The sequence below is a fragment of the Streptococcus sp. Marseille-P7376 genome (genome assembly GCF_902460385.1).
GTDB lineage: Bacteria > Bacillota > Bacilli > Lactobacillales > Streptococcaceae > Streptococcus > Streptococcus sinensis.
On record NZ_CABPTS010000003.1, the window covers coordinates 57,672 to 171,405 of the forward strand.

General features: G+C 41.9%; 123 protein-coding genes, 2 tRNA genes and 1 pseudogene. 105 read left to right on the forward strand and 21 right to left on the reverse strand.

Features of this window, described 5'->3' with window-relative positions; genetic code table 11:
• Positions 1-122: 122 nt before the first annotated feature.
• Positions 123-3,176: an AAA family ATPase gene (locus tag FZ952_RS02940; protein ID WP_148880537.1), complete on the forward strand. Its 3,054-nt coding sequence runs from the start codon at positions 123-125 to the stop codon at positions 3,174-3,176.
• Between the two features lie 84 nt (positions 3,177-3,260).
• On the opposite strand, the gene hutG is transcribed toward FZ952_RS02940, so the two are convergent.
• The 8 genes from hutG to FZ952_RS02980 all read right to left on the reverse strand — a co-directional run bounded on the left by hutG (position 3,261) and on the right by FZ952_RS02980 (position 13,434).
• Positions 3,261-4,250, reverse strand: a complete 990-nt coding sequence (hutG, locus tag FZ952_RS02945) for a formimidoylglutamase (RefSeq protein WP_148880629.1) — start codon at positions 4,248-4,250, stop codon at positions 3,261-3,263.
• A gap of 142 nt (positions 4,251-4,392) precedes the next feature.
• Positions 4,393-5,934, reverse strand: coding sequence for a histidine ammonia-lyase (hutH, locus tag FZ952_RS02950; RefSeq protein ID WP_148880538.1), 1,542 nt, complete (start codon positions 5,932-5,934; stop codon positions 4,393-4,395).
• Between the two features lie 35 nt (positions 5,935-5,969).
• The gene (locus tag FZ952_RS02955) at positions 5,970-7,310 is read right to left on the reverse strand and encodes an APC family permease (RefSeq protein WP_148880539.1); all 1,341 of its coding nucleotides are present in this window, start codon (positions 7,308-7,310) and stop codon (positions 5,970-5,972) included.
• A gap of 83 nt (positions 7,311-7,393) precedes the next feature.
• Positions 7,394-7,993, reverse strand: a complete 600-nt coding sequence (locus FZ952_RS02960; protein ID WP_148880540.1) for a HutD family protein — start codon at positions 7,991-7,993, stop codon at positions 7,394-7,396.
• 12 nt (positions 7,994-8,005) lie between these two features.
• Positions 8,006-9,679: a formate--tetrahydrofolate ligase gene (locus FZ952_RS02965; RefSeq protein WP_148880541.1), complete on the reverse strand. Its 1,674-nt coding sequence runs from the start codon at positions 9,677-9,679 to the stop codon at positions 8,006-8,008.
• A gap of 65 nt (positions 9,680-9,744) precedes the next feature.
• Positions 9,745-10,371, reverse strand: a complete 627-nt coding sequence (locus tag FZ952_RS02970; protein WP_148880542.1) for a cyclodeaminase/cyclohydrolase family protein — start codon at positions 10,369-10,371, stop codon at positions 9,745-9,747.
• A 14-nt stretch (positions 10,372-10,385) separates the two neighbouring features.
• The gene (gene ftcD / locus FZ952_RS02975; RefSeq protein ID WP_101771756.1) at positions 10,386-11,285 is read right to left on the reverse strand and encodes a glutamate formimidoyltransferase; all 900 of its coding nucleotides are present in this window, start codon (positions 11,283-11,285) and stop codon (positions 10,386-10,388) included.
• A 118-nt stretch (positions 11,286-11,403) separates the two neighbouring features.
• Positions 11,404-13,434 carry a urocanate hydratase gene (locus FZ952_RS02980; RefSeq protein ID WP_148880543.1) on the reverse strand — a complete coding sequence of 677 codons (2,031 nt, stop codon included), beginning with the start codon at positions 13,432-13,434 and terminating at the stop codon, positions 11,404-11,406.
• 199 nt (positions 13,435-13,633) lie between these two features.
• On the opposite strand from FZ952_RS02980, the gene hutI reads away from it, so the two are divergent.
• The 7 genes from hutI to FZ952_RS03010 all read left to right on the forward strand — a co-directional run bounded on the left by hutI (position 13,634) and on the right by FZ952_RS03010 (position 18,309).
• A complete protein-coding gene (hutI, locus tag FZ952_RS02985; RefSeq protein ID WP_148880630.1) occupies positions 13,634-14,899 on the forward strand; it encodes an imidazolonepropionase in 1,266 nt (421 codons plus the stop codon).
• 178 nt (positions 14,900-15,077) lie between these two features.
• Entirely contained in the window at positions 15,078-15,368 is a 291-nt protein-coding gene (gene rpsF / locus FZ952_RS02990; protein ID WP_148880544.1) for a 30S ribosomal protein S6, read from the forward strand.
• Between the two features lie 12 nt (positions 15,369-15,380).
• On the forward strand, positions 15,381-15,878 hold the full coding sequence (locus tag FZ952_RS02995) for a single-stranded DNA-binding protein (RefSeq protein WP_148880545.1): 498 nt from the start codon (positions 15,381-15,383) through the stop codon (positions 15,876-15,878).
• A 32-nt stretch (positions 15,879-15,910) separates the two neighbouring features.
• Positions 15,911-16,150 carry a 30S ribosomal protein S18 gene (gene rpsR, locus FZ952_RS03000; RefSeq protein WP_000068664.1) on the forward strand — a complete coding sequence of 80 codons (240 nt, stop codon included), beginning with the start codon at positions 15,911-15,913 and terminating at the stop codon, positions 16,148-16,150.
• A 320-nt stretch (positions 16,151-16,470) separates the two neighbouring features.
• Complete coding sequence (locus FZ952_RS11635) at positions 16,471-16,938, forward strand: class I SAM-dependent methyltransferase (protein WP_222861955.1); 468 nt, start codon at positions 16,471-16,473, stop codon at positions 16,936-16,938.
• Between the two features lie 9 nt (positions 16,939-16,947).
• On the forward strand, positions 16,948-17,310 hold the full coding sequence (locus FZ952_RS11640) for a hypothetical protein (protein ID WP_222861956.1): 363 nt from the start codon (positions 16,948-16,950) through the stop codon (positions 17,308-17,310).
• 87 nt (positions 17,311-17,397) lie between these two features.
• On the forward strand, positions 17,398-18,309 hold the full coding sequence (locus FZ952_RS03010; RefSeq protein ID WP_148880546.1) for a DMT family transporter: 912 nt from the start codon (positions 17,398-17,400) through the stop codon (positions 18,307-18,309).
• Positions 18,310-18,421: 112 nt separating this feature from the next.
• Here FZ952_RS03010 and FZ952_RS03015 read toward each other — a convergent pair whose 3' ends face one another.
• A complete protein-coding gene (locus FZ952_RS03015; RefSeq protein WP_148880547.1) occupies positions 18,422-19,048 on the reverse strand; it encodes a TVP38/TMEM64 family protein in 627 nt (208 codons plus the stop codon).
• 414 nt (positions 19,049-19,462) lie between these two features.
• Here FZ952_RS03015 and FZ952_RS03020 point away from each other — a divergent pair, with 414 nt between their 5' ends.
• The 16 genes from FZ952_RS03020 to FZ952_RS03100 all read left to right on the forward strand — a co-directional run bounded on the left by FZ952_RS03020 (position 19,463) and on the right by FZ952_RS03100 (position 39,404).
• Positions 19,463-20,593 carry an ABC transporter ATP-binding protein gene (locus FZ952_RS03020; RefSeq protein ID WP_037616069.1) on the forward strand — a complete coding sequence of 377 codons (1,131 nt, stop codon included), beginning with the start codon at positions 19,463-19,465 and terminating at the stop codon, positions 20,591-20,593.
• A 155-nt stretch (positions 20,594-20,748) separates the two neighbouring features.
• Positions 20,749-21,276 (forward strand): YqeG family HAD IIIA-type phosphatase, encoded by a 528-nt coding sequence (locus tag FZ952_RS03025; protein WP_187423856.1) that lies wholly within the window; start codon positions 20,749-20,751, stop codon positions 21,274-21,276.
• Positions 21,277-21,282: 6 nt separating this feature from the next.
• Positions 21,283-22,389, forward strand: a complete 1,107-nt coding sequence (yqeH, locus tag FZ952_RS03030; RefSeq protein WP_148880548.1) for a ribosome biogenesis GTPase YqeH — start codon at positions 21,283-21,285, stop codon at positions 22,387-22,389.
• A 106-nt stretch (positions 22,390-22,495) separates the two neighbouring features.
• Positions 22,496-22,807 (forward strand): ribosome assembly RNA-binding protein YhbY, encoded by a 312-nt coding sequence (gene yhbY, locus FZ952_RS03035; RefSeq protein ID WP_002896287.1) that lies wholly within the window; start codon positions 22,496-22,498, stop codon positions 22,805-22,807.
• Between the two features lie 28 nt (positions 22,808-22,835).
• Positions 22,836-23,468 carry a nicotinate-nucleotide adenylyltransferase gene (locus FZ952_RS03040; RefSeq protein ID WP_148880549.1) on the forward strand — a complete coding sequence of 211 codons (633 nt, stop codon included), beginning with the start codon at positions 22,836-22,838 and terminating at the stop codon, positions 23,466-23,468.
• Positions 23,465-24,067 (forward strand): bis(5'-nucleosyl)-tetraphosphatase (symmetrical) YqeK, encoded by a 603-nt coding sequence (yqeK, locus tag FZ952_RS03045; protein ID WP_148880550.1) that lies wholly within the window; start codon positions 23,465-23,467, stop codon positions 24,065-24,067. The genes FZ952_RS03040 and yqeK overlap by 4 nt, the downstream gene beginning before the upstream one ends.
• Before the next feature lie 9 nt (positions 24,068-24,076).
• Positions 24,077-24,442, forward strand: coding sequence for a ribosome silencing factor (rsfS, locus tag FZ952_RS03050; RefSeq protein ID WP_148880551.1), 366 nt, complete (start codon positions 24,077-24,079; stop codon positions 24,440-24,442).
• A gap of 75 nt (positions 24,443-24,517) precedes the next feature.
• Positions 24,518-25,252, forward strand: a complete 735-nt coding sequence (locus FZ952_RS03055) for a class I SAM-dependent DNA methyltransferase (RefSeq protein WP_148880552.1) — start codon at positions 24,518-24,520, stop codon at positions 25,250-25,252.
• A 40-nt stretch (positions 25,253-25,292) separates the two neighbouring features.
• Complete coding sequence (locus tag FZ952_RS03060; protein WP_148880553.1) at positions 25,293-27,104, forward strand: NACHT domain-containing protein; 1,812 nt, start codon at positions 25,293-25,295, stop codon at positions 27,102-27,104.
• Positions 27,105-27,127: 23 nt separating this feature from the next.
• Entirely contained in the window at positions 27,128-28,219 is a 1,092-nt protein-coding gene (locus FZ952_RS03065) for a nucleotidyltransferase (RefSeq protein WP_148880554.1), read from the forward strand.
• A 138-nt stretch (positions 28,220-28,357) separates the two neighbouring features.
• Entirely contained in the window at positions 28,358-29,239 is an 882-nt protein-coding gene (locus FZ952_RS03070) for a class II fructose-bisphosphate aldolase (RefSeq protein ID WP_148880555.1), read from the forward strand.
• 283 nt (positions 29,240-29,522) lie between these two features.
• Positions 29,523-30,515: an ATP-binding cassette domain-containing protein gene (locus FZ952_RS03080; RefSeq protein ID WP_148880557.1), complete on the forward strand. Its 993-nt coding sequence runs from the start codon at positions 29,523-29,525 to the stop codon at positions 30,513-30,515.
• 1 nt (position 30,516) lies between these two features.
• Positions 30,517-31,335 (forward strand): ABC transporter permease, encoded by an 819-nt coding sequence (locus FZ952_RS03085; RefSeq protein ID WP_148880558.1) that lies wholly within the window; start codon positions 30,517-30,519, stop codon positions 31,333-31,335.
• A gap of 1 nt (position 31,336) precedes the next feature.
• Positions 31,337-32,122: an ABC transporter permease gene (locus FZ952_RS03090; protein WP_148880559.1), complete on the forward strand. Its 786-nt coding sequence runs from the start codon at positions 31,337-31,339 to the stop codon at positions 32,120-32,122.
• Between the two features lie 431 nt (positions 32,123-32,553).
• Positions 32,554-39,120 carry a S8 family serine peptidase gene (locus FZ952_RS03095; RefSeq protein ID WP_148880560.1) on the forward strand — a complete coding sequence of 2,189 codons (6,567 nt, stop codon included), beginning with the start codon at positions 32,554-32,556 and terminating at the stop codon, positions 39,118-39,120.
• Between the two features lie 211 nt (positions 39,121-39,331).
• Positions 39,332-39,404 (forward strand) — tRNA-Thr (locus FZ952_RS03100).
• A 40-nt stretch (positions 39,405-39,444) separates the two neighbouring features.
• Here the strand turns inward: FZ952_RS03100 and FZ952_RS03105 are convergent.
• The 5 genes from FZ952_RS03105 to FZ952_RS03125 all read right to left on the reverse strand — a co-directional run bounded on the left by FZ952_RS03105 (position 39,445) and on the right by FZ952_RS03125 (position 42,949).
• Positions 39,445-40,533: a site-specific integrase gene (locus FZ952_RS03105; RefSeq protein WP_148880561.1), complete on the reverse strand. Its 1,089-nt coding sequence runs from the start codon at positions 40,531-40,533 to the stop codon at positions 39,445-39,447.
• A 118-nt stretch (positions 40,534-40,651) separates the two neighbouring features.
• A complete protein-coding gene (locus tag FZ952_RS03110; RefSeq protein ID WP_148880562.1) occupies positions 40,652-41,248 on the reverse strand; it encodes a CD20-like domain-containing protein in 597 nt (198 codons plus the stop codon).
• Positions 41,249-41,295: 47 nt separating this feature from the next.
• Positions 41,296-41,685, reverse strand: coding sequence for an ImmA/IrrE family metallo-endopeptidase (locus tag FZ952_RS03115; protein ID WP_148880563.1), 390 nt, complete (start codon positions 41,683-41,685; stop codon positions 41,296-41,298).
• Between the two features lie 201 nt (positions 41,686-41,886).
• Positions 41,887-42,582: a DUF3800 domain-containing protein gene (locus tag FZ952_RS03120; protein WP_148880564.1), complete on the reverse strand. Its 696-nt coding sequence runs from the start codon at positions 42,580-42,582 to the stop codon at positions 41,887-41,889.
• A complete protein-coding gene (locus tag FZ952_RS03125; RefSeq protein WP_039677523.1) occupies positions 42,575-42,949 on the reverse strand; it encodes a helix-turn-helix domain-containing protein in 375 nt (124 codons plus the stop codon). The genes FZ952_RS03120 and FZ952_RS03125 overlap by 8 nt, the downstream gene beginning before the upstream one ends.
• A gap of 286 nt (positions 42,950-43,235) precedes the next feature.
• Here FZ952_RS03125 and FZ952_RS11550 point away from each other — a divergent pair, with 286 nt between their 5' ends.
• Positions 43,236-43,400 carry a hypothetical protein gene (locus tag FZ952_RS11550; protein WP_187423857.1) on the forward strand — a complete coding sequence of 55 codons (165 nt, stop codon included), beginning with the start codon at positions 43,236-43,238 and terminating at the stop codon, positions 43,398-43,400.
• Here the strand turns inward: FZ952_RS11550 and FZ952_RS03130 are convergent.
• A complete protein-coding gene (locus FZ952_RS03130) occupies positions 43,384-43,743 on the reverse strand; it encodes a hypothetical protein (RefSeq protein WP_039677522.1) in 360 nt (119 codons plus the stop codon). The genes FZ952_RS11550 and FZ952_RS03130 overlap by 17 nt on opposite strands.
• A gap of 59 nt (positions 43,744-43,802) precedes the next feature.
• Here FZ952_RS03130 and FZ952_RS03135 point away from each other — a divergent pair, with 59 nt between their 5' ends.
• Positions 43,803-44,015 (forward strand): helix-turn-helix domain-containing protein, encoded by a 213-nt coding sequence (locus FZ952_RS03135; protein WP_039677521.1) that lies wholly within the window; start codon positions 43,803-43,805, stop codon positions 44,013-44,015.
• Positions 44,016-44,134: 119 nt separating this feature from the next.
• Here FZ952_RS03135 and FZ952_RS03140 read toward each other — a convergent pair whose 3' ends face one another.
• On the reverse strand, positions 44,135-44,449 hold the full coding sequence (locus FZ952_RS03140; RefSeq protein WP_039677520.1) for a hypothetical protein: 315 nt from the start codon (positions 44,447-44,449) through the stop codon (positions 44,135-44,137).
• Positions 44,449-44,868, reverse strand: coding sequence for a hypothetical protein (locus tag FZ952_RS03145; protein ID WP_148880565.1), 420 nt, complete (start codon positions 44,866-44,868; stop codon positions 44,449-44,451). The genes FZ952_RS03140 and FZ952_RS03145 overlap by 1 nt, the downstream gene beginning before the upstream one ends.
• 56 nt (positions 44,869-44,924) lie before the next feature.
• Between FZ952_RS03145 and FZ952_RS03150 the strand changes: the two genes are divergently transcribed.
• The 62 genes from FZ952_RS03150 to FZ952_RS03450 all read left to right on the forward strand — a co-directional run bounded on the left by FZ952_RS03150 (position 44,925) and on the right by FZ952_RS03450 (position 89,313).
• Positions 44,925-45,269 (forward strand): hypothetical protein, encoded by a 345-nt coding sequence (locus tag FZ952_RS03150; protein ID WP_148880566.1) that lies wholly within the window; start codon positions 44,925-44,927, stop codon positions 45,267-45,269.
• Between the two features lie 45 nt (positions 45,270-45,314).
• The gene (locus FZ952_RS03155) at positions 45,315-45,605 is read left to right on the forward strand and encodes a hypothetical protein (RefSeq protein WP_048765939.1); all 291 of its coding nucleotides are present in this window, start codon (positions 45,315-45,317) and stop codon (positions 45,603-45,605) included.
• Positions 45,606-45,613: 8 nt separating this feature from the next.
• Positions 45,614-45,892 (forward strand): hypothetical protein, encoded by a 279-nt coding sequence (locus FZ952_RS03160; RefSeq protein WP_148880567.1) that lies wholly within the window; start codon positions 45,614-45,616, stop codon positions 45,890-45,892.
• Positions 45,885-46,136, forward strand: coding sequence for a hypothetical protein (locus tag FZ952_RS03165; protein ID WP_148880568.1), 252 nt, complete (start codon positions 45,885-45,887; stop codon positions 46,134-46,136). Before FZ952_RS03160 ends, FZ952_RS03165 begins: the two co-directional genes overlap by 8 nt.
• Positions 46,129-47,469 (forward strand): replicative DNA helicase, encoded by a 1,341-nt coding sequence (gene dnaB, locus FZ952_RS03170; RefSeq protein ID WP_148880569.1) that lies wholly within the window; start codon positions 46,129-46,131, stop codon positions 47,467-47,469. The genes FZ952_RS03165 and dnaB overlap by 8 nt, the downstream gene beginning before the upstream one ends.
• Positions 47,462-48,223, forward strand: a complete 762-nt coding sequence (locus FZ952_RS03175; RefSeq protein WP_148880570.1) for a conserved phage C-terminal domain-containing protein — start codon at positions 47,462-47,464, stop codon at positions 48,221-48,223. The genes dnaB and FZ952_RS03175 overlap by 8 nt, the downstream gene beginning before the upstream one ends.
• Positions 48,223-49,044, forward strand: a complete 822-nt coding sequence (locus tag FZ952_RS03180; RefSeq protein ID WP_148880571.1) for an ATP-binding protein — start codon at positions 48,223-48,225, stop codon at positions 49,042-49,044. Before FZ952_RS03175 ends, FZ952_RS03180 begins: the two co-directional genes overlap by 1 nt.
• An 11-nt stretch (positions 49,045-49,055) precedes the next feature.
• Complete coding sequence (locus FZ952_RS03185; protein ID WP_187423861.1) at positions 49,056-49,832, forward strand: DNA methyltransferase; 777 nt, start codon at positions 49,056-49,058, stop codon at positions 49,830-49,832.
• A gap of 1 nt (position 49,833) precedes the next feature.
• Positions 49,834-50,142, forward strand: a complete 309-nt coding sequence (locus FZ952_RS03190; RefSeq protein WP_148880573.1) for a DUF1372 family protein — start codon at positions 49,834-49,836, stop codon at positions 50,140-50,142.
• Positions 50,139-50,624: a DUF1642 domain-containing protein gene (locus FZ952_RS03195; protein ID WP_148880574.1), complete on the forward strand. Its 486-nt coding sequence runs from the start codon at positions 50,139-50,141 to the stop codon at positions 50,622-50,624. The genes FZ952_RS03190 and FZ952_RS03195 overlap by 4 nt, the downstream gene beginning before the upstream one ends.
• Complete coding sequence (locus FZ952_RS03200) at positions 50,621-50,848, forward strand: hypothetical protein (protein ID WP_148880575.1); 228 nt, start codon at positions 50,621-50,623, stop codon at positions 50,846-50,848. The genes FZ952_RS03195 and FZ952_RS03200 overlap by 4 nt, the downstream gene beginning before the upstream one ends.
• Positions 50,845-51,006, forward strand: a complete 162-nt coding sequence (locus FZ952_RS11555) for a hypothetical protein (protein ID WP_187423858.1) — start codon at positions 50,845-50,847, stop codon at positions 51,004-51,006. Before FZ952_RS03200 ends, FZ952_RS11555 begins: the two co-directional genes overlap by 4 nt.
• Positions 51,007-51,113: 107 nt before the next feature.
• Complete coding sequence (gene ssb / locus FZ952_RS03205) at positions 51,114-51,530, forward strand: single-stranded DNA-binding protein (RefSeq protein ID WP_148880576.1); 417 nt, start codon at positions 51,114-51,116, stop codon at positions 51,528-51,530.
• A 15-nt stretch (positions 51,531-51,545) separates the two neighbouring features.
• A complete protein-coding gene (locus tag FZ952_RS03210) occupies positions 51,546-51,929 on the forward strand; it encodes a hypothetical protein (protein ID WP_148880577.1) in 384 nt (127 codons plus the stop codon).
• Positions 51,922-52,440: a hypothetical protein gene (locus FZ952_RS03215; protein WP_148880578.1), complete on the forward strand. Its 519-nt coding sequence runs from the start codon at positions 51,922-51,924 to the stop codon at positions 52,438-52,440. The genes FZ952_RS03210 and FZ952_RS03215 overlap by 8 nt, the downstream gene beginning before the upstream one ends.
• Positions 52,431-52,610 (forward strand): hypothetical protein, encoded by a 180-nt coding sequence (locus FZ952_RS03220; RefSeq protein WP_039677506.1) that lies wholly within the window; start codon positions 52,431-52,433, stop codon positions 52,608-52,610. Before FZ952_RS03215 ends, FZ952_RS03220 begins: the two co-directional genes overlap by 10 nt.
• 105 nt (positions 52,611-52,715) lie before the next feature.
• Positions 52,716-52,922 carry a hypothetical protein gene (locus FZ952_RS03225; RefSeq protein WP_148880579.1) on the forward strand — a complete coding sequence of 69 codons (207 nt, stop codon included), beginning with the start codon at positions 52,716-52,718 and terminating at the stop codon, positions 52,920-52,922.
• A 31-nt stretch (positions 52,923-52,953) separates the two neighbouring features.
• Complete coding sequence (locus tag FZ952_RS03230) at positions 52,954-53,379, forward strand: ArpU family phage packaging/lysis transcriptional regulator (protein WP_148880580.1); 426 nt, start codon at positions 52,954-52,956, stop codon at positions 53,377-53,379.
• A gap of 112 nt (positions 53,380-53,491) precedes the next feature.
• Positions 53,492-54,073, forward strand: a complete 582-nt coding sequence (locus FZ952_RS03235) for a site-specific integrase (RefSeq protein WP_148880581.1) — start codon at positions 53,492-53,494, stop codon at positions 54,071-54,073.
• Between the two features lie 222 nt (positions 54,074-54,295).
• Complete coding sequence (locus FZ952_RS03240; protein WP_148880582.1) at positions 54,296-54,634, forward strand: HNH endonuclease; 339 nt, start codon at positions 54,296-54,298, stop codon at positions 54,632-54,634.
• A 212-nt stretch (positions 54,635-54,846) separates the two neighbouring features.
• The gene (locus FZ952_RS03245) at positions 54,847-56,109 is read left to right on the forward strand and encodes a hypothetical protein (RefSeq protein ID WP_148880583.1); all 1,263 of its coding nucleotides are present in this window, start codon (positions 54,847-54,849) and stop codon (positions 56,107-56,109) included.
• Positions 56,099-57,493 carry a hypothetical protein gene (locus tag FZ952_RS03250; RefSeq protein WP_262366322.1) on the forward strand — a complete coding sequence of 465 codons (1,395 nt, stop codon included), beginning with the start codon at positions 56,099-56,101 and terminating at the stop codon, positions 57,491-57,493. The genes FZ952_RS03245 and FZ952_RS03250 overlap by 11 nt, the downstream gene beginning before the upstream one ends.
• Positions 57,483-57,722 carry a hypothetical protein gene (locus FZ952_RS03255; protein ID WP_148880584.1) on the forward strand — a complete coding sequence of 80 codons (240 nt, stop codon included), beginning with the start codon at positions 57,483-57,485 and terminating at the stop codon, positions 57,720-57,722. Before FZ952_RS03250 ends, FZ952_RS03255 begins: the two co-directional genes overlap by 11 nt.
• A 148-nt stretch (positions 57,723-57,870) precedes the next feature.
• Positions 57,871-58,122 carry a DUF6275 family protein gene (locus tag FZ952_RS03260; RefSeq protein ID WP_070480017.1) on the forward strand — a complete coding sequence of 84 codons (252 nt, stop codon included), beginning with the start codon at positions 57,871-57,873 and terminating at the stop codon, positions 58,120-58,122.
• A gap of 64 nt (positions 58,123-58,186) precedes the next feature.
• Complete coding sequence (locus tag FZ952_RS03265; RefSeq protein WP_148880585.1) at positions 58,187-59,599, forward strand: terminase; 1,413 nt, start codon at positions 58,187-58,189, stop codon at positions 59,597-59,599.
• Between the two features lie 81 nt (positions 59,600-59,680).
• Positions 59,681-60,142: a DUF4355 domain-containing protein gene (locus FZ952_RS03270; RefSeq protein ID WP_148880586.1), complete on the forward strand. Its 462-nt coding sequence runs from the start codon at positions 59,681-59,683 to the stop codon at positions 60,140-60,142.
• A 12-nt stretch (positions 60,143-60,154) separates the two neighbouring features.
• Positions 60,155-61,054, forward strand: coding sequence for a phage major capsid protein (locus FZ952_RS03275; RefSeq protein WP_148880587.1), 900 nt, complete (start codon positions 60,155-60,157; stop codon positions 61,052-61,054).
• A 2-nt stretch (positions 61,055-61,056) separates the two neighbouring features.
• Complete coding sequence (locus FZ952_RS03280) at positions 61,057-61,293, forward strand: HeH/LEM domain-containing protein (RefSeq protein WP_148880588.1); 237 nt, start codon at positions 61,057-61,059, stop codon at positions 61,291-61,293.
• Positions 61,294-61,298: 5 nt separating this feature from the next.
• A complete protein-coding gene (locus tag FZ952_RS03285) occupies positions 61,299-61,694 on the forward strand; it encodes a phage Gp19/Gp15/Gp42 family protein (RefSeq protein ID WP_148880589.1) in 396 nt (131 codons plus the stop codon).
• Positions 61,681-62,019 carry a hypothetical protein gene (locus tag FZ952_RS03290; RefSeq protein WP_148880590.1) on the forward strand — a complete coding sequence of 113 codons (339 nt, stop codon included), beginning with the start codon at positions 61,681-61,683 and terminating at the stop codon, positions 62,017-62,019. The genes FZ952_RS03285 and FZ952_RS03290 overlap by 14 nt, the downstream gene beginning before the upstream one ends.
• The gene (locus FZ952_RS03295; protein WP_148880591.1) at positions 62,012-62,248 is read left to right on the forward strand and encodes a hypothetical protein; all 237 of its coding nucleotides are present in this window, start codon (positions 62,012-62,014) and stop codon (positions 62,246-62,248) included. The genes FZ952_RS03290 and FZ952_RS03295 overlap by 8 nt, the downstream gene beginning before the upstream one ends.
• On the forward strand, positions 62,249-62,584 hold the full coding sequence (locus tag FZ952_RS03300; protein WP_148880592.1) for a hypothetical protein: 336 nt from the start codon (positions 62,249-62,251) through the stop codon (positions 62,582-62,584).
• 13 nt (positions 62,585-62,597) lie between these two features.
• A complete protein-coding gene (locus FZ952_RS03305) occupies positions 62,598-63,149 on the forward strand; it encodes a phage tail protein (protein ID WP_148880593.1) in 552 nt (183 codons plus the stop codon).
• Between the two features lie 3 nt (positions 63,150-63,152).
• Positions 63,153-63,458, forward strand: coding sequence for a hypothetical protein (locus FZ952_RS03310; protein WP_148880594.1), 306 nt, complete (start codon positions 63,153-63,155; stop codon positions 63,456-63,458).
• Between the two features lie 14 nt (positions 63,459-63,472).
• Positions 63,473-63,847 (forward strand): DUF5361 domain-containing protein, encoded by a 375-nt coding sequence (locus FZ952_RS03315; protein ID WP_148880595.1) that lies wholly within the window; start codon positions 63,473-63,475, stop codon positions 63,845-63,847.
• Positions 63,847-66,819, forward strand: a complete 2,973-nt coding sequence (locus FZ952_RS03320) for a PblA (RefSeq protein WP_148880596.1) — start codon at positions 63,847-63,849, stop codon at positions 66,817-66,819. The genes FZ952_RS03315 and FZ952_RS03320 overlap by 1 nt, the downstream gene beginning before the upstream one ends.
• Positions 66,820-68,328 carry a distal tail protein Dit gene (locus FZ952_RS03325; RefSeq protein WP_187423859.1) on the forward strand — a complete coding sequence of 503 codons (1,509 nt, stop codon included), beginning with the start codon at positions 66,820-66,822 and terminating at the stop codon, positions 68,326-68,328. It begins immediately after the preceding gene.
• Complete coding sequence (locus tag FZ952_RS03330) at positions 68,328-71,885, forward strand: phage tail protein (protein WP_148880597.1); 3,558 nt, start codon at positions 68,328-68,330, stop codon at positions 71,883-71,885. Before FZ952_RS03325 ends, FZ952_RS03330 begins: the two co-directional genes overlap by 1 nt.
• Before the next feature lie 10 nt (positions 71,886-71,895).
• The gene (locus FZ952_RS03335; protein ID WP_148880598.1) at positions 71,896-72,087 is read left to right on the forward strand and encodes a hypothetical protein; all 192 of its coding nucleotides are present in this window, start codon (positions 71,896-71,898) and stop codon (positions 72,085-72,087) included.
• Between the two features lie 2 nt (positions 72,088-72,089).
• The gene (locus FZ952_RS03340) at positions 72,090-72,347 is read left to right on the forward strand and encodes a hypothetical protein (protein WP_148880599.1); all 258 of its coding nucleotides are present in this window, start codon (positions 72,090-72,092) and stop codon (positions 72,345-72,347) included.
• Positions 72,348-72,350: 3 nt separating this feature from the next.
• A complete protein-coding gene (locus FZ952_RS03345) occupies positions 72,351-72,749 on the forward strand; it encodes a phage holin family protein (RefSeq protein WP_148880600.1) in 399 nt (132 codons plus the stop codon).
• A 103-nt stretch (positions 72,750-72,852) separates the two neighbouring features.
• A complete protein-coding gene (locus FZ952_RS03350; protein ID WP_148880601.1) occupies positions 72,853-73,581 on the forward strand; it encodes a peptidoglycan amidohydrolase family protein in 729 nt (242 codons plus the stop codon).
• 239 nt (positions 73,582-73,820) lie between these two features.
• Positions 73,821-74,159, forward strand: coding sequence for a hypothetical protein (locus tag FZ952_RS03355; protein WP_148880602.1), 339 nt, complete (start codon positions 73,821-73,823; stop codon positions 74,157-74,159).
• Positions 74,159-74,578, forward strand: a complete 420-nt coding sequence (locus tag FZ952_RS03360) for a hypothetical protein (RefSeq protein ID WP_148880603.1) — start codon at positions 74,159-74,161, stop codon at positions 74,576-74,578. The genes FZ952_RS03355 and FZ952_RS03360 overlap by 1 nt, the downstream gene beginning before the upstream one ends.
• A gap of 457 nt (positions 74,579-75,035) precedes the next feature.
• Entirely contained in the window at positions 75,036-75,482 is a 447-nt protein-coding gene (locus FZ952_RS03365) for a LytTR family DNA-binding domain-containing protein (protein ID WP_062200345.1), read from the forward strand.
• 5 nt (positions 75,483-75,487) lie between these two features.
• A complete protein-coding gene (locus tag FZ952_RS03370) occupies positions 75,488-76,153 on the forward strand; it encodes a LiaF transmembrane domain-containing protein (RefSeq protein WP_062200347.1) in 666 nt (221 codons plus the stop codon).
• 132 nt (positions 76,154-76,285) lie between these two features.
• Positions 76,286-76,474: a 50S ribosomal protein L28 gene (gene rpmB, locus FZ952_RS03375; protein ID WP_001140948.1), complete on the forward strand. Its 189-nt coding sequence runs from the start codon at positions 76,286-76,288 to the stop codon at positions 76,472-76,474.
• A gap of 147 nt (positions 76,475-76,621) precedes the next feature.
• Positions 76,622-76,987 (forward strand): Asp23/Gls24 family envelope stress response protein, encoded by a 366-nt coding sequence (locus tag FZ952_RS03380; protein WP_037616174.1) that lies wholly within the window; start codon positions 76,622-76,624, stop codon positions 76,985-76,987.
• Positions 76,988-76,989: 2 nt separating this feature from the next.
• Entirely contained in the window at positions 76,990-78,654 is a 1,665-nt protein-coding gene (locus tag FZ952_RS03385; protein ID WP_148880604.1) for a DAK2 domain-containing protein, read from the forward strand.
• A 104-nt stretch (positions 78,655-78,758) separates the two neighbouring features.
• Complete coding sequence (locus tag FZ952_RS03390) at positions 78,759-79,310, forward strand: SP0191 family lipoprotein (protein ID WP_148880605.1); 552 nt, start codon at positions 78,759-78,761, stop codon at positions 79,308-79,310.
• A gap of 147 nt (positions 79,311-79,457) precedes the next feature.
• The gene (locus FZ952_RS03395; RefSeq protein WP_148880606.1) at positions 79,458-79,640 is read left to right on the forward strand and encodes a hypothetical protein; all 183 of its coding nucleotides are present in this window, start codon (positions 79,458-79,460) and stop codon (positions 79,638-79,640) included.
• Entirely contained in the window at positions 79,637-79,831 is a 195-nt protein-coding gene (locus FZ952_RS03400) for a hypothetical protein (RefSeq protein ID WP_148880607.1), read from the forward strand. The genes FZ952_RS03395 and FZ952_RS03400 overlap by 4 nt, the downstream gene beginning before the upstream one ends.
• A complete protein-coding gene (locus FZ952_RS03405) occupies positions 79,818-80,693 on the forward strand; it encodes an ABC transporter ATP-binding protein (RefSeq protein ID WP_148880608.1) in 876 nt (291 codons plus the stop codon). The genes FZ952_RS03400 and FZ952_RS03405 overlap by 14 nt, the downstream gene beginning before the upstream one ends.
• A 12-nt stretch (positions 80,694-80,705) precedes the next feature.
• Positions 80,706-81,440 (forward strand): ABC transporter permease, encoded by a 735-nt coding sequence (locus FZ952_RS03410; RefSeq protein WP_148880609.1) that lies wholly within the window; start codon positions 80,706-80,708, stop codon positions 81,438-81,440.
• A gap of 4 nt (positions 81,441-81,444) precedes the next feature.
• Entirely contained in the window at positions 81,445-82,551 is a 1,107-nt protein-coding gene (locus FZ952_RS03415) for a sensor histidine kinase (RefSeq protein WP_148880610.1), read from the forward strand.
• Positions 82,548-83,147, forward strand: coding sequence for a response regulator transcription factor (locus tag FZ952_RS03420; RefSeq protein WP_062200365.1), 600 nt, complete (start codon positions 82,548-82,550; stop codon positions 83,145-83,147). Before FZ952_RS03415 ends, FZ952_RS03420 begins: the two co-directional genes overlap by 4 nt.
• Positions 83,148-83,424: 277 nt before the next feature.
• Positions 83,425-85,125 (forward strand): acetolactate synthase large subunit, encoded by a 1,701-nt coding sequence (locus tag FZ952_RS03425; protein WP_062200369.1) that lies wholly within the window; start codon positions 83,425-83,427, stop codon positions 85,123-85,125.
• Positions 85,118-85,594: an acetolactate synthase small subunit gene (gene ilvN, locus FZ952_RS03430; protein WP_037616118.1), complete on the forward strand. Its 477-nt coding sequence runs from the start codon at positions 85,118-85,120 to the stop codon at positions 85,592-85,594. Before FZ952_RS03425 ends, ilvN begins: the two co-directional genes overlap by 8 nt.
• A 65-nt stretch (positions 85,595-85,659) precedes the next feature.
• A complete protein-coding gene (gene ilvC / locus FZ952_RS03435) occupies positions 85,660-86,682 on the forward strand; it encodes a ketol-acid reductoisomerase (protein WP_148880611.1) in 1,023 nt (340 codons plus the stop codon).
• Between the two features lie 66 nt (positions 86,683-86,748).
• Positions 86,749-87,999: a threonine ammonia-lyase IlvA gene (ilvA, locus tag FZ952_RS03440; protein WP_148880612.1), complete on the forward strand. Its 1,251-nt coding sequence runs from the start codon at positions 86,749-86,751 to the stop codon at positions 87,997-87,999.
• Positions 88,000-88,092: 93 nt separating this feature from the next.
• Entirely contained in the window at positions 88,093-88,992 is a 900-nt protein-coding gene (locus tag FZ952_RS03445; RefSeq protein ID WP_037616125.1) for an SPFH domain-containing protein, read from the forward strand.
• 105 nt (positions 88,993-89,097) lie between these two features.
• Positions 89,098-89,313, forward strand: coding sequence for a hypothetical protein (locus FZ952_RS03450; RefSeq protein ID WP_001130035.1), 216 nt, complete (start codon positions 89,098-89,100; stop codon positions 89,311-89,313).
• A 90-nt stretch (positions 89,314-89,403) separates the two neighbouring features.
• Here FZ952_RS03450 and FZ952_RS03455 read toward each other — a convergent pair whose 3' ends face one another.
• Complete coding sequence (locus tag FZ952_RS03455; protein ID WP_148880613.1) at positions 89,404-90,144, reverse strand: amino acid ABC transporter ATP-binding protein; 741 nt, start codon at positions 90,142-90,144, stop codon at positions 89,404-89,406.
• Complete coding sequence (locus FZ952_RS03460) at positions 90,141-91,706, reverse strand: ABC transporter substrate-binding protein/permease (protein ID WP_062200377.1); 1,566 nt, start codon at positions 91,704-91,706, stop codon at positions 90,141-90,143. The genes FZ952_RS03455 and FZ952_RS03460 overlap by 4 nt, the downstream gene beginning before the upstream one ends.
• A 127-nt stretch (positions 91,707-91,833) precedes the next feature.
• On the opposite strand from FZ952_RS03460, the gene FZ952_RS03465 reads away from it, so the two are divergent.
• The 9 genes from FZ952_RS03465 (at position 91,834) to sufB (ending at position 102,100) form a co-directional block, all read left to right on the forward strand.
• On the forward strand, positions 91,834-93,723 hold the full coding sequence (locus FZ952_RS03465; RefSeq protein WP_148880614.1) for a DUF2207 domain-containing protein: 1,890 nt from the start codon (positions 91,834-91,836) through the stop codon (positions 93,721-93,723).
• 88 nt (positions 93,724-93,811) lie between these two features.
• Positions 93,812-94,654, forward strand: coding sequence for an undecaprenyl-diphosphate phosphatase (locus tag FZ952_RS03470; RefSeq protein WP_037616134.1), 843 nt, complete (start codon positions 93,812-93,814; stop codon positions 94,652-94,654).
• Between the two features lie 113 nt (positions 94,655-94,767).
• Positions 94,768-95,517 (forward strand): adaptor protein MecA, encoded by a 750-nt coding sequence (gene mecA, locus FZ952_RS03475; protein ID WP_148880615.1) that lies wholly within the window; start codon positions 94,768-94,770, stop codon positions 95,515-95,517.
• Entirely contained in the window at positions 95,508-96,674 is a 1,167-nt protein-coding gene (locus FZ952_RS03480) for a glycosyltransferase family 4 protein (protein ID WP_148880616.1), read from the forward strand. The genes mecA and FZ952_RS03480 overlap by 10 nt, the downstream gene beginning before the upstream one ends.
• A 223-nt stretch (positions 96,675-96,897) precedes the next feature.
• A complete protein-coding gene (sufC, locus tag FZ952_RS03485; protein ID WP_148880617.1) occupies positions 96,898-97,668 on the forward strand; it encodes a Fe-S cluster assembly ATPase SufC in 771 nt (256 codons plus the stop codon).
• A gap of 41 nt (positions 97,669-97,709) precedes the next feature.
• Positions 97,710-98,972 carry a Fe-S cluster assembly protein SufD gene (gene sufD, locus FZ952_RS03490; RefSeq protein ID WP_148880618.1) on the forward strand — a complete coding sequence of 421 codons (1,263 nt, stop codon included), beginning with the start codon at positions 97,710-97,712 and terminating at the stop codon, positions 98,970-98,972.
• A 41-nt stretch (positions 98,973-99,013) separates the two neighbouring features.
• Complete coding sequence (locus tag FZ952_RS03495; protein WP_148880619.1) at positions 99,014-100,246, forward strand: cysteine desulfurase; 1,233 nt, start codon at positions 99,014-99,016, stop codon at positions 100,244-100,246.
• Positions 100,233-100,670, forward strand: a complete 438-nt coding sequence (gene sufU, locus FZ952_RS03500) for a Fe-S cluster assembly sulfur transfer protein SufU (protein WP_148880620.1) — start codon at positions 100,233-100,235, stop codon at positions 100,668-100,670. The genes FZ952_RS03495 and sufU overlap by 14 nt, the downstream gene beginning before the upstream one ends.
• Positions 100,671-100,687: 17 nt before the next feature.
• Positions 100,688-102,100: a Fe-S cluster assembly protein SufB gene (gene sufB, locus FZ952_RS03505; RefSeq protein WP_148880621.1), complete on the forward strand. Its 1,413-nt coding sequence runs from the start codon at positions 100,688-100,690 to the stop codon at positions 102,098-102,100.
• Positions 102,101-102,293: 193 nt separating this feature from the next.
• Here the strand turns inward: sufB and pbp3 are convergent, their stop codons facing one another.
• A complete protein-coding gene (gene pbp3, locus FZ952_RS03510) occupies positions 102,294-103,589 on the reverse strand; it encodes a D-alanyl-D-alanine carboxypeptidase PBP3 (protein ID WP_148880622.1) in 1,296 nt (431 codons plus the stop codon).
• 278 nt (positions 103,590-103,867) lie between these two features.
• On the opposite strand from pbp3, the gene FZ952_RS03515 reads away from it, so the two are divergent.
• The 8 genes from FZ952_RS03515 (at position 103,868) to FZ952_RS03550 (ending at position 113,434) form a co-directional block, all read left to right on the forward strand.
• Positions 103,868-105,826 carry a peptide ABC transporter substrate-binding protein gene (locus FZ952_RS03515; protein WP_187423860.1) on the forward strand — a complete coding sequence of 653 codons (1,959 nt, stop codon included), beginning with the start codon at positions 103,868-103,870 and terminating at the stop codon, positions 105,824-105,826.
• A gap of 173 nt (positions 105,827-105,999) precedes the next feature.
• Complete coding sequence (locus FZ952_RS03520) at positions 106,000-107,976, forward strand: peptide ABC transporter substrate-binding protein (protein ID WP_148880624.1); 1,977 nt, start codon at positions 106,000-106,002, stop codon at positions 107,974-107,976.
• A gap of 65 nt (positions 107,977-108,041) precedes the next feature.
• Complete coding sequence (locus tag FZ952_RS03525) at positions 108,042-109,538, forward strand: ABC transporter permease (protein WP_062200412.1); 1,497 nt, start codon at positions 108,042-108,044, stop codon at positions 109,536-109,538.
• The gene (gene oppC / locus FZ952_RS03530) at positions 109,538-110,464 is read left to right on the forward strand and encodes an oligopeptide ABC transporter permease OppC (RefSeq protein ID WP_148880625.1); all 927 of its coding nucleotides are present in this window, start codon (positions 109,538-109,540) and stop codon (positions 110,462-110,464) included. The genes FZ952_RS03525 and oppC overlap by 1 nt, the downstream gene beginning before the upstream one ends.
• An 8-nt stretch (positions 110,465-110,472) precedes the next feature.
• Positions 110,473-111,540, forward strand: coding sequence for an ABC transporter ATP-binding protein (locus FZ952_RS03535; RefSeq protein ID WP_148880626.1), 1,068 nt, complete (start codon positions 110,473-110,475; stop codon positions 111,538-111,540).
• A gap of 10 nt (positions 111,541-111,550) precedes the next feature.
• Positions 111,551-112,477 (forward strand): ATP-binding cassette domain-containing protein, encoded by a 927-nt coding sequence (locus tag FZ952_RS03540; protein WP_037616160.1) that lies wholly within the window; start codon positions 111,551-111,553, stop codon positions 112,475-112,477.
• 240 nt (positions 112,478-112,717) lie between these two features.
• A complete protein-coding gene (locus FZ952_RS03545; protein WP_148880627.1) occupies positions 112,718-113,203 on the forward strand; it encodes a sigma-70 family RNA polymerase sigma factor in 486 nt (161 codons plus the stop codon).
• A 145-nt stretch (positions 113,204-113,348) separates the two neighbouring features.
• Positions 113,349-113,434 (forward strand) — tRNA-Leu (locus FZ952_RS03550).
• Positions 113,435-113,592: 158 nt separating this feature from the next.
• Here the strand turns inward: FZ952_RS03550 and FZ952_RS03555 are convergent.
• A pseudogene (locus FZ952_RS03555) lies at positions 113,593-113,734 on the reverse strand (IS481 family transposase); the annotation flags it as partial.

Sequence of the window (113,734 nt, forward strand, 5' to 3'; positions counted from 1 at the left end):
AGGACAGCCACCTAACGATAAGCAATTTAAAACTGCAAATTAGGGTTTGGTATAATAATTTACTTGCTAAACTGTCTTTTTTTGTTTATATTAGTTTTATAAGCTTTTTTGGAGGCGTTTTCATGGACAAAGCTCTTTTAAGGTTGAAATTACTAGGAAATCCGAGTGTCTTTCTTAATCAAGAGGAAGTCTTTTTCCCTTTTGCAAAAATCAATGCCCTGCTTTACTATCTTCATATCAATGGAACAGTCAATCGGGAGGAGATTGCAGGAATTCTCTGGGAAAATAAAAACAATCAGACTGCCAAAAAAAATCTGCGCAATACTATCTATCAGACCAATAAACTGCTGGGCGGGGACTGGATTATCGCTCCCAACCGGACGGTTCTTTCGCTCAATCCTAAGTGTAGAATGGAAAGTGATGTGGAGCTCTTTTCAGACAATCCTGCGGAGCATCTGTCGCTCTATCAGGGGGATTTTCTGCAGGGCTTTTATCTTAAGGATAGTGAGGCCTTTGACTATTGGGTGTCCAAGATGCGAACCCGATATGAGCAGCTGTATATTCAAGCCTGCTACCAACAGCTCGAAAAGGGAAACAACCAGCTGGATTTGGAAGAAACAGAACAAAATTTACACCGTTTGATTAGCATTGATGAGTTTGATGAAAAGAACTATCACCTGCTGATGAAATTCTATCAGGAGAATGAACGGCCCGGCAAGGTAATTGAGACCTATTATAAATTGGTGAACCTTTTGGACAAGGAGCTGGGCATCAGTCCTAATGAGGCTATCCAGCAACTTTACCACGAAGTGCTTGCCAAGGATCGTAGCGAGCGCAAGACCAAGCAGTTTCTGCGCAATACGGATCACTTTTTCGGTCGGGTAGATGAAATTAAGCGTCTGGAGTCTTACTTTTCCAAGATTTTAGAGGACCAAGAGGCGCGTGCTTTGGTTCTGGTCGGAGGGACTGGTATTGGTAAGCGGACGGTGACTCGCCAAGTGCTGGCCAATCAGACCAAGGATTTCCAGATTGTCATGGCCAAATGCTTTAAGGATGAGATGAAGATAGCTCTGCAGCCTTGGCGTGGCTTGCTAGATGGTCTAGGTGACTTGGTCATTCAGCACCAGATCCTCTCTCTTAGCCAGTGGCAGGTTATTTTAGAAAGTTATTTCCCGATTTTGATAGAGGGTGCCTCTGGTGTTCAGCTAGATGCGGATAAGCTGGCTCAGTTTGTGGTGGATATCTTACAGAAGATTTCCAAGAAAAAGGCCTTGGTCATTTTGATAGAGGACTGCCATTGGATGGATGCGGCTAGTGCTGCTGTCCTGGAGCAGGTCATGAATCATCTGAGTGACTATCCTGTGGCCTTTGTTTTGACCAAGCATCTGAGTACGCCATCTTATCTGGAGCATTTTTTCAATCACTTGCTGGTTCGTAATAAGTTAGATTTTATTCAACTGCAGCCGCTGAAGTTTCAGGATAGTGTGGCTTATTTACGGGCCCAGACAGGTCAGGTGGCTATGTCTGAGCAGCAGCTTGAGGATATTTATCGGGTTAGTCAGGGCATTCCCTTCTTTCTGACGGAGTATGCTAAGCAGTTCTTGCGAGGAGAAAAGTTTCATCCGCTGACTCCCGCTATCAGGGCTAAGCTGTCTTTGAAGCTGGACTACTTGAGCAGCGGGGAGGAGGAACTGGTAGACTATCTGGCTTGCTTCAGACTTTCTGCTTCGCTTTCGCTCTTGGGCAAGTTACTGGCTTTACCTATGGAAGAGATGGTTGAAATCACTGAGGAGTTGAGACAGAAGCAGCTGTTGATAGAGGAGGAGCAAGAAGAGACATTGATGCTGCGGTTCAGTCAGGAGCTTCTGCAGATCTATGCCTATGAACGCTTGTCGCTGGCAAAGAGGCGGATGCTGCATCACCAGATTGCTCAGAGTATGGAAGACCAGCTGGGAAGCTCTTTCTATCATGCCCAACTGTTCAATGACATTGCCTATCATTACAAGATGGCCAAGCAGGCCATCAAGTCTCTGGAATATGAGCTGCATTATCTGGAAGCCACCCTGCAGTTTCATCACGAACTCTTTCCGATTTATTCGCGGGAATTTGGCTTTATTGAAAAGACGGATGATGCCAATCAGTCAGCGGTTTTGGACCAGTTTGACCGCATCCGTCGGCAAATACAAGAGTTGGAAAGAAAACATCAGAATCACAAGGATTTCCAACTGCTAGTTCTCCGCTTTCTCTATCTGGAAGGACGCTATGCCATCCGGACAGGAAATTATCAGCAGGGGATGGACAATATTCAGCAGGTGCTTGCCTCGGCCAAAGAGCTGCAGCAGATGGATTTTCTCCTAGAAGGCTATCGTCAGATGATCTACTACTGTATCCAGACAGAAAATATCCCAGAGATGCGCTATTATACAGATTTGGCTCTAGATGCTTCGGTGCAGGCCAATAATCACGAGGCCATCGCTATCAACCTCCGGCTTAAGGGGCTTTACCATCTCATAATTGGAGACGAGGAGCAGTCACTTCATCACCTTTACCGGTCTATCGACTGTTTCAGTCTGACGGCCTCGCTTCGCTCCAAGTATTCGATTCAGATTGCAGCAGCCTTGGATTATCTAGCGGAAATTGAGCAGATCCGTGGGAATTTCACGACAGCATTGGTCCATCAAAAGGAGGCCATTGAGCTAACAGAAAATAAAACATCAGAGCCTTCGATTTTTGCCTTTTACATTGGCTTGGGTATGACCTATTACTGGTTGGGTGATCATGAGCAGGCGGAGAAGATTTTTCTTAAGGCTAAAAAAGCGCTGGAAACCCTCAGTTTTCCATGGAAAGAGGCTCAGCTGGAAGTCTATCTGGCCTTGATTGGCTGTGAGAAGAGAGATTACCAGCCTGTGCTTGATCTTCTGCGGAAAAAGGATAGCCTCATCAGTCGCTATGGCAATCCGCGGGACAAGGGGCTGATCTACTATCTGATGGCTGTGATTAAGTATCGCCTGCTGACTGGGAGTTTGCAGGAAGCAGGCTTTGAAGATTTGCTAGTTCAGGACTTTGAAACCTATTATGAAACGGCTAAAAGCCAGCTCAATCCTTATCGTGATCGGCACCAACTCAAGGAATTAGAAAACTTACGCCTGAGATTGTCTCAGGAAGCAAATAGATAGTAAAAGAGGATGAAACTATTTTCATCCTCTTTTATGTTTCTAAAATATAATAGCAAAATTGTTAAAAGTCCCATCGAAAGACGATCAGTCATGTACCTGAGCCCAAACCTGGGTCAGGTAAAAGACGAAGCTAGCGGCTAGGTTAGCCGTGTGATTGTCAATATCGTGAGGTGGAGAGACCTCCACGATGTCAAAGCCAATCAGCTTGCCTGAAGCAGCAATGTGCTGGAAGACTAAAACTGCGAGATTAGGGTCGACCCCCAGCGACTGGATAGCACTGACACCGGGAGCAGCACCGGCAGCAAAGCAGTCAATATCAATGGTCAGATAGACGTGCTCCTTGTCGGCTAGGTAGGCATCGACAATCTTGCAGATCTCCTTGTACTCCATCTTGTAGATATCCAGCCCAGTCAGAAACTGGATGGCTTTGGATCTGGCTACAAAGTCAAAGAGAAAGAGATTGTTATTGTGCTCCTGAATCCCTAAGATGAGGTAGTTAAAGACTTGCTTCTGAGCCAGAGTGTCATCGAACATCTGGCGAAAACCGGTACCAGAGTTAGGACCAGTCTGGTCATAGGGGCGCAAGTCAAAATGGGCATCCATATTGATGACGGCCAAGTCTTGGTCAGGAGCTAGCGAAGACTTGAGGCCTAGATAGTGACCATAGGCTGTTTCGTGGCCACCACCCAGAACGATAGGCCGAAGATTGAGCTCCCGCAGTCGTTTAACTGCTCGAGCCAGACTCTGCTGTAATTGCTCCAGAGAGCGGTTGGGACCATCAATATCGCCAACATCAAAGACTCGGACATTTCTGCCTAGGTGCCAAGGGAGCTTGGCCAGCTGGGACCGAACAGCCTGAGGCCCTTCGACAGCCCCCACTCGGCCGTGGTTGATATAGACTCCCTTGTCGCTTTTAAAGCCAATCAGGGCAAAGTTGATACCCTCAAAAGGTGTCAAGTTAGGGTCACTTAAGTCCAAAAACTCAATAACCATACCCCACTTGGCAGCATATAAATCATCATCCAGTCTCTTATGATAGTAGCTGTTATCTAGCTGATAGTAATCTTCTAACATGATTTTGTCCTTTTCCATAACGATACTTGCGACTTTATTATAAGAGTTTCCACCAAGCCTGTCAATGACTTTTGGCGGGAAAAGAAGCCTAGCTGAACGAGAGCGGGCTTCTTATGTTAGTTTTTTTACAGAGTCATCAGCTTTAGAACTGAATGCTCAAGTCTACAGCCTTTTCAACGGCTGCTAGGAATTCTTCGTTTTCAATCAGCTCAGAAGCCTTGTTGAGTTCTTCATAGATTTCGATATCCTTGTCAAACTCGATAAAACGGACATGCTGACGGAAGAGGTCGTAGGCTGGCCTGGTTCCCTTGCCCAGTTCATGGTTTTCTGGTTTTAGATCCAGAGCTTGGCAGGCAGCCATGATTTCTGTTGCCACGATGCGGCGAGAATTCTTGAGAATTTCAGCTGCCTTGCGTGCTGCAGTAGTTCCCATGCTGACAAAGTCTTCTTGATTTTCACAAGATGGGATAGAGTCTACGCTGGCTGGATGAGACAGAACCTTGTTTTCAGATGCGAGCGAAGCACAAGCATATTGGGTAATCATAAAGCCAGAGTTGAGTCCTGGGTGTTTGACTAAGAAGGATGGCAGCTTGCTCAGTTGACTGTTGACCAGACGTTCCACACGACGCTCGGATACATTACCGATTTCAGAAATAGCGATACCGAGGAAGTCGAATGGTTGTGCCATTGGTTCGCCGTGGAAGTTACCACCTGAGATAACATGGCCTTCCTTGGTGATGATAGGGTTGTCTGTAACAGAGTTGATTTCAATCTCAACCTTGGTTTTCACATAAGCGATAGAGTCCTTGCTGGCACCATGAATCTGCGGAATACAACGCAGGGTGTAAGGGTCTTGGACCCGTTGTTGAGTGGCTACGGTTGTGTTGCCACTGCCTTCCAGAAGGTTGCGGATATTGCGGGCTGTAGCTAGCTGACCGCTCTGAGGTCGAATGGTGTGTAAGTCTTCTTCGAAAGGACTGGTAATACCATTGTGGACTTCCATAGAAAGAGCGCCAGCGACATCTGATAGCTTAAGCAGCTGGATGGCATCATAGGTAGCCAGAGCTCCGATACCTGTCAGGACAGTCGTACCGTTAATCAGTGCCAATCCTTCCTTGGCTGCTAGAGCAATTTTTTCGATACCGGCCTTGTCCAAAGCTTCTTGTCCAGAGAGCAATTCACCTTGATAGTAAACGCGGCCCAGTCCTAGCATAGGCAGAACCATATGAGCTAGTGGTGCTAAGTCACCAGAGGCACCGAGAGAGCCTTTTTCTGGAATGTAAGGCACGACGCCTTTATTGAGCAATTCCAGGAGCTTTTCGACAGTAGAGAGCCGAATGCCAGAATAGCCCTTGACCAAGGAATTAATCCGAATTAACATAATCGCACGGACTGCATCTTCAGGCAGGGGATCGCCGTAGCCTGAGGAGTGCGTACGAATTAGGTTTTCTTGCAGTTGAGTCGTATCTTCTGGTGAGATGCTGACATTGCAGAGAGAGCCAAATCCAGTCGTAACACCATAGACTACCCGTTTTTCGCGGACGATGTCATCCACGATTTTGCGGGAAGCTTCTACAGCTTTTTTAGCATCTTGGTTGATTTCGCAAGTGGCTCCATGACGAGCCACTGCGATAACATCTTCAAGTGTTAGACTGTTTCCGTCTAAGTGAATCAATTTTGACATATAGAATCCTCCATTATGGGATAGAGCGCTTAGAGTTAGTCAGGGTTAGTAGAAAGCCGTTTTCGACCGTGCATGAGGTAGTATACTAAGCTGGCAACGGCAGCTCCAATGACACCGTAAACGACGTTCATCGGATTATCAGCTACAATCATAACCAGGCTGACAACAACAGCTAAGACTGGGATGATAGGGCCGAATGGTACACGGAAGACAACCTTCTTTTCTGGATACATTTTTCTGAGTTTCAAGACCGCCAAAGCAGTTGGAATGTATTGGAAGAAACGGAAGACCACGCTGAGGGTTGCCAATTCTTCGAATTTACCAGAGAAGAGCAGGGCGATGGCACATGCTCCAGAAATGATAATTGCTACAACAGGAGCGTTTTTAGAGTTGGTTTCTGAAATTTTCTTAGGGAGCAAGCCTTCATCTGCGATGGCTGCACCATAACGCGGTACCATGATGGATTCCCCGATATTAAGACCGGCGATTGAGATAAGGGCACCAATAGAGACAATCCAAGCACCAGCAGGGCCAATCATTGCTACGAAGGCATCTTGTACAGAAGCATCCGTCTGCATAATATGGTTACCCAGCATGGCGATGGTTCCAGCGATGATGAGCATATAAAGGACAGAAACGATACTAATGGAGCCTAGGATAGCCCGAGGCACGTTCTTTTCTGGGTTGCGCATTTCGCCGGCAACGATAGACATGGTTTCAAAGCCAATGAAGCCATAGAAGATATAAACGGCTGTGTTGGCAATAGCAGTCATGACATTGGTTCCAGGTTCAAGCTGTAGGAAAGGAGTGAAGTTTCCTTTGTCTATTCCACCTTTGATAAAGAAGATAGCACAAGCAGCAAAGGCAATGATTGGAATGAGCTTAGCTACAGTTGCAGCCAGCGTGAAAAACTTAGAGGTTTTCAAACCGGCGATATTCATCAAGCTAAGCAAGATAATCAAAGCAATACTAAGCAAACGCTCGTAAGGAGTAAAAGCCGGGAAGGTAATGACGAAGAGTCGGGCAAAGCCGGCAGCCATTGCTGACCAAGCGATGATGGTTACGACCCAGCCTAGGAAACCTACATTAAAGCCGACAAAGTTTCCAAAGGCCGCTTTGGAATATTGGAAAGCTCCGCCGTTTTTGTTAAAATAACCCGCAGTTTCTGCCAAGCAGACGGCTAGGAGAATAACGAGGAGGGCAGTTCCAAGCATGACAGCTAGAGAGGCAGGACCAAGTCCTTTATAAATCTTTTGCGGTAGGAGGAAAATTCCTGAACCGATAACGGCATTGATACCGTAGAGTGTTGCACCGGAAAAGCTGAATTTCGCTTTTTCCTGTTCTTGTTCTTGTGCAGTGAGTTTAGTTGCGTCCATAATAATGTTTCTCCTTTAGAGATATGGGATCCTTTCCAAGTAAAGATAGAATGGTGACAAGGTATCATGGTATCATGGTATCTTTACTTAGTAGGGATGTGGGTCAAACCAGCCCAAATAGCAAGGGGTGTCCCCTTTGGCTGGTTACTCGAAAACATTATATGCAGCTCAGTTTCCTGAGTCTCTTTTTCCACTATCAGAAGCTGCTCTGCCTCTAGGTTAAGCGCTGGCAGGTTTGTTCCCGTCACCGTCAGATCCTCTAAAGCATAGATAAATTGAATTTCGTCATCTCGGCTAAGCTCTTGCCCATTCGAGATGGCAATCATCTGTCCCTGATAATGGTCGTTGTAGATTAAGTTAAAGTCGGTACAAGTCCCCCGACTTGTGATAGAATCACTCCCTTCAAAGACATAGGGAGTAAAGGGAGCTAGAACCGTTTCCTCCTGCCGGCTGGCATTGTGGAGATGTAGTGTGTGGTCCAGGCTCATGAGAATGCGGTGAAAGCCGCTGAGGTCAGAAAACTGACTTTCAGCCAACTCCACAGTCGCTGTTGAGAGTCGATAGTCAAATTCCCGCTTACCATAGTGGCCAGTTGGCGGGGAAAGATAAAGCTGTTTAGTCTTTCCCCCCGACCAATCAGAAACTTGAAAATCGTTTGCTCTTAAAAGGGTTACATTTGTCATTTTTGGTATTTATTAGAACAAACCGCTGATATTGCCGTCTTTGTCAACATCAATCTTTTCGCTGGCTGGTACTTTAGGCAGTCCTGGCATGGTCATGATTGCACCAGTCAGAGCAACGATGAAGCCTGCACCAGCAGAAACTTTGAGCTGGCTGATAGTCACGACAAAGTCTTTAGGAGCGCCCAGTTTCTTAGCATCGTCTGAGAAGGAGTACTGCGTCTTAGCCATACAGATAGGATAGTTGGAGAAGCCTAGCTCTTCCAGTTGTTTGAGCTCGCGTTTAGCGGCAGGAGTCAGGCGAACGCCCTTGCCTCCATAGACCTTAGTAACAATTTTGTTCAGTTTGGTTTCAATGGAGTCCTCTTCATTATATACAAATTGGAAGTGATTGTCTCCTTCGGCCAGTTCAACGACTTTTTCAGCCAACTCTTTACCGCCGGCTCCGCCATTTGCCCAAACGTCGGAAATCACTACGTCAACTCCACGTTTTTGGCAGGCGTCATAAACTGCTTGCAATTCTGCTTCGGTATCCAGCGGGAATTTATTGATGGCAACGACTGCTGGCAGGCCATAAACATCTTGAATGTTTTCCAGATGTTTTTCTAAGTTTGGCAGACCATCTACAACGGCTTGGACATTTTCTTCAGCCAGGTCGCTCTTAGCTACACCACCATGCATCTTGAGAGCGCGGATGGTAGCAACCAGAACTACCGCCGATGGACGAAGACCAGATGTACGACACTTGATATCAATGAACTTTTCAGCACCGAGGTCGGCACCAAAACCAGCTTCTGTGACTGCATAGTCGGCATATTTGAGAGCCAGCTTGGTAGCTAGGACACTGTTACAGCCATGAGCAATGTTGGCGAAAGGTCCGCCATGAATCAAGGCTGGTGTGTGTTCCAGAGTTTGAACCAAGTTTGGATGGATAGCGTCTTTGAGCACAGCGGCCATAGCGCCACCAGCTTTCAGATCCTTAGCAGTTATTGGCTTACCTTCAAAGCTGTAGCCAATGATAATCTTTTCCAAACGGTTCTTGAGGTCGGTAATATTTTCTGACAGACAGAGAATAGCCATAACCTCAGAAGCAACTGTGATGTCAAACCCATCTTCACGTGGAACACCATTGACTTTGCCTTGCAAGCCGTCTACGATGTGGCGAAGTTGCCGGTCATTCATATCCACAGCCCGCTTCCAAGTGATGCGGCGAGAGTCGATGCCTAAGGCATTTCCATGGTGGATATGGTTGTCAATGAGGGCCGCCAGTAGGTTGTTGGCAACACCGATGGCGTGAAAGTCACCAGTGAAATGGAGGTTGATGTCTTCCATCGGCACCACCTGAGCGTGACCACCGCCAGCAGCTCCGCCTTTGATACCAAAGACAGGTCCGAGTGAAGGCTCCCGTAGAGCGATAACGGCTTTTTTACCTATAGCAGCCAGAGCATCGACCAATCCGACAGAAGTTGTCGTCTTGCCTTCTCCTGCTGGTGTCGGAGAAATAGCTGTCACGAGAATCAGTTTGCCGTCTGGTTTGTCTTTGAGGGCTTCCAGCTGGCTGGCACTGATTTTTGCCTTGTAATTTCCATAAAGAGACAAGGCATCTTCAGCAATTCCTAGCTTTTCTGCCACCTCTTTGATGGGCTTCATTTGAACCGAATTCGCAATTTCAATATCTGATAAAACCATATTGTTACCTCTTGAGAAAAGGAAGTCCATTCCTAGAAAGAGTGGACTTCTCTTCCGTTTATCTATTAGACAACTTTCAAAATTTCTTGATAAATTTCATCGGCTAGAGAGCAGCCTTTTTGTAGGAGTTCTTCCCCCTTGCTGCGGTAATCTGCGACGAATGCTTCATCCTTGACACCTGACAGGTTGATGAGGACATTGAGCCAAGCACCTTGCAGGCCAGCCTTTAGATTCAGAGCTGCCACGCCTAGGTCGCTAGCAGCATTGGTATTGGATTTGCCGACGGCCTTTTGAGTTGTTTGCAGGGCAGCCAAGATGTCTTCCATCATGCCATAAGGTGACTTGGTCGCTTCCTTGAGGGCTTGTTGCATCGCTTCACGACGGGCAGCCTTGTCTTCCTCTGTTTCCTTAGGCATATCAAAGACGGCCGAGACTAGATTAAAGGCTTCAGTGTCCTTGTCAATAGCTGCGAGCAAGCTTTCTTGTAGGCGGTCGCTTTCTGCGTGTACTTGAGCGATTTCTGCTTCAAATTCTGCGTATTTTTTCTTGCCAAGGGTCAATTCACAAACCATTTTGGTTAGGGAAATCCCGTTAGCTGCTGAAAGAGCAGCGGCAGAGCCGCCTCCTGGTGCAGGAGCATCTGAGCCTAGGACTTGGGCGAATTCTGTCAAACTTAAATCTACTAATTTCATAGGTTTCTGTCCTCCTAGCCCAGCAAATGGTTTTCCAGAACTTGCTTGCCGTAGTCAAAGTCTTCGATTTGCAGATAGTATTCAGCTGCATCAATCAAAGCCTTGGCTGGAGCCAAACCGATGACTTCTGAGCCTAGGATTCCAACTCCATAGCGCTTGGCTTCAAAGCGAACAGTTTCAAAGACGCGATAGAGCGGGAATTTTTCCAGATTGACCATGTTAATAGAAACCTGGGCAATGTTACGGTCTTCCAGCATAACGCCGATAGCTTTACAGTACTTGTAGCCACCGCTTGATCCACGGATGATTTTGGCAATATTGTTGGCAATTTCTAGATTGTCTGTATCCAAGTTGATGTTGTAGGCAATGAGCGGCATTCTAGCTCCGACAGCAGTGACACCAGCAGTTGGGTGAATCTTTCTTTCACCGTAGTCAGGTGCCCAGTCAGCTTCCAAGAGTTTTTCTGGCATGCCTTCAAACTGTCCTTTACGAACCTTGGCCAAGTTCTTACGCTCAGGACGAGTCGCTGCATCTTCATAGAGGAAGATAGGAATACCGAGCTCACGGTTGATCCGCTCAGATACAGTCTTCGCAATTTCTACGCATTCCTCACTTGTGATGTCCTTAATCGGTACAAAAGGCAGGACATCAGTTGCGCCCATACGAGGGTGTTCGCCCTGGTGCTTGGTCAAGTCAATATTTTCAGAAGCATATTTGACCAAACGGAAAGCAACTTCCTGAATATTTTGGTCATCACCGACCAAGGTAAAGACGCTGCGGTTGTGGCTGGCATCAGAAGAGTGGTCCAAAAGTGTCACTCCTGGCACGCTCTTAGCTGTTTCCACTAAACCGTCAATGACCGCTTGGTTGCGGCCTTCAGAAAAGTTAGGAATACATTCAACAATTTTTGCCATAAGATATTACCTCGTGATATCAATAATTTTAATTTATAATATGAACTTAATAAAGCAGAACCTCCTCCTGAGCTAGGCTGAGCCCAGCCCAGGTTGGAAGTGGGGAGACAAGTTTTTCCTATTCGAACAATTTCTTAACAGATTCTTTGACTAAATCTTCATCAGTTAAGTACGGAATAGTGATGTGGTCTGTTCCTTCATGGAGACGGTTGTACTCGATAGCTGTTTCGATAGCATGCTCATTGCGAGCCCAGTTACGACGTGCAACTCCGCCGATGGTATCCCAAGCGATAGCAGATTTGATGATTTCATCAATGCGTTCGCTGCCGTCCAGTACCAAGCCAAAACCACCGTTGATAGACTTACCGATACCAGTTCCACCACCGTTGTGGAGAGCTACCAAACTCATACCACGGGCTGCATTACCAGCGTAACATTGAACCGCCATGTCGCAGGTTACATTAGAACCATCCTTAATATTAGAAGTTTCACGGAATGGAGAGTCCGTACCAGATACGTCGTGGTGGTCACGGCCGATCATGACAGGGCCAATCTTGCCTTCGCGTACTAATTCATTGAACTTTAGGGCGATATTGACGCGTCCCATACAGTCTTGGTAGAGAATGCGAGCCTGAGTTCCAACAACCAACTGGTTCTTTTCTGCATCACGGATCCAGTTGTAGTTGTCGCGGTCTTGGTAGCGGCGGTTAGGGTCGATTACTTCCATAGCTGCATGGTCAGTAGCGACTAGATCTTCATGCTTACCGCTCAGACATACCCAACGGAAAGGACCATAACCATAGTCAAAGAGCATTGGGCCCATGATATCTTCTACATAAGATGGCCAGATGAAGCCGTCTTTGTCGTCAAAGCCGTTCTTAGAAATTTCCTTGATGCCAGAGTCATAGACTGCTTTCATAAAGGCATTACCGTAGTCAAAGAAGTAGGTACCGTTGCTAGTTAAGGTCTTGATTGCCTTGAAGTGACGTTCCAATGTTTCATCAACCAACTTAGCAAAGGTTTCCTTGTCTTCAGCTAGGAGGCGTGTCCGTTCTTCAAAGCTGATACCAGCCGGGCAGTAGCCACCGTCATAGACATTGTGGCAAGAAGTTTGGTCAGACAGCAGATCTACATGGATATTGTTCTCGTTGACATATTCCAAGAGGTCTACGATGTTACCATGATAGGCGATAGAAGTTGATTCGCCAGCTTCCAGAGCTTTTTGAGCCAAGTCGATAGCTTCTTTCGGACTTTCAGCCAATTGGCTAATCCAGCCTTGGGAGTGACGAGTTTCAATCCGAGAATAGTCTACCTCTGCCACGATTGCTACAGCTTTAGCAATTTCGGCTGCTTTCCCTTGAGCTCCACTCATGCCGCCCAGACCAGAAGAGATGAAGAGTTTACCAGTCAGGTCGCCATCATCAGCTACACCTAGTTTCAAGCGTCCAGCATTGAGGAGAGTGTTGAAAGTACCATGGACGATACCTTGAGGGCCGATGTACATCCAGCCGCCGGCTGTCATTTGACCATAGTTAGTCACGCCCATTTCTTCTGCAATTTCCCAGTCCTTCATGTTGTCGTACTCACCGACTAAGAGGCCGTTGGTGATGATAACACGAGGAGCTTCTGGTTTGGACTTGAAGAGTCCAAGAGGATGGCCAGATTCCACGACCAAGGTTTGGTGGTCGGTCATGACTTCTAAGTATTTCATGATTAGATTGTACTGCATCCAGTTGGCGCAGACAGAACCAGTTTCTCCATAAGTGACTAATTCATAAGGATAAAGAGCGATTTCAAAGCTCAGGTTGTTGTCAATCATAACCTGCATAGCTTTGGCTGCAGTACAGTTTCCTTTGTACTCGTCAATTGGTTTACCGTAGATGCGTTCTTTTGGCCGCCAGCGGTAGCCATAAATCCGTCCGCGAGTTTTCAATTCTTCTAAAAATTCAGGTATCACTTCTTCGTGGAATTTCTTAGGAATATAGCGAAGGGCATTTTTAAGAGCAATTTCGGTCTGAGCTTGCGTCAAACGGAAGCCCCGGTCAGGTGCTCGGCGGATGCCTTCTTGGAAAACCGTTTTTTCAGGTAGTACATCGTCTAATTTGACGGTCATTGCTGCTGCAATTTCATTTTCGCTAAAGTATGACATGAAAAATCCTCCTTTTAGTCAAGTGTAAAATATCTTTCTCCTATATTCTATAAGACTCCCGTCCATAAAGAGTCAAGAAAATGACAAAAACAGTAAAAAAAGCGGGGCTCCTATCTTTTACAAGCTTTTGACTATAATTTGACGATAGTGTATTATGATGAAAAGCAAGTATGTTGGAAAACGAAACGGAGGAACAAGCATGACTGCTGATTTACTATTAACTCACTTTAATCAAGTATTCTGTCCCAAGGATCTCGGACATCCCCTTTTTGGTGCAGAGATGAAAGAAGCTCAGGTCTTAAAAGACGGCTATATTGCAGTCAAAGACGGCAAAATCCTAGCAGTCGGCAGCGGTGAGCCGGATGCCAGCTTGGTTGGACCAGAGACCCAGATCAAGTCTTTTGAAGGAAAGATCGCTACACCTGGTTTGATTGATTGCCACACCCACTTAGTGTACGGCGGCAGCCGGGAGCATGAGTTTGCTAAGAAGCTAGCTGGTGTTTCTTATCTAGATATTCTTGCCCAAGGCGGCGGGATTCTCAGTACGGTTCGGGCAACTCGAGAAGCTTCTTTTGACACTCTCTACGATAAGTCTAAGAGGCTACTGGACTATATGCTGCTACATGGGGTGACGACTGTTGAGGCCAAGAGTGGCTATGGTTTGGACTGGGAAACAGAGAAGCGCCAGCTAGATGTCGTTGGGGCTCTGGACCGTGACCATGATATTGATTTAGTTTCGACCTTTATGGCTGCCCACGCCGTTCCACCAGAATACAAGGGACGCTCTCAGGAATATCTGGAGCTCATCGTCGAGGAAATGCTGCCTCGGGTAAAGGCAGAAAATCTAGCTGAATTCTGTGATATTTTCTGTGAAAAAGGCGTCTTTACAGCTGACGAGTCACGTTACCTGCTTTCTAAAGCTAAGGAAATGGGCTTCAAGCTCCGCATCCATGCTGATGAAATCGAGTCTATCGGTGGAGTAGATGTCGCAGCTGAGCTGGGAGCAACGAGTGCAGAGCATCTGATGATGGCGACTGATGAAGGCATCCGCAAGATGGCAGAAGCCAAGGTTATCGGGAATCTTCTGCCAGCAACGACCTTCAGTCTGATGGAAGATACCTATGCGCCAGCTCGCAAGATGCTGGAGGCTGGCATGGCTATTACCTTGACCACCGACAGTAATCCGGGCTCCTGCCCAACGGCCAACCTGCAGTTTGTGATGCAGCTAGGATGCTTTATGATGCGCCTGACACCGGTGGAAGTTCTAAATGCTGTAACCATCAATGCTGCCTACTCAGTCAACCGCCAAGATAAGATTGGTAGCTTTGACACTGGCAAGCAGGCCGACATCACCATCTTGGATGCCAAGAATATCGACTACCCACTTTATTTCTTTGCTACCAACCTGACCCATCAGGTCTACAAGACTGGAAAACTAGTTGTCGACCAAGGTCGGATTGTCTAATCACTATACAATCGAATCGTATTTTTCGGACTCTCTCTGGTGACAGGGAGAGTTTTATCAATCTCAAAAATTTCTCTTGCTATTCCTCTGAAAGTCTGTTATAATTATTATTTGTGAGCAAACCTCACTTACCCCTTGCAAAGTCTCGGGGTCATTAGACCAAAAGGAGGAAAAATCAATGGCAAAATACGAAATTCTTTATATTATTCGTCCAAACATTGAAGAAGAAGCTAAAAACGCTTTGGTAGCACGCTTTGACTCTATCTTGACTGACAACGGTGCAACTGTTGTTGAATCAAAAGACTGGGAAAAACGTCGTCTTGCATACGAAATCCAAGATTTCCGTGAAGGACTTTACCACATCGTGAACGTTGAAGCAAACGAAGACGTAGCTCTTAAAGAGTTTGACCGTCTTTCAAAAATCAACACTGACATTCTTCGTCACATGATCGTCAAACTTGACGCTTAAGAAGGTAGACTCATGATTAATAACGTTGTACTTGTGGGTCGGATGACCCGAGATGCCGAGCTTCGCTATACTCCGCAAAATCAAGCGGTCGCAACCTTTACTCTGGCTGTCAATCGCAACTTTAAGAACCAAAGTGGCGAGCGCGAAGCAGATTTTATCAATGTTGTCATCTGGCGTCAGCAGGCAGAAAATCTTGCAAATTGGGCTAAAAAAGGAGCCCTGATCGGAATTACAGGCCGTATTCAAACGCGTAACTACGAAAATCAGCAAGGTCAGCGTGTTTATGTTACAGAAGTCGTAGCGGACAATTTCCAGCTTCTGGAAAGCCGAGCTAGCCGCGAAGGTCAGTCTTCAGGTGGGTATGGCAGCAATAGCTTCGGCGGGAATTCTGCACCAAGCTATGGTAACGCTGGTTCGTTGTCTAACCAAGTACCAAACTTTTCTCGTGATGAAAGTCCTTTTGGCAACTCAAATCCAATGGACATCTCAGATGATGATCTGCCTTTCTAAGGGAAAAACTAGAATAATAAAGGAGAAAGAATATGGCTCAACAACGTCGTGGCGGATTCAAACGCCGTAAAAAAGTTGATTACATCGCAGCAAACAAGATTGAATATGTTGATTACAAAGATACTGAGCTTCTTAGCCGTTTCGTTTCAGAACGTGGGAAAATCCTTCCTCGTCGTGTAACTGGAACTTCAGCTAAAAACCAACGTAAAGTAACAACAGCTATCAAACGCGCTCGCGTAATGGCTTTGATGCCTTTCGTAAATGAAGACTAATTGAAACGAAACAGTTTATTTATACTGTAGATAGAGCCGGAAGATGAATTCTTACGGCTTTTTTGCTGCAAAGAATTTCGCATTAATAAAGGCTTGTGATCCTCGGAGTATCATGGAAAGTAGAAAAGGCTGCTTAGAAGTGGTATAATAATTTCCGACGAATCCTACTTATATAAGGAAGGGAGAAGGGAAATGTGGAAACTTTGAAGCCAATGTCTTGTCATGAAGCTTCTGAGGAGAGCATGAACCTCTGCCATCACCTTCGAACAATAACTAAATGTAGAGTAGCATTAGTCTAAATAAGTGCAATTGGTATTTATATGACATTAGAAAAGATAGTTATCGAGAAAAATACAGTTCAAGAAACGTTGATTATTCCTTTGTATGGAAGAAAAATGTGTTCTGAAAAATTTCCTGCCCTTTATAGAGATGAATTTGCGCAGACATTATGCCAGAGATTAGACTATGATTTTTCCCAACTGGAGAAAAAGAGAAATTCCTTCTTTTATGAATTTGGTGCTCTAGAAGCTGCTATGCGGCAATTAGACATGATGTGGGAGATTCAGCATTACTTGAAAAAGTATCCAGAAGCGACGGTAGTAAACCTTGGCTGTGGTCTGGATGAGACGGGCAAAGCATGTGATAATGGCTTGTGTCACATCGTAAATATTGATCTTCCAGATGTTATATCTGTTCGCAAGCAGTTAATGAAAGAGCATGAGCGAGAAACGACTATTTCTTGTGACTTAAAAGATTATTCCTGGATGGATAGGATTGATGCTTCTTAAGGAATTATTTTGCTGGCTGCTGGCGTTTTTCACTATTTCCCCCAAAATGAAGTCAAGAAGCTGGTTATTGAACTTTCCGAAAGGTATCTGGGTGGCTGTTTAGTGTTTGACAGTGTAGGGAAGCTAGGCTTAAAGTTAATGATGTCAAAAATATTAAAAAATATGGCTATGCCGCATGTCAGTGGGCTTTTCTATGTCAACAATCCGCAGAAGGAGTTGAACTGGTCGGACAGAATAAAAGTGACTTCAAAAGCTTATATGCTGGGGTACTACAATATGAAAACTCCAGGTATTCATTTTTTACATCGCCTACTGGCAAAGCTGGTTGATCAAGGACTGCAATTGTCTATTAATCGCATGGATTTCGACTAGAGAAATAGCTCCTCAAAATATAGTCAATTCGGTCGTTTTGGCCGAATTTTTGTGTTACAATTTTAGGATGAAAAGGAGATATTTGGGATGTCAAATACAACAAAAGGAACGATTTTGACCTTGATTGCCGGAATTGCTTGGGGGCTGTCGGGAACCAGCGGTCAATATTTGATGGAACAGGGTTTTCCAGTCTTAGTCCTGACTAATATTCGGCTCTTGCTGGCTGGTGGGCTCTTATTGGGGTATTTGTTTGTGACAGACAGGGAGAAGCTAAAGGGCATGCTGAGGGACAAACAGACGCTGGGGTCCATTTTGCTTTTTGCTTTGTTCGGTCTTCTGCTGAATCAGTTTTCTTATTTAAAGTCTATTTCCGAAAGCAATGCTGGAACAGCTACAGTTTTGCAGTATGTCTGTCCAGTTGGGATTTTGGCTTATACTTGTATCAAAGACCGAGTGGCTCCAACTCTGACAGAACTTTTATCCATCATTTTAGCAATCGGCGGAACATTCTTGATAGCGACACATGGCCAGTTAAATCAGCTGACAGTTACGCCGGCAGGCCTTTTCTGGGGGCTTTTTGCAGCTTTTACCTATGCTTTATATATTCTAATTCCGATTCAGCTGATTAAGACTTGGGGCAGTATTCCGGTCATCGGAATTGGGATGATGATGGCAGGAAGTGCGCTGACACCTTTTAGTGGTTTACTGCATTTTCACTGGAAATTATCAATGGAAGTCTATTTGTCCTTAGCGGGCATTATCTTGATTGGTACGATTCTTGCTTATACTTTATTTCTTAAAGGGGCTAGTTTGGTTGGTCCGGTAAAATCCAGTCTGCTGGCAGCTGTTGAGCCGATATCAGCAGTTTTTTTTGCTTTTGCGATTATGCATGAGCGTTTTTATCTGATTGATTTTGCAGGCATGGCCATGATATTAATTGCTGTTCTATTGATTTCTCTTAAAGATCTGGTTTTAGAAAAGAAAAAAGGTCTCTTATAAAGCAAATAACGAACAAATTCGAATGGTTTTTCATCCCCAAACAGAATTTGCTCGTTGTTTTTTTGTACTCTTTAAGGTTTACTAAATTATTCTAGAAATTCTTTGGCTGGGTTTATTTTGATAGCAACTGCCAAAAAAAGTCAATGATATAGGTCAGTCCGTAGGTATAAATGACAAGGGTGAAGGGCTTGCAGATGAGAATAATAGTCATATAGCGCTTAAAACTCATCTTGGTCAGAGCCGCCAGCATACAGAGAAAATCTGCGGGACTGATGGGCCAAATCATCATGAAAATAAAGAAGCGGTCAAAGCGATTGCCCTTATCTAGCCAGCCAATGTATTTGTCGTAGGTGCGCTTGCTGACGACAGATTGGACAAAGGCGGGACCATAGGTGCGGGCTAGGTAAAAGATAATCGCGCAGCCGATGACAATGCCGACATAATTATAAATGGTTCCTACGATATGACCGTAGATAAAGACACCGGCAACTGAGGTCAGCGCTCCGGGAATAACGGGCACAACTGTCTGCAGAATCTGCAAGAAAATAAAGAGGGGCGGCCCCCAGACTCCAGCCTGCTGGATAAAGGCAGACAGGGTTTCTTTGGATTTCAGAATACCAGCAAAATATGCCCAAATGCAGAAAACAAGGGTACCAACAGCACCAATAATAGACGACCAGTTGATGATTTTTTGCAAACAAGGAGAGACCGTCGTCATCCTTTTGTTTTTCCCTGACATAAATTCCTCCGGCACTGTTTTTAAGGTGGGTTATCCAGTATTTATCATGAAATAAATATAATTTACTTTCTAATCATATTTTATCATATTTTAAAAGAATGTAAATTTCAGAAATTTTTAAAAAGAGTTGTAAAGATACTTTTTTAAACTAGATTTAAAAGCTACAAAGTTATTTTCGCTTTGTTAGCCGAAGGGGCATATATTTTCATGTCGAAAGTGGGTTGAATGAGTAGTAGACAGGCATTTTTTTCTTCCTTTAAGCTGGCTTTAAAAATTATTTTAAAAAATTGTGCAAACGTTTGAATAAATACTTGAAATAATCTTTAAAAAAGGATATAATGTCATTATGAAAGCGCTTTGAAACGCTTGGATGTTTCAGAGGCAATTATTTTTATATAAAATAAAGGGGAACTTATGGTTGAGTTAAATCTGAAAAACATTTATAAGAAGTATCCAAACAGTGAGCACTATTCTGTTGAAGACTTTAATTTGGACATCAAGGACAAGGAATTTATCGTCTTTGTCGGTCCGTCAGGATGCGGGAAATCCACAACGTTGCGCATGATTGCAGGTCTTGAGGACATCACAGAAGGAACAGCTTCGATTGATGGCAAGGTTGTCAACGATGTCGCACCGAAAGACCGCGATATTGCCATGGTCTTCCAGAACTACGCCCTCTATCCGCACATGACGGTGTATGACAATATGGCTTTCGGACTGAAACTGCGCAAGTACAGCAAAGAAGATATTGATAGACGTGTGCAAGAAGCGGCTGAAATCCTTGGTTTGAAGGAATTCTTGGAGCGTAAACCAGCAGACCTTTCTGGTGGTCAACGTCAGCGTGTTGCCATGGGTCGTGCCATCGTGCGTGATGCAAAGGTTTTCCTAATGGACGAGCCTTTGTCAAACTTGGATGCTAAATTGCGGGTATCTATGCGAGCTGAGATTGCCAAGATTCACCGCCGTATCGGAGCAACCACCATCTACGTTACCCACGACCAAACAGAAGCTATGACGCTTGCGGATCGCATTGTTATCATGTCTGCAACCAAGAACCCTGCGGGAACTGGAACGATTGGTCGAGTGGAGCAAATCGGTAGCCCACAGGAAGTTTACAACAATCCAGTCAACAAGTTTGTGGCCGGTTTCATCGGTAGCCCAGCTATGAACTTCATCACGGTTACACTCAATGGCGATGAAATTACTGCCGATGGTTTGTGCTTGAAAGTGCCAGAAGGAACTCTGAAAGTTCTGCGTGAGAAGGGCTACGACGGCAAGAAATTGATCTTCGGTATTCGTCCAGAAGACATCAATACCGAACCTGCCTTCTTAGAGACTTTCCCAGACTCTGTCGTACATGCGACAATTTCTGTTTCTGAGCTCTTAGGTTCTGAGTCTCACCTTTACTGCCAAGTTGGCGACAGCGAGTTTATCGCGCGTGTAGATGCTCGTGATTACCTGCAGACAGGTGCGGGTATTGACCTTGGCTTTGACCTGAACAAGGCGCATTTCTTCGATTTCGAAACAGAGAAGACAGTTTATTAAAACACGCTAAAACAGCTACTGGAAAGTGGCTGTTTTTTTGGATTGGTAGAGTAAGGTAAGGCAAATGCTGATTTTTCATAAATGGATAAACTCAGTGGTGCAAAAAACAGTTATTTTTGCTATAATAATGAGAATACGAATGTTTGGAGAGAGATGTGGCGATTGAAGATTATATGCCAGACTTTGCGGTCGAGGCAGTTTACGATTTGACAGTAGAGAGTTTGAAAAGACAGGGTATCAAAGCGGTTTTGGTGGATTTGGATAACACCCTGATTGCTTGGAATAATCCTGATGGAACCCCAGAGATGAAGAAGTGGCTCCATGATTTGCGGGATGCTGGCATTCGGATTATCGTGGTGTCCAATAATAACCAAAAACGGGTCAAGCGGGCTGTTGAAAAGTTTGAAATTGACTATATCTACTGGGCCATGAAACCCTTCACTTGGGGCATTGACCGGGCGCTCAAGCTTTTTCATTTTGAAAAAAATGAAGTGGTCATGGTGGGGGACCAGCTCATGACGGATATTCGGGCTGCTCATCGGGCCGGGATTCGTTCGATTTTGGTCAAACCGCTGGTCGAGCATGACTCTATCAAGACCCAGATCAATCGGGCGCGTGAACGCCGTGTGCTCAAGAAAATCACTGAAAAATACGGCCCAATTCAATACAAAAAAGGAATTTAAGAAAGAATGGAAGAACTTCTCTGTATCGGCTGCGGAGCCACTATTCAGACAGAAGACAAGAGCCAGCTAGGCTACACGCCCCAGTCAGCTCTAGAAAAAGGCTTGGAGACAGGCGAACTCTATTGCCAGCGCTGTTTCCGCCTGCGCCATTATAATGAAATCAGCGATGTCCAGCTGACGGATGATGACTTTCTGCGACTTCTGCATGAGGTTGGAGATAGCGATGCTTTGGTCGTCAATGTTGTCGATATTTTTGATTTTAATGGGTCGGTCATTCCTGGCCTGCCTCGATTTGTCGCAGGAAATGACGTTCTCTTAGTCGGGAACAAAAAGGATATTCTGCCTAAGTCGGTCAAGGATAGCAAGGTGACCCAATGGCTGACGGAGCGAGCTCACGAAGAAGGCCTGCGTCCAGTTGATGTCATTCTGACCTCTGCTCAAAACAAGCAGGCAATCAAGGTTTTGATTGACAAAATCGAGCATTGCCGCAAGGGACGTGATGTGTATGTGGTCGGCGTGACCAATGTGGGCAAGTCCACTTTGATTAACGCCATCATTCAGGAAATCACGGGTGATAAGGATGTCATTACGACTTCGCGCTTTCCAGGCACGACTCTGGATAAAATCGAGATTCCTTTGGCGGATGGCAGTCATATCTATGATACACCGGGCATCATCCATCGTCATCAAATGGCTCACTATCTTTCTGCTAAGAATCTCAAATATGTCAGCCCCAAAAAGGAAATTAAGCCCAAAACCTACCAGCTCAATCCAGAGCAAACTCTCTTTTTGGGTGGTTTAGGTCGTTTCGACTTTGTGGCAGGCGACAAGCAGGGATTCACAGCTTATTTTGACAATGAGCTCAAGCTCCACCGGACTAAGTTGGAAGGTGCCAGCGACTTTTATGACAAGCATGTCGGCAGTCTCTTGGTGCCGCCAGTTGGCAAGGAAAAAGAAGAATTTCCAGCCTTGGTCAAACATGAATTTACCATCAAGGACAAGACAGATATCGTCTTCTCTGGTCTGGGCTGGATTCGTGTCAGTGGTCCTGCCCGCGTAGTCGGCTGGGCGCCAGAGGGTGTGGCGGTTGTCACTCGGAAAGCTATTATATAATACTCAAGAAACAAAGGGGAACAAATCCCCTTAAAATAAGGAAGGAAAAGGCCATGAACAGTGGGGAAAAAGTAGGTCCCAACTGTCTCAAGCCTTATAGAAGAACATGACACTAACATCAAAACAACGCGCCTTTCTCAACAGTCAGGCACATAGTCTCAAACCTATCATTCAGATAGGGAAAAATGGACTCAATGACCAAATCAAAACCAGCGTCCGTCAGGCACTGGATGCGCGAGAACTGATTAAGGTCACGCTCTTGCAGAATACGGATGAAAATATTCACGAGGTCGCTGAGATTCTGGAAGAAGAAATCGGAGTGGATACGGTACAGAAAATCGGCCGGATCTTGATTCTCTACAAGCAGTCCAGCAAGAAAGAAAATCGCAAACTCTCTGTTAAAGTCAAGCAAATTTAAGGAAAAATTTCTGTGGAGATGTCAGCCTATGGCTATTGAATTACTGACCCCCTTTACTAAGGTGGATTTAGAACCAGAAGTTAAAGATAAGAAACGCAAGCAGATTGGCATTTTAGGCGGGAATTTCAACCCTGTCCACCATGCTCATTTGGTCGTGGCGGATCAAGTCCGCCAACAGTTGGGCTTGGATCAGGTTCTACTCATGCCAGAGTACGAGCCACCTCATATGGATAAGAAAGAAACCATCGATGAAAAGCATCGGCTAAAGATGCTGGAGCTGGCTATCGAGGGTATTGAAGGTTTAGGGATTGAAACCATTGAACTGGAGCGCAAGGGAATCAGTTACAGCTACGACACCATGAAGCTGCTGACGGAGCAGCATCCAGATACAGATTATTACTTTATCATCGGTGCGGATATGGTGGATTATCTGCCTAAGTGGTACCGGATTGATGAGTTGGTTGAGCTGGTTCAGTTTGTCGGTGTTCAGCGGCCGCGCTACAAGGCGGGGACTTCTTACCCTGTCATCTGGGTGGATGTGCCGCTTATGGATATTTCCTCCAGTATGGTACGGGATTTTCTGGCTCAGGGCCGGACTCCTAATTTCCTGCTGCCTCAGCCAGTCTTAGACTATATCGAGAAAGAAGGGCTTTACCTATGACCTATGAAAGCTATATCAGTATGGGCCGTGAGACCTTGCTGGCTAAGATGGAAACAGTCATGCCCGAGAAACGCCTGCGGCATTGTCTAGGTGTGGAAAAAGCGGCGCGTGAATTAGCGGAGCGCTTCGGTCTTGATGTCGAAAAAGCAGGTCTGGCAGGGCTTCTACATGACTATGCTAAAAAGGTCTCGGATGAGGAATTTCTGGCCTTGATTGACAAATACCAGCTGGATCCTGAGCTGAAAAACTGGGGCAATAATGTCTGGCATGGTATGGTGGGCATTTACAAGATTCAGGAAGACCTAGGCATCGAAGATGCAGAGATCCTGCGAGCCATTGAGATTCATACAGTGGGCAGTAGCACCATGTCTGAGCTGGACAAGGTGGTCTATGTCGCTGACTACATTGAGCACAACCGGGACTTTCCGGGAGTGGACAAGGCTAGAGAGCTGGCTCAGCAGTCGCTAAATCTAGCTGTGGCCTATGAAACAGCAAGGACGGTGGAGCATCTAGCCCATAAGGGGATGTCTATCTATCCCCAGACCTTGGAGACCTACAATGCCTTTGTAGGATATTTGAAGGAAATAAAAGAAAATTAAAGAGGAACTATGAAAGAACAAGAATTATTGGAACTGGTCGTGAAGGCGGCCGATGAAAAACGTGCAGAAGATATTGTGGCCTTGGATTTGCAAGGACTGACTACGGTAACAGACTACTTTGTTATCGTTAGCTCTATGAACAGCCGTCAGCTGGATGCGGTGGCTGGAAATATCCGTGAGAAAGCTGCAGCGGCTGGAGTTTCTGCTGGTCATGTTGAGGGCGACGCAGCAGGTGGCTGGGTGCTCTTAGACTTGGGCGGCATCGTTGTCCATGTTTTTTCTGAGGAAATGCGAGCGCATTACAATCTGGAAAAACTCTGGCACGAAGCGACAGGCGTGGATGTTGCGGCCTTATTGGAAGAAAAAAACAAGTGATTTTTTGCCCTTAGGCAAGAAAGCAGAATTCGGCTCAGTCAGCCTGCTGGCTGGGCTATTTTTGAAAGGAAAAGTATGGCAACTTATGAAACCTTCGCATCGGTTTACGATGCGATTATGGATGATTCTTTGTATGAGAAGTGGACGGATTTCAGCTTACGTCATTTTCCCAAGGATAAGAAAAAGCTGCTGGAGTTGGCCTGTGGTACGGGCATTCAGTCTATTTATTTTAAGCAGGCGGGTTTCGAGGTGACAGGGCTGGATCTGAGTCAGGAAATGCTGGATTTGGCAGAGAAGCGCAGCAGAGAGGCCGGTTTGGACATTCCCTTTATCCAGGGCAATATGCTGGATTTGAGTGGCGTCGGTCAGTTTGATTTGGTGACTTGTTATTCGGACTCGATTTGCTATATGGAGGACGAAGTCGATGTCGGTCAGGTGTTTACTGAGGTTTACCAGCATCTAAATGAGGGCGGTCGCTTTATCTTTGACGTGCACTCGATTTACCAGATTGACGAGGTCTTTCCAGGCTATTCTTATCATGAAAATGCTGAAACCTTTGCCATGGTCTGGGATTCTTATGCGGACGAACCGCCTCATTCTATCGTGCATGAGCTGACCTTCTTTGTCCAAGATGAGGATGGTCGCTTCACGCGCCATGATGAGGTGCATGAGGAGCGGACCTATGAGATTCTGACCTATGATATCTTGCTGGAGCAGGCTGGCTTTAAGAATGTCAAGGTTTACGCGGACTTTGAAGACCAAGCACCGAAAAAGGAAAGCAAACGTTGGTTTTTTGTGTGTGAGAAGTAAATCAAATATTGTTAATCTTATGCTTAGGAGGTAAGGAAAAATGAGTATACCAGTACCATTTAGTGATATTATTGAAAAAGAAGTAATTACCAATATACCCAAAATTTATCAAAAGTTAAAGCAAATTTATAAGGACTTACAGTTTAAAACAGAAGAAGAGTTAGGTGTTGTTTATCAGAACTATTTAAAATTTACTTATGATAAATATTCTAAAGTTAAAACATTGCTTTATAAAAACGAAGGTAAGTTTATATATGATTTTTATGAACATGTTTATTTGAGTAGCGCTGGTTTAGAAAAGCTAGAAACTGATAATACTGAGCAGATTTTTAATAAGTCGTCTAATATTATTTTGACAGGAACTGGTGGGATTGGTAAATCAATGCTTGTAAAACATATTTTTATCAACCAAATACAACAAGCTACATCAATTCCAATATTTATTGAGTTAAAATCTCTTAATGATTTTGAGTTTTTGGACAACAGGTTAATTGATTTTATTTATCAGGAGATTCGAAACCATCATTTAGATTTAGAAAAGCAATATTTTGAGGTGACTTTAAATGCTGGAAGGTATACAATAATTTTCGACGGATTGGATGAAGTAAATCCGTCAAAACGTTCGTGGTTAGATAGAGAGATTAAAGAGTTTGTAACTTTATACAATGAAAATCGGTATGTTTTATCTTCAAGACCGTCTGAGGAATTTATCGGATGGAATCAATTTATTGAGTATGAAATTAGTAAAATGGATAAGGTGCAGGCACTAGCTTTAATCAATAAGCTGAATTATGATGAGAAAGTAAAAAAGCGTTTTTACAGAGAATTAAAGGTTCATTTATATGATACTCATGAATCTTTTGCTTCTATCCCACTCCTATTAACGATTATGTTAATGACTTACGAAGCTGGTGCTTCTATTCCAAATAATTTAACTGATTTTTATAATCAGGCCTTTTATACATTGTACCAAAGACATGATGCTTCTAAATCAGGATACAAAAGAGAACTAAAAGCAAAATTAACCCCTGAGGAATTTCGAAATATATTAGCCTACATTGGTTTAAAAACATTCTTTGAAGGGAAAGTAGATTTCGATAGAACTACACTTGATGAAATAATTACTAAATATTGTTTAAAAAATAACCTTGAATTAAAGACGAATGATATAGTTTATGATGCGACTCATAGTGCTTGCATGATGCTCCAAGAAGGGATTAGTTTAAAGTTCTCTCATCGTTCGTTCCAAGAATACTTTGCTGCAGTAGGTGTCAATCAGCTAGATGATAAACTCCAAAAACAGATACTAATTAAGTGGTCTGAAGCAGATAGAAATAATATTACAGCTCATAGAACTTTTATGAATGCACTTTTCACAATACAGAAAGAAAGAACTTTCAAAAATTTATGTATTCCAATCATAGAAAGTATGGATGAAAAGTATAGAAGAATGGGGGATATCACAGAGAAAATTGTTACGTGTTTCAATTACTTTATCTGTAGAAAAGATAGTAGAGAAAACAAATTAGAACTGCACTTTTTACTAACAAAGGAAGTTCACTTTTACTTTAGTTTGCAATTTTTAATATTTGATAACATAGGGGTTGATATTTTGTCAATAAGCGATTACGAAAGCATTGAAAAATTAGAGGCAAGTATAGTATCGAATTGGGAGATAGATAAAAGAAAATATTATAATCGATTGACTGAGGTCGAAAAAAATTTAATTAATAAGTGGGTAAATGGCTGGTATTTTCGTAGACACAATTACTTAAAAGAATGGTCAATTAAATTCATTGAGGAAACAACCACTAAAAAACGGAGTCTACAGAATATAATTGATTCAATTTGATATTAAAGAAGTAGGAGAACATCATGACCATCACAGGTATTATCGCAGAGTTTAATCCTTTTCATAATGGCCACAAATACCTGCTGGATCAATCTTCTGGCCTGAAAATTATCGCTATGAGTGGCAACTTTGTTCAGCGGGGGGAGCCGGCTATCGTGGACAAGTGGACTCGAGCTCAGATGGCTTTAGAAGCTGGAGCGGATTTGGTCCTTGAGCTGCCTTTCTTGGTCAGTGTTCAGGCGGCAGATTTTTTCGCTAAGGGGGCAGTGGACATCTTAGAGAAGTTAGGTATTGATCAGCTGACTTTTGGAACCGAGGAAGTGCTGGACTATGAGAGTATTTCGAGGATCTATGGCGAGAAGGCAGAGCAGATGGAGGCTTATCTGGCTGGTCTGCCTGATTCCCTATCCTATCCCCAGAAGACTCAGGCCATGTGGCAGGAGTTTGCAGGGCTCAATTTCTCAGGCTCTACGCCTAACCATATCTTGGGCTTGGCCTATGCCAAGGCTGTGGCGGGAAAGGCTATAAAACTGTGCCCGATTCAACGTCAGGGAGCTGGCTATCATTCCTTATCAGCTAATCAGGAATTTGCTTCCGCAACTGCCCTTCGTCAGAATCTGGATCAGCCAGACTTTTTGAAAAAATTCACTCCAAGTTATAAGCTGCTTGAGACGGCACCCAAGGTGACTTGGTCGGACCTCTTTCCTTATCTTCGTTACCAAATCACGACTTGTCCGGACTTGACGGACTTTTATCAGGTCAATCAGGAGTTGGCTGTTCGGATTAAAGAGGCCCTGAAAAGCAGTGAGACCATAGAGGAGCTAGTTGAGCAGGTGGCGACCAAGCGCTATACCAAGGCTCGGGTTCGGCGTCTGTTGACCTATATCCTGGTCGGAGCTAGACAAGAAGACCTTCCATCAGGAATCCATATTTTAGGATTTTCCGAGCAGGGGCGCCAGCATTTGTCCAAGCTTAAGGGAAATGTTGAACTCGTCAGTCGAATTGGAAAAGAGCCATGGGACAGTGTGACCCAGCAAGCTGACAAGGTTTATCAGCTGGGCAATCCGGCATTTATGGAACAGAATTTTGGGCGAATTCCAATACAGGTTGATTGATAAAATGTTTATATGAAATGGCGTCTCTTTTATATTTACTTAAAATTTCAGGAAAAACTAGCATTTTCCTTGAAAAAGTGATAAAATAAACAATGTAAGTGGTTTAATCCACAAAAAATAAGAGGAGGCCTGATAACAATGGCAATCGTTTCAGCAGAAAAATTTGTCCAAGCAGCTCGTGACAATGGTTACGCAGTTGGTGGATTCAACACAAACAACCTTGAGTGGACTCAAGCTATCCTGCGCGCGGCAGAAGCTAAAAAAGCTCCAGTTTTGATCCAAACTTCTATGGGTGCTGCTAAGTACATGGGTGGATACAAGGTATGTAAATCTCTCATTGAAAACCTTGTAGAATCAATGGGTATTACTGTACCAGTTGCAATTCACTTGGACCACGGTCACTACGAAGATGCGCTTGAATGTATTGAAGTTGGCTATACTTCTATCATGTTTGACGGTTCACACCTTCCAGTAGAAGAAAACCTTAAGTTGGCTAAGGAAGTTGTTGAAAAAGCACACGCTAAAGGTATCTCAGTGGAAGCTGAAGTTGGTACTATCGGTGGTGAAGAAGACGGTATCATCGGTAGAGGTGAATTGGCTCCAATCGAAGATGCTAAAGCAATGGTTGAAACTGGAATTGACTTCTTGGCAGCAGGTATCGGTAACATCCACGGCCCTTACCCAGCAAACTGGGAAGGTCTTGACCTTGACCACTTGAAGAAATTGACAGAAGCTCTTCCTGGCTTCCCAATTGTATTGCACGGTGGTTCAGGTATTCCTGATGACCAAATCCAAGCAGCGATCAAACTTGGTGTTGCGAAAGTCAACGTAAACACTGAATGCCAAATCGCATTTGCAAACGCAACTCGTCAATTTGTACGTGAATACGATGCAAACGAAGCAGAATACGACAAGAAGAAACTCTTCGACCCACGTAAATTCTTGAAACCAGGTTTCGAAGCTATTACAGCAGCTGTTGAAGAACGTATTGACGTATTTGGTTCAGAAGGTAAAGCTTAATCAGGCTATATACAAAACAGAAACCTGCCCGTAAGGGTGGGTTTTTTGGTGTTTTAAGAAAACTATTAAACCAGAATTTTTGATTAAAAGTATTATTTTAGGAGAGAAATCTCTAATTTCATAATCTATAGGCAAACGCTTGCATTCAATTTTTTATTGGACTATAATAGGTTGGTATAAAGCCTTCTGTAAGAATAAAATGTAGAAGGTGTAGAAAGTAAGGATTTAGAATATTTGTAGTTAAAAATACAATGTTGCTATTCCTTGCGATAGGGAGATAGATATGGCAATGATAGAAGTGGAACATCTTCAGAAAAATTTTGTAAAGACTGTTAAGGAACCGGGTTTGAAGGGAGCTTTGCGCTCCTTTATTCATCCTGAAAAGCAGACCTTTGAAGCGGTCAAGGATTTGACTTTTGCAGTTCCAAAAGGGCAGATTTTAGGATTTATCGGGGCAAATGGTGCTGGGAAGTCGACAACCATCAAAATGTTGACAGGAATTTTAAAGCCGACATCGGGCTATTGTCGGATCAATGGCAAGATTCCTCAGGATAATCGCCAAGATTATGTCAAGGATATTGGAGTGGTCTTCGGACAACGCACCCAGTTATGGTGGGATTTGGCTCTACAAGAGACCTACACGGTCTTGAAAGAGATTTACGATGTGCCAGACTCGCTCTTTCATAAGCGCATGGACTTTTTGAATGAGGTCTTGGATTTGAAGGAATTTATCAAGGACCCCGTGCGAACTCTTTCACTTGGGCAACGGATGCGTGCGGACATTGCGGCTTCCTTGCTCCACAATCCTAAAGTTCTCTTTTTAGATGAGCCGACCATTGGTTTGGATGTGTCGGTCAAGGATAACATTCGTCGGGCCATTACTCAGATCAATCAAGAGGAAGCAACAACCATTCTCTTGACCACTCATGACTTGAGTGATATTGAGCAACTTTGTGATCGGATTTTTATGATTGACAAGGGGCAGGAGATTTTTGATGGAACGGTGAGCCAGCTCAAGGAGACCTTTGGCAAGATGAAGACTCTTTCCTTTGAACTGGTACCAGGTCAAAGTTATCTAGTTTCTCACTATGAAAGCTTTTCGGATATGACCATTGATAGACAAGGAAACAGCCTTAATATTGAATTCGATAGTTCCCACTACCAGTCGGCTGATATTATCAAGCAAACCTTGTCTGATTTTGAGATTCGCGATTTGAAGATAGTGGATACGGATATTGAGGATATTATCCGTCGCTTCTACCGAAAGGAGCTCTAAGATGGTCAAATTGTGGAGACGTTATAAACCCTTTATCAATGCAGGGATTCAGGAGTTGATTACCTATCGAGTCAACTTTATTCTCTATCGGATTGGCGATGTCATGGGGGCCTTTGTTGCTTTTTATCTTTGGAAGGCAGTCTTTGATTCGTCGCAAGAGTCTTTGATTCAGGGCTTCAGTATGGCGGATATCACCCTCTATATCATCATGAGTTTTGTGACTAATCTTTTGACTAGGTCTGATAGTTCTTTTATGATTGGAGAGGAGGTCAAGGATGGCTCCATTATCATGCGCTTGCTGAGACCAGTTCATTTTGCGGCCTCTTATCTCTTCACCGAGCTTGGTTCCAAGTGGTTGATTTTTGTCAGCGTTGGACTTCCTTTCTTAAGTGTGATTGTTTTGATGAAAATCCTCTCTGGGCAAGGCATTTTAGAAGTTCTGGGATTAACCGTCCTATATTTCTTTAGCTTAACGCTAGCCTACCTGATTAACTTTTTCTTTAATATCTGTTTTGGATTTTCAGCCTTTGTGTTTAAAAATCTATGGGGTTCCAATCTACTCAAGACTTCCATAGTTGCCTTTATGTCTGGAAGTTTGATTCCACTGGCTTTCTTTCCTAAAATCGTTTCAGACATTCTCTCCTTCTTGCCTTTTTCGTCCTTGATTTATACTCCAGTCATGATCATTGTTGGGAAATACGATGCCAGTCAGATTCTTCAAGCGCTTTTGCTACAGTTCTTCTGGCTCTTAGTGATGCTTGGCTTGTCTCAGTTGATTTGGAAACGAGTCCAGTCATTTATCACCATTCAAGGAGGTTAGTATGAAAAAATATCAGCGTATGCATCTGATTTTTATCAGACAATACATCAAGCAAATCATGGAATACAAGGTCGATTTTGTGGTTGGTGTGTTAGGTGTTTTCCTGACCCAAGGCTTGAACCTCTTGTTTCTCAACGTGCTCTTTCAACACATTCCATCGCTAGAAGGCTGGACCTTTCAGGAGATTGCATTTATCTATGGTTTTTCCTTGATTCCCAAGGGATTGGATCATCTCTTTTTTGACAATCTTTGGGCTCTAGGTCAGCGCTTGGTGCGAAAAGGTGAGTTTGACAAATATCTGACTCGTCCCATCAATCCTCTCTTTCATATCCTAGTTGAGACCTTTCAGATTGATGCCTTGGGCGAACTCTTGGTCGGTGGCATCCTACTGGGAACAACAGTCACTAGTATTGCTTGGACACTTCCCAAATTTTTGCTTTTCCTAGTCTGTATTCCTTTTGCGACCTTGATTTATACTTCCTTGAAAATCGCGACTGCCAGTATCGCTTTTTGGACCAAGCAATCAGGAGCCATGATTTACATTTTTTATATGTTTAATGACTTTGCAAAGTATCCGATTTCCATTTACAATTCGCTTCTTCGCTGGTTGATTAGCTTTATCGTTCCTTTTGCTTTTACCGCCTACTATCCTGCCAGCTATTTCTTGCAGGACAAAGACGGGCTCTTTAACATTGGTGGTTTGATTCTGATTTCCCTTGTCTTCTTTATCATTTCTTTGAAACTATGGGACAGGGGTTTGGACGCCTATGAAAGTGCTGGATCGTAAGAGTTAAATAGGATGAGAGTTAAAAATTAAATATGTTAAAAAACAACCGTTGAAAATTATTGCGGTTGTTTTTGCATGTTTATTGAGGCATAAATTGTATCAGTTCCCCCACTTTTGAGATTTCGGTAGTTATTCAAGTCGATTGATAATATTTTTGATGGTACGAATGAGTTTATACTGTACCCAGTTAACTACAAAATTTATTGACTAGATTTTTTGTTAACACGGATTAAAAAAAAAATTAAGCAGTATTAATTTTTCTTGACTTAAATTTTTTAAATGATATACTATTTTTCAGAGAGCTATCAATTATATATAAATGTACTACTCTATCCCACTAGATAATACTTCATAAAACTTTTTATAACAAAGGCTAGCAAAGTTAAAGTTTTCTATCTATTGGAAGTTAAATAAATATGTAAGGAATTAAAATGAAAAAAAGTACGGTATTGTCATTAACTGCAGCTGCAGTTATTTTAGCAGCATATGTCCCCAATGAGGTAGTGTTAGCAGACACATCTAGCTCTGAAGATGCTTTAAATATCTCTGATAAAGAAAAAGTAGTAGTAGATAAGGAAACAGAAAATAAAGAGAAACATGAAGATATTCATAATGCTATAGAAACTTCAAAGGATACTGAAGAGAAAAAAACAACAGTTATTGAGGAAAAGGAAGTTGTTAGTAAAAATCTTGAGATAGATAATAAAGAGAAACATGAAGATATTCATAATGCTATAGAAACTTCAAAGGATACTGAAGAGAAAAAAACAACAGTTATTGAGGAAAAGGAAGTTGTTAGTAAAAATCTTGAGATAGATAATAAAACTAGTAATGAAGAAGCCAAAATCAAAGAAGAAGATTTCGATCAAACCAAAAGAGAACGTGCAGATTCATTTGTAAATAAAGACACAGAGAATCCGAAAAAAGAAGATAAAATTGTCTATATTGCTGAATTTAAAGATAAAGAATCTAGAGAAAAAGCGATCAAGGAACTATCAAATCTTAAGAATACAAAAGTTTTATATACTTATGATAGAATTTTTGACGGTAGTGCTATTGAAACAACTCCAGATAACTTGGACAAAATTAAACAAATAGAAGGTATTTCATCAATTGAACGATCACAAAAGGTCCAACCAATGATGAATCATGCCAGAAAGGAAATTGGAGTTGAAGAGGCTATCGATTACCTAAAGTCTATTAATGCTCCATTTGGTAAAAATTTTGATGGTAGAGGTATGGTCATTTCAAATATCGATACCGGGACAGATTATAGGCATAAGGCTATGAGAATCGATGATGATGCCAAAGACTCAATGAGATTTAAAAAAGAAGACTTAAAAGGTACTGATAAAAATTATTGGTTGAGTGACAAAATCCCTCATGCGTTTAATTATTATAATGGTGGGAAAATTACAGTAGAAAAAACTGATGATGGTGCCGATTATTTTGATCCACATGGGATGCATATTGCAGGGATTCTAGCGGGAAATGATACTGAAAAAGACATCAAGAACTTTAATGGAATAGATGGAATTGCGCCTAATGCACAAATTTTCTCTTATAAAATGTACTCTGACGCAGGATCTGGCTTCGCAGGGGATGAAACAATGTTTCATGCTATTGAAGATTCAATCAAACACAATGTCGATGTTGTTTCGGTATCATCTGGCTTTACAGGAACCGGTCTTGTAGGTGAGAAATATTGGCAAGCCATTAGAGCATTAAGAAAAGCAGGCATTCCAATGGTTGTAGCTACGGGTAACTATGCGACTTCTGCTTCAAGTTCTTCTTGGGATTTAGTAGCCAATAATAATCTGAAAATGACAGATACTGGAAATGTAACACGAACTGCAGCACATGAAGATGCGATAGCAGTTGCTTCTGCTAAAAATCAAACCGTTGAGTTTGATAAGGTTAACATTGGAGGACAAAGTTTTAAATACAGAAATATAGGGGCTTTTTTTGATAAAAATAAAATCCTGACAAATGAGGATGGGTCAAAAGCTCCAAATAAATTAAAATTTGTATATATAGGCAAAGGTCAAGACAAAGATTTGATAGGATTGGATCTTAAGGGCAAAATTGCAGTAATGGATCGAATTTATACCAAGGATTTAAAAGATGCTTTTAAAAGAGCTACGGATAAAGGCGCACGTGCCATTATGGTTGTAAATACTGTAAATTACTACAATAGAGATAATTGGACAGAGCTTCCAGCAATGGGATATGAAGCGGATGAAGGGACTAAAAGTCAAGTATTTTCAATTTCAGGAGATGATGGTGTAAAGCTATGGAATATGATTAATCCTGATAAAAAAACTGAAGTCAAAAGGAATAATAAAGAAGATTTTAAAGATAAATTGGAGCAATACTATCCAATTGATATGGCAAGCTATAATTCTAATAAACCGAATGTAGGTGACGAAAAAGAGATTGACTTTAAATTTGCATCTGACACAGACAAAGAACTGTATAAAGAAGATATCATCGTTCCAGCAGGGTCTACATCTTGGGGACCGAGAACAGATTTACTTTTAAAACCTGATGTTTCAGCACCCGGTAAAAATATTAAATCTACTCTCAATGTCATTAATGGTAAATCAACTTATGGCTATATGTCAGGAACTAGTATGGCGACTCCAATCGTAGCAGCTTCTACTGTTTTGATTAGACCGAAGTTAAAGGAAATGATTGAAAGACCTGTATTGAAAAATCTTAAGGGAGATGACAAGATAGACCTTACAAGTCTTACCAAAATAGCTCTACAAAATACTGCACGCCCTATGATGGATGCGACTTCTTGGAAAGAAAAAAGTCAATACTTTGCATCACCTAGACAACAGGGAGCAGGGCTAATTAATGTTGCCAATGCTTTGAGAAATGAAGTCGTCGCGACTTTCAAAAACACGGATTCTAAAGGTTTGGTAAACTCTTATGGTTCTATTTCTCTTAAAGAAATAAAAGGAGATAAAAAATACTTTACAATTAAGCTTCACAATACATCCAACAGACCTTTGACCTTTAAAGTTTCAGCATCAGCGGTAACTACAGATGCTCTAACTGACAGACTAAAACTGGATGAAACATACAAAGACGAAAAATCTCCAGAAGGGAAGCAAATTGTTCCAGAAATTCACCCAGAAAAAGTCAAAGGTGCAAATATCACATTTGAGCATGATACTTTCACTATAGGACCAAATTCTAGCTTTGATTTAAATGCGGTTATAAATGTTGGGGAGGCTAAAAACAAAAATAAATTTGTAGAATCATTTATTCATTTTGAGTCAGTGGAAGAAATGGAAGCTCTAAACTCCAACGGTAAGAAAATAAACTTCCAACCTTCTTTGTCGATGCCTCTAATGGGATTTGCTGGGAATTGGAACCACGAACCAATACTTGATAAATGGGCTTGGGAAGAAGGATCAAAATCAAAAACAATGGAAGGTTATGATGATGATGGTAAACCAAAAATTCCAGGTACCTTAAATAAGGGGATTGGTGGAGAACATGGTATAGATAAATTTAATCCAGCAGGAGTTATACAAAATAGAAAAGATAAAAATAGAACATCCCTAGATCAAAATCCAGAATTATTTGCTTTCAATAACGAAGGAATCAACGCACCATCATCAAGTGGTTCTAAGATTGCTAACATTTATCCTTTAGATTCAAATGGAAATCCTCAAGATGCTCAACTTGAAAGAGGATTAACACCTTCACCACTTGTATTAAGAAGTGCAGAAGAAGGATTGATTTCAATAGTAAATACAAATAAAGAGGGAGAAAATCAAAGAGACTTAAAAGTCATCTCGAGAGAACACTTTATTAAAGGAATTTTAAACTCTAAAAGAAATGATGCAAAGGGCATTAAATCTTCTAAGCTAAAAGTTTGGGGTGACTTGAAATGGGATGGACTCATTTATAACCCTAGAGGTAGAGAAGAAAATGCACCAGAAAGTAACGATAACCAAGATCCAGCTACTAGGATAAGAGGTCAATTTGAACCAATTGCAGAAGGTCAATATTTCTATAAATTTAAATATAGATTAACTAAGGATTACCCATGGCAGGTTTCCTATATTCCTGTAAAAATTGATAACACAGCCCCTAAGATTGTTTCGGTTGATTTTTCAAATCCTGAAAAAATTAAGTTGATTACAAAGGATACTTATCACAAGGTAAAAGAGCAATACAAGAATGAAACTTTATTTGCTAGAGATCAAAAAGAACATCCTGAAAAATTTGATGAGATTGCAAACGAAGTTTGGTACGCTGGCGCCGCTCTTGTTAATGAAGATGGAGAGGTTGAGAAAAATCTTGAAGTAACTTATGCAGGTGAGGGTCAAGGAAGAAATAGAAAACTTGACAAAGACGGAAATACCATTTATGAAATTAGTGGTGCAGGAGATTTAAGAGGAAAAATCATTGAAGTAATTGCATTAGATGGCTCTAGCAATTTCACAAAGATTCATAGAATTAAATTTGCTGATCATGCTGATGAAAAGGGCATGATTTCCTATTATTTAGTAGATCCGGATCAAGATTCATCTAAATATCAAAAACTTGGAGAAATTCCTGAATCTAAATTTAAGAATTTAAAAAATGTTAAAGATGATAGCCTAAACAAAGATACAACTGAGGTAGAACATCATCATCATGAAAATGAAGAGGCTACCGAAGAAAAATCTACTTTTACTATCAATAAAGCTATTTCAACAATTAGAGATTTTGAAAGTAAAGACTTAAAGAAACTCATTAAAAAGAAATTTAGAGAAGTTGATGACTTTACAAGTGAAACTGGTAAGAGAATAGAGGAATACGATTATAAATACGATGATAAGGGAAATATCATTGCTTATGACGATGGTAGTGCCTTACAATATGAAACTGAAAAACTTGACGAAATAAAATCAAAAATTTATGGTGTACTAAGCCCGTCTAAAGATGGACACTTTGAAATTCTTGGAAAGATAAGTAACGTTTCTAAAAATGCCAAGGTATACTATGGAAATAACTATAAAACGATAGAAATCAAAACGACCAAGTATGATTCCCACTCAAAAACGATGACATTTGATTTATACGCTAATATTAATGATATTGTGGATGGATTAGCTTTTGCAGGAGATATGAGATTCTTTGTTAAAGATGATGATCGGATAAAAGCTGAGACTAAAATTAGAATGCCTGAAAAAAATAAGGAAACTAAAACAGAATATCCCTATGCATCAAGTTATGGGAATGTCATAGAATTAGGGGAAGGAGATCTTTCAAAAAATAAACCAAACAATTTAACTGAAATGGAATCTGGTAAAATCTACTCTGATTCAGAAAAACAACAATATCTGTTAAAGGATAACATCATTCTAAGAAAAGGCTATGCACTAAAAGTGACTACCTATAATCCTGGAAAAACAGATATGTTAGAAGGAAATGGGGTCTATAGCAAGGAAGATATAGCAAAAATACAAAAGGCCAATCCTAATATAAGAGTCCTTTCAGAAAAAATAATTTATGCTGATAGTAGAAATGTTGAAGATGGAAGAAGTACTCAATCAGTATTAATGTCGGCTTTGGACGGCTTTAACATTGTAAGGTATCAAGTGTTTACATTTAAAATGAATGATAAAGGGGAAGCAATAGATAAGGATGGAAATCTTGTAACAGATCCTTCTAAACTTGTATTATTTGGTAAGGATGGTAAAGAGTACACTGGAGAGGATAAGTCCAATGTAGAAGCTATAAAAGAAGATGGCTCTATGTTATTTATTGATGCAAAACCAGTAAACCTTTCAATGGACAAGAACTACTTTAATCCATCTAAATCTAATAAAATTTATGTACGAAATCCAGAATTTTATTTAAGAGGTAAGATTTCTGATAAGGGTGGTTTTAACTGGGAGTTGAGAGTTAATGAATCGGTTGTAGATAATTATTTAATCTACGGAGATTTACACATTGATAACACTAGAGATTTTAACATTAAACTTAATGTTAAAGACGGTGACATCATGGACTGGGGAATGAAAGACTATAAAGCAAACGGATTTCCAGATAAGGTAACAGATATGGATGGAAATGTTTATCTTCAAACTGGATATAGCGATTTGAATGCGAAAGCGGTTGGTGTACACTATCAATTTTTATATGATAATGTTAAACCAGAAGTAAACATTGATCCTAAGGGAAATACTAGTATCGAATATGCTAACGGAAAATCTGTAGTCTTTAACATCAATGATAAGAGAAATAATGGATTCGATGGTGAGATTCAAGAACAACATATTTATGTAAATGGAAAAGAATACAAATCATTGGATGATATTAAACAACTAACGGATAAGACACTAAATATTAAGATTGTTGTAAAAGATTTCGCAAGAAATACGACTGTAAAAGAATTCATTTTAAACAAAGATACGGGAGAGGTAAGCGAATTAAAACCTCATACGGTGACTGTGACCATTCAAAATGGAAAAGAAATGAGTTCAACGATAGTGTCGGAAGAAGATTTCATTTTACCTGTCTATAAGGGTGAATTAGAAAAAGGATATCAATTTGATGGCTGGGAAATTTCTGGTGTCGAAGGGAAAAAAGATGCTGGCTATGTTATCAATCTATCAAAAGATACCCTTATAAAACCTGTATTCAAGAAAATAGAGGAGAAAAAGGAGGAGGAAAATAAACCTACTTTTGATTTATCGAAAAAGAAAGAAAAAACACAATCTGATTCAACTAATGATGTCAACAGTATTGTTTCTGATGAAAATGATAAAAACTTTGAAATTAACAAGAACGTTTATCTAAATGAACAAGGGAACGTAACTAATAAAAATACAGACACCAATAGTAAATCAACTATTAACAATCCTAATGAGTTGCCAAAAACCGGAACAGCAAGTGGAGTCCAGACGCTATTAGCTGCCGGAATAATGTTTATAGTAGGAGCTTTTCTTGGATTGAAGAAAAAAATCAAGATTGAGACAAAGTTATAGAAAATAATGGTTTATGTACTGAGATTAGATAGTGAGGTGATGACATAGTTTTGTGAAAATATTGATTTATAAATATAGTATTTAGATTTCTATGAAAATCCGAGATTTTAAAGAGATATATGTAAAAGCCTTGTCTCAGGACAGGCTTTTTCTAATGGAGATAAAAATTTCTTGACATCTATTCTCAGAGTGCTATACTAAAAGGGTAATCGCCGATTTAGCTCAGTTGGTAGAGCAACGCACTCGTAACGCGTAGGTCACAGGTTCAAGCCCTGCAATCGGCATAAATATACAGAGAAAACCCTTGATTTACAAGGGGTTTTGTTATGTTTGCCCCAAATCCGCCCCAAATTTTTCAAAAATATTTCTGATGAGGTTGTGGTTCTTATCTTTCAGTTTGTCTAGTTGGTGCGCATAGACTTTTAATGTGATATTTAGGTTCTCATGTCCAAGTAATTGTGAGATTGATATTAAATCAACTCCCTGAGAGATCAAATAAGAGGCGTATGTGTGTCTCAAAGAGTGGACGTGGACATTTCTACCAACAATCTTCTTAATCGTCTTATTTGCGGCCGTATTTGATACAGCGTTAAATATTCTACCTTGTTTGTCAGGGACAGCATATTTTTCTTGATAAGTTTTTAAAAACTGGACTGTGAGATCGTCTATCGGGATTTTACGGATAGAGCTTTTATTTTTTGTAGGGGCAAAGTCGAAAGTTGCATTATAAGAATATGTCTTGTTAACATCGATAAGTTTATTATCAAAATCGATGTCAGACCAGGTAAGACCGACGGCTTCCGCAAATCTCATTCCTGTGACTGCAATGAGATAGAGAATGAAGTATGAGTGATAGTTGATATGTAGACTTGTTTGGTGGATGAGATTCAAATATTCTTCTTCTTCGAGAAATTTAGCTTCTGTTGGAGTTTTGCCAACGTGCGACCGAATCCGAGCAAAATCGCAAAAATTTCTATCTAGGATGCCCTCGTAAACAGCCATCTTTATAGCTGCCTTTAGATGACAATGAAATTTTTCCACAGTTTCTTGGGAATGCGTGCTTGAAAACTCGTTTAAAACTTCCTGATACATACTATTCGTGACCTGATGCAGCTTAATATCTTTAAAATATTTTTTAATCTTATCTCCAGTATATTTATATTTTTTCCAGGTAATCGTTGTAACATTTGGCTTTTTGTGGATTTTCGCCCAATTATCATAGTACTTAGCCAAAGTTTGATTTTCGTCAATAATAATATTCTTCTGGATTTTTCTCTCAGCTTCTATAGCTGCTTGATTAGCTAGAGCTTTAGTCTTAAAGCCTGATTTTGATTTCTGCTTATACTTGCCGTCAGGGGTTTTATAAGAGATGCGATATTCCCAGCCGTTTTCTCTTTTTCTAAAATATGCCATCTTGTTTTTTACCTCATTTTCTGCTAAAATGGGGATAGTAAAAGAGGCTTTTGAATGCCTTTTTACTACACTAAGTTAGTCCTCACGCCTTGCTTTGGTCGGCAGCGTGGGGATTTTTTTAATCTAGACCGTTTGAAACCTTAACCGTCAAAAGGAAAGATCCATCTTCTTGCTTTGCGAAAGTAAGAATGACAGTTTGAAATTTGCTTCCTGTAGATGTATATGTGATTGTTTTGCTTTCGTAGTCGCTGATAGTAGTGGTGTTTTCGTCGGATGGAGCTCCGTGATCGCGGATGACATCCTCGTAATTCGTCCCACCAGCACCATTGTTTGTGATGTCACCTTCCTGAAGGGCATCAAATTGTTCTTTTGTCCATGTAAACTTTGCGTCCTCTCCCTTTTGTGACGACTCAATAGATGAGCTGACAGAACTTGCAACAGATTCCAGGTTCTTGCTCGTTTCGTTGAGTGCATGAGAGTAGAATGATTGAGTAACAAGAACGATAATAAGAGACAGAATAGAAATGACAGAGCCAATAATAGCCAAGGTTTTCTGTTTTTTCCGATTGACAATCAACCCGACAACACCAAGGATAAGAGCCAGAATCCCGATTAAAAACGATAGATTGTTAATGATTGGAATCCATGATCCGACCAAAGCGATTGCTCCAAAGACAATGGCTAAAATACCTAAAGCTTTGCTTTCTTGCTGCATAAATAAACCTCCTCAGCTTTTAGTGTGGTTCAGTGGTTGCACATTTTTTAACTAATTAAATTCAAGTATTCTTCTTTAATCATTGCTTCATCAGCGATGGTTTTTAATTTGTATTTTTGCATAAAAGTGAGGTAGTTGAATTGTTCTTTTTCCTCAAATTCATCTAATTCCGCTTTCATGAGATATCGGATCATATTTCTATTAGCCTGAGCTTCATATTTTTCTCTAAAAATTGAGTAGAGATGTGTTAGTTGGTCCTTATGACCTAGCTCGTGTAATGTAATCTTAATTCTATCTTCTGGTGGGATTTTGGAGCTAATAAACATTGTCTTTAATGCAGAAATATAGAAAGCTTCGTCACTATCTGCATTATGTATCTCATTATCAAAAACAGAAATTCTAATTCCGAACTCTTGAAAAAGCTCTTTCTCTGTCATAAGCATCATCCTTTATTGCTTAGATAATCAAAAAAGGTCTTGTCATGATAACAAGACCTTTCCAAATGGGGAGACGTACTTCACATACGCTTAATTAATCAATCTCTTACCCACTTGATTTAACAGTGTTTTTCAACCTGTAAATAAATTGTACAACACTTGAAGGTCTTTTGTCAACTAGTTCGCTAACTTTTTTTATTTCTAAGGTAACCATAAGTGAATATGGTTTGGTATTGTTCGTAATGGTAACCTATTATGGACATATGAGTTCGATACTCTATTTGCGAGAATATCGGCTGCTTGTATGAGATAGTCATTTTCTGATACACAAGAGCGAGTATAGACAGAAAAGTCAGCGTTCAGGATAGGGGAATAGAATTTTCCGTAATTGAAATTATAAATCCCCTCATGCAACTCTTCAAATACTCCATCCCCTAGTCCATAAAGTCCATTTGTTGCAAAGCCTTGTTGATCAATATTGATATGTAGTTCAATATCTTGATTTGGGTCAATTAGGTTTTGAGTTATTAGATGTTGAAATAGCTTTTTTACAACTCGTCTAATCGCATAGTCTTTAAATCGTTGTCTAGATTTTTTATCAGCGAGTATATATTCTTTTAGATTTGAAACTTTCATACTGACATCAAAGCTGATTTCATTTTGTAAGATACGATAGAGAGAAGAGCGGTGGTTTATGTTTTCGAGATTGGAAGCTTTTAATTCAAACTCGAAGTTATTAGCTTCAGCTATCTGGTGCACTAGTTTTTTGTACCGTCCTTTAGCTTTATTTTTTGGAGAGTCTCCAATAAAACAGTGACCTGCATAGACAAAGTAGTTAGAGTTTTTTTCAAGTCTTCCAGAATCATCAATAAATAGATGAATTTTTTGTTTATTCATTAGCATCTCCCTGACTTCGTAGGAAGGCCTCTATAATACTTTGTATGGATTTTTTATCTTGATCAGTCAATGGCTTGCCGTTGAATCGCATGGCGGTGCTGGCTAATTGCTCAACATCGACCTCTTGACCTTCAAAGTAAAATTTTTCTGGTTCACCAGCAATAGCTGGATTATCCGTCCTACCTAAAAGATAATCGGTAGATACACCGAAATAATCAGCGATTTCTCTCAATACTTTAGAACTAGGATTACTTCTTTTTAAGCGATAAAGAGTATTTGTTCCATATCCTAGCTTTTCTTCTAAAACATTTATAGAAATCCCTTGTTTATCAGCTAATTCTTTTATTTTATCGAATGCTACAAACATTGAATTATCAACCTTTCTAAGCAACACGAAAAAATATTTTAAAATATTTGTATAAAACTGTTGACAATCTTAGTCAAATGTTTTAAAATTATATTCGTAAGCTAAAGAGTTAGCGAACAAGACAACTAAAAAATAAAGCCTTAAAAAATTGATTGGCGTCGTTTTTATAGGTCAACCTTACATTTTAGTAAGTCTTTTCTCTATGTTCTAATTTTAAAACATTTGACTAAGTTTGTCAATAAGTTCGCTAACTTTTTAGTTAATTTTTTAAAAAGGAGGAAGAATAATGAAATCTATCTTTGAACGGATAGCAAAAAGCCTTGAAATCATTGCAACTGAATTCAAGGCATCGAGGGTAGCAAGGGAAGAACTGAAACAACATTTAGACCAAATTGAATCAACATTGCATGAATTAAAGGCTAATCCCTTTGGAATCAAAGAAAAGGAATAGCGTTTTTAATCTTGGCAGCATAATCAAGAACGGTGTCAATCGTATCTTTGAAATCAGTTTCAAGTTCAGAAATTGCTTCTGTCGTGATGTAGAGTGTGTAAAAACTATTATCTGCTAGAGTTCCTTCAATATAACCATATTTTCTTAGTTCAAAACAGGTATCTAGTATATCTTCTTTTGACCATTCAGGCATGATGTTAGTTTTAAGAAAATCAATGCTGTGGAAGTTTCTGGCTTGAGATTTACGAATTTGTTCCCTTCTTCTCTTAATGTATTCAGCGTACATAGAAGAAATCAAAAACTTTGCATCGTTCGTTAGTTTGCTATTGTCTAATTTATTCATGACTTATCCTCCTTTCCGTGATGATAAGTCAATTATATCAAAATCAAGAAAGGAAAATTATGAGCCAACAACATAAAAAATGGATTCAACTTGTCAAAGACAAGCTGAATGAAGAAAATATGACGCAAACTCATTTAGCGCGAGCTTGTGGAGTCAAAAAACCAACTATTTCAGAGCTGCTAAGGTATGGGAAAGGCAGTGATAAACTCAAAAATCGAGTTTGTGATGTGCTGCGAATTTCTGACAGCTGGGTAGATTTGGAGGAAGAGTGATGGCTATTATCATTTTTATTTTCAATATCGCTGTAATCGTGACAAATTTGGTTATCGTCCGTCGAAATTTACGTGAACATAAATTGTTAAACAGAGTAATCAGGTTTTATTGGGATGATTTAAAGCGATAGTGAGATGAGTGTGTGGAGTTTGACAATTTCAACTTCCGGGAACTCTAGTCGCTTAATTTGACCATTTACATATGTTTGAAGGAAAAAATTTGAAACAGTTCGTTGGCGTAGAAAATCACGTACTTCACCATAAAGTACGATGATGGTCTGATCTTTGTAGGATGTAAAAAAAGATTTATCAGCAAGGATGTGTTGGAATTTCTGGTAGTATGGCTGTCCGTCAATGATTAGGTGATCTATAGTGTCCCATTTAAGATCGTGCTTAATAGTTAGTGTGCAAAGTTCATCAATTAGATTTTCCATTACTTTAAGTCCTTTCGGTTTGAAAACATGCTTTCTAGATCATTAAAAATATCTACAAAGTCTGCGTATTTGACTTCTCTTTCATTTTTTATCTCTTTATATTTATTAAGTGGTTCGGCAATCAACTTGTTGTGTTTTGTCAAATATGGAAAGTTACTTTCAAATTTTGACATTAATTTATACAGTTGAACAAAAATTTTTTCAGGGATAGCTGATTGTCTGTCGTCAATGTTATCAATGAGAGCTTTGATAGCTTCCATCTGACCGAGATAGTAGTCATTTTCTTGATGAAACAGGCTAACTTCTTGCGCCTCTTCTAATTTTCCACGAGTTATAAAAGCTACTCTGAAAGTATAGATAGTCAAAAATAATCCAATCGGAGCTGTAAGAGTGTTAAATATTTCTAGCCATTTGATCATACTATTATCCCCTTAATTATTTAATTTAATTATATCACAGAAAGGAATTTAGATGAATGACTGTAACTAGAGAAATGTTGCCAATTGAAATCACTGTTCTTAATACTATTAAAAACAGTGCAACTTTTGACCTTCCAATTCAAGCAAGCGAATTAAGAATAAGCACAGGTCTTTCAAAGCGAAAGCTAGAAGAAGTGATCGAGAGCTTGCGAGTCAACTTTCATCATCCAATCGTTGCCAAGAAACGAAAGCCAAATGGCTACTATCTGCCAAAAACAGCAGCAGAGCGTGATGATGGGCTGGCACCGTACAAGCGGCAAATCCTGACTGAACAAAAGAACCTTGCAGCTGTCATGGCAGTTAATCTGACAGACTATTGGTCAGAAACAGAAAAAGCCTGACGGCAATCAGGCTTTGAAATAAATAAAATACAAGAGGATTATATCATGAATGAGCTAATGAATCAACTGTTAGACCAGTTTGAGGCTGGTTTGATGGATAGAGCCTTGAAAGTCATGCACGTCGTGACTGATGAAAAGAGGCGTTATCCGATGGAGTTAAACAAATCCCAATGCTCAGAAATGCTCTTGGGGACGAGAGATACAGGGACATTTGATGAGCGGTTTAACTGTCACAAGGATTTTCCGCGAATCGAAGGAAGACGCGATAAATTCCCTCGTGATGCGGTTATTGACTGGTATCACGAAAATTGGGAGCGGACGGCAGTGAGAAGTTGAGGTGAAATATGGCATTAAAAAAAGAGTTAGAAAATCTAGAATTTAAAAACAGAGCGATGAGAGACACAATCGCTAATCTTCAATTGGGATTGTTTACAATCTTTTGTGTCTTTATGCTCCTGGTTACAATTTTAATCAAGACAAATATTGAGCGAGAGCATCATCTGAAAGATTTGCAATCCCAGATAAATGATAGCCGCGACAGCATCCGGAGAAATATCATTCGAATCGTCCATCTAGAGCAAGAGGATAGGGTACTAAGGGAGAAGGTGCAGTGGAATGAATGAATTACTAGGCTCGATATTTATGTTAAGCATTTTCTTTTGGACCGGAGTACTAGTTTGCTACATTGATAGCCGAAAAGCTGAAAAGAAACGGAAGGCGGAAGAGCTGCTTAATATGCAAGCTATGTACGTGCTATGGGCTAAAGAGCAGGCACTCTGTGAGGCTGCTGAACAGATAGCTGAAGCCAGAAAGAAGCAGCCTGCTGGGCTACGGGATTGGGGTGATTTGAGTGGATGCCATGGATGAAATCAAGGTTTTGCCTCATGATCTAGCATCTGAACAGGCGGTGCTTGGCTCAATCTTTATCAATCCTGACAAGATGATTGAGGTGACTGAGCATCTCAAGCCAGAGGATTTCTACAGACCAGCTCACAAGATACTCTTTAAGGCTATGATGAGTCTTGCTGATCGTGGAGAGGCTATCGATATAGTCACGGTCAAGTCAATGCTGGAAGCTAATCATGAGCTAAATCTGGTGGGGAATGTCAGCTATTTAGTTGAGATTATCAATGCTGTACCAACTAGCGCTAATGCGGAGTATTATGCAAAAATTGTAGCTAAAAAAGCACAGTTACGGTCTATCATCGGTAACTTGTCTGATTCTATCGGCAATGCTTACGATGAGGACATGGACATTGATGAGATTATCGCTAAGACTGAGCAGTCACTGCTCAAAGTGAGCCAGTCTAGCAACAAGGGCAGCTTTAGGGCTATCCATGACGTGCTTTTGGAAAATCATACAAAGATTGAAGAGCGGTCAAATAGCAGCAGTGAAATCACTGGGATTGAGACAGGATTTTCCGACTTTGACAAGCTGACGACTGGTTTGCATGAGGACAATCTCATCATTTTAGCAGCACGGCCAGCGATGGGTAAGACGGCATTTGCTCTCAACATTGCTCAAAATGTGGCAACTAAATCAGGAAAGCCAGTGGCTATATTTTCTCTGGAAATGGGAGATGAGAGTCTGGTTGAGCGGATGTTATCGGCAGAAGGGGCAATCCCAAATCATCATATCAGGACGGGCTTTTTGTCCACAGACGAATGGGAACGGCTGGTCTATGCTCAGAGCAGACTGGCTGAAGCACCGATTTTCATTGATGATTCGGCTGGTATCAGGATTTCAGACATTCGAGCGAGAGCGAGGAGACTAGCTCAGGAAACGAGTGGTTTAGGTCTGATTGTGATTGACTACTTGCAGCTGATCACAGGACGAAAGACTGACAATCGGCAACAGGAAGTCTCCGAGATTTCCCAGCAGTTGAAGATTATTGCTAAAGAGTTGAAAGTGCCAGTGATTGCTCTGTCACAGCTTAGCCGAAGCGTCGAGCAACGACAGGATAAGAGGCCTATCATGTCCGATTTGAGGGATTCTGGGAGCATTGAGCAGGATGCTGACATTGTCGCTTTTCTCTATCGAGATGCGTACTATCAAGACAATGCTGATGACCAAGAAGAAAGCAATCTGACGGAGCTGATTGTTAAGAAAAATCGGCACGGCAGTCTAGGGACGGTGAAATTGTATTTTCACAAGGAATACACAAAATTTTCAAGTGTGGAGGAGGTAAAGAATGGCTGAGACTTATTTTAAAAATGAGGTTGAGAAATATCAGTATTTCCAACTGCCTAAATGGCTTTTCAAAGAGCCGTACAAGCAGCTATCTAACAATGCTAAGATCATGTACGCTCTGCTCTACAATCGCTTGAATCTGTCGCTAGAATCTGAATGGCATGACCGAAATGGGCAAGTATTTATCTACTTTACGACTAGTCAATTTTGTGAGGAGCTGGGTTGTTCGGAGAAGACGGTCACGAAGATTAAAAAAGAGCTTGTGACTGCTGGTCTCTTGAAAGAGGAGCGACAGGGATTAACTAAACCAAATCGGCTCTATATTCTCGGTCCGACCGTTATCAAGGCAGAATCTCCTGACCCGCAAAAATTACCGTCCAGAACCGTAGAAAATACGGCTCAGGAAGCGCAGAAAGTACAAACAATAAAGACTGATATTATAAAGACTGATATAGATAATAATAAATTGTCGATTTTCAAGGAAATTCTGGACTATCTTAATGAAAAGACTGGTAAGAATTTTAAAGCTACGACTAAAGCACATCGGAAGTTTATCACAGCTCGATTGAACGAGGGCTACAAACTGGAAGATTTTAAGTACGTAGTAGATGTGATGTATGCTAAATGGAAATTTACAAAATATGAGCAGTATCTGCAACCACAAACGCTTTTCGGCAATAAGATGGACAATTATTTAAACCAGTCTATGCCTCGAAAGGGTCAGTTGTTTCAATCAGCAGTTGACGAAAGGTTAGGTTTTTGATGGATTATTTTAAAAATTTTGAAGCGAGGCAGGTCTTAGATGAGACTTGCGAAGTACATGGTTGCCAGCTCTGGCTAACCAAAATCCCAATCAAAGGACGGCTTGAAGAAATCAAGCAGTGTCCTGAGTGCACCAAGGCTGCGATTAGCCTTTTTGAAAAAAAGCTAAATGAAACATCTGAGGTTCAAAGCAAGCTAGCTGATACTTATGCTGTTTTTGAGAGAGACAGCATAATCTCAGACAAACTACGAGATAAGACTTTGCGAAATTATGAAATCACTAGCGATATTGATCAGGAAGCCGTGAATTTCGTAAAGAGGTTGGAACGTAGTTATGCGAAAGGTGAGACTGGCAATGCGATCATCACTGGCCCGTCTGGCGTAGGGAAGAGCCATTTGACTTACGGCTTGGCTGCTTATCTCAATGAGCAGTTTAAGTCTTATGATGAGCCCAAAAGCGTGCTTTTCGTGTCGGTGGTGAAGCTCTTTAGCTTAATCAAAGAGAGTTTCAAGATCGACAATGGCTACTCTGAGTCTAAGATGATAAAGCTGCTGACAGATGTTGACTTTCTATTTCTTGACGATCTAGGAAAAGAGAGTCGCAAGGCTGACGCTCGTAGCAATGAGTGGGTGCATAGGGTTCTCTACGAGATTTTGGATAATCGTAGTAACACGATCATTAACACTAACTTGTCCAGCGAAGAAATCAAGGCCTTGTATGCGGATGATTTTGGGAATGGTGCTCTATCAAGTCGTATCTTTGAGGGAGCAACAGGTAGGTGCTTTGTTTATCCTAGCAGGATGAAGGATAGGAGGTATTGATTATCAGAGAGATGGTAGTTTGGGCTCTTTTTGATAGTGGAAATGGTTCGTATCTTAAAGGTGTGAAAACATTGAATCGTTCAGGGGGGGCGAACATTGACATCTATCCGATCGGGAAAGATGTAGAAAACAAGAACAATCACTTTATCAATTTGGATTTGGCAGACTATGGCCGTTTATTTGGTGACAATACGCTCTTTGGTGAATTAGACAAATTGCCAAAACCTGACTTGATTATTGCTAGTCCACCATGCGAGTCCTGGTCAAATGCTTCTGCCATGGAAAATGGGAATGCGTGTTGGAAACGCAATGATGTTTCTGATAGCTTATTCGCTCCACAAGTAAGACCTTCACCCTTCACAATTAGGGGAAATCAGGATTACGAGTCAGCCTATATAAATTATCAGTATGACAGGCAGTTTCTTAAAAGGATCAATGGGGAGCTAACAGCTTTCAACACAATAGAAATCATAAAAAGATATAGTCCACAATTTTGGGTTATTGAGAATCCAGCAGCTGACAGACTGTGGCCCTACATTGAGGATATTATTGGATTCAAAATTCCATACAAAAACCTAGCTAGATACAATAATTATGACTACCCTTTACAAAAACGGACAATTTTCGGAAGCAATATTGAACTTAATTTAAAAAATAAAATTATCAAGCAGGATATTGAGTGGAAGAATTTCTCGAAATCATACAATGAGAGGTCTAATATACCTAAAAAACTTGTGATCGAGATTTTTGAGAAAGTGTATAAAGAATTTTTAAAGAAGAGGATTTGACATGAGAGAACACAGTATTTACATTTTCAGCATTGTCGTTTTGATAGCGATTTTGCTAGCGGCAATCATCAGAATCAACAAACTTAATGAGCGAGTCGAACAACTTGAATCTAGAAAGCTTATCACAATACATAGGGCGGATAATGCTGGTGCAGAAATGCACGGCAGAATCACAGGAAAAGAGGTTATCGACGGTCGCTATACTGTGACCGCTGGACCTTACGGCAAGTTTCTTGTGACTGAGGAACAGTATGAAGCTTTGGAAGTAGGGGATGAAATCCCTGATTATTTGAGAGCAACAGGAAGATGAATAAGCAGGAATTGATAAAAAGAATTGAACAGTTGTTTGCATTTGGTTCAAGAGACTACACCGAAAGAAACGAAGTCTTAAATCTAGTGAAACAACTAGACGAACCCGAAAAAGTCAAAATCCCGCAGTTTGTGGCGGAGATTATTGAGTATTACAAAGGGCAGAACGCTACGTTATATGATGCGCTCAGAGAGAAGAACTTTAATAAACAATACAGTGAGTGGTTGCTGAATGAACAGAATGCTTACGACAAAGTCGCTCGCGCTTGGCTTGATGGATATGAGGTTGAGCGAGGAAAGCGCTATGAAGTTAGATTAAAGAACATAGATGATTACTTGGTGAAAACAAGCAATAACGAATATCATTTTTATCATAACCTTTTCACACAGAGCAGAAACCACACCCGCAAAGAGCTGGAAGAAGCTGGTTTCGGCTGGATTTTCTCTTGCGCGGGTGTGGAAGTCAAGGAGGTGGATGAATGAGTACATTTGAAATTTTCTTGTCTAACAACGACCTTGAACACATTGCAAATGGGTATGATGTAAAAATAAAAATCAACGATAAAAGATTTTTAAAAGCAGATGAAATCATTTTGAGGCCTGCTGTGAGAAACGACCTCATGAGTCCATTGTTAAATTACAGACATAAATTAATTGACACAGAGGTACAAAATATTGCTAATAATTTCAGAGGAGGTGCAAGATGATTCCGAAATTTAGAGCGTGGCTAAAAAACGACAATGAAATGATTGATGTTCACGAGATTCATTTTGATAATGGTCAGTTGGATTTTATCGGTGATGCTATTACATTTATGCGCACGGTAGACGAAATCGAACTCATGCGATCAACATGTCTGTTATAAAAAACTTGAAGAATTAACAGCAGATAAATTCATGGCCTTCAAAGAATCCGAATGGAAATCTTTTTGTAGCGAGTTTATAAGCAAGTTTAGAGTTTTGGAGGCATCAAATGATCAATAACGTTGTACTTGTGGGTCGTATGACCCGTGATGCTGAACTTCGCTATACACCGCAGAACCAAGCGGTCGCAACCTTTACTCTAGCTGTCAATCGTAACTTTAAAAATCAAAGTGGCGAGCGAGAAGCAGACTTTATCAATGTTGTCATCTGGCGTCAGCAGGCAGAAAATCTTGCAAATTGGGCTAAAAAAGGCGCTCTGATTGGTATTACTGGCCGCATTCAGACTCGTAACTACGACAATCAGCAAGGCCAGCGTGTCTATGTCACAGAAGTCGTTGCAGACAACTTCCAGCTTCTGGAGAGTCGTAACAAATCTGCTAATCATAGCAGCATCGACGAGCAGATGCCACCAGATTTTGGCAATAATAATCCGATGGACATCTCAGATGATGATCTGCCGTTTTAAAGGAGAGAAAGAAGAATGAACGAAGAACTTTTTAATGAATTACAAAAATTGTTGGCTTATTTTCCCGAGTCGTACATCAATAGAAATCTTGAAGTTATTCTCATTCCTAAAACTAACACGTATTTTAGTTTAAAAGGAGTTAGCTCAAGACGTGACATTATCACAAAACTATTTATGTGGTGTAGCAGAGATTTTGCAAAAACTAACCCGTTCAAATACCAAAAATTAAACCGTTTATTTCATTTGGAAAACTCGGAGTTGCTAGGAAAATATCTTGGAAAAAGGTTTGATCCAAGCCAAATTTACGATATCTATCAAAAATTAGGCAATGGAATTAATCCAGAGTTGACCTATAGATTTATTGATAGTGGTTTTGATATGGAGGTACTAGATGACTAAACTTATCGGCTTCGGCCGTTGCCTTGGTAAAACCACAATGGCAATATTAGAAAGCCATTCGACAGGCAATAGGATTTTAGTTGCCAATCACAGAATGGCAGAAAACACCTTTGGAATGGCGCAGAAATTAGGTTATACGATACCTTATCCAATATGTGTTAACGATTTGGTTCGTACTCCTCATGCGTACTCAAGAGAAGAGCACCTCATCATCGATAATGTTGAGATGGTGTTGCAGGAGATGATTTACAATCCAGTTGATACGATTACCTTTGATAATCGCTCTATCGACCCTGAAGATCGCTATGCAGAGGAAATAACGGAACTAAAAAAGGAGTTGGTAGCTTGTTATCGAGAAAAGGAAGAAGACCAAGCTACCATCGAAGCCCTGAAGGACAAATGCGTGGACCTCATGCTAGAAAATGCAGATTATGTCTGGGATGAAATGGCTCGCTCTGCTATGGCTAAGAGAGCAAACACGAGGAGATGGAGATCAAGAGGATGTATCTAAAATATAAACACATGCAGATTGTGAAACATGCTTTGCAGTATTATGTTCAGCGTGAAGGTGCGGATGAACACGACTTGATGGTTGAGCGAAATCTTCTGGACAAGGTCAAATCTGAGATTGAAGATTTTAAGGAAAATGTGATGAAAAATCCATGTAGAGGTGGGAAATGATATTGTTTGAAATTATCAAAATTTTAGGAGCTATGATTATCATAGCGAGCTTGATGGTTCTATTATTGGCTATTTTAGTTAGTGGATGGAGGGTAATTTTCAAAAATGAACAAAAGAATCAAAAAGAAGAAAGCTAAACAGGCCTTACAACGTGAGCAAGAAAGGTTAGCTCAAGAAGCAGCTGAGCTAAGTCCTGAAGAACTTGAAGATCTTGTGAGAACCATTAGGGAAGGATTCAAGAATTTAGCTAGAACACTTGCTTCTATTTTCGATGGTCTAGCAACGTTTTTCAAAAGTTTTGATGAGCCTTGAAAGATGAAAATATATAGAAATGAGGTGAGAGATGCCTTTTTTCCCAGAAATCAATGAAGCAAAAACGAAAGAAAATGCCAAGAAAATTTTGAAAGGCTATCCTCGCTGGCGTCGTGTGGCCAATGACAAAAATAGTCAAAAGGTGACGACTACATACTCTTTCATGCCTCGAAATCCTGGAAGTGACACGACTAGTCAGGTTGAGAAGCTGGCTATCAGAAAAGTAGACGCAGAGATGGAGCTGGATGCGATTGAGCAGGCAGTCAGCGAGCTACACGATCCTTACTATCGCAGGATCATATATGAGAAGTACTTAGTCTGGCATCGAAAGAAAGATGAGACAATATACAACGAGCTTGCAATCTCAGAGAGCTCGTATTACGAAATTCTTGACAAAGCTCTATTAGCATTTGCCGAACTCTATCGGAACGGTGAGCAAGTCGCTATTCTGGAGTAAAAACGGAGTAAATCAAGAGTAAATACCAATTTCAATGTGCTAAAATGGTACTATCGAATAATAGACGAAGGCAGGCACACCCTGCCTTTTCTTGTGGTTTGGAGGTGATGTCGTGAAAAAAGTTGATCCAATTCGAGAAGTCGATGATATCGAACGCATGAAAGATTATCTACGTTCTAAAAGCGAGCGTAACTATATACTGATCATGTGTGGCTTGTATTCTGGATTGCGAATTAGTGACATCATCCCGCTACAAGTCAAGCATGTGGTTAGTGACCACATTGATATTTATGAGAAAAAGACAAGAAAAAGAAAAAGATTTCCTATAAATGACCAGCTAAGAAAGGCACTGGATGAGTATATCAGAGAAAATGATTTAAAAAGCTACGATTTCCTTTTCCCAAGTCGAAAGAAAAAACGGTCAAAATCTGGCAGCATGCCAGGCGCAAGAATCCATCACATAAGTAGAGAAGCTGCTTACTTGATATTCAAAGATGCTGCTTTGCATATCGGTCTTAACAAAATCGGAACGCATTCAATGCGTAAGACTTTTGGGTACCATTTCTATAAACAAGAAGGAAATCTAGTCATGCTGATGAAAATATTTAATCATTCCACGCAGAGACAAACGCTCGATTATATTGGCTACGAGCAGGATGAGATAGATGATGTGATGCTTAAATTTAAGTATTAAATCATCTTATATTTAACATATTGAGAATTTGGAAATTCAGTTTTTAAAAAACAATGCTGAATCCTTGAAGAATCTGACTCTAGGGATATTTGATTGAATTTAACAGAATATAAGATATGTTAAATACGGGAGGGGTTCAAGTACAGAAAATACCCCCTCCCCAAAACAACCGGAGAGGTCTTGAAAACCTCCCTCCCAATCATAAAAAAAGGAAGGCCCAAGATGAACCTCCCCCGACCTGATAGAAACGGCCCCCACCGTGTTGCGTTTGAAAAAAACAAGAACATCATACTTAAAACCAGAAATACTTGTGGGATTTGTGGGCTACCCGTTGATAAATCCTTGAAGTACCCGCATCCGCTAAGTCCGGTCATTGACCACATCATCCCAATCAACAGAAATGGGCATCCATCAGATATCAATAATCTACAGCTGGCTCACTGGCAATGCAATAGGCAGAAGTCTGATAAGCTGTATGCAGATGATAGGTCAGCCAACGCGACTGTGGTTGGCAATAGAAACCTGCCACAGTCGATGGACTGGACCAAGTACAGAGGCTAAAGGGTTGCATTTTTAAAAAAACAACAATGATGATTAAACTAAGGTTAACGGTGTTCTACGATACTGTTCAAAATAAAAAATAATGTTCAAAGCGCGAAAAGGTCTATCTGGCAGATAGGGGGGTAGTACCCTCCCCCAAGGCTCAGCGGGGCTTCACGCCGTCACTGTACATTTTTTCTCGCGCCAAAACTTAGAAATAGAAGGAGGATGATTTGGAATTAAGAGGAATTGATTATCTGAGGAGGAAACTTGAATCTTGCAGATCAAGGGTCAATCTGAGGTACAAGCATTATGCTATGCAGAATTACGATGCGCCAATAGGAATCACCATTCCTCTGAATGTTCGAGCGCAGTACAGGGCGACTTTGGGGTGGACTGCTAAAGGTGTGGATAGTCTTGCTGATCGTCTGGTTTTTCGGGAATTTGTCAATGACATCTTTGATGCTACGAAAATTTTTGATAGAAACAATCCGGATATCTTTTTTGATAGTGCTATTCTTGCTGCGCTGATTGGTTCGTGTTGCTTCATCTATATTTCAAAAGGCGAAGATGATGAGGTGCGGTTGCAGGTGATCGAGGCTAGCAATGCGACTGGGGTGATTGATCCTATCACTGGATTGCTTGTGGAAGGTTATGCGGTGCTGGCTCGGGATGATTATGGTCAGGCAACTTTAGAAGCTTACTTTGAGCCAAATGCAACGCATTTCATTCCGAAGGATGGTGATCCCTACTCAATCAGCAATCCGACGAATATTCCCCTGTTGGTTCCTGTGATCCATCGTCCTGATGCGGTAAGACCGTTTGGTCGTAGTCGTATCACGAGAGCTGGCATGTATTATCAGAAATATGCTAAGCGTACTTTAGAGCGGGCGGATATTACGGCAGAGTTTTACTCATGGCCGCAAAAGTATATTCTGGGGCTAGATCCTGATGCAGAGCCATTGGAAAAATGGCAAGCGACAGTATCAAGCCTATTGACGATTTCTGCTAGTGACAATGGGGAAAAGCCAAACGTTGGCCAGTTTAGCACTGCTAGCATGTCGCCTTTTACGGAGCAACTGAGGACGGCTGCTGCTGGCTTTGCTGGTGAAATGGGCTTGACTTTGGATGATTTAGGCTTTGTGTCTGACAATCCATCATCTGTAGAAGCTATCAAGGCGAGTCATGAGAATTTGCGCTTGGCTGGTCGGAAGGCTCAGCGGTCTCTAGGAGCAGGTTTCCTGAATGTGGCTTATGTGGCTACTTGTTTGCAAGATGATTTCCAGTATGCTCGTAGTCAATTTGTGAAAACGAAAGTGAAGTGGGAGCCGTTATTTGAAGCGGATGCAAACATGCTGACGATGATTGGGGATGGTGCTATCAAGCTCAATCAGGCTGTGCCTGGATATGTGGATGGTGAAACTATCCGAGACTTGACAGGTATCAAGGGTGCTGAGAATCCTGCCCCGATTGAGAAAGAGGTAAATGATGGTTAAGGATATCGTGCCGGACTTATTGACGAAAATTCAGACGGAATTTGAGGAGGCAAGGCTTGATAGTGAAGTGCTGAAGTCTCTCTTGTCAAAATTACAAACTAAGTCAGCTGGTTATCTGGATGCGAATGAGTATGCCATCGAATTAGGGGAGATTCTTTCTAAAGCTCTGAGAGGATCTGTAAGTTCCTCTAATCTGCCAGACGGTAAAATGTATTACAATATCGCTAAAAGGCTGCTGACGGAGACGCTAGGGCGGAATTTCGAGCTAATAAGTGGCTATGCTCAGCAAGTTCAGAAGAATTTGAATGATGAAGCAAAAATCGGTCTGAAAGTGCAAGTCCCTGAATTGAATCAGGATCGAATCGCTGGCATTGTGAATCGCTTTTCGTCTGAGGAAAATTTTGAAGATGTCAGTTGGTTGCTTGGTGAACCTATTGTGAACTTCACTCAGTCCATTATTGATGATAGCATTCGTAAGAATGCGGAGTTTCATCACAAGGCAGGATTGCAACCTGAGATTGTCAGAAAATCGTATTTTCATTGTTGTGAGTGGTGCCAAGAAGTTCAAGGAAACTATAAATATCCAAGAGTTCCCAAGGATGTTTATAGGAGACATCAGCATTGCCGTTGTACCGTAGACTATGATCCAAAAAGCGGGAAAGTTAAGGATGTTTGGAATAAAATTTGGCGAAAAAAAGATGAAAGTGATAAGATAGAGACAAGGAAGAATATAAATAAAAATTCTCGAATGAGCGAAGTGAGAAAGCTCGCACTTCAGGCTGGAATTTCTTCGAATCCTATTAAAAAGAGCCGGATAAGATTGACTGAAGAACAAATTATAAAAGCTGTTGCTGGTGGAGATATGACGAGAGGGTCGTGTTCGTCAGCTGCATTTGCCTACATAGGAAATAGGGCAGGATATACTGTTTTAGACTTCAGAGGTGGTAAAAGCTGTGACTTCTTTTCCAGAGATAGCAGGATTAAAATGATTGGAAGTCTTCCAGGAGTTAAAATGCATGTAGTCAAAAACACAAACGACTTTAATGCAGTGAGGGAATTGCTGGAAAAAGTAGAAAGTGGAAATGAATATTACTTAGCAGCAGGCAGGCATGCAGCTATCATAAGGAAAAATGAAGGCCGCTTTGAGTACTTAGAACTCCAATCAAGGACATTAAATGGTTTTAAACCGTTCAATGGTATGGTTCTTAAGGAAAGGTTCAAAGGTCAAAAGTCTCACAGTGTAGCTGGGAGAAAATATGATGTGAATAGCTATCTTATTGATGTGAACTCATTGAAAGAAAACCCTGAATTTCACAAGATATTGAGTTTTATCAATACAGCAGATTCTCAACAAATGAAAGGGGCCGAGGGTCATGAAAGATGAATATGAAGAAGTGAATTGGTCCGAATATTGCTACAAAGAAAATGATGGTGATAAAACTTGGTGGGTTGATACAGCATGGTTTGCTAGAGGCTTGATGCTGATCTCATTCGATAAGAAAAAGTTTTATAACCTTTTTGAAGATTATCCCCATAATATGACCTCGGAAGAGGTTGAGATTTTTGATAAAGAAAATCCATTTTGGGCTAATTTTTTCTCAGACCGAAAGTAAGAATTTTGAAGCACTCGTAAGGGTGCTTTTCTTTTTGAAAAATTGAAAGGAGGTTCTGTGTGAGGTATTTATAATTCTATTGCTATAAATCAATATAAACCGTTTGGCTTTCCATACGGTTTTCTTTATGTTCAGAAAGGAATAAAAAATGTTAAAAAAAGCAAAACAATTGGCATCGCAAGAATTTTCACGCTTAGCAGGTCGTGAAATCAAAGAAGAAGACTGCTTTGTAGTTTGGTTTAGCAAAACTTTGCAAAATTGGAAGGCTCTTGTTAGTACTAATCAAATCAAGTCTGGTGAAAAATGTGGCGATTATGCAGAAATAACGCACAACGGAGACAAGAAAGAGACTTACGTAGATGTATACACTAAAGTTTCAAACCGAGCTATTAAAGATTAGGAGGTGATCCGAATATCTCCCAGCGACAGGGTTATCATGCGATGACGATTGAAAGGAATGTGGAATGGCGAGGAAGAAACTTGGCAATCAGAATCCTACTCAATCGGTGATTTTAAAATACGTCAAGAAAAATTCAAAAGCTAAAGAAGCGATTGAACATTACGAACGGACAGGTCTTTCTTGCTATGCTTGGCAGAAGAATCTTTTGCTACCTATGATGGCTGTTGACAAGAACGGTCTTTGGGTGCACCAAAAGTTTGGCTACTCTATCCCTCGTCGTAATGGTAAAACTGAACTCCTATATATTGGTGAAATTTGGGGGCTACATGAAGGATTAAATATCCTACATACGTCTCACCGGATTTCTACCTCTCATGCCTCTTTTGAAAAGGTCAAGAGGTACCTTGAAAAGATGGGGTATGTGGATGGAGAAGATTTTAATTCTATTCGGGCGAAGGGGCAGGAGCGGATTGAACTTTATTCAACAGGTGGTGTTATCCAATTTCGTACTAGAACATCAAATGGTGGTCTTGGTGAAGGTTTTGATATGCTGATCATTGACGAGGCTCAAGAGTACACGACTGAACAGGAATCTGCTTTGAAATACACGGTTACGGATAGTGCAAATCCTATCACAATCATGTGTGGAACGCCTCCGACACCTGTATCGAGCGGAACAGTCTTTACTAAGTACCGTGAGACTTGTCTTTTCGGGAAAGGGAAGTATTCTGGCTGGGCTGAGTGGTCGGTTTCTGACGAAAAGGAAATTGACGATGTAGACGCATGGTACAACTCCAATCCATCTATGGGCTACCACTTAAACGAGCGGAAGATTGAGGCAGAGCTTGGTGAGGATAAGTTAGACCATAATATCCAACGTTTGGGGTTTTGGCCGACTTACAACCAAAAATCTGCTATTTCTGAAACGGAGTGGAATGAGCTTAAGGTGGATGATGTCCCAGAATTGTCTGGCAAGCTATCTGTTGGTATTAAGTACGGTCAAGATGGAACGAACGTGGCATTGAGTATTGCTGCAAGGACCAAGGATGGCCGTTTCTTTGTTGAGACAGTCGACTGTCAATCTGTTCGTAATGGTAATGAGTGGATGGTTGCTTTTCTGAGACAAGCTGATGTAGCTCAGATTGTCATAGATGGCGCAAGTGGTCAAAAGATCCTGGACGAAGAGTTGAAGGACTACAGAATCAAGAATGTGATTCTGCCGACAGTGAAGGAAATCATCGTGGCCAATGCTCTTTGGGAACAGGGTATCTACCAGAAAACCATCTGTCACGCTGGCCAGCCATCGCTATCAAAAGTAGCTACTAACTGCAACAAGCGGAATATTGGCTCAAATGGGGGCTTTGGCTATCGATCGCACTTTGACGATATGGATATTTCTTTGATGGACAGCGCTTTGCTTGCGCACTGGGCTTGTGCTACGACTAAGCCTAAGAAAAAGCAAAAAATCAGTTATTAAAATAAGCGGTCTTGTGACTGCTTTTTTTGATGCCAAAAAATTACCGAACTGCCGGGAAAGCAGGAGAAAGGAGACATGAGAATGTCAGAATTTAAACCAATCACTACACAAGAAGAATTTGATGCTGCTATTAAGGAGCGTTTATCTCGTGAGAAAGCGAAGTATAGCGACTATGATCAGCTCAAATCTCGGGTTACAGAATTGGAAACAGAAAATGTTGGCTTGAAGTCAACAATCGAAGCTAACAATCAAAGCAAGGCAGATGCTGACAAGCAACTTGAAGACATGCAGAAGCAAATCGCTGGTTATGAGACGGCTAGTCTGCGAACTCGGATTGCTTTGCAACATGGACTGCCTTACGACCTTGCAGATCGTTTGCAGGGGACTGACGAAGCAAGCTTCAAAGCAGATGCAGAGCGCTTGGCTGGGTTTATGAAAAGTGCTCAACCAGTTGCTCCTATTAGGAATACGGAGCCTGCTCTAGAAAAGAATGAAAATACATCTTATAAAAACCTAGTACAAGGTTTAGTTTTTGAAGAATAAAGGAGAAATCATATGGCAGATCAACTATCAAAAGGAACATTATTTGACCCAATGCTTGTGACAGACCTCATCAACAAAGTTAAGGGTCACAGCTCACTAGCGAAATTGTCTAATCAACAAGTTATCCCGTTTAATGGATTACGGGAATTTACATTCTCATTGGATTCTGATGTCGACATTGTTGCTGAAAATGGGAAAAAAACCCATGGTGGTGTCAGCTTAGAACCAGTCACTATTGTGCCAATTAAAATTGAGTATGGTGCTCGTGTATCTGATGAATTTATCTACGCATCAGAAGAAGCTAAAATTGACACGTTAAAATCATTTAACGAAGGCTTTGCCGTTAAGGTAGCTCGTGGTGTTGATTTGATGTCATTTCATGGAGTCAATCCACGTACGAAACAAGAGTCTGCGGTTATCGGAGATAACTGTTTTGATAAAGCCGTTACTCAAACTGTTACTTTTACAGCCAATGATCCAGATGCAAATGTTGAAGATGCTGTGAAAATGATTCAAGGAGCAGATAATATCGTGAGCGGTATGGCTATTGATACTACATTTTCAAGCGCACTTGCCAGCATGAAAAATGCAGCAAATGAACGGCTTTATCCTGAATTGGCATGGGGAGCAAATCCAGGTGCTATTAACGGTCTACCTGTAGATGTAAATACAACAGTTGGTCTTAATGTTGGAACCAACAAGGATGTTGCTATTGTTGGTGACTTTGCAAACATGGTTAAATGGGGCTATGCGAAACAAATTCCACTCGAAGTTATTCGATATGGTGATCCAGACAATTCTGGGAAAGACTTGAAAGGTTATAACCAAATTTACCTTCGTGCCGAAATTTATCTTGGATGGGGAATTTTGGATCCTAAAAGCTTTGCTCGTATCGTGAAAACTGGAGGTTAATCATGGCTGAGTATGTAAACAAAAAGACTGGTGCGACAATCAATACTAGTTCAGAAATTTCTGGGGGCGACTGGATTCCAGCTGCTGAATTTGCAAAGTCACAAGAAGGACAAGTGGATGATCCAGAAAAATGGACTGTGCCAGAGCTCAAGTCTAAGCTAGATGAGCTTGGGATTGAGTACAGTGATAAAGCTAAAAAAGCAGAATTACTGGCTTTGCTGGAAGCGCATAAGGAGTAGGCTAAATGGGAGACTTTGCAACAGTTGAAGACCTGCAAACTTTGTGGCGTCTTTTAAAATCAGACGAACGCAAGCGAGCAGAGGCTCTGTTGAAAATTGTCTCTGACTCTCTGCGTGTCGAAGCTAAGAAGGTTAGAAAAGACTTGGATGTGCTTGTGGCTGAGGATTCGTCTTTTGCCAGTGTGGTCAAGTCTGTCACAGTTGATGTGGTAGCTCGTACCTTGATGACCTCTACTGAGCAGGAACCGATGACCCAGTTTGCTGAGAGTGCCTTGGGCTACTCGGTGAGTGGTTCCTATTTGGTGCCTGGCGGGGGTCTCTTTATCAAGGATTCGGAGCTCAAACGCTTGGGACTAAAGAAGCAAAGATTTGGGGTGATGGAGATCTATGGGACGGATTAAGGGAATACCAGTTACCTTGATTGGTAAGGTAAAGACTGGTAGGGATGACTTTGGGCATCCTATCTATGAGAATACCGAAATTCAAGTAGATAATGTTCTAGTTGTTCCAGCTTCAACAGAAGATGTCACGAATCAGCTCAATTTGACTGGGAAAAAGGCAGATTATACGTTGGGTATCCCAAAAGGCGATCAGAATGAGTGGAAAGACCGTGAGGTTCGTTTTTTTGGGCACAAATGGCGCACGATTGGTATTCCTTTAGAAGGCATTGAATCAATGATGCCTTTGGAATGGAACAAGAAAGTGATGGTTGAAATGTATGAGTAATACCAAAGTCAAGCTAAATGGTGCTGGAGTTGGTGCTTTGCTGAAGTCAAGGGAAATCCAAAATCTACTAAATCAGGAAGCTACTAAAATCCGTAGCAGATGTGGCCCAGGCTATGAGCAGGACAGTCATGTCGGGAAGACGCGGGCAAATGCGATGGTCTATCCCAAAACCTATCAAGCTAAGAAAGATAATCTACGAAATAATACTTTGCTGAAGGAGGTGCGCTAAATGATTGAAATTATTATCAAGAAATATCTTGACGGTCATTTAGATGTACCGTCATTTTTTGAGCATGAAACAAAGGTGCCAGCCAGTTTCGTCATCATTGAGAAGACTGGTAGCAGTGAGCGAAATCATTCTGGAAGTGCGACTTTTGCCTTTCAGAGCTACGCTCCAAGCATGCAGAAGGCTGCTGAGCTCAATGTCAAAGTGAAACAGGCTGTGAAAGGATTGATTGAGCTGGACTCAATCAGCGGTGTCCACTTGAACAGTGACTACAACTTTACGGACACAGAAACTAAACAATATCGCTATCAGGCGGTATTTGACATTAACTATTATTAAAGGAGACACTGCAATGTCATTAGAAGCTAATGTAACAACTGCGAAACCGAAAGTTGGTGGAGCGGTACATTCGGCACCGCTTGGCACAAAGTTGCCAGTCGATGCAACAAGTAAGCTAGAGGCTGCTTTTAAGTCTTTAGGGTACATCTCGGAAGATGGGGTGACAAATAGCAACTCGCCTGAATCAGAAGATATTAAGGCGTGGGGAGGAGCTATTGTCAACTCCTCACAAACTGAGAAGAAGGATACGTTCGTCTATGCCTTGATTGAGGGGCTCAATATTGATGTTCTGAAAGAGGTTTATGGGTCTGAAAATGTTTCAGGAGATCTTGCAACTGGTATTAGCATCACAGCTAATTCAAAAGAGTTAGAAAATCATTGTCTAGTTGTTGAAATGGTCTTGAAAAACGGCGCTCTCAAACGCATCGTGATTCCGTCTGGAAAGGTCACTGAAGTTGGGGACATCACTTATAAAGACGGAGAGGTTGTTGGCTATCAAACAACCATCACAGCTTTTCCGGATAAGAGCGGGAATACTCACTACGAATATATCAAGGGGGTTTAATAAATGGCAAAACGCAAACGTAACAAACGAAATCACGGCATGCAAGGAAAAGCATTTAAGGGGAAAACTTCAACTGGTTTTGCCTTTGAAATCACGCAGGAACGATTGGATAACTATGAACTGCTGGAAGCAGTGGCAGAAGTGGATAAGAATCCTGCTGTCTTGCCAACCGTTATCAATCTGATGCTGGGTGATAAGGCTCAGGACTTGAAGGACCACGTCCGAACAGAAACTGGGATGGTGCCGACAGGAAAATTGATGCAGGAAGTGGAAGAAATCTTTAAAAGCAGGACGCATCTAAAAAAATAGCCCTCCTTGCTAGAATGATCAACCTAGATGAAGATGCTCTCATCTGTGACCTCGCTGAAACCTATGGCATTTATGATTATAGGCAGCTACCTGCGAAACAGGTAGCTATCTTTGCTTTTGGTTTAAAAGAGGACTCTCGGATCAAGATGGCTTTGAGTAATCAGAAGGTGCCTTTTGAGACTTTGCTGATGGCTAGTACGCTGGATAGACTTTCAACGCTCGTCTGGTTTAAGACCAAAGATGGTCAAAAGGGTGCCAACAGGCCAACCATGATAGCTCAGAAGCTGATTGGAGAAGAGAAAGAAAGGGATGAGATGGTCTTTAGTTCTGGTGAGGAATTTGAAGCGTATCGTCAACGAATCTTAGACGGGTTAGGAGGTGAGAAGTAGTGGCTACAGAAATCGCACAAGCTTATGTGCAGTTGATTCCATCTGCAAGAGGAATAACTGGGAAAATCCAAGCTATTCTAAATCCAGAGGCGTCGGCTGCTGGTCAAAGTGCTGGGCAATCGCTAGGAGCTAGTTTGGTCAGCGTGGCGACAAAAGCGATTGCAGCGGCTGGAATTGGTAAGGCCTTTTCAGCGGCTATTCATGAGGGGGCAGCCCTCCAACAATCTTTAGGAGGGGTTGAGACTCTTTTCAAGGGTAGTGCTGACACGGTCAAGAAATATGCTGCTGAAGCATATAAGACAACAGGACTGTCAGCCAATGCTTACATGGAGAATGTAACAGGATTCTCCGCAAGCCTCCTGCAATCTTTAGGTGGAGATACAGCGAAAGCTGCTGATGTGGCCAACATGGCCATGGTAGATATGTCCGATAATGCCAATAAAATGGGTACGGACATGGGGCGGATCCAAGATGCCTATCAGGGGTTTGCTAAGCAGAACTACACCATGCTTGATAACCTCAAGCTTGGCTACGGTGGTACTAAATCCGAAATGGAACGGCTCTTGGCTGACGCTGAGAAGCTGACTGGTGTCAAATACGACATCAACAACCTATCTGATGTTTACAATGCCATCCATGCTATCCAGGAAAATCTGGATATCACAGGGACGACTGCTAAAGAGGCGGCATCAACCTTTAGCGGGTCCTTTGCTGCTATGAAAGCGGCGGCGCAGAATGTGCTTGGTCAGTTGGCCTTGGGGCAGAATATCGGGCCGTCCTTACGGGCTCTATATGATACTACGAAAACATTTATTGTTGATAATTTTCTTCCAATGATTGGGAATGTGCTGAGTGGTCTTCCACAAGTGATTGGATTTGCGCTTGAGGAAGGTTTGAGTGCAGTATTTGGTGACTATATCGCTCAATCCATCATGGAAGAACTTTATGATGTATTTGAAAAAATCGGAGGTGTCGCAAGTACACTCTACGACATGATTTTTGGGTCATTAAGTAAAAAGGATAATATCAACTTTCTGACGCAATTAGGGATAGACGAGAAGACCGCAGCAAGCATAGTCAATATAGGAGAGAACATTCGTGTAGCCTTTGAGAATATCGGGGCGACTATTGGCAATATTGCTGGGATTGTTGGTAGTTTCATTGGAGATTTATTTGGCATCGCTGGTAGTGAGCAGGGAGTTAATCTCTTAGGAAGTGCTTTTGAAGCAGTGACGGGCTTTATCAGAGGGGCTGCTGAAAAGCTGAAAGCTTTTACTGGATGGTTGAAAGATAGCCCTATGGCTCTTGACGGATTAAAGACTGTCCTAGCTGGTCTATTGGGTGGTTTCCTTGCGTTTAAAGTTGTGGCAACAGTTAAAGCTATCATCACTGGATTCGGAGCGGCTTTAACGGCCGTTAAAGTTGCTGCTTCGGGACTCTTTGCGGTTATTTCTGCTAATCCTATTGGTGCTCTGATAGTCGCCATTTCTGCATTAGTGGCTGGACTAGTCTGGTTCTTTACTCAGACAGAACTTGGAAAGAAAATTTGGTCTGGGTTTGTAGACTGGATTGTAGGAGCTTGGCAGGGAATAGCTGAGTTCTTTAGTGGTTTATGGTCTGGCATTTCTGAGGGAGCTAATAACCTTTGGTCTGGTGTGTCTGAGGCATGGAGTTCAACTGTTGAGTACCTAAAAAATTTGTGGAATGGAATTGGAGAATTCTTCTCTGCTTTATGGCTTGCGCTGGAAACGGCTGCTTCGATTGCCTGGAATCAATTCACAACGACAATCATGTCTATCGTCCAGCCTTTTATTGATGGTTTTTTAAATCTGTGGAACGGAATCTCAGATGGGCTTTCCCAAGTCTGGGAAGGGATAAAAATGATTTTCCAAGGCGCTTGGGAGATTATTAAGTCCATTGTCTTAGGCGCTATCCTAATCATCTTTGACCTAGTCACTGGGAACTTCGACCAATTAGGTGCTGATCTAGGGCTGATCTGGGACGGGATTAAAAACGGTGTCTCTCTCATTTGGGAAGGAATCAAAACATATTTCTCTGGTGTAGTGGATGCCATTGTCGGCTATGGGAAAGCTGTTTTCGAAAATTTTGCAACTAGCCTTATTGCGATTTGGGAATTTTTGAAAAGTGCAGCTTCATCGGTTTGGGAGTTTATCAAGTCTGTTGTAACAGGCTTGATAACAGGCCTCGTACAGGGGGCACAAAATATCTGGAATGGTTTTGTGAGCTTCCTATCTGGTCTGTGGGAAAGCATCAAGTCGGCCGCTATAAATGGATGGAATGCCCTGAAATCAGGTGTCCTTGCTATCATTAATGGCTTCATCCAAGGAGCTCAACAAGCTTGGGATAGCTTGACACAAGGTGTCACTAATGTTGTTAATAAAGTTACAAATATATTCGACGGTTTAGCCAATATCAATCTATGGGATGCTGGGAAAGCTATACTTGATGGATTCTTGGGCGGTTTAAAATCTGCTTGGGATGGAGTGACAAACTTTGTCGGTGGTATCGCAGGCTGGATCCGTGACCACAAGGGACCTATCGAATATGACCGCAAGCTCTTGATCCCAGCTGGTAAGGCTATCATGGGTGGTCTTGATGAAGGGTTGAAAGATAAATTTAAGGCGGTCAAGAAGACCGTCAGTGGGATGGCTGGTTCGATTGCTGACAGCTTTGAAGATGAAATCCTAGCTCCTGATTTGGGAGTTTTGGCAAATCGGGAGGTGCAAGTGGCCTTGACATCTGGCAGGCTATCTGATCAGGTGCTGGAAACGGCTGACCGTGATAGGGAATCACTGATTGATACCATTGCTAAACTGGCCAATCGGCCAATTATCGTATCTAACCAAGTAGATACTAGAGAAGTCTCTCAGATATTAGCGGAACCAATATCTGAGGAACAAGAAAAGCGACAGGCTATCCTTAAAGCTGTCGATGGATTGGGGTGGACTTAATTGATAAAAGTACATTTTAACGATGTCGAATTGACTCAATGGATTACTGTTTTAGATGGGTTCACCATCTTTAGTGGCGCAGACTATGACCCAACCTTTGAAGAGCATCCAAACCTAAATGGAGCTGAATTCGTCAAGATTCGAAAGAAGGCGAAGAAGATTCCTGTGCCGTTTTATGTGAAGTATGATGGTGTGGCTGATTATGATGCTTTGCAGAAGGCTCTGAATGTATCGGAGCCGAAAAAGCTGACTTTCAGCCATCTTCCTGATCGCGTCTTTTATGCTATTCCAAACGGAGACCTAGATTTTAAAGAGATTCGATTTAATGGTAAAGGGACTGTTAATTTTACAGTCGCAGATGGTTTGGGACACGCTCTGAATCCTAAACGCTTTGATTTTGCGAAAAATGCTCAAGGGGTTTGTGAAGCAACCATTGTCAACACTGGCAGTGAGCCTGTACCTGTCAACTACAAAATCAAGCTCAAGAAAGAGTCTGGTTTTGTAGCCATCGCCAGTCAATTTGGAGCTATCCAATATGGAAAATATGACGAGGCAGATTTTGTCCAAGAAAAGAAAAATGTCTTATTGGCAAGTAATCAAGCTGGAAACTTTTCTAACTGGCAAAATGGAACAGTCTTTTATGAGAATGTGAATAAAAAGGCTGTGACGACAATGTCCGCAGATACAGCTTTTAATGGTCGTCTGGGTATCTTACCCAGCGGATTTAAAAATACAGCGAATAGCAACTGGTACGGCGCTATTAAAGAGCTGACCTTATCCGATAGGGCGACAGAATGGTATATCTGGGCTCGTGCCTGGTTTGAAACTGGCTTGATGGGGCAGACTGGGGCTTGGTGCCTGTCTGTGGTGGATAGTGAGAACAAGTTTATCGCTGGGATGGCCATTGAAAAGTATGACCGTGTCGGCAATCGTGCTAAAGTTATTTTTCTTCTCGGAGATGGTAAGGGTGGAAGTCAGGCAAAACATGTGATTGACTTCACCCCAAGCTTTTTGTTAGTGGACAACCCTTATGGGACAGAGGCCAGAAATAAAAATAGAAATATGTTTGACTTGCGAAAAGAAGGAGATAAAGTCACCTTCTTTTGGTATGGTCAGTATTTCCCTTTCTTTGAATCTGGCATCAAGGACAAGCAGGCTGCAAAAGTACAATTCTTTTGTGGTCAGGTAAACGGTATGAATACAACGAGTCAAATCGTGACGCATCAATACCTAAACGATTTTTCGTTTTGGAAGTTGAATGTCCCTTTTTGGCGCGATGTGCCCAATCGCTATCCTGCTGGGTCTGAGCTCTATATTGATGCGACCGGTGAGATCAATCAGGATGAACTAGGCAGGCTATATGTCAATGGCTTGCTAGCTCCTGATGATGAGATTTTGGGGTCACAGTTTTTCTTAGCGCCACCTGGAGAAACGAAAGTACAGCTGTTAGTCTCTAGTTTCTCTGAGGTGGCTAGTGCTTATGCTGAGATTGAGGAGGCTTGGACGTAGTGAAAAATAACGTAAGAATTGCTATTAGAGACTCAACTGACACGCATGTTATCGGTTTTTTTGATAATCAAAATGGGATCAAGTACCATGCAGCCGATCTGACTAGATTTTTAAAAGGCTCATGTAGCTACTTGGTCATTAAATACCGCTCAAAAGACATCACCAAAGTCAAAAGCGGTTGTCGTTTAGCATTTAGGTATAAGGGTAAGGACTACTGGATGACCATCAAATCTGTCAGGAAGACAGGTTATCAAATGGAAATAACGGCTTACTCTTTGAGTCTGGAAGCTAACGAGGAGAAGCGGGGAGCCTACAAGGCTGTCAAAGCTATGAGCATACGGGAGTATGTGGATACTTTTGATCCTGAGCACTCGCTGGAAATCGGCATCAATGAGGTTGCTGACAAGACCATCAAGCTAGAATGGTCAGGTACTGACACGGTGCTAGCTCGGCTCTACTCTATCGCTAATAGTTTTGGGGCTGAGCTTGAGTTTGTGACAGAATTAAATAGCGACTACTCGCTGAAACGCCATGTCCTCAATATCTACCGAGCTGGCAACCTCGGAAAGGTCAAGACTGGACTCCCTATTAGAGTAGGAAAGGACCTGAAAGTCATTAACTACTCAGATGATATCAACGACATCAAGACGGCTATCAGAGGAAGCGGAAAAGACGGCTTGACCATCGCTGGTCTTGATAAGAAGATCTATGATGATAAGGGGAAACTCCTCTTCTATAGCCGAGGAAATACTATCTACGCTCCACAATCTCGTGACCAATTTCCGTCCGTTACCAAAAAGACGGATGATGGATGGATTATCCTAGAAAATGGCGAGACAGAGCATTCCTCAAAAGAGGCTCTGTTTGGATATCTGCTGTCAGAGCTAAAAAAACGCTGTGTACCTAAAATTGAGTACAGCACCGAGGGCAAAGTCGACGGAGAGATTGGGGACACGCTGACGCTGATTGACTCAGAACATTATGCCCCACCCCTCTATGTACAAGCACGGATTAGTGAGCAGACAGAGTCCTTACTTGGAGCCAATGTAGACAAAACGACCCTGACAAACTTTGAGCGAAAGTCTAGTCAGATAGCTAGTGAATTGCTGAAACGGGTAGAGGAACTGGCCGAAGAGGCAGCTCCCTATATCATTAAGCTAGCTACCGATAACGGCCATATATTTAAAAACAACCAAGGTGAATCCACAGTTTTTCCGACACTCAAAAAAGGCAATAAGACTGTGGAATGTACCTGGAAGTGGCTGGTTGACAATGAGGACTTTGGGCAAGCCCTTAGTCACAAGGTCACAGCGGCAGGGATGAGGGAATCGCTCACCTTGACGGCTATAGCCTTGGTAAAAGGACAGGAAGTAGCTAGAGAGCAGCTGAGTTTTACTAATGTTAACGATGGTCAAAATGGAGCTAAAGGAGACCCAGGAGCCAAAGGCGACAAAGGAGAGACTGGAGCTATAGGCCCTCAAGGCGAACGTGGACCTCAGGGAGATCCAGGACCACAAGGACCAAAGGGAGAGCGAGGAGACCCAGCTGACACCTCGGAGCTTAGGGAAGCTGTAACTGCTGCTCAAAATGAGCTGGCGGGGGTTAAGTCTGGCTTGCTGCAAGCAAAAGCAGAGAGCGGAGCGAAGATTGAGAATCTGCGCTCTGAACTGGGTACTATCCGTACCCAGCAGACGGTCTACGAGCAGTCAAACACGCAAAGTTTAGCTCGAATAACGGGCCAGCTTGGCGACAAGGCCAGCAAGACAGAGGTCGAGCAGACCGCAGACAGGATTCGGGAGGAAATTGCCAGCCTGTCTGTAGGTGGGCGGAACCTTATAGGCGAGTTTAATACACATTGTGTCAAGTCAACCTTTGAAAAAGATACGTATAGATTCGCCGGCAAGACGGACAAAAACACAAATACCACGTCTCTACAATTGCAGTTTATGTGGGAGGATGGTAGTTATACATCCGTCGCCTCCATCAACGCACTAGGGGCGTTTAAAAAAGCCTTTAAAATTAAAAAGCCGTACAGGGAATTTATTATTAAATTTAACAGCAACAAGGAGGACGCGAAGTTAATCTGCAGAGACTCCTCGCTGTTAAAACTAAACGAAGACTATCTCTTTACGGGTGTTTTGTCGAAGCTGTCACCCAATGATAGTGTGGCGGAGTATCTTAAAATCGAAAAAAGCGTGCTGCCGTCAGACTGGTCAAAAGCGCCAGAGGATGTAGAAAGCCTCATCACAGAGGCTAAGGCGACCTTTGAGCGCACGGCTCAGGGGTTGCGAATTGACCTGACGGCTGTCCAGTCGTATGTCAGTGCAGATGGCACACGAGCTGAGGCTCTGCGCACTTACAGCCGCGAGGAGACAGCACGTCAACTGACTGCTCTGCGCCAGACCATCGAGGCCGGCTATGTAGCTAAGACTACATATACGGAGGATGCGAAAGGCATTAACAGGCGATTCGAGGAGCTGAAGACCAACTCCGAAACAAGATTGGCGCAGTACCAACAAGGAGTAGATGGTCAGATAGCCTCCGTCAAGCAGGAGCTCGGCGGAAAGGTCTCACAAACCGAGCTAACCCAGCGGGCCAACCAAATCACGCAAGCTGTCCAGGAGTTAAGCAACAGCGTTGTCAAAAAGGCTCAAATCCGCATCAATGAGGGCGGCATCATCTCCAGCGCTGAAAAGATTGTCAACGGCCAGACTTTGGCCAGCTTGATTGCTCAGCGGCCGGAATACGTGGAAATCATCGCCCGCTTGCTCAAGGTTAAGGCGGATATGATTGTCAACGGGTCTGTCACTGCGGATAAGCTCAAAATTGAGGGCGAGCTATCCGCTCTGAGTGCTAAACTTGGGAAGGTTAGGTCGGGAGAGATTGTCAACACCTACCAAACCCAATACACAGAAGGGGAGATTGTGATTGGTGACAATATCAAAATCACGAATCGCAACACGTCTGGTCCAAGGATTCACATTCCAAAAGAGGAAATCATGATGCTGCCAAATGGCATCTTAATGAATGCTTACGACAATCAAAATAGGCTAAGCCATACCATGAGGGTGTCTCCTGAAGTCATGGAATTTCAAAAGATTAATCATACTCAGGCACAAGGGGGCACAGGCTCTTGGAGTTTGGGGTACTCAAACTCCTACTCTATGCTTAGTATTGACGTTGCTTTGCAGAAAATAAGGCTGCAGGCGACATCTAATCTCATGTGGGGGGTCGGCGCAACCTTCGTTCGGATTGGGAATCTAGTCACAATATCTGTGACGCGGATTATCACCAATATCGCTCAAATCGTAGAGAACGCTCGTGCTAGTGAGAGGATTCCGGATGGGTTCCGGCCAATCTCGCAAGCACATTTGACATTGACTGGAAACGTCAATAACACGATTGACGCGACCTGTATAGTCCATCTAGAGACTGATGGATCTATCAGGTACACAAACAACAAAACTGGAAACCGTGTTTGGTCTGGTACCGTTAGCTATACTACCGTTGACGATTTCCCTATCGTCGGAAACATACCTAACGGGAAACTCATTTAGAAAGGAATTTATGGATAATAAACTGTACAATCTCATGCTAGCTGAGTATAAGAATCGGCTAGCAGATAACACTCTGGGAGAAATTGAGCTGAAAGCTCTGCTCATCCTAGAGCAGGACAAAAATGCTGAATTGCAAGCGAAAGTTGAAGAGCTGGAAGCTTTGCTTGAAGAACAAACAAAACCAGCTAAAGAAGGAGAATAATCATGACGCTAGAACTTATCAAAACAACGAAGCTTGTAGGCCGCATTAAAATCGACGACACGGTCGTCAAGACAATGACAGCGGATATTGACGACAAAGGTGTAACAACACCTAACGATTGGGTCGATAATGCCGAAGTTTACGCGGCCAATCGTCGCGAAGTACGGAAACAAGAGCAGGCATTCCAAGACGCGGTCTATGCCGCAGAGGATGCGATTATCGCAGAGCTGGAAGCAGCTGAGAAAGAAAAGAAGGGGTGATGTATGTATTCTAATGCTTTAGAATGGTCACACAGTTTGCGTGACCTAATTAATACGCAGGACAAGCTAATTGTCTTTACATTGGCGCTTATCATGGGCGCCATGACCATTGACTTTCTGACTGGGACACTGGCCGCAAAGCTCAACCCCGACATTAAATTTCTCAGCAAGGAAGGGATTAACGGGATTATTCGCAAGATCGCTAGCATTGCTTTGCTAGCATTCTGCATCCCACTCTCTATCTTGCTCCCTGAAGGAATTGGACTGGGAGCCCTACAGATACTTTATTTCGGGTATCTATTCTTTGAGCTTAAATCAATTTTAGAAAACTTTGATAAGCTAGGCATCAATACAGCCTTTTTCCGGGAATTTGTCGAAAAAATCTCGAGTTCAAAAAAATGAAAAAAAATAACATAAAAGAGCAAGCTTCAGAGCCTGCTCTTTTTGCTTTTGCTGCTGGCTACTTTTGGCTTGCGGCGTTTGAAAAATTGAAAGGAAAATAATTATGGGAATTAACGTCGAACAATCGGTAGCGTGGATGGCAGCTCGTGAAGGAGCGGTCACCTACTCCATGGACTATCGAAACGGTCCATCTAGCTATGACTGTAGCTCGTCTGTTTACTTCGCCCTGCGCTCTGCTGGAGCGTCTGACCACGGTTGGGCAGTCAATACAGAGTATATGCACGACTGGCTCACTCAAAATGGCTATCAGCTCATCGCCGAAAATCAAGGCTGGGATGCCCAGCGTGGAGATATCTTTATCTGGGGTCAACGTGGCTATAGCACTGGCGCAGGCGGGCACACAGGCATCTTTGTAGATGCAGAAAACATCATCCACTGTAACTATGGATATAACGGCATCACAGTCAACAACCATGACCAAATCTGGGAGTACAACGGATGCCCGTACATCTACGCTTATCGCTACACAGGCGCACCAACACCAACGCAGTCTGCACCAGCTATCCAGCAGGCAGCTACATCTCAATTTGAGCACGAGCTGGATGTGAACACCCCGCTGGCAAACTCTGATATGCCTTATTACGAGGCGAGCTTAGCAGATGACTATTGGGTCGAATCCGCCCCAAGTTCGGCTAGCCCGGACAAAGAATTTCTCCCTGTAGGGACTCGAGTACGAGTTTACGAAAAAGTTAACGGTTGGTCACGCATCAACCATCCTCAATCTGACCAGTGGGTAGAAGATGCCTATCTGGTCGATGCTACCGAAATGTAACCGCAGCGGAAACTGTGAGAAAAATAAAACAAAACTTAAATTTTAATCTAAAAAAATAATAAAAGAAAGAAAATAATAAGTCATCTAACCCCGGCCGAAAGGCTGGGGCTTTTTTTATTTGCAAAATTTTTTAAAAAAATTAAAAAAAGTTGATAAAAATACTTGACGAACGTCAAGTAAAATAATATAATATAATCAAGATAAGGAAAGGGTAGCAAAAAGCTACAAGGTAAAATAAAATGATTAAATGGACTGGTAAAAGCACAGACGGACGTTGGATTAAGACAGTGGAAGCCGATAGCTACTTTGAGTTATTAGAAAAGCTAGTAGACAAAGGCTATATCGGAGACTATACCGACACCGACTCCCAACTATTTCATGAGCTTGGATATGTCTCTTCAATCGTCTCAGATTTAGAGGAACGCTTGAACGATGTTGAAAATGTAGACGAGGTTTTACAAGAACTTGAAAATCTAGACTGGAACGAATTATTAAGAAATCTAACAGATAAAGAAATTGAGAACGTGATCCGTGGATGTAACAGCCAAGCATATTACCAAGAATTTGAGGTGATTTAATGAAAATTAACACGAGTAGGGTTGAGATGGTCTTGATGAACAAGGCCGTCTCAGCTTATAGCTTATCAAAAGCTATTGGGATACAAGAGAGCTCGATTTCTCTTTTGAGAAACGGAAAGAAAGATTTTAATAAATTAAGTCTTGAAGTCGCTATGAGAGCACAGTCTTGGATAGACGCTGGGAATTATCGTTTTAGTTATGATTATAGTGAGCTGATAGCAGCGCTGGAAGCTGATATAGATGAAGACCTAACAAGTGACTATCTCTATATTGTTCGCGGTGAATACAATGAACTACTTGAAAAGTGCCCAATTATTGATTATTACTACTCTGCAGAAGATATCGAAGAAGGAGACATCGCTGAAAAAGTTCTAACAAGTTCGGTGCTTTCTGAAATGAAAGCAGATAGTCAAATATGACTACGAAAATACAATCTAAATCGCGAATATTTAAATTAAGAAGCATTAAAAAGCCGTTCAAATGAACGGTTTTTCGTTTAAACGGAAAATCTCAAAAATCTCCGTTCTGGCGGACTTGGCAGACTGGCAGCGATGCTGGTCTGATTTCGCCCCAAATCCGCCCCAAATTATTTTAAAGATTAACCTTATTTATCTGAAATAAAATTATAAAAGTCAGTTAAAATAATCTTTCTTGTTAGTTAATTCCTGACAAATAGTGTGATAAATGTTTGCAATCGGCATGTTTATAAAGGGAAATCTTGTTAAGCCAAGGTTTCTTTTTTTTACTTGTGAAGAAACGGAATGTTCACCTAGTCGATTTAACCACTTACCAGTCGATATTGACCACTTACTGAAAATCCCTTGTTTCTTTTCAAGGAATTGTTATAATAAAAATAGAAAGAGGGGAGGAGTGCATATGAAAGTTCGGATTGAGCTAGATGACAGTTTAGCTGATACAGAATTAGTGATTCGAGTATCTCGGATTGATGAACGAATTCAAAAAATTCAAGATGTCCTAGAAGAATCTGCTGCTCCCACCATCCTCTTTTATAAGGAAAGTAGTGAGTATTTTGTGGAGTTAGCGGAGATTCTCTTTTTTGAGACCGATGGAGCTAAAATATTTGCCCATGCTCACAACGATGCTTATGAAGTCAAGTTGAAACTCTACGAATTGGAGGAATTACTTCCCCGCTATTTTTGCAGGATTTCCAAATCAACCATTGTGAATGCTAAGGCAATCTACTCTTTGGAAAAGTCTTTCTCAGGCACCAGTTCTGTACAGTTTTCTAAAACGCATAAGAAAGTGCATGTTTCAAGGCATTATTATCAGTTGTTAAAAGAAAAGTTAAGTGAAGTGAGGTAATCATCATGAAAAAAACAATTTTGGGAATCGGTTTTTTGGTCTTGGCGGGCTGGGTTTTGCTTCAGGGAAACTTTGGTATTCCTATGTTCAATTTCAATATTTGGCCTTTGCTTTTGATTGGTATGTTTGTCTATTTTTCCTTGGAAAATTTCTTAGAGGGCGACTTTGGCACCGGTCTCGTCATGTCGATGATTGCCCTGATTATTGCCAATTCTGTCTACCACTTTTTAGCCATTTCTACAGGAACCTTGGTTTTGGGCGGTATTCTGGCTTGTATTGGTTTAAATATGATTTTTAAGCCTCGAAAGATTTGGTGCTATCGTCATTTTTCTAGAAAAGGCCTATCCACGACTGAGGGGGAAATTTCCTTTGGTAGCGGCACTCGCTATATCAACTCGGATAATTTTACCTACGAGAAGTTAGACTGTACTTTTGGCAGTGCATCAGTTTACTTTGATAATGCAACCATTGTAGAGGAGTCAGCAACTTTTGAAGTAGATCTGTCTTTCGGTAGTGCGACGCTATACATTCCGAGCAACTGGCGGGTAGAGCTAAATGTGGATAATGCTTTCGGTACAGTCGTTAATCCGCATAATGTCAATGAAAAGGATAAAACCTTGTATATACGCGGCGATATTGCCTTTGGAACTTTGAAGATTGTTTATATTTGAAAACGGATTATTGTCACATTTTACAAAGTTTGGGAAAATTTACTTGCCAAATAGTGAGTTTTTTGATAATATAGTACGGTATGTGGTGCTAGCACATCCGTAATATTAGATCTAATAGGAGGAAACACGATAATGGCTAAAGTATGTTACTTTACAGGTCGTAAGACTGTATCTGGAAACAACCGCTCTCACGCGATGAACCAAACAAAACGCGCTGTTAAACCAAATCTTCAAAAAGTTACTGTTTTGATTGACGGAAAACCTAAAAAAGTTTGGGCTTCAGCTCGCGCGCTTAAGTCAGGTAAAGTTGAACGCGTTTAATGTATAAAAGGGATTGGAAAGATTTCTTTCTTTCCTTTTTTTGTTGGTTTAATTTTCAGGCTAGACAGTTTATTTCTATCCTTCCTCTTTTACACCCTGTCTAAAATATGGTAAAATAAACTATAAAATACTTTTGAGGTACAAATGATGACTGTAAAGATCAATACAAAAGATGGTCAAATCGAACTGACTGATGATGTGATTGCGACAATCGTTGGCGGTGCAGCGACTGAAATTTTTGGTGTGGTTGGTATGGCCAGCAAGAAGGCAATTAAAGACAACTTTCAAGCACTTTTGGGTAAAGAAAACTATGCCAAGGGTGTGGTAGTGAAAACGACTGAAGATGGTGGCATTGCAGTTGATGTTTATACCGTTTTGAGTTACGGCGTTAAAATCAGTGAAGTTTCCAAAAACATCCAAGAACGGGTCAAGTTTAGTTTGGAGAATCAACTTGGAATCACTGCCCACACAGTGAATGTTTATATCCAAAATATTAAAGTTGTAGGAGAATAATCGTGTCAAATATTACTACTAGTTTATTTCAAGAAATGGTGCAGGCAGCATCAACTCGTTTAAATAAACAGGCTGAATATGTCAATTCGTTAAATGTTTTTCCAGTTCCAGATGGGGACACAGGTACCAATATGGGCATGACCATCGAAAATGGTGCCAAAGAGGTAGCGGATAAGTCAGCTTCTACGGTCGGTGAAGTGGCTGCTATCTTTGCCAAGGGACTCTTGATGGGTGCGCGTGGAAATTCTGGTGTTATCACTTCTCAGCTTTTCCGTGGTTTTTCGCAAAGTGTCAAAGGAAAAGATGAGTTAGATGGGAAAGAGTTGGCTCGTGCCTTCCAATCAGGTGTAGAAGTGGCCTATAAGGCTGTTATGAAGCCAGTTGAGGGAACGATTTTGACTGTTTCCCGCGGTGCGGCTATCGGTGCTAAGAAGAAAGCTGAAGCGACAAATGATGCAGTTGAGGTCATGAAAGCTGCCCTTGAGGGAGCAAAGACTGCCCTTGCTAAAACGCCGGATATGCTGCCAGTTCTCAAGGAAGTCGGTGTTGTGGACTCTGGTGGTCAAGGTTTGGTCTTTATCTATGAAGGCTTCCTGTCTGCCTTGACTGGCGAGTATATTGCATCAGAAGATTTCCAAGCGACTCCGGCTACGATGACCGAGATGATCAATGCTGAGCACCACAAGTCTGTAGCAGGCCATGTGGCGACAGAAGACATCACTTTTGGTTATTGTACAGAAATCATGGTGGCTTTGAAGCAAGGTCCAACCTATGTCAAGGACTTTGACTATGATGAATTCCGCAATTATTTAAATGATTTAGGGGATTCTCTCTTGGTGGTCAATGACGATGAGATTGTTAAGGTCCATGTCCATACAGAAGATCCAGGTCTTGTCATGCAAGAAGGACTTAAGTACGGTAGTCTGGTTAAGGTAAAAGTGGACAACATGCGCAATCAGCACGAAGCCCAGCTTGAAAAGGAAGAAAAAGCTACCAAGCCAGCTGAAGAAAAAGAATATGCCATTATTGCAGTAGTAGCGGGTGACGGTCTTGCTGAAATCTTTAAGGCTCAGGGAGTGGACTATGTCATTTCTGGCGGTCAGACCATGAACCCTTCTACGGAGGACTTTATCAAGGCTGTTGAGCAGGTCAATGCGCGCAATATCATCATCCTGCCAAACAATAAAAACATCTTTATGGCGGCACAGTCTGCTGCAGAGGTGCTTGAGCAACCAACGACAGTGATTGAGACGCGTACGCTTCCTCAAGGTTTGACGAGTCTCTTGGCCTTTGATGGTGGAAAAACAATCGAAGAGAACCATGAGCGGATGACGGCTGCTTTGAGTGATGTGGTCAGCGGTAGCATTACAACTGCAGTTCGCGATACGACGATTGATGGCTTGGAAATTCATGAAAATGACAACTTGGGTATGGTTGATGGCAAAATCGTTGTGTCAAATCCAGATATGCTGGCAACTTTGAAAGCAACCTTTGCTAAGATGTTGGATGAAGACAGTGAAATTGTTTCCATTTATATCGGAGAAGACGGCAATGAGGAATTGGCGAACGGTCTGGCTCAAGATCTGATGGAAGAGTATGAAGATGTAGAAGTTGAAATCCACCAAGGGAATCAGCCGGTCTATCCATACATTTTTAGTGTAGAATAATTCATTTAGGCAATCGTTGGATTGCCTTTTTGCTTTGCGGCAGGAAATACTTAGACAGGAAAAGGATATTATGTTATACTAAAAATAAAAAGGAGTAATGAAATATGAAAAGATTAGCCTTTCTTTTGGCTGTAGTTTCGGTTTTATTGTCGGGCTGTGCTTTATTGAATAGGCATTCAAATCGACCGAATCAAACATCAAGCAACGCCTCCTCAGTAGAATCACCCACTAATCAGAAAATTATCAGCAAGGTTCTTGTTGGGAAGATTGATGGCATAGAACACCGAGATACAATTACCTACCAAGGGAAAAAGTTACTGCATCTCCGCATGGAATTGATTAGCGAGCTTCCTCAGGAAATAACAGATGTCGCTGCTACGATGAGTCCAAATGAACTGACCAAACTGATTCGCGAAGCCATGCAGGAAGATCCGGATTTTGTAGAAGCTCAGCGGTTAGATGGTTTTTCCGCTGATTATTCGGTAACGGCTGATAAAAAATTGCAGGTTGTGATTGATCTGGATTTACAGAAAATTAATGTGGATAAGGTAGAAGACTTATCTTACTTCGAAGACTTTGGCATAAGTGATATAAAAGATGCGACTCCGGAAATGTTTATTTTAGGGATGAAATTGGGCGGCTTGAAAGAAGAATAAGAATATTTAAAAGGCGAGTCATCTCGTCTTTTTTGCTGTCTAGAAACCATGACATTTGTCATATCAGGCAGTGACAAAATCATCTAGTCGAAAGATTCAGGAAGTTCTATAATACAAGTAAGAAATGAAGAAATTAGGAGTGGTTACATGAAAATGTGGTTGATAAAAGTAACAGTCTTGAGTCTTGTTGGGATGATGTTTTACCAATTGGCAAGAGTGAGCGGAGCGGAACTTTACCACTTTCCTTGGGAAATCTTTGCTGGCTTGGGAATGGCTAGCTACATCCTAAAGGAAGTGACCAAGTTAGGCAAGAGGGGAGAGAAGAAATGAAAAGATGCTTGTCCATCCTATTTATTGTATGTTCAGCTGCTTTATGTATTCTGCAGATGACGACAGGTCTCTTATTGGAATTTCTACCCCGGCAGTTCTATCTAGGTATCTGGGGGCTGATTCTAGCTATCTTTGTCATCTGGCCGTTCATCGATGATTTTATTAAGGAGGCAAATCATGAAATTGATTGAAGTGAAAAAGCTATCTAAAAGCATTCGTGGGAAGGAGATTTTGCGTCACATTTCCTTTGATATTGAAGAAGGGGATTGTGTGGCTCTGATTGGCCCCAACGGAGCTGGAAAAACAACTCTGATGGACTGTCTCCTAGGCGATAAATTCCTGACTTCTGGTCAAGCGCTGGTTAAGGGGCTAAAGCCGACGGATAATCGTTTGAAAGAGATGGTTGCCATTTTGCCTCAGGAAAATACAGTGGTGGGGGATTTGAAAGTCAAGGAACTCCTCGCTTTCTTTCGCTCTATTTATCCTAATAGCCTGTCTGAAGAGGAAATCGATGCCTTGTTGGGCTTTTCTGACAAGCAGAGGAACCAGCTGGCTTCCAAGCTCTCTGGTGGTCAAAAACGTCTTTTTTCCTTTATCTTAGCCTTGATTGGTCGTCCAAAGATTCTTTTCTTGGATGAACCGACTTCGGCCATGGACACTTCGACCCGCCAGCATTTCTGGGAAATAGTGGACCAGCTCAAGAAGCAAGGTGTGACCATTGTTTATTCTTCCCACTACATTGAAGAAGTGGAGCATACAGCTGACCGGATTTTGGTGCTTCATAAGGGAGAACTAATCCGCGACACCACGCCTTATGCCATGCGCAAGGAAGAGCAGGAAAAACACTTCACCCTGCCGCTTTCTTATAAAGAAATCGTGGAAAAGCTAGCTGGTGTGACAGAGATTGAAATCAAGCAAAAGGCTCTATCTTTTGCGGCCAAGGATGCCAGTCAAGTCTGGCAAATTCTGCAGGAGCATGGCTGTACGATTGAAGAAATCGAAGTCCGCAATCGCACCCTGCTGGATAGTATTTTTGAGACGACACAAGAGTAAAGGAGCAGCATCATGAAAAATATGGTAAGTTTAATGAAAATGGAGCTGATTTTGATGAAGCGGCAGGCGGCCTACTACCTGCTCTCTATCGGGCTGCCCAGCGTTTTCTATCTGATCTTTTCAGGAATAATGTCAGGTTCTGATGTACCGGTGCTTGTGCTCCAAACCTATCTCTTTTCTATGACACTTTTTAGTATCATGTCTAGTGCCTTTTTTAGCATTCCCAGCACCTTGCAGTCAGATAAGACCAATAACTGGCAAAAATTGATTCAGCATTCGCCCGTTTCTATGGTAGAATATTATATATCAAAGCTTTTCAGTGCTTTACTGACCTTTCTGCTTTCCATCATCGTGGTCTTCTCTGTCGGACATTTCGTTCGTGGAGTCAATGTGCCCATGATGGACTGGCTAATGATTGCACTGATTCTTTTGATCGGTAGTCTGGTCTTTATCGCCATGGGCGTCTTGGTCAGTCTCCTGCCCAGTGCCCAGCTTATGTCGGTCGTAGGCAATATCGTTTATATGGCTTTAGCGGTCTTGGGTGGGCTTTGGTTTCCACTGACTATGTTTCCAGACTGGCTACAACCCATCGGCAAGCTAACGCCAAGCTATCAGCTCATGCAGGTGGTCTCTTCCTATTTGGAACACCATGACTGGAATGTCTCTGCCATGCTAATCGTTCTAGCCTACACCATTTTCTTTAGTATTTTAGTCCTTCAGCTCAAAAAACGGATTGAGGTTAAATAATTGTATGTGGGAAAAGTTCAAAAACATACATCATATGTTTCATATTTCTCTGGTCTTTATCATCTTTCCGATAGCGGGTGTCATCAGTGGTGAATACCCGCTTTTGACTTTGCTTTGGACAGCATTGTTTATAGGGGCCTATTACACCATCCTCACGGAGAAAAAGCCTTTCTACCAGGCGCTGTCCTGGTGGATCATGCTTGCTTACATTTTTTATACTTCCATTTGGCTGAATGGGGGTTTTGTGTGGTATATTTTTTATTTATCAAATCTTCTAATTTATCATTATAAGGAAATTTCCTTTACATCTTGGCGCTTCTGGAGTTTCTTAGCTATCCAACCGGCTATTTTGTTTGGGGTTTATATTCAAAATCAAATAAGTATAGGTGATTTGATTCTTTTCTCAACGACTTTTCTCTTTTCGGATTTCTTGACCCTAGGTCTGCATCGGATCCAAGTCGCTGAACAGCTCAAGGAGGAAAAAAGCAAGCAGAATGCTCAGCTCAATCTTTTCTTAGCGGAAAATGAGCGCAATCGAATCGGACGGGATTTACATGATAGTTTGGGCCATACCTTTGCCATGCTCAGCGTCAAGACGGAGCTGGCCCAGCAATTCCTGCAAATGGAGGCCTACGAGCAGGCGGAGAAAGAGATGGAGGAAGTGCGACGGATCAGTAAGCAGGCCATGGCTGATGTTCGACGGATTGTAGACAATCTCAAGACGCGGACGCTAGATGAAGAATTAGAAACAATTCGAACCATGCTGGAAATGAGTGATATTGAGGTGGAGCTTCATAATCAGCTCAATGTCGCCAGCATTCCTACGGAAATCCAGTTTACCATTAGTATGATAATATTGGAGTTGGTAACCAATATTATCAAGCATGCGGAGGCCAAGAAGTCCAAAATTGATTTACATACGCAAAATCAAAATCTGATTTTGGATGTTCAAGATGATGGCCGAGGTTTTAAGCGGGTCACTGGCCGAGAGCTGCATTCAGTTCGAGAGCGCTTGGAGGGGATTGACGGTACAGTGGAGGTCATCAGCAGCCAGCAACCGACCATTATTCGCGTGCGATTGCCGTATAGGGTTAAAGGAGACGAGAGATGAAGGTATTATTAGCAGAAGACCAGAGTATGCTTCGGGATGCTCTTTGTCAGCTCTTGCAGTTGCAGCCAGATGTTGAAGTTGTTTATCAGGCGGCTGATGGACGCGAGGCGGTGGCATTGCTCAGCACTGAGCAGGTAGATGTGGCCATCTTGGATGTGGAAATGCCCTATCAGACGGGACTGGATGTTCTAGAATGGATGAAGGAGTATCAGCCAGCTGTCAAGGTCATCATTGTGACGACTTTTAAGCGGCCAGGCTATTTTGAGCGGGCGGTCAAGGCGGATGTTGATGCCTACGTACTCAAGGAGCGTAGTATTGCTGACCTGATGAAGACCATCCACACTGTCTTGGCTGGGCAAAAAGAATACTCGCCTGAACTTATGGAAGTGCTGATGACCCATAAAAATCCCCTCTCCCATCAAGAGCTTCTAGTCCTAGAGGCAGCAGCAACTGGGCTTTCTAATAAAGAAATTGCTGAAAAGCTCTATTTATCAAATGGAACCATTCGCAACTATATGTCGGCTATCCTGACCAAGCTGGCAGCCGACAATCGCACAGAAGCGGTTCGGATCGCTCAAGATCAAGGATGGATATAAAGAACTTATCTCGTTAAATTCGGATTTAGCGAGATTTTGTTGCATATTTTGTTCAAAATTTAAAAAATTTCACGCAATACTTGCAATTTTTTTCAAAAATGTTATCATAGTAGAAAGCTTTTTGAATTTTTAGAAAATTGTAAATTAATAATTGAGATTAGACTGATTGTCCAAAATCAATCGGCAGCATTTCAGTTTTAGGAATAGGGCTTTGCTGGCTGATGATATAAAAGTAGACACTTAGTTTTGAACATTCTCGATTTTAGAAAGGGGAATTATGGAGAAAATCAAACTGGAAACTCCGAAGACAGGTTCGGAACTTCTTTTAGAAACCTTGGAAAAATTAGGTGTTGATACCATTTTTGGTTATCCAGGCGGAGCGGTCCTGCCGCTTTATGACGCTATCTATAGTTTTAAAGGCATTCGTCATATTCTAGGTCGGCATGAGCAAGGTTGTGTCCATGAAGCTGAAGGTTACGCTAAGTCAACGGGTAAAATCGGTGTTGCTGTTGTGACTAGTGGACCGGGAGCGACCAACGCTATTACTGGCATCGCAGATGCTATGAGTGACAGTGTTCCCCTTTTGGTTTTCACTGGTCAGGTTGCCAAATCTGGAATTGGGAAAGATGCCTTCCAAGAAGCAGATATTGTTGGCATTACAACTCCTATCACTAAATATAATTATCAGGTTCGTGAAACTGCGGATATTCCGCGGATTATCACAGAAGCAATTCATATTGCGACGACAGGCCGTCCAGGTCCGGTTGTCATTGATCTTCCAAAAGATGTCTCTGCTTTGGAAACTGATTTTATTTATGATCCGGCTGTTCATTTGCCAAGTTACCAACCAACAATTGTTCCAAACGAATTGCAAATCAAGAAGATTTTGAAGCAATTGTCCAAAGCTAAAAAACCTGTTCTTGTATCAGGAGGTGGAGTTAGCTATGCGGAAGCAGCGACAGAATTAGTAGCTTTTGCGGAGCGTTATCAAATTCCGGTTGTGACGAGTTTGTTGGGACAGGGAACGATTGCGACAGATCATCCGCTTTTCCTAGGAATGGGCGGCATGCATGGTTCATTTGCTGCAAACATTGCTATGACAGAAGCTGATTTTATGATTAGCATAGGCTGCCGTTTTGATGACCGCTTGACGGGGAATCCCAAGACCTTTGCTAAGAATGCAAAGGTTGTGCATATTGATATCGATCCAGCAGAAATTGGGAAGATTATTAATGTCGACATTCCGGTTGTTGGAGATGCCAAGAAAGCTTTGACGATGCTTTTGGCAGAAGAGCCCGTTCACAATAATACAGAAAAGTGGATTGACAAAGTAACCGAAGATAAAAATAGGGTCCGTTCTTATGATAAAAAAGAACGTGTAGTCCAGCCGCAGGCTGTCATTGAGTGTGTGGGCGAGCTAACCAAAGGAGAGGCTATTATCGTTACAGATGTTGGGCAACACCAGATGTGGACAGCTCAGTATTATCCCTATAAAAATGAACGTCAACTAGTCACTTCTGGTGGACTTGGAACCATGGGCTTCGGTGTCCCAGCTGCAATCGGTGCTAAAATTGCTAATCCAGATAAAGAAGTTGTTCTTTTTGTCGGGGATGGTGGCTATCAGATGACCAATCAGGAAATGGCTATCCTAAATATTTATAAAGTACCGATTAAGGTGATTATGCTGAACAATCATTCGTTAGGAATGGTTCGGCAATGGCAGGAAGCCTTTTATGAAGGCAGAACGTCGGAATCAGTTTTTGACAGCCTTCCAGACTTTCAATTAATGGCTCAGGCTTATGGCGTTAAGTCTTATAAGTTTAACAACCCAGAAACCATTACTCAAGATTTGGAAGTCATCCGAGAAGATGTGCCGATGTTTATCGAAGTGGATATTTCCCGCAAAGAGCACGTGCTTCCAATGGTGCCAGCTGGCAAGAGCAATCATGAAATGTTGGGGGTGAAGTTTAATGCGTAGAATGTTAACAGCTAAACTCCAAAACCGTTCGGGCGTTTTGAATCGTTTCACAGGTGTCCTTTCTCGGCGTCAGGTTAATATTGAAAGTATCTCAGTCGGTCCGACAGAGACTCCAGATGTTTCTCGGATTACCATCATAATTGATGTGGCTTCTCTGGCTGAGGTGGAGCAGATTATCAAGCAGCTTAACCGTCAAATTGATGTGATTCGTGTTCGAGACATCACCGACCATCCGCATTTAGAGCGTGAAGTGATTCTCGTTAAGGTCTCGGCTCCTGCAGATAAACGGGCAGAGCTGTTAGCGATTATTCAGCCTTTCCGTGCAACAGTCGTGGATGTCGCACCGAGTTCCATCACTATTCAAATGACAGGGGATGCTGAAAAAAGCGAGGCCTTGCTTCGTGTCATCCGTCCTTATGGTATCCGCAATATTGCTCGGACTGGAGCAATCGGTTTTACGAGAGACTAACCCTACTAATGACTCCGTTATAATAGCCTAAAAAGGCAAATAAAAGATAGAAAAGAGTGTAAAAGATGGCAGTAACAATGGAATACGAAAAAGATGTAAAAGTAGCAGCACTTGACGGTAAGAAAATTGCCGTGATTGGTTATGGTTCACAAGGTCACGCTCATGCGCAGAACTTGCGTGATACCGGTCATGATGTGATTATCGGTGTGCGTCCAGGTAAATCATTTGACAAGGCCAAAGAAGATGGATTTGAGACTTATACAGTAGCAGAAGCGTCTAAACTAGCTGATGTTATCATGATCTTGGCACCAGACGAAATCCAACAAGAGCTTTATGAAGCGGAGATCGCTCCAAACTTGGAAGCTGGTAATGCTGTTGGTTTTGCACATGGCTTCAACATCCATTTTGAATTTATCAAGGTTCCTGCTGATGTAGATGTCTTCATGTGTGCTCCTAAGGGACCTGGCCACCTGGTGCGCCGTACCTTTGAAGAGGGCTTTGGTGTGCCAGCTCTTTATGCAGTTTACCAAGATGCGACTGGAAATGCTAAAGACATCGCTATGGATTGGTGTAAGGGGGTTGGTTGTGCCCGTGTTGGCTTACTTGAAACAACTTATAAAGAAGAAACAGAAGAAGATCTCTTTGGTGAACAAGCCGTTCTCTGCGGTGGCTTGACTGCCCTGATTGAAGCTGGATTTGAAGTCTTAACCGAAGCTGGCTATGCACCAGAATTGGCTTACTTTGAAGTTCTTCACGAAATGAAACTCATCGTTGACTTGATCTACGAAGGTGGCTTCAAGAAGATGCGCCAATCTATCTCAAACACAGCTGAATATGGGGACTATGTATCTGGTCCGCGCGTGATCACTGAGCAAGTGAAAGAAAATATGAAAGCCGTTCTTGCGGATATTCAAAATGGTAAATTCGCAAACGACTTCGTAAACGACTACAAGGCAGGTCGTCCGAAATTAACTGCTTACCGCGAACAAGCGGCTAACCTTGAAATTGAAAAAGTCGGTGCTGAATTGCGTAAAGCGATGCCATTCGTTGGTAAAAACGATGACGATGCTTTCAAAATCTACAACTAAGATCGTGTGGGAAACTCAGCTGGCTTGCCAGCTGAGTTTGTTTAACCTATTTGGAAAGGAAAAGGAATGTTAACAGCAAAAGATATCATCCGTGCCCATAAGGTACTAAAAGATGTCGTTGTCAATACGCCGCTTGATTATGACCATTATTTGTCGGAGAAGTATGGAGCAAAGATTTATCTAAAAAAAGAAAATTCTCAACGTGTGCGCTCCTTCAAAATCCGTGGAGCCTATTATGCCATTTCTCAGTTGAGCAAGGAGGAACGCGAACGTGGAGTTGTTTGTGCTTCTGCGGGTAATCATGCTCAGGGAGTAGCCTATACTTGTAATGAAATGAAAATTTCAGCGACAATTTTTATGCCCATTACGACTCCCCAGCAGAAAATCAGTCAGGTCCGCTTCTTTGGTGGGGACTTTGTGACTATCAAGTTAGTAGGTGACACTTTTGACGCTTCTGCTCGGGCAGCCATGGAGTTTACGCGAGTGGAGAATCGGACCTTTATCGATCCTTTTGATAATGTTCATGTTCAGGCTGGTCAGGGAACGGTTGGCTATGAAATCTTAGATGATGCGGTTCGAGAATCCATTGATTTAGACTTGGTCTTGGTGCCCGTAGGTGGCGGTGGTCTCATCGCAGGCGTATCCACTTATATTAAGGAAACCCAGCAACAGATTGAGATTATCGGAGTAGAGGCCAATGGAGCCCGTAGCATGAAGGCTGCTTTCGATGCAGGCGGTCCAGTCAAACTTAAAGAAATTGATAAATTTGCGGATGGCATTGCGGTGCAGAAAGTCGGCTCTTTGACTTACGAAGTAACGCAAAAAAATGTCGAAACCCTTATCGGGGTTGATGAAGGTCTGATTTCAGAAACGCTGATCGACCTTTATTCGAAGCAGGGAATCGTAGCAGAGCCAGCAGGAGCAGCAAGTGTAGCAGCCTTGGAAGTGTTGAGAGAATATATCAAAGGAAAAACGGTTTGCTGTATCATTTCTGGAGGTAATAATGATATTAACCGCATGCCGGAGATGGAAGAGCGTGCCCTTATTTATGATGGAATCAAACACTACTTTGTGGTAAACTTCCCGCAGCGGCCAGGTGCCTTGCGTGAATTTGTAAATGATATTTTAGGGCCAAATGATGATATTACTCGGTTTGAATATATTAAACGAGCCAGCAAAGGGACAGGTCCAGTCTTGATTGGGATTGCACTGGCAAACAAGTATGACTATGCTGCACTAATTAATCGGATTGAGCAGTTTGACCCATCCTTCATCAATCTGAACGGAAATGAAACTCTTTATAATATGTTGGTCTGAACCTAAAGATATTTTAGCAAAACTCTGCTTTTTAATTGCAAGCGATTGAGGAGTGTGCTAGAATATACTATATTAAATTAAGGAGATGTGATTATGTTTTTAAGTCTATTCTTTTTCTTCTTTCTCATTCTCTTGGTTCTCTTTGGAATACTAGTCCTCAGCTCGCTCTACGTTGTGCGTCAGCAGTCTGTTGCCATCATTGAGCGTTTTGGACGCTACCATAAGACCAGCACAAGTGGGATGAATATTCGTTTGCCTTTGGGAATCGACAAAATTGCCGCTCGTGTCCAGTTGCGTTTGTTGCAGAGTGACATCATTGTTGAGACCAAGACTCAGGACAATGTCTTTGTGACCATGAATGTTGCGACCCAGTATCGGGTAAATGAACACAATGTCACAGATGCTTACTATAAACTCATGCGACCAGAAGCGCAGATCAAGTCTTATATCGAAGATGCTCTGCGTTCCTCTGTTCCTAAACTGACCTTGGACGAGCTATTTGAAAAGAAAGACGAGATTGCCTTAGAAGTTCAAAAGCAGGTGGCTGAAGAAATGTCCACTTATGGCTATATCATTGTCAAAACCTTGATCACTAAGGTTGAGCCAGATGCGGAAGTCAAGCAGTCCATGAATGAAATTAACGCGGCGCAGCGCAAGCGTGTTGCCGCTCAGGAATTGGCGGAAGCAGATAAGATCAAAATCGTCACTGCGGCTGAGGCTGAGGCTGAGAAAGACCGTCTGCACGGGGTTGGTATTGCAGAGCAGCGGAAGGCTATTGTGGATGGCTTAGCAGATTCTATTAAAGAGTTGAAAGGCGCAAATATTGAGTTGACAGAAGAACAGATCATGTCCATTTTGTTGACCAATCAATATCTTGATACACTGAATAATTTTGCAGATAAACCTGGCAATAATACGCTTTTCCTTCCAGCGAATCCAGAAGGGGTAGAAAGTATTAGAACACAGATACTTTCAGCCCTCAAAGCAAAATAAAGAATTTTCAGAAATATTTAATTTGTTAGAATATGGTTTTTTATGTTGACAAACTGTATAAAAACAATTATAGTAGTTATCGAAATAAATAGAGAGGAGTAAGAAATGGCTAAATCGAATTTTGAAAAAGTAGAATCAGTTGTTGGTTGGGTTCGTGACAAAAAAATTACAGGTTACCGTATTAGTAAAGAAACAAACGCGCGTGAAATGTCAATTATTGCTCTTGCTCAAGGACGGGCAAAAGTAAAGAATATTTCTTTTGAAACAGCTCTTGGCTTGATTGATTTCTACGACAAAAATCATGAAAAGTTTGAAGATTAATCTTCAAAAAGTGGGGAAACCCGCTTTTTTTGTTTTTGTAAATAAAAACAAAAGACGGTTGAGTTTTGACCGTCTTGTGTTGTAAATTGTTTATTTCAAAAAGCGCTGTAGGAATTCTTTTGTCCGTTCTTCTTTAGGATTGGTAAAGAATTCTTGCGGAGTGCCTTCCTCTGCAATGACTCCTTTATCCATGAAAATAACACGGTTGGAAACATCACGGGCGAACTCCATTTCGTGGGTCACGACAATCATGGTCAGGCCTTCTTTAGCCAATTCTTTCATGATTTTCAGAACTTCGCCGACCATTTCTGGGTCAAGAGCTGAAGTTGGTTCATCGAAAAGGATAGCATCAGGATTCATGGAAAGCGCACGCGCAATGGCAACCCGCTGTTTTTGTCCACCTGAAAGTTGTTTAGGCTTGGCTTGCCAGTAGAGCTCTCCCATGCCCACCTTTTCCAGATTTTCTTTGGCAATCTTTTCTGCCTCAGCACGCTCTCTTTTGAGTACGGTTGTCTGAGCTACGATGGTATTTTCTAGGACATTGAGATTTTCAAAAAGATTGAAACTTTGGAACACCATACCTAATTTTTCGCGGTAATGAGTCAGATCATAGTTTTCATCCAAGACATTTTTCCCGCGATAGAGAATTTCGCCAGCAGTAGGTGTTTCGAGGAGGTTGATGGAGCGGAGAAAAGTTGATTTTCCGCTACCTGAACTTCCGATAATGGAGATAACTTCGCCCTTGTGGACAGTCAGAGAAATGTCTTTTAAGACTTGATTCTCTCCATAGGATTTTTTGAGATGTTTAATTTCTAAAATTGTTTGGGTCATTGTTTCAATTCTCCCGTCTGCATTTGATTGGCACCTGTTGTGTAATGATCTGTGTCAAATTTCCGCTCGATGAAACGTAAGATTCGAGTGACGGTAAAGGTCAAGACAAAGTAAATGACTGCGATAATGGTGAAGGTTTGGAAATACTGATAAGTCTGAGTTGCAATCGTATTTCCTGAGAAGTAGAGCTCCACCACGGAGATGACATTCAGGACGGATGTATCCTTGATATTGATGACAAATTCATTACCAGTTGCAGGCAAAATGTTGCGGACCACCTGTGGTAGCACAACCTTACGCATGGTTTGGCCGTGGGTCATTCCTAGCGCAGTAGCCGCTTCAAATTGTCCCTTGTCAACGGCAAAGATACCACCGCGGACAATTTCACTCATATAAGCACCGGTATTAATAGAAACGATAAAGATAGCGGCAGCTGTCCGGTCAATCGAAATGCCAAAAGCTTGGGCTGTTCCATAGTAGATGACCATAGACTGTACAATCATTGGTGTACCGCGGAAAACTTCGATATAGATATTCAAGAACCAACCGAATAGTTTTTGTAGGGAAGCTAAAACTTTATTTTTGGAAACGGGTGCTGTCCGGTAAACTCCAATCAGCAAGCCGATCAGGAGACCAGCAACTGTCCCTGTGATGGAAATGAGCAAGGTCAAGCCAGCTCCGCGTACAAACTGTGGCCAGTTCTCTTTCCAAATCTTCAGTACTTGATTGAAGAAGGTATCATCAGCATCGTCTGTATCGGTGTCCACAGGCTGAGTTTTGATCATCTGATCCATCAGTTTCACTTGGTCATCCATTGAGATTTTAGCGATGGCAGCATTGGCTTGGTCAATTCGACTGTCACCTTTACGCATACCGATGGCAATTGAGGCGTCTTCTTCGCTAACATCAAAACCTTGCTTGAATTGGATCATTTTGAACTTAGAATTAGCAGCTTCGGCTGTCAAGGCTTCAGGGCGCTCGGAGATATAGCCATCAATGACGCCAGATTCCAAGGCTTGGCGCATTTGCGCAAAGTCCCCCATAGCTGTTTCTTGCTTTGCTCCAGGCAGCTGGGAAATCAGATTGTAAAGATAAACTCCTTGTTGGGAAGTGATTTTGGCATCTTTGAAGTCTTCGAGAGTCTTGGCTTTGGCGTAGTCACCGTCTTTTCGAACGAGCACAACAGGCTCACTGGTGTAGTAGCTGTCGGAAAAAGCGATTTCTTTTTTACGTTCAGCCGTTGGGCTCATACCAGCGATAATCATATCGATTTTACCAGATGTCAAGGCTGGAATCAGTCCATTCCAAGAAGTCTTTACAACCAGCGGTTCCTTGCCCATTTCCTGAGCAATTTTCTTAGCAATTTGGACATCATAGCCATTGGCATATTGATTTGTCCCTTCGATTTTGACAGCTCCGTTTGAATCATCATCCTGTGTCCAGTTGAAAGGAGCATAGGCCGCTTCCATCCCAATTCGGAGATAGTCATCTGCCTGAGCCACAGTGAGGGTTCCCAGACAGACGAGGAGGGCTGTAAATAAGGTTAAAATGAACTTTTTCATATTCTCTCCTAGTCCTTCTAAAATTGTTTTCTCTATTCTACCGAAAAATATAGCGCTTTTCAATCCCAGTAAGCCCTTACTTAAGAAAAATGCTATAATAGGATAAGTATAAAAAGGATATTGAGTTATGAAAAAGTATTTGTCTGGAATTTTTGTCTTTCTTTTAAGTTTTTTCTTTATTGGGACGGTGTCGGCTTTGGACTATCAAATCCAGTCCTATCAAGGGGATTTGGAAATCCATGCTAATAATACCGCAACCTACACAGAGCGGGTTACTTATCATTTTGATGATGATTACAACGGCCAGTTTGTTTCGCTGGGCTCTGCTGGGAAAATGCCAGAAGGATTTTCTATCGATTCAAATCCAACGATCTCCGTAAAAACAAATGGAATCGCAAAGTCTAACTTTGAGCCACAAATCACAGATTTAGGAGATGGTTACGAGGTCAAGATTTACAATGCGGGTCAAGAAGGGGATACGGTCACTGTAACAGTCACCTGGAAATTGAGTAATCTTCTTTTTCTTCATAAGGATATTGCTGAGCTAAAGTGGACTCCTATCAGTGATTGGGAAGAGAAGATTAAAAGTGTTAGGATTAAGGTTTGGGGCCTAGGAAGCTGGTCTACAACAGAGATGTATGCTCATACAGGTTATTTTGGGCAGCCGACTGTTGTAGAGAGGAATGGCGCCGACTATTGGATTCAGCTCTCTCATTTACCTAGTGGTAAGAAAGTTGAATTGCATGGATACTGGGATCGGCAGGCCCTACATCAGGTTGCCCAGAATCCGACGGAAACTGACTATCTGAAAAAATTTCAAGAAATTGAAGAGAAGATTGCGACTCAGACCAAGTTTTATCATCACTCGGGAGAAGTTTATCTGCCTCTCTTAGCCTTGTTTTTGCTGATAGCTTCGGGAATCTGTTATCTGATTTTTCGTTATAAGATTCGACCTAGAAAGAATTTCCCCAAAAACGCTCGACTTTATGAAGCTCCGCAAAATCTCGCCCCGCTGGTCCTAGCGGCTAATATCTTTGCCGTGGATATGGAGGAAGTCGATCCGACAAATGGCGGACGAGCTTGTTTAAAATTTGAAAATCTGGTGCAGGCCAGCCTGCTGGATCTGATGGATCGAGGCTACATCCAGCTTTTGGGAGATGCCGATGAGCCGATCCTGAAGCTAGTTTCTAAAGAAGGGCTGTCAGATTTTGAAGGTCAGTTCCTGAAGATGGCTTTTGGGAAAAATAAACAGGTGGCAGTAGCGAATTTGTTTGAAGATTATCAGATTTCAGAAGATCTTTATAAAAATAAAAAAGCAAAAGATGAGGCACGAATCCGCCAAATTGGAAGTAGCATTAAAAATCGTTTTACATCTAACTTACAGACCTTGTCTGATCAAGTACGCTTGGAGACTCAACGTCTGAACTTGCTGGACCACTATCGCCCATTAAACCGAGAAGAAAAATTATTATTTAGAACAGCACTGACTGCCAGTTTTCTTTCCTTTGGGACATCTCTGCTGACTTTCTTGGCCTTTCTGCTGGCTTTAGATGGCATTATCTGGTCTTCTATTCCACTGGGCGGCCTTGCTTTTCTTACGGGTTCTCTACTGATAAAAGATTTGCAGAGCTATCAGCGTGATGGTATTTTGAGTGAAGAAGGAGCCTACGATTTTTATCTCTGGAAGAGCTTTGCCAATATGCTGCGTGACATTGCTCACCTAGATAAGACAGAGGTGGAGGGAATCATTCTGTGGAACCGTCTCTTGGTCTATGCTACGCTCTTTGGTTATGCGGATCGTGTCAGCCGCGTGATGAAGCTGCGCCAGATTTCCTTGGGAAATGCTTCGATGGATGGCTATGTCCAATATAATCTGCACCCTCTTTTCTATGCAAGTTCCCACAGTTTTTCAAATTATGGTCATATTGCTTCAACGGCCAGTCATTTCTCGGTTTCATCGGGAGGTAGTGGTGGCGGTGGCTTCTCTGGCGGAGGCGGAGGTGGCGGAGCCTTTTGATAAAAAGCTAGCGAAAGGCTCTGGGAGAACTTCCCCTCTCCCCCAATATATGGTATAATAAGTGCTAAAGTTGTTTTAGGAGTTAGATATGTTTATCGTTGAAATATTGAAATCCATCATTTATGGAATTGTTGAGGGAATTACGGAGTGGCTGCCGATTTCGAGCACTGGCCACTTGATTCTGATTCAAGATTTTATCAAGTATAAAAATGAAAATCCAGCCTTCATGGAGATGTTCAATGTGGTCATCCAGCTGGGAGCTATTTTGGCTGTTGTTGTGATTTATTTTGATAAGCTGAATCCTTTTAAGCCTGGTAAAACTGCCCGGGAAATTCGTCGCACGTGGCAGTTGTGGGCTAAGGTAGTGGTAGCAGCTTTCCCTGCAGCTTTTATTGGCCTTTTCCTAGATGACTGGTTTGAAGCGCATTTTTATAATCTAGTATCCGTTGCGATTATGCTGATTGTCTATGGAGCAGCCTTTATCTATCTGGAGCGGCGGGAGCAAGAGGCACCGACTGTAACAGAGTTGAGTAAGCTTCCCTATCAAACAGCCCTTTATATCGGCCTTTTCCAAGTTTTATCCCTCTTTCCAGGGACGAGCCGCTCAGGTGCGACGATTGTCGGCGGTCTTTTAAATGGTGTCAGCCGGCCCGTTGTGACAGAGTTTACCTTCTATCTGGGAATTCCGATTATGTTTGGCGCCAGCGGTCTGAAAATCCTTAAATTCATCATCAAGGGTAATGCTTTAGGCTGGGATCAGTTCTTCCTTTTGCTAGTAGCGATGGGAGTGGCTTTCGGAGTCAGTTTAGTCGTGATTCGTTTTCTGACAGACTATGTCAAGAAGCATGATTTTACTATTTTTGGTAAATATCGGATTGGATTGGGAGCTTTGTTGATAGTTTATGCTCTTATCAAGGCGATTATTGGATAATCATGGGTTGGGATATTTCCCGACCTTTTCTTTATTAAGTTTGCTAGCTATTTTTTGAAATAAGTGCGAAATTTTAGTATAATAGAAAGACTATGAAAGTATGAGGTAGCGACATGGAAATGAAACAGATTAGTGATTCGACGATTAAAATCACCATCCAATTAGAAGACTTAGAAGAACGTGGTATGGAGATGGCGGATTTTCTAGTCCCTCAAGAAAAAACAGAGGAATTTTTCTATACCATCTTAGATGAGCTAGAAATGCCTGAAAGTTTCCTTGACAGTGGTATGTTGAGTTTTCGGGTGACGCCTAAGCCAGATAAGGTAGATGTTTTTGTCACCAAGTCTAAATTGGATAAAAACTTGAATTTTGAAGACTTGACCGATTTGCCTGACATGGCGGAATTATCCCAGATGTCTCCGGATGAATTTTTAAAGACCTTAGAAAAAAGCATTTTTGATAAGAGTAAGGAAGACTTAGAAGCGATTAAATCCTTGGAGGCTGTAGAGACTGAGCAGGAGACGGTTTCTGACGATGTAAGGGAGGAATCTCAACCTGAAAATGCTGACCGGTATATCTACTACATCTTGCGTTTTGCGGATTTAAACAGTGCGGTCTCTTTTGCTAAAACAGTGGATTATCAAATAGACCTCTCAGAATTGTATAAATATGATTCAGCATACTATTTAACGATTTTGGTAGATGTGGAAGGTTTCCCAGAGCGCTATCCAGCTTGGCTTTTGGCCAAGATGCGTGAATTTGCGGAAGACTCAGCTATCACGCGTGCGGTCTTGCAAGAGCATGGCTATCTGTTATTAGTGACAGATGCGGTTTCCAGTCTGCAAAAGGTTGAATGCATATGATTACTTTCCCCTTAAAGTTTATTTTGGTTTTGCTGGGAACTTTCTTTATTGGAGTCATTCTGACTCCGTTAGTTCGGCTGTTAGCCTTCAAGATAGGAGCGGTGGATTATCCAAATGCTCGGCGGATCAATAAAAAACCCATGCCTAGCAGTGGTGGCCTAGCCATCGTTATTGCTTTTACTGTCTCCACCCTTGTTTTTATGCCTCAGATTGTTCAAGTTCAGCTTTTGGCACAAAGTTACCTTGAATATGTTTGGCCGGTTGTTTTAGGCGGACTGATTATTGCTGCTACGGGCTTGATTGATGATGTTAGAGAGCTATCTCCAGCCCTAAAAATGAGTGGTATTGTTTTAGCGGCTAGTTTAATATGGTTCCTGACAGACTTTCGCTTGGATGATTTCAAGATTCCTTTTGGAGGACCTTTCCTTCATTTTGCTCCTTGGTTGTCTTATATTTTGACAGTGATTTGGATTATTTCCATTACCAATGCAGTCAATCTGATTGATGGTTTGGATGGTTTAGTCAGCGGAGTCTCCATTATTTCTTTGGTGACCATGGGAATTGTTTCCTATTTCTTTCTTCCTGGGCACCATCTCTTTCTAACTTTGACAATTTTTGTTTTGGTGATGTCTATCGCTGGATTCTTTCCTTACAATTACCACCCAGCTATTATTTATCTAGGGGATACGGGTGCCCTTTTTATAGGATTTATGATAGCTGTCTTGTCCTTACAGGGGTTAAAAAACGCGACAGCTGTTGCGGTAGTGACTCCTATGATTATTTTAGGAGTGCCGATTACCGATACTTTTTTAGCGATCATTCGCCGAACTTTATCGGGTCAAAAGTTTTATACTCCGGATAAGCATCACCTTCATCACAGACTTTTATCACTAGGATTGACTCATAGAGGAACTGTTTTAGTCATTTATGGCATTTCAATGATTTTTGCTATGATTTCTCTCTTGCTCAATGTATCGAGCCGTATTGGTGGAGTTTTACTCATACTGGGCTTGTTTTGGGGTGTAGAATTGCTGGCAGAATTGGTTGGTGTTTTAGGGCCAAACCGTACTCCTCTCCTAAACATTATGCGTTTTATAGGTAATTCTTCCTACCGTGAAGAGGTTCGTCGCAAGTGGCAGGAAAAACATCGCCAATAAGAGCTGCTCTAAACAAAATAAAAGCCTTTCAGGCTTTTTTTTGGTATACTAAAAAGAGTATAAAACAGCATGCTTAATGAAAATCAGCGTTGAGGATCTTCATTTTAAAAAATGCCGAAAATTAGCTTTTCTGATGAAATTTGGAGTTGGAAAATCAAATATCTGAAAGAAAGTATTGAACAGCTGGTCTTCAAAAAGTATGAAAAAGGAAAGGAAAACAATCATGTCTGTATTGGAAATCAAAGACCTTCATGTTGAAATTGAAGGGAAGAAAATTCTTAAGGGAGTCAACTTGACCCTGAAAACAGGAGAAGTTGCAGCCATCATGGGACCAAATGGAACAGGGAAGTCTACACTGTCTGCAGCCATCATGGGCAACCCTAACTATGAAGTGACTCAAGGAGAGGTGCTTTTTGATGGGGTCAATATCTTGGAACTGGAAGTAGACGAGCGTGCTCGTATGGGACTCTTCCTCGCTATGCAGTACCCTAGTGAGATTCCTGGTATTACCAATGCAGAGTTTCTCCGTGCAGCTATGAATGCGGGCAAGGAAGACGATGAAAAAATCTCTGTCCGTGATTTCATCACGAAACTAGATGAAAAGATGGAACTGCTCAACATGAAAGAAGAAATGGCTGAGCGCTACCTCAATGAAGGTTTTTCAGGCGGGGAAAAGAAACGCAATGAAATTCTGCAGTTGCTCATGCTAGAGCCAACTTTTGCACTCTTGGATGAGATTGACTCGGGTCTAGATATTGATGCCCTCAAGGTCGTTTCTAAAGGGGTCAACGCTATGCGCGGTAAAGGTTTTGGGGCTATGATTATCACCCACTACCAACGCCTGCTCAACTATATCACTCCAGATGTAGTTCATGTCATGATGGATGGTAAAGTCGTTCTTTCTGGCGGTCCAGAATTGGCAATCCGCTTGGAGAAAGAAGGCTATGCTAAGTTGGCTGAAGAGTTGGGCTTCAACTACACTGAGGAAGCTTAGTCAAACATTCTTTTGACTTTGATAAAAGATAGGAGAATGACATGACGAAAGAATTAATTCACGAATTTTCACAGCTTCACGCAGAACCAGTATGGTTGGCAAATCTCCGTCAGCAGGCTTTTGACAAGATGGACCAACTGGATTTGCCAGTTATTGAGCGGGTTAAATTTCACCGCTGGAATCTGGGAGACGGACGGATTTCTGATAGCGAGCCTTTGACCAGTGTGCCAGATTTTACGGCTCTCGGAGACAATCTCAAGTTTATCCAAATGGGAACCCAAACTGTCCTTGAGCAGCTTCCAGCCGACTTGGCAGAGCAAGGCGTGGTTTTTACCGATTTCCACTCTGCTTTGGAGGAGATTCCACAGCTGGTGGAGCAGCATTTCATGTCCGCAGTCAAGTACGACGAGGACAAATTGGCAGCTTATCACATGGCTTATTTCAACAGCGGCGCAGTGCTTTATGTGCCGGATAATGTTGAGATCGACCAGCCGATTGAAGGGATTTTTTATCAGGACAGCGAGAGCGATGTTCCTTTTAACAAGCATATTTTGATTATCGCAGGCAAGCACTCAAAGGTTAACTACTTGGAACGCTTGGAGACTTACGGTCAAGGGACTGTTCCGACAACAGCTAATATCACTGTTGAAGTCATTGCCCAAGCTGGAGCTCAGATTAAGTTTTCAGCCATTGACCGCTTGGGCGAAAATGTAACAGCTTATATCAGCCGTCGTGGCAAGCTAGACAATGATGCCATGATTGACTGGGCTATCGGCGTTATGAACGAAGGTAATGTGGTGGCTGACTTTGACAGCGACCTCTATGGCAAGGGCAGCCATGCGGATATGAAAGTGGTGGCTCTCTCAAGCGGTAAGCAGGTTCAGGGAATTGACACCCGAGTGACTAACTATGGCTGCAACTCTATCGGAAATATCCTGCAGCACGGGGTTATTCTAGAAAAAGGGACCTTGACCTTCAATGGTATCGGTCATATTATCAAAGGAGCTAAGGGAGCAGATGCCCAGCAGGAAAGCCGGGTTCTCATGCTGTCTGACCAAGCGCGCTCAGATGCTAACCCGATTCTCTTGATTGATGAGAACGATGTGACAGCGGGTCACGCGGCTTCTATCGGTCAGGTGGATCCAGAGGATATGTACTACCTCATGAGTCGGGGTCTAGATAAGGCGACGGCTGAACGCTTGGTCGTGCGTGGCTTCTTAGGCTCAGTGATTGTAGAAATCCCTGTCAAAGAAGTCCGCGATGAAATGATTGAAAATATTGATATTATTCTCGCAAAAAGATAAAAAGCTGGGCCTTGTCCCGTATAAGTTAGATAGGAGTCTTCATGTCCGGATTTAATGCAGAAGCAATCAAGCAAGATTTTCCCATTTTGGACCAAATTGTCAATGATGAGCCTTTGGTTTATTTGGATAATGCGGCGACAACCCAGAAACCCAAGCAGGTGCTGGCAGCTATTGAAAACTACTATCTTAGAGACAATGCCAACGTCCACCGCGGTGTGCATACGCTAGCTGAGCGGGCAACTGCAGCCTATGAAGCAGCCAGAGAAAGAGTTCGTTCTTTTATCAATGCAGCTTCTAGCAGAGAAGTCCTCTTTACACGAGGGACCACAACGAGTCTTAATTGGGTGGCTCAGTTTGCGGCTGAAAGGCTGCAGCCTGGTGATGAAGTGTTGATTTCTATCATGGAGCACCATTCCAATGTTATTCCTTGGCAGGAAGCTTGTAGGAAGACCGGAGCTAAGCTAGTCTATGTCTATCTCAAGGACGGTGCTCTGGATATGGAAGATTTCCGTGCCAAGCTCAATGAGCAAACCAAGTTTGTCTCTCTGGCTCATGCTTCCAATGTCCTCGGTGTCATCAATCCCATCAAGGAGATTGCCCAGCTGGTTCATCAGCAAGGAGCAATTTTGGTGGTAGATGGGGCTCAATCCATTCCGCACATGAAGATTGATGTGCAGGATTTGGATGTAGACTTCTTCGCCTTTTCGGGACATAAGATGACAGGTCCGACTGGTATCGGGGTTCTCTATGGCAAGGAAGAGCTGCTAGAGCAGATGTCGCCAGTCGAGTTTGGCGGCGAAATGATTGATTTTGTCTATGAGCAGGAAGCGACCTGGAAGGAGCTCCCGTGGAAGTTTGAGGCCGGTACTCCGAATATGGCTGGAGCAATCGGTCTTGCGGCGGCCATTGATTATTTGGAAGACTTGGGTATGGATGCCATTGCTCAGCATGAGCAGGACCTGATTGCCTACGTATTTCCTAAGCTGCAGGCAGTAGAAGGGTTGACGATTTATGGCTCTCAGGATTTGGCCCAGCGCTCAGGCGTGATTGCCTTTAATCTGGATGGTCTCCATCCGCATGATGTCGCGACGGCTCTAGACTACGAAGGAGTAGCTGTTCGGGCGGGTCACCATTGTGCCCAGCCTTTGCTCACCTATCTGCAGGTGCCAGCGACTGTGCGGGCCAGCTTTTATATCTATAACACCTATGCAGATTGTGACAAGCTGGTAGATGCTTTAGAAAAGACAAAGGAGTTTTTCAATGGCGCTTTCTAAGTTAGACAGTCTTTACAAGGCAGTCGTGACCGACCATTCGGCTCACCCCCATCATCATGGGAAATTGGAAGATGTGGAGCAGGTAGTCCTCAATAATCCGACCTGTGGCGATGTTATCAGCCTGTCAGTGAAGTTTAATGCTGAGGATCAGATTGAGGATATTGCCTTTGTTAATTCTGGCTGTACCATCTCAACGGCTTCGGCTAGCATGATGACGGATGCAGTTTTGGGAAAGACAAAAGAGCAGGCACTGGAATTAGCAGAGGTCTTCTCGCAGATGGTTCAGGGCCAAGAAGATAGTCGCCAGAAAGAATTGGGAGATGCCGCTTTTTTAGCAGGCGTTGCCAAATTCCCGCAGCGGATTAAGTGTGCGACCTTGGGTTGGAATGCCCTCAAGCGAGCGATTGAAGAAGATAAAAAGTAAGAACGTGAAAGGAAATTATGTCAGAAGAAAGAGTAGAACCAAAACCGATTGATCTCGGTGAGTACAAGTTTGGTTTCCATGACGATGTTGAACCTGTTCTCTCGACAGGGAAAGGGCTGAATGAAGCGGTCATTCATGAGCTTTCAGCAGCCAAGGATGAACCAGAATGGATGCTGGATTTCCGCCTCAAATCCTATGAAGTATTCAAGAAGATGCCTATGCAGACCTGGGGGCCGGATCTGTCAGAGATTAATTTCGACGACTTGATTTATTACCAAAAGGCTTCTGATAAGCCGGCTAGAAGCTGGGATGATGTACCTGAGAAGATCAAGGAAACTTTTGAGCGGATTGGGATTCCAGAAGCCGAGCGGGCTTACCTCGCTGGGGCAGCTGCCCAATATGAATCAGAAGTAGTTTATCACAATATGAAGGAAGAGTTCCAAAAGCTAGGCATTGTCTTTACGGATACCGACTCAGCTCTCAAGGAATACCCAGATTTGTTTAAACAGTATTTTGCTAAGCTGGTTCCTCCGACAGATAATAAGTTGGCAGCCCTTAATTCAGCGGTTTGGTCTGGTGGTACCTTTATCTATGTACCAAAAGGTGTCAAGGTTGATATTCCGCTCCAGACCTACTTTCGTATCAACAATGAAAACACAGGTCAGTTTGAGCGGACTTTGATTATCGTTGACGAGGGAGCAAGTGTCCACTACGTAGAAGGATGTACAGCTCCGACTTATTCAAGTAACAGCTTGCATGCGGCTATTGTCGAAATCTTTGCTCTTGACGGCGCCTATATGCGTTATACGACTATTCAAAACTGGTCTGATAACGTTTATAACCTTGTAACCAAACGAGCTCGGGCTATGAAAGATGCGACAGTTGAGTGGATTGACGGGAACCTTGGTGCCAAAACAACCATGAAGTATCCATCTGTTTATCTGGACGGACCTGGGGCGCGTGGAACCATGTTGTCTATTGCCTTTGCCAATGCAGGCCAGCATCAGGATACAGGCGCTAAGATGATTCACAATGCGCCACACACCAGCTCGTCTATTGTGTCTAAGTCCATTGCCAAGGGCGGAGGTAAAGTAGACTACCGTGGCCAAGTGACCTTTGCTCGGAATTCTAAGAAATCTGTCAGCCATATCGAGTGTGATACCATTATCATGGATGACTTGTCTGCTTCAGACACCATTCCATTTAATGAAATCCACAACTCGCAGGTGGCTTTGGAACATGAAGCTAAAGTTTCTAAGATTTCTGAAGAGCAGCTCTACTACCTCATGAGCCGTGGCTTGTCGGAGTCCGAAGCAACCGAAATGATTGTCATGGGCTTTGTCGAGCCTTTCACTAAAGAACTGCCCATGGAATATGCTGTTGAGCTCAACCGCCTGATCAGCTATGAAATGGAAGGATCAGTTGGTTAAAAAGAGACGTTAGACTCTTTTTAAATTGTGGATAAATCTTTGCCTAATCAAAGTGTTTAAAAGATTCAGAGAACCTTTTAAACAGTAGCGGAATACTCGATTGCGAGTTAATCTTCAAAGATATTTTCTAGTTTGCGTTAAACATCCATAAACTATACAAATAACCGCGAATCATTTGATTCGCGGTTATTCTTTATAATTTTTCGTTTACGAAACGGACAAAGTCATTCCACCAGACTTTAAAAAAGATGGCTTTTTCAACTTTTTTTCCTGTTACCATCGAGATGGAGGGTTGTTTATTTTCTAAATAGCCTTGTCCGATAGGCTCAGGGTCTATATAGGTCAATGTACCAATCTCAGTGCCCTTTTTCATAGGTGCTTGAAACTCTGGGTGTTCAGCAGAAAATTTCAGTTTTGCTTCAGCTTGGTTACCGATTCGCTCTATAATAACGAAGTCCTCGCTTGCGACGGCAACCTCAGTATTCTGCTTTCCATCCTTTATGTTTACTTGAGAACTCTTGTAAGCTTCTCCCTTTTGCACAAGCACGGTTTGGACGAAGTTTTGAGAGACGTAACTCATCAGGCTGGAAGTAAGGCTGAATCGTATATAGGGATCATTGGCTTCCTGTTCAACCCCTAAAACAACTGTAATGAGCCGAACCCCTTTTTCTGTAGTGGTAGCTACAAATGAAGCCCCACCCTTTTCAGAACCTCCCGTTTTCAATCCATCTACTCCAGAGCGAAAACTAGGCAGCCCTTCAAGCATAAGATTGTAATTTCCCAGCTCAATCCCTGCAAAATTTCCCTTAGGTTTAGAGGTGATATCAATAATTTGAGGGTAGTCTTTTAGTAGGTGATAGGTAATCACAGCAAGTGCATAAGCGCTGAATTTATTTTCGGTGTCTTTGTCTTTTTTGTCTTTGGATTTTTTTTCACTTGTTTCGGTTGATTCAGTTGAATCAACTGTGTTATTTTCATCAATTGTTCCATCCAGTAATCGGGTATCGGTCCCTGTAGCATTTAAAATAATGGCGTCAGTGATCTTCCATTCTTTTAGTTTGTCTTTCATCATTTTGACAAAGTTTTCTTCACTTCCAGCAACTTTTTCTGCTAAAGCGATTGTAGCACTGTTGGCACTGATTAGCAGGGAGGCTTCCAGCAATTCCTCGACTGTGTAGCGGCGGGCCTCAAGAGGTAGGTTCGTAATATAGGGATTTGCTGTCAGATTATAGGCGTAATCGGAAATATCGACATCAGTATCAAGGCTTAATTTCCCTTCTGAAATCGCTTCGTAAACTAAATAGGCTGTCAAAAGGTGGGTAATTGATCCGACTTCGATTGGAGTTGTCGAGTTTTTTTCGTATAATATTTTTCCAGAGGAAGCGTCAACAGCGATGGCACTCTTAGCAGCAAGGTCATACTCATCTGCTTTAACAGTTGCTGCTCCCATGCCAATGATTAGGAATAAAATCAATAATAATTTTTTCATTTCTTTCCCCTAACGTAAGATTAATTCCATTGTATCATAAAAAATGCTCTTGTATGAGAAATGATTTTTAAAAAGATTGCGACGATTTATTATTTATGAAACAAATCGTATTTTTATAAAAGAAGACGAGAAATTCAAATTTTTTCTAACAATCTCTTGATTTTAACTCTAAAAAGGCTTGATAGGAAAAATAAATTTGCTAATTCTCTAGATTACTCTTTGTTTTTGCTTGAAAATAATGTATAATAATACAAAATACTTGAGAAGGAGATTTGCTCATGAAAAAATCTAAATGGTTGGCAATCACTGGCCTAGTTGCTGCATCAGCGCTCTTTTTAGGAGCCTGTGGTAATTCTGGTGCTAGCTCAGCAAAGACATATTCCTATGTCTATAGTACAGATCCGGATACATTGGACTATGTGAACTCCAATCGTGCTTCTACATCTGACATTATTGCTAATTTGGTAGACGGTCTTTTAGAAAACGATCAGTATGGGAATATCATACCGTCGTTGGCTGAGGACTGGACTGTGTCTAAAGACGGTTTGACTTATACTTATAAGTTGCGTAAGGATGCTAAATGGTATACAGCAGATGGTGAAGAATACGCTGATGTCAAAGCTCAGGACTTTGTAACGGGTCTCAAGCATGCTGCAGATGAGAAATCAGAAGCATTGCCAATTGTGCAAACTTCTATCAAGGGCTTAGACGCTTATATCAAAGGGGAGAATAATGACTTCTCTACTGTAGGTGTCAAAGCAATCGATGATCATACCGTAGAATATACCTTGAACCAGCCAGAAAGCTACTGGAATTCTAAGACGACAATGGGAATCCTCTTCCCAATCAACGAAGACTTCCTCAATAAAGAAGGCAAAGACTTTGGTACAGTGCGTCCTTCAGGTATCCTCTACAATGGCCCATATATCTTAAAGGCTTACACTTCCAAGTCTGTTATTGAATACTCTAAAAACCAAAACTATTGGGATAAGGATAACGTGAAGATCGAAGATGTCAAGCTGACTTACTATGATGGCTCTGACCAAGAATCATTGGTGCGCAACTTCACAGACGGTGCCTATACTCAGGCTCGCCTCTATCCAACCAGCTCCAATTATGCCTCAGTAGAAAAGAAATATAAAGACAATATCATCTTTTCTCCACAAAATTCAACTAGCTATTTCTATAGCTTTAACCTAAATCGTCAGGCATATAACCACACTTCTAAGACAGATGCACAAAAAGCTGCCAGCAAAGAAGCGATTCAAAACAAAGACTTCCGTCAGGCAATCAACTTTGCTTTTGACCGTACATCATTTGGCGCACAGATGAATGGAAATGACGGCGCGACCAAGATTATCAGAACACTGCTAGTGCCTCCTGGTTTTGTGCAAGTGGATGGCAAGGACTTCTCAGATGTCGTTGAAGCACAGCTGACTTCTTACGGTGATGAATGGAAAGGGGTCAAACTAGCTGATGGGCAGGACAGCATTTACAATCCGGACAAGGCTAAGGCAGAATTTGCTAAAGCTAAGGAAACCTTGCAAGCCCAAGGAGTTGAATTCCCAATTCACCTAGATGTACCAGTCGATCAGACAGATAAAATCATGGTGCAGCGGACCAATTCCTTCAAACAATCTGTCGAAGCATCTCTTGGACAAGAAAATGTTGTGATTGATGTGCATCAGATGTCAACAGATGATTTTGATAACTCAACTTATTTCGCTGAAACAGCTGCTCAAAAAGACTATGACCTCAACATGTCTGGCTGGTCAGCAGATTACCAAGATCCATCTACTTATCTCAATATCTTTAACCCAGAAACAGGGGATATATTGGATAATATTGGTCTGACAAAAGGTCAAAGTCAAGATATTGCTTCTAAAGTTGGCTTGAATGAGTACAAGACCCTTTTGGAACAAGCGGATGCAGAAAAGCAAGATACCAATGCTCGTTACACCAAATATGCAGCTGCTCAAGCTTGGTTGACCGACAGCTCAGTTGTGATTCCATCCATCTCTGGTGGTGGTTCTCCAATGGTTCAAAAAGTTGTGCCGTTTACTAAAGCTTACTCTTATGTAGGTATTAAAGGGGATATCTATGTATTTAAGGGAATGGAGCTTCAAGATAAAATCTTGACGGTAACAGATTATCAAAAAGCTTTGGAAAAATGGGAAAAAGAAAAAGAAGAATCTAATCTTAAAGCCCAAAAAGAATTAGAAAACCATGTGAAATAAAGCCTCCAGAATCTCATCATTCGCAATGCAATGATGAGGTTCTTTTTGTGGCAATAGAGAAAGTGAACTCAACGCATTTGGCGTGAATGTTCAGAAAATTAAGTTTACTTTTGAATCTAGATATGATATAATCTTAAATAAATCTAAAAAACACTCACTAAAGGAGAGCGATTATGCGTAAAAGTAGAGTTCTGGCATTAGCTGGAGTAAGTCTTCTTGCAGTAGGAGTCTTGGCTGCTTGTTCAAGTTCAAATTCATCAAAAGGTGCATCAACTGCCTATAACTATGTATATACTGCGGATCCAGAAACATTGGACTATGTGACATCTGGTAAAGCATCTACAGCTGATTTCGTGACAAATGGTGTGGACGGTTTGTTGGAAAATGACCAGTATGGAAACTTTGTTCCTTCTGTTGCTGAGTCATGGACTGTGTCTAAAGATGGCTTGACTTATACTTATAAAATCCGTAAAGATGCCAAATGGTATACTTCAGAAGGCGAAGAATACGGTGCTGTAACAGCTCATGACTTCGTGACTGGTTTGAAACACGCTGCTGACAAGAAATCTGAAGCTCTTTATCTCGTTCAACAATCTGTAAAAGGTTTGGATGACTATGTGAATGGCAAAACAACGGACTTCTCTACTGTTGGAGTCAAAGCAGTTGACGATCATACCCTTCAATATACTCTCAATCAACCTGAACCACAGTGGAATTCAAAAACAACGTCACAAATCATGTGGCCAATTAATGAAGAATTCCTGACAAAACAAGGTGATAAATTTGGTCAATCAACTGACCCAACTTCTATTCTCTATAACGGACCATTCTTGATGAAGTCTATCACGGCTAAGTCAGCAGTTGAGTACCAAAAGAACGAAAACTACTGGGATAAGGAAAATGTCCATATCGATACCATCAAATTGTCTTATTTTGATGGACAGGACCAAGATTCTTTAGCTCGCAGTTTCAAAGACAGTGTCTATACAGTAGCACGTCTCTATCCGACCAGCTCAAACTATGCAGGTGTGGAAAAAGAATTCAAAGACAATATCTTCTTCACGCCACCAAGTGCTGGTGTAGCGGTTATGGGTGTCAATATTGACCGTCAAAGCTACAACCATACTAGCAAGACATCAGATGCGCAGAAAGCTGCTACCAAGAAAGCTATCCTCAATAAAGACTTCCGTCAAGCCTTGAACTTTGCCATCGACCGTACATCATACTCAGCACAAATCAATGGTGAAGAGGGTGCTCCTTATGCCGTCCGCAATACTTATGTACCACCTACATTTGTCCAAGTCGGAGAAAAATCCTTTGGTGATGTTGTTGAAGAAAAAGTTGCAGGCTTGGGGGATGAGTGGAAAGGTGTTAACTTAGACGACGGCCAAGATGGTCTCTTTAATGCTGAGAAGGCAAAAGCAGAGTTTGCAAAAGCAAAAGCTGCCCTGCAAGCAGAGGGAGTAGAATTCCCAATCCATCTGGATCTTCCAGTAGCTCAGACTTCTAAGCCAATGGTTAACCGTGCACAGTCACTCAAACAATCTGTTGAAAAGACTTTGGGAGCTGAGAATGTTGTTGTAGATATTCAACAAATGTCGGAAGATGATCTTTACAACATTACTTACTACGCACCAAATGCTGCTGGCGAAGACTGGGATATCTCAACGGCAGTTGGTTGGAACCCTGACTATCAAGATCCATCAACTTATTTAGACATTTTGAAAACTACAGCAGCTGAAACGACAAAGACCTACCTTGGTTTTGAAGGAGCTGACAATGCGGCTGCTAAACAAGTCGGCATGGAAGAATTTGACCGCTTGGTGGATGAAGCCGGCAAAGAAACATCAGATGTTGCAACTCGCTACGAAAAATATGCGGCAGCTCAGGCTTGGCTGACAGATAATTCTCTTGTTGTTCCATTGATGGCAAATCCTGGTGCAGCACCATTCCTATCACGTGTTGAGCCGTTCTCTGGTGCCTATGCGCAAACTGGTAACAAGACGTCTTCCACATACTTTAAGTATATGAAACTGAAGTCAGATGCTGTTACTAAGAAAGACTACGATTCAGCTCGTGAAAAATGGCTGAAAGAAAAAGAAGAGTCAAATGCGAAAGCACAAAAAGATCTCGAAAGTCATGTAGAATAAATCGTTCACTAGAACTTTCTCTGATAGCGAGAGAAAGTTCTTTTGAAATTTAAAGGAAACGATAAATGAAAAAATACATTTTAATGCGTATTTTACGCTCAATCGTGTCGATTTTCTTGGTAACGACCCTAACCTATACCATCATCTATACCATGGTTCCAAGAAGGTTGATTTTTAGACAAGACCCCAATTATAACAAGATAGCTACTACGAAAGATAAGAAGGCAAACTATGAAAATACCATCTTTGAACGCATGGGCTATGTTGATTATTACGATACTAAGGAATTACAAGAAAAAGCAAGTAAAGAGAATCCAGCAGTTACTACTGAAGGAACAGATGCAAACAAAAAGATTTACGAAGACTATATTGCAAAAATTGGAAATGGTTGGAAACTGTATCAATTCTCTGAAAGCAAGGAATTCTATGCAGTACGTGAAGTTCCAGTTTATGAACGCGTATTTGAGTTTTATGCTAATCTGATCCAAATTGATCATCCTAATGTTGTTCAAGATAAAGACAATCCAAATCTAGAACGTTATATTCGTTTTGAAAATGACCCAGCAGTAGGCTGGTCTGTAGTTGGTTCGGGTACGAAACATAAATACCTGCTTTACTTCAATGGACAATTTCCATATATTCATCAGAACTTCATTACTTTTAATTTAGGAAATTCTTATCCTACCTATGCTAATATTCCTGTTCTTCAGGTTATCACACAAGGTCAAGGACAAACAAAATCTTCCGAAGTTCAATTTCCAACAGGTAAGAAAACTTCATCCGTTAATATCTATTCTCGGACGTATAAAACACCGAGCAAAGCGGATTCACAAGATATTGCGAAATACGGTAAAGGTGATGCCTATACAGCGACTCAAAGTAACTATCAAAATCCATCGATGATTGTCAGCTCGGCGATTATCGGTCTGATTGGTGTGGCGATTTCTTATTTGATTGCTGTTCCGCTTGGTTCTTATATGGCGCGTTTGAAAAACACTTGGTTTGACAGTATATCTACTGGGGGCCTGACTTTCATGATGTCACTGCCAACTATCGCGCTTGTTTACATTGTTCGCTTAGCTGGTTCTACGGTCGGTCTTCCCGATTCCTTCCCGATTTTGGGAGCAAGCGATTGGCGTTCATATGTTCTTCCAGCTGTTATCCTTGGTCTTTTGAGTGCACCATGGACTGCTGTGTGGATTCGTCGCTATATGATTGACTTGCAGTCTCAAGACTTTGTTCGTTTTGCGCGTGCCAAAGGTCTTTCTGAAAAAGAAATTTCTAACAAACATATTTTCAAAAATGCTATGGTACCATTGGTATCTAGTATTCCAGCTTCTATCGTTGGTGTCATTGCAGGTGCTACCCTGACGGAAACAGTCTTTGCCTTTCCTGGTATGGGGAAAATGTTGATTGACTCCGTTAAAGCATCTAATAACTCCATGGTAGTCGGTCTCGTATTTATTTTTACATGTCTTTCAATCTTTGCCCTCTTATTAGGTGATATCTTGATGACAGTACTTGACCCACGTATTAAATTAACATCTAAAGGAGGTAAATAATGGCTACAATTGATAAAAGTAAATTCCAATTTGTCAAACGTGACGATTTTGCCTCTGAAACGATTGATGCACCGGCTTATTCATATTGGCGCTCAGTTATGCGTCAATTCCTTAAGAAGAAATCAACGATTGTGATGCTAGGCATTCTGATAGCCATTGTTCTGATGAGTTTCATTTATCCCATGTTCTCGAAATTCGATTTCAATGATGTCAGCAAGGTAAATGACTTTAGCATGCGTTATATCAAACCCAGCGGGGAGTACTGGTTCGGTACAGACAGCAATGGTAAATCTTTGTTTGACGGTGTGTGGTTTGGTGCGCGGAATTCTATCCTAATCTCCATCATCGCAACAATCATCAACTTGTTTATCGGAATTCTCGTCGGTGCTCTCTGGGGAATTTCCAAGTCAGTTGACCGTATCATGATGGAAGTCTACAATATTATTTCAAATATTCCAGGTCTCTTGATTGTCATCGTCCTGACCTACTCTATCGGTGCAGGTTTCTGGAACTTAATCTTTGCCATGACTATCACTGGCTGGGTAGGGATTGCTTACATGATCCGTGTTCAAATTATGCGTTACCGTGATTTGGAGTATAACTTGGCTTCTCGTACTTTGGGAACTCCAACTCTTAAAATTATTGGTAAGAATATCATGCCTCAGTTGGTGTCTGTTATCGTGACTACAACTTCTCAAATGCTTCCAAACTTTATCTCTTACGAGGCCTTCCTGTCCTTCTTTGGACTTGGTCTTCCTGTAACAGTACCAAGTTTGGGACGCTTGATTTCTGACTATTCACAAAATGTAACTACCAACGCTTACCTTTTCTGGATTCCATTGACAACCTTGATCTTGGTATCCCTGTCCTTCTTCGTAGTTGGTCAAAACTTAGCCGATGCAAGTGATCCACGGACACATAGATAGGAGTAAATATGACAAAAAATAAAAATGTAATATTGACTGCTCGCGATATTGTCGTGGAATTTGACGTTCGTGACAGAGTATTGACCGCCATTCGCGGTGTTTCCCTTGACTTAGTTGAGGGTGAAGTTCTAGCTTTGGTTGGAGAGTCTGGCTCTGGTAAATCTGTTTTGACAAAAACATTTACTGGAATGTTGGAAGAAAACGGTCGTGTAGCCCAAGGAACGATTGATTATCGGGGAACTGATTTGACCGCTCTAAAGAGCAACAATGATTGGGAGCCAATCCGTGGTGCTAAAATCGCGACTATTTTCCAAGATCCTATGACTAGTTTGGATCCGATCAATACAATCGGAAGTCAAATTACCGAAGTAATCGTCAAACACCAAGGAAAAACAAGTAAAGAAGCCAAAGAAATGGCTATCGACTACATGACGAAAGTTGGGATTCCGGACGCTGAAAAACGTTTTGAAGAATATCCGTTTCAATATTCTGGCGGGATGCGTCAACGGATTGTTATCGCTATCGCCTTGGCTTGCCGTCCAGATATTCTAATCTGTGATGAGCCTACAACGGCTTTGGATGTGACCATTCAAGCGCAGATCATTGACCTGCTCAAATCACTTCAGCAAGAGTATCATTTTACAACCATCTTTATCACTCACGACCTTGGTGTTGTGGCAAGTATTGCAGATAAAGTTGCGGTTATGTATGCTGGGGAAATCGTTGAGTACGGAATGGTTGAGGAAGTCTTCTATGATCCAAAACATCCTTACACATGGAGCCTGCTATCAAGCTTACCGCAATTAGCTTCAGCGGATGGAGAACTTTATTCCATTCCAGGTACCCCGCCATCTCTTTATTCGACCATTAAAGGTGATGCATTTGCCTTGCGTTCTGATTATGCAATGGAAATTGATTTTGAGGAACAGGCACCTGCGTTCAAGGTATCAGAGACCCATTGGGCCAAGACTTGGCTCTTGCATGAGAATGCGCCAAAAGTTGAAAAACCAGAAGTTATCAATAACTTGCATGATAAAATTCGTTCAAAAATGGGCTTCAATCACTTAGAAGCTTAGGAGGAAGGAAATGACTGAAAAATTAGTTGAAATTAAAGATTTAGAAATTTCCTTCGGGGAAGGAAGTAAGAAATTTGTCGCAGTAAAAAATGCAAATTTCTTTATTAACAAGGGAGAAACTTTTTCGCTGGTAGGAGAATCTGGTTCTGGTAAGACAACGATTGGCCGTGCGATTATCGGCTTGAATGATACAAGTGCTGGGGATATTTACTATGAGGGTAAAAAAATCAATGGAAAGAAATCTAAATCAGAAGAAGCAGAACTGATTCGTAAGATTCAGATGATTTTCCAAGACCCAGCTGCTAGTTTGAATGAACGTGCAACAGTTGACTATATCATTTCAGAAGGTCTTTACAATTATCATTTGTTTGAGAATGAAGAAGAACGCCAAAAGAAAGTTAAAGAAATCATTAATGAAGTGGGACTTTTAGCGGAGCATTTGACACGCTATCCCCACGAATTTTCTGGTGGTCAGCGTCAACGGATTGGTATTGCCCGCGCCTTGGTTATGCAACCTGATTTCGTGATTGCAGACGAGCCGATTTCCGCTCTGGATGTTTCTGTACGGGCGCAAGTCTTGAACCTTTTGAAAAAATTCCAAAAAGAACTTGGCTTGACCTATCTATTTATCGCTCACGACTTATCAGTGGTTCGCTTTATTTCAGATAGGATTGCTGTAATCTACAAGGGTGTTATCGTTGAGGTTGCAGAAACAGAAGAACTGTTCAACAATCCAATCCATCCGTATACTCAATCGCTTTTGTCTGCCGTTCCGATTCCAGATCCAATTTTGGAACGTAAAAAGGTATTGAAAGTTTACGATCCAGATCAGCATGATTACTCGGTAGATGCGCCTCAGATGGTTGAAATTCGCCCAGGTCATTATGTATGGGCAAATAAGGCCGAAGCTGAAAAATATAAGAGAGAGTTTAAATAAATCTTTTAACCCACTAAAACCCGTTAGGAAAGAATCCCTGACGGGTTTGTTATTTTTCTAACTTGCCTTTTAATAATGCAATCTGTCAGATTAGCAGGCTCACATCAGTCCCTTTGATGTCGGAAAGAGAGGATGGCTTGACATGAAGAGGATAAAAAGTAGCATTTCAAAATAAGTTCAAGCATTCTCCTAAAATTTGCTATAGACTAGAGTCAACAAAATATAATTTTAGGAGGAGCTATGAATTTTAAAAGTAGCTATGAGAAAGTAAAGTGGATTGTTCGCAAGTGTCAAAAAGAATATTACCTTCATCTTTGGGAATCCAGCGACTGGGAGCAAGAAGGAATGCTGGTCTTGTATGAGCTACAACTGAGCCAAGAAGGAATCGAGTATGATGAAGAAAAACTTTATCGCTATTTCAAAACCAAATTCCGAAACCATATCCATGATCTTATCCGCAAACAAGAGAGTCAAAAACGAAAATTTGATAAACAGAGTTATGAGGAAGTCAGCGAGATTGGGCACAAACTGAAGGCGCATGAAATGTTTCTAGATGAACTAGTCGCTTTCAGAGAATTAATAGCAGGATTTAAGGCAGGACTAGATCCGTTAGGTTTAAACAATTATCAACGATTAATAGGAAATGAACGCTTTCAAGGAAGAAAAGCTATGCTTCGAGATTTAAAAGAGCATTTGAAAGAGTTCAGAAACAATGCCATTCTCTAGCACTTTCCAGAGTTAGAGAAGTTATTTTCTAGTTAAAACATTCAAAAATATCAAAACCCCAAGAAAAGATAAAGATTTTTGAAAAATTAAGAAAATTTTCTTGACAAGGGAGAGTCATCCTGTTATACTAATAAGGTACTTAATCGCGGGGATGGCGGAATTGGCAGACGCGCAGGACTAAGGATCCTGTGACCGCTTTAGGTCGTGAGGGTTCAAGTCCCTCTCTCCGCATCAGATTAGCTGGCTTCGGCTGGCTTTTTGTTTGCTAAAGATTCTATTAGGATAAAAATGTACGATTAAGAATTTTCAACTATAAATTATCTTCCGTGTACCTTTGTCAATGATGTGAGACCAAACTAAAGTTATCTAAAAACTTGATATGGTATTCTCTACAAGGAGCTAGTTCCTTGTAGAGTTTTTCTTATTTCGATAGGTGACATCCAGTTTAAAGTTTGCATGGGCAATCGATTGGATTTGTAGAGATAGCGCCCCATCTGTTTGATGAGATCGTCATAGGAATAGAACTGGAGA

What these genes read in the sequence shown, in the direction of transcription:
- FZ952_RS03010 (WP_148880546.1), top strand. Translation starts at nt 17,398, where the DNA reads ATGTCAAATACAACAAAAGGAACGATTTTGACCTTGATTGCCGGAATT.
- FZ952_RS03285 (WP_148880589.1), top strand. Translation starts at nt 61,299, where the DNA reads ATGGGAGACTTTGCAACAGTTGAAGACCTGCAAACTTTGTGGCGTCTT.
- FZ952_RS03190 (WP_148880573.1), top strand. Translation starts at nt 49,834, where the DNA reads ATGAGAGAACACAGTATTTACATTTTCAGCATTGTCGTTTTGATAGCG.
- FZ952_RS03210 (WP_148880577.1), top strand. Translation starts at nt 51,546, where the DNA reads ATGAACGAAGAACTTTTTAATGAATTACAAAAATTGTTGGCTTATTTT.
- FZ952_RS03085 (WP_148880558.1), top strand. Translation starts at nt 30,517, where the DNA reads ATGGTCAAATTGTGGAGACGTTATAAACCCTTTATCAATGCAGGGATT.
- FZ952_RS03460 (WP_062200377.1), bottom strand. Translation starts at nt 91,706, where the DNA reads ATGAAAAAGTTCATTTTAACCTTATTTACAGCCCTCCTCGTCTGTCTG.
- FZ952_RS03340 (WP_148880599.1), top strand. Translation starts at nt 72,090, where the DNA reads ATGACGCTAGAACTTATCAAAACAACGAAGCTTGTAGGCCGCATTAAA.
- FZ952_RS11550 (WP_187423857.1), top strand. Translation starts at nt 43,236, where the DNA reads ATGAAATCTATCTTTGAACGGATAGCAAAAAGCCTTGAAATCATTGCA.
- FZ952_RS02955 (WP_148880539.1), bottom strand. Translation starts at nt 7,310, where the DNA reads ATGGACGCAACTAAACTCACTGCACAAGAACAAGAACAGGAAAAAGCG.
- FZ952_RS03415 (WP_148880610.1), top strand. Translation starts at nt 81,445, where the DNA reads ATGTGGGAAAAGTTCAAAAACATACATCATATGTTTCATATTTCTCTG.
- FZ952_RS03095 (WP_148880560.1), top strand. Translation starts at nt 32,554, where the DNA reads ATGAAAAAAAGTACGGTATTGTCATTAACTGCAGCTGCAGTTATTTTA.
- FZ952_RS02965 (WP_148880541.1), bottom strand. Translation starts at nt 9,679, where the DNA reads ATGGTTTTATCAGATATTGAAATTGCGAATTCGGTTCAAATGAAGCCC.
- sufB (WP_148880621.1), top strand. Translation starts at nt 100,688, where the DNA reads ATGTCAGAAGAAAGAGTAGAACCAAAACCGATTGATCTCGGTGAGTAC.
- FZ952_RS03410 (WP_148880609.1), top strand. Translation starts at nt 80,706, where the DNA reads ATGAAAAATATGGTAAGTTTAATGAAAATGGAGCTGATTTTGATGAAG.
- FZ952_RS03335 (WP_148880598.1), top strand. Translation starts at nt 71,896, where the DNA reads ATGGATAATAAACTGTACAATCTCATGCTAGCTGAGTATAAGAATCGG.
- FZ952_RS03345 (WP_148880600.1), top strand. Translation starts at nt 72,351, where the DNA reads ATGTATTCTAATGCTTTAGAATGGTCACACAGTTTGCGTGACCTAATT.
- FZ952_RS03355 (WP_148880602.1), top strand. Translation starts at nt 73,821, where the DNA reads ATGATTAAATGGACTGGTAAAAGCACAGACGGACGTTGGATTAAGACA.
- hutG (WP_148880629.1), bottom strand. Translation starts at nt 4,250, where the DNA reads ATGTTAGAAGATTACTATCAGCTAGATAACAGCTACTATCATAAGAGA.
- FZ952_RS03545 (WP_148880627.1), top strand. Translation starts at nt 112,718, where the DNA reads ATGAATTTTAAAAGTAGCTATGAGAAAGTAAAGTGGATTGTTCGCAAG.
- ilvN (WP_037616118.1), top strand. Translation starts at nt 85,118, where the DNA reads ATGCGTAGAATGTTAACAGCTAAACTCCAAAACCGTTCGGGCGTTTTG.
- FZ952_RS03300 (WP_148880592.1), top strand. Translation starts at nt 62,249, where the DNA reads ATGATTGAAATTATTATCAAGAAATATCTTGACGGTCATTTAGATGTA.
- FZ952_RS03470 (WP_037616134.1), top strand. Translation starts at nt 93,812, where the DNA reads ATGTTTATCGTTGAAATATTGAAATCCATCATTTATGGAATTGTTGAG.
- FZ952_RS03265 (WP_148880585.1), top strand. Translation starts at nt 58,187, where the DNA reads ATGGCGAGGAAGAAACTTGGCAATCAGAATCCTACTCAATCGGTGATT.
- FZ952_RS03195 (WP_148880574.1), top strand. Translation starts at nt 50,139, where the DNA reads ATGAATAAGCAGGAATTGATAAAAAGAATTGAACAGTTGTTTGCATTT.
- FZ952_RS03120 (WP_148880564.1), bottom strand. Translation starts at nt 42,582, where the DNA reads ATGAATAAACAAAAAATTCATCTATTTATTGATGATTCTGGAAGACTT.
- FZ952_RS03215 (WP_148880578.1), top strand. Translation starts at nt 51,922, where the DNA reads ATGACTAAACTTATCGGCTTCGGCCGTTGCCTTGGTAAAACCACAATG.
- FZ952_RS03275 (WP_148880587.1), top strand. Translation starts at nt 60,155, where the DNA reads ATGGCAGATCAACTATCAAAAGGAACATTATTTGACCCAATGCTTGTG.
- FZ952_RS03180 (WP_148880571.1), top strand. Translation starts at nt 48,223, where the DNA reads ATGGATTATTTTAAAAATTTTGAAGCGAGGCAGGTCTTAGATGAGACT.
- FZ952_RS03150 (WP_148880566.1), top strand. Translation starts at nt 44,925, where the DNA reads ATGACTGTAACTAGAGAAATGTTGCCAATTGAAATCACTGTTCTTAAT.
- FZ952_RS02940 (WP_148880537.1), top strand. Translation starts at nt 123, where the DNA reads ATGGACAAAGCTCTTTTAAGGTTGAAATTACTAGGAAATCCGAGTGTC.
- mecA (WP_148880615.1), top strand. Translation starts at nt 94,768, where the DNA reads ATGGAAATGAAACAGATTAGTGATTCGACGATTAAAATCACCATCCAA.
- sufU (WP_148880620.1), top strand. Translation starts at nt 100,233, where the DNA reads ATGGCGCTTTCTAAGTTAGACAGTCTTTACAAGGCAGTCGTGACCGAC.
- FZ952_RS03165 (WP_148880568.1), top strand. Translation starts at nt 45,885, where the DNA reads ATGAATGAATTACTAGGCTCGATATTTATGTTAAGCATTTTCTTTTGG.
- FZ952_RS03240 (WP_148880582.1), top strand. Translation starts at nt 54,296, where the DNA reads ATGAACCTCCCCCGACCTGATAGAAACGGCCCCCACCGTGTTGCGTTT.
- FZ952_RS02960 (WP_148880540.1), bottom strand. Translation starts at nt 7,993, where the DNA reads ATGACAAATGTAACCCTTTTAAGAGCAAACGATTTTCAAGTTTCTGAT.
- sufC (WP_148880617.1), top strand. Translation starts at nt 96,898, where the DNA reads ATGTCTGTATTGGAAATCAAAGACCTTCATGTTGAAATTGAAGGGAAG.
- FZ952_RS03535 (WP_148880626.1), top strand. Translation starts at nt 110,473, where the DNA reads ATGACAAAAAATAAAAATGTAATATTGACTGCTCGCGATATTGTCGTG.
- FZ952_RS03315 (WP_148880595.1), top strand. Translation starts at nt 63,473, where the DNA reads ATGATCAACCTAGATGAAGATGCTCTCATCTGTGACCTCGCTGAAACC.
- ilvC (WP_148880611.1), top strand. Translation starts at nt 85,660, where the DNA reads ATGGCAGTAACAATGGAATACGAAAAAGATGTAAAAGTAGCAGCACTT.
- FZ952_RS03445 (WP_037616125.1), top strand. Translation starts at nt 88,093, where the DNA reads ATGTTTTTAAGTCTATTCTTTTTCTTCTTTCTCATTCTCTTGGTTCTC.
- FZ952_RS03455 (WP_148880613.1), bottom strand. Translation starts at nt 90,144, where the DNA reads ATGACCCAAACAATTTTAGAAATTAAACATCTCAAAAAATCCTATGGA.
- FZ952_RS03140 (WP_039677520.1), bottom strand. Translation starts at nt 44,449, where the DNA reads ATGGAAAATCTAATTGATGAACTTTGCACACTAACTATTAAGCACGAT.
- FZ952_RS03290 (WP_148880590.1), top strand. Translation starts at nt 61,681, where the DNA reads ATGGGACGGATTAAGGGAATACCAGTTACCTTGATTGGTAAGGTAAAG.
- FZ952_RS03105 (WP_148880561.1), bottom strand. Translation starts at nt 40,533, where the DNA reads ATGGCATATTTTAGAAAAAGAGAAAACGGCTGGGAATATCGCATCTCT.
- FZ952_RS03390 (WP_148880605.1), top strand. Translation starts at nt 78,759, where the DNA reads ATGAAAAGATTAGCCTTTCTTTTGGCTGTAGTTTCGGTTTTATTGTCG.
- FZ952_RS03480 (WP_148880616.1), top strand. Translation starts at nt 95,508, where the DNA reads ATGCATATGATTACTTTCCCCTTAAAGTTTATTTTGGTTTTGCTGGGA.
- FZ952_RS03370 (WP_062200347.1), top strand. Translation starts at nt 75,488, where the DNA reads ATGAAAAAAACAATTTTGGGAATCGGTTTTTTGGTCTTGGCGGGCTGG.
- FZ952_RS03055 (WP_148880552.1), top strand. Translation starts at nt 24,518, where the DNA reads ATGGCAACTTATGAAACCTTCGCATCGGTTTACGATGCGATTATGGAT.
- oppC (WP_148880625.1), top strand. Translation starts at nt 109,538, where the DNA reads ATGGCTACAATTGATAAAAGTAAATTCCAATTTGTCAAACGTGACGAT.
- FZ952_RS03145 (WP_148880565.1), bottom strand. Translation starts at nt 44,868, where the DNA reads ATGATCAAATGGCTAGAAATATTTAACACTCTTACAGCTCCGATTGGA.
- FZ952_RS11635 (WP_222861955.1), top strand. Translation starts at nt 16,471, where the DNA reads ATGACATTAGAAAAGATAGTTATCGAGAAAAATACAGTTCAAGAAACG.
- yhbY (WP_002896287.1), top strand. Translation starts at nt 22,496, where the DNA reads ATGACACTAACATCAAAACAACGCGCCTTTCTCAACAGTCAGGCACAT.
- FZ952_RS02980 (WP_148880543.1), bottom strand. Translation starts at nt 13,434, where the DNA reads ATGTCATACTTTAGCGAAAATGAAATTGCAGCAGCAATGACCGTCAAA.
- FZ952_RS03520 (WP_148880624.1), top strand. Translation starts at nt 106,000, where the DNA reads ATGCGTAAAAGTAGAGTTCTGGCATTAGCTGGAGTAAGTCTTCTTGCA.
- ssb (WP_148880576.1), top strand. Translation starts at nt 51,114, where the DNA reads ATGATCAATAACGTTGTACTTGTGGGTCGTATGACCCGTGATGCTGAA.
- rpsR (WP_000068664.1), top strand. Translation starts at nt 15,911, where the DNA reads ATGGCTCAACAACGTCGTGGCGGATTCAAACGCCGTAAAAAAGTTGAT.
- FZ952_RS03015 (WP_148880547.1), bottom strand. Translation starts at nt 19,048, where the DNA reads ATGTCAGGGAAAAACAAAAGGATGACGACGGTCTCTCCTTGTTTGCAA.
- FZ952_RS03260 (WP_070480017.1), top strand. Translation starts at nt 57,871, where the DNA reads ATGTTAAAAAAAGCAAAACAATTGGCATCGCAAGAATTTTCACGCTTA.
- FZ952_RS03405 (WP_148880608.1), top strand. Translation starts at nt 79,818, where the DNA reads ATGAAATTGATTGAAGTGAAAAAGCTATCTAAAAGCATTCGTGGGAAG.
- FZ952_RS03220 (WP_039677506.1), top strand. Translation starts at nt 52,431, where the DNA reads ATGTATCTAAAATATAAACACATGCAGATTGTGAAACATGCTTTGCAG.
- FZ952_RS03155 (WP_048765939.1), top strand. Translation starts at nt 45,315, where the DNA reads ATGAATGAGCTAATGAATCAACTGTTAGACCAGTTTGAGGCTGGTTTG.
- rpmB (WP_001140948.1), top strand. Translation starts at nt 76,286, where the DNA reads ATGGCTAAAGTATGTTACTTTACAGGTCGTAAGACTGTATCTGGAAAC.
- FZ952_RS03225 (WP_148880579.1), top strand. Translation starts at nt 52,716, where the DNA reads ATGAACAAAAGAATCAAAAAGAAGAAAGCTAAACAGGCCTTACAACGT.
- FZ952_RS03175 (WP_148880570.1), top strand. Translation starts at nt 47,462, where the DNA reads ATGGCTGAGACTTATTTTAAAAATGAGGTTGAGAAATATCAGTATTTC.
- FZ952_RS03305 (WP_148880593.1), top strand. Translation starts at nt 62,598, where the DNA reads ATGTCATTAGAAGCTAATGTAACAACTGCGAAACCGAAAGTTGGTGGA.
- FZ952_RS03540 (WP_037616160.1), top strand. Translation starts at nt 111,551, where the DNA reads ATGACTGAAAAATTAGTTGAAATTAAAGATTTAGAAATTTCCTTCGGG.
- FZ952_RS03465 (WP_148880614.1), top strand. Translation starts at nt 91,834, where the DNA reads ATGAAAAAGTATTTGTCTGGAATTTTTGTCTTTCTTTTAAGTTTTTTC.
- FZ952_RS03070 (WP_148880555.1), top strand. Translation starts at nt 28,358, where the DNA reads ATGGCAATCGTTTCAGCAGAAAAATTTGTCCAAGCAGCTCGTGACAAT.
- FZ952_RS03115 (WP_148880563.1), bottom strand. Translation starts at nt 41,685, where the DNA reads ATGACAGAGAAAGAGCTTTTTCAAGAGTTCGGAATTAGAATTTCTGTT.
- rsfS (WP_148880551.1), top strand. Translation starts at nt 24,077, where the DNA reads ATGAAAGAACAAGAATTATTGGAACTGGTCGTGAAGGCGGCCGATGAA.
- FZ952_RS03270 (WP_148880586.1), top strand. Translation starts at nt 59,681, where the DNA reads ATGTCAGAATTTAAACCAATCACTACACAAGAAGAATTTGATGCTGCT.
- FZ952_RS03495 (WP_148880619.1), top strand. Translation starts at nt 99,014, where the DNA reads ATGTCCGGATTTAATGCAGAAGCAATCAAGCAAGATTTTCCCATTTTG.
- FZ952_RS03125 (WP_039677523.1), bottom strand. Translation starts at nt 42,949, where the DNA reads ATGTTTGTAGCATTCGATAAAATAAAAGAATTAGCTGATAAACAAGGG.
- FZ952_RS03250 (WP_262366322.1), top strand. Translation starts at nt 56,099, where the DNA reads ATGATGGTTAAGGATATCGTGCCGGACTTATTGACGAAAATTCAGACG.
- ilvA (WP_148880612.1), top strand. Translation starts at nt 86,749, where the DNA reads ATGTTAACAGCAAAAGATATCATCCGTGCCCATAAGGTACTAAAAGAT.
- FZ952_RS03525 (WP_062200412.1), top strand. Translation starts at nt 108,042, where the DNA reads ATGAAAAAATACATTTTAATGCGTATTTTACGCTCAATCGTGTCGATT.
- FZ952_RS03020 (WP_037616069.1), top strand. Translation starts at nt 19,463, where the DNA reads ATGGTTGAGTTAAATCTGAAAAACATTTATAAGAAGTATCCAAACAGT.
- FZ952_RS03295 (WP_148880591.1), top strand. Translation starts at nt 62,012, where the DNA reads ATGAGTAATACCAAAGTCAAGCTAAATGGTGCTGGAGTTGGTGCTTTG.
- FZ952_RS03160 (WP_148880567.1), top strand. Translation starts at nt 45,614, where the DNA reads ATGGCATTAAAAAAAGAGTTAGAAAATCTAGAATTTAAAAACAGAGCG.
- FZ952_RS03200 (WP_148880575.1), top strand. Translation starts at nt 50,621, where the DNA reads ATGAGTACATTTGAAATTTTCTTGTCTAACAACGACCTTGAACACATT.
- dnaB (WP_148880569.1), top strand. Translation starts at nt 46,129, where the DNA reads ATGGATGAAATCAAGGTTTTGCCTCATGATCTAGCATCTGAACAGGCG.
- FZ952_RS03065 (WP_148880554.1), top strand. Translation starts at nt 27,128, where the DNA reads ATGACCATCACAGGTATTATCGCAGAGTTTAATCCTTTTCATAATGGC.
- FZ952_RS03360 (WP_148880603.1), top strand. Translation starts at nt 74,159, where the DNA reads ATGAAAATTAACACGAGTAGGGTTGAGATGGTCTTGATGAACAAGGCC.
- FZ952_RS03350 (WP_148880601.1), top strand. Translation starts at nt 72,853, where the DNA reads ATGGGAATTAACGTCGAACAATCGGTAGCGTGGATGGCAGCTCGTGAA.
- FZ952_RS03185 (WP_187423861.1), top strand. Translation starts at nt 49,056, where the DNA reads ATGGTAGTTTGGGCTCTTTTTGATAGTGGAAATGGTTCGTATCTTAAA.
- FZ952_RS03110 (WP_148880562.1), bottom strand. Translation starts at nt 41,248, where the DNA reads ATGCAGCAAGAAAGCAAAGCTTTAGGTATTTTAGCCATTGTCTTTGGA.
- FZ952_RS03420 (WP_062200365.1), top strand. Translation starts at nt 82,548, where the DNA reads ATGAAGGTATTATTAGCAGAAGACCAGAGTATGCTTCGGGATGCTCTT.
- yqeH (WP_148880548.1), top strand. Translation starts at nt 21,283, where the DNA reads ATGGAAGAACTTCTCTGTATCGGCTGCGGAGCCACTATTCAGACAGAA.
- FZ952_RS02995 (WP_148880545.1), top strand. Translation starts at nt 15,381, where the DNA reads ATGATTAATAACGTTGTACTTGTGGGTCGGATGACCCGAGATGCCGAG.
- FZ952_RS03080 (WP_148880557.1), top strand. Translation starts at nt 29,523, where the DNA reads ATGGCAATGATAGAAGTGGAACATCTTCAGAAAAATTTTGTAAAGACT.
- rpsF (WP_148880544.1), top strand. Translation starts at nt 15,078, where the DNA reads ATGGCAAAATACGAAATTCTTTATATTATTCGTCCAAACATTGAAGAA.
- FZ952_RS03230 (WP_148880580.1), top strand. Translation starts at nt 52,954, where the DNA reads ATGCCTTTTTTCCCAGAAATCAATGAAGCAAAAACGAAAGAAAATGCC.
- FZ952_RS03135 (WP_039677521.1), top strand. Translation starts at nt 43,803, where the DNA reads ATGAGCCAACAACATAAAAAATGGATTCAACTTGTCAAAGACAAGCTG.
- FZ952_RS03365 (WP_062200345.1), top strand. Translation starts at nt 75,036, where the DNA reads ATGAAAGTTCGGATTGAGCTAGATGACAGTTTAGCTGATACAGAATTA.
- sufD (WP_148880618.1), top strand. Translation starts at nt 97,710, where the DNA reads ATGACGAAAGAATTAATTCACGAATTTTCACAGCTTCACGCAGAACCA.
- FZ952_RS03130 (WP_039677522.1), bottom strand. Translation starts at nt 43,743, where the DNA reads ATGAATAAATTAGACAATAGCAAACTAACGAACGATGCAAAGTTTTTG.
- FZ952_RS11555 (WP_187423858.1), top strand. Translation starts at nt 50,845, where the DNA reads ATGATTCCGAAATTTAGAGCGTGGCTAAAAAACGACAATGAAATGATT.
- FZ952_RS03380 (WP_037616174.1), top strand. Translation starts at nt 76,622, where the DNA reads ATGACTGTAAAGATCAATACAAAAGATGGTCAAATCGAACTGACTGAT.
- yqeK (WP_148880550.1), top strand. Translation starts at nt 23,465, where the DNA reads ATGACCTATGAAAGCTATATCAGTATGGGCCGTGAGACCTTGCTGGCT.
- FZ952_RS03425 (WP_062200369.1), top strand. Translation starts at nt 83,425, where the DNA reads ATGGAGAAAATCAAACTGGAAACTCCGAAGACAGGTTCGGAACTTCTT.
- FZ952_RS03090 (WP_148880559.1), top strand. Translation starts at nt 31,337, where the DNA reads ATGAAAAAATATCAGCGTATGCATCTGATTTTTATCAGACAATACATC.
- FZ952_RS03040 (WP_148880549.1), top strand. Translation starts at nt 22,836, where the DNA reads ATGGCTATTGAATTACTGACCCCCTTTACTAAGGTGGATTTAGAACCA.
- hutI (WP_148880630.1), top strand. Translation starts at nt 13,634, where the DNA reads ATGACTGCTGATTTACTATTAACTCACTTTAATCAAGTATTCTGTCCC.
- FZ952_RS03255 (WP_148880584.1), top strand. Translation starts at nt 57,483, where the DNA reads ATGAAAGATGAATATGAAGAAGTGAATTGGTCCGAATATTGCTACAAA.
- pbp3 (WP_148880622.1), bottom strand. Translation starts at nt 103,589, where the DNA reads ATGAAAAAATTATTATTGATTTTATTCCTAATCATTGGCATGGGAGCA.
- FZ952_RS03060 (WP_148880553.1), top strand. Translation starts at nt 25,293, where the DNA reads ATGAGTATACCAGTACCATTTAGTGATATTATTGAAAAAGAAGTAATT.
- FZ952_RS03400 (WP_148880607.1), top strand. Translation starts at nt 79,637, where the DNA reads ATGAAAAGATGCTTGTCCATCCTATTTATTGTATGTTCAGCTGCTTTA.
- FZ952_RS03280 (WP_148880588.1), top strand. Translation starts at nt 61,057, where the DNA reads ATGGCTGAGTATGTAAACAAAAAGACTGGTGCGACAATCAATACTAGT.
- ftcD (WP_101771756.1), bottom strand. Translation starts at nt 11,285, where the DNA reads ATGGCAAAAATTGTTGAATGTATTCCTAACTTTTCTGAAGGCCGCAAC.
- FZ952_RS02970 (WP_148880542.1), bottom strand. Translation starts at nt 10,371, where the DNA reads ATGAAATTAGTAGATTTAAGTTTGACAGAATTCGCCCAAGTCCTAGGC.
- FZ952_RS03450 (WP_001130035.1), top strand. Translation starts at nt 89,098, where the DNA reads ATGGCTAAATCGAATTTTGAAAAAGTAGAATCAGTTGTTGGTTGGGTT.
- FZ952_RS03515 (WP_187423860.1), top strand. Translation starts at nt 103,868, where the DNA reads ATGAAAAAATCTAAATGGTTGGCAATCACTGGCCTAGTTGCTGCATCA.
- FZ952_RS03395 (WP_148880606.1), top strand. Translation starts at nt 79,458, where the DNA reads ATGAAAATGTGGTTGATAAAAGTAACAGTCTTGAGTCTTGTTGGGATG.
- FZ952_RS03310 (WP_148880594.1), top strand. Translation starts at nt 63,153, where the DNA reads ATGGCAAAACGCAAACGTAACAAACGAAATCACGGCATGCAAGGAAAA.
- hutH (WP_148880538.1), bottom strand. Translation starts at nt 5,934, where the DNA reads ATGTCAAAATTGATTCACTTAGACGGAAACAGTCTAACACTTGAAGAT.